The sequence below is a fragment of the Pseudomonas sp. ARP3 genome (assembly GCF_001029595.1).
Taxonomy (GTDB): Bacteria; Pseudomonadota; Gammaproteobacteria; order Pseudomonadales; family Pseudomonadaceae; genus Aquipseudomonas; species Aquipseudomonas rhodesiae.
Window position 1 is genome coordinate 57,672 of sequence record NZ_LEKF01000014.1, and the last position, 99,256, is coordinate 156,927.

The window sequence follows — 99,256 nt, forward strand, 5'->3', positions numbered from 1 at the left end:
TTTCACGCGCAACGGGCGCTCGACGTTCTCGTAGAACTCCGGCACCGACAGGCAGCCTTCCTGGTATTCGCCCATCTCGTCGGTCAGCGGTTCGAATTCGGGGTTGATGAACACCCGTGGTTCGCTGCGATCTTCCGACAGGTCCATGACCACGACGCGCTGATGCACGTTGACCTGGGTCGCGGCGAGGCCGATGCCCGGGGCTTCATACATTGTTTCAAACATGTCATCGACCAACTGACGAACCTTGTCGTCCACTACGGCCACCGGTTTGGCGATCGTGCGCAGGCGCGAGTCGGGAAATTCGAGGATGTTCAAAATAGCCATAAGCGTAATTGCTGCACATGTGAGGTAAAGGCAAATCGGCGGTGGGATGGACCCATACGGCCGGTGTGAAACGCTCGAAAGCCGCGAAGGCCAAGGCATTTCACGCGAACGCACATAATAAAGGAGATTGACCCCATGAGGAAATCGCTACTCGTCTTGCTGCTGTGGGCGCCGTTTGCCATGGCGTTCTTGCCGCGGCCAGACCAGCCTCTCGATCCATCGACGCAACAGACCATCCAACGCTTCCTGCTGCATAACCGCATTCTGGATAAACCCGAGGATCTGGACACAGCGCCTTACATTATCGCGGCCGACAACGGTCGGGTCATGGGCGCCAACGGTGAGCGTGTGCATGCCCGTGGCGTTTTGGATCCCGCCCAGCCCGCCTACGCCGTGGTGCGGCGCGGCAAGCTTTACACCGACCCTGCCACCCATGAATTGCTGGGCGTCAATGCCGACGATATCGGCACTGCTCGCTTTATCTACGCTGGTGATCTGAGCACCCTGGTGCTGCAACGGGTGACCCAAGAGGTACGCCCCGGTGATCGCTTGCTGCGTGCCGAGCCTGCGATGGACCTGGCAAGGCTCAAAGTGCCGCTGAATGCGGCGTTTATCGAAGGGCGCATCATCGATGTCCCCCGAGGCGTCACCCAGATTGGGGTACTCGACGCCGTCACTCTGGACAAAGGTCGTCGCGATGGCTTGGTCGAAGGCCAGTTGCTGACCGTCATCAAAGCCGGTGCCACCGTCAGGGACTCCCTGAATGACTCCCCGGTAACGCTTCCCGATGAGCCCGCCGGCACCCTGCTGGTGTTTCGCACCTATGAAAAGCTCAGCTTTGGTCTGGTGCTCAGCGCTTCACAATCATTGGCGGTGATGGACCGTTTCGAGACTGCCCGTCAAACCCAATAAGTAGCCTGCTAAATAAGTTACCAACAGACTTATCCACAGCTTGTTCCGGTCAAGGATGATCAGATGACTCCAATAAACAGCCACGAAATTTCCCCATCAGAACTGGAGGCCCGCCTACGGTTGCACAGGCTGCCAGAGCTGGGGCCGAAGCGTTTTCGTTTGTTGATTGAGGCGTTCGGTTGCGCCTCCAAAGCCATCAGCGCCCCTGCCAGTGCCTGGCGATCTCTGGGCTTGCCGGCCATCAGCGCCGAGGCACGGCGAAGCCAGGAAATCCGCGACGGTGCCAGCGCGGCATTGGCGTGGCTTGAGCATCCGGCCCAGCATTTGTTGATGTGGGATCAGCCTGAATACCCGGCACTGTTGGCTCAGATCGATGATGCACCGCCGTTGTTATTCATTGCCGGCGACCCTGGCATTCTGGAAAAACCGCAGTTGGCGGTGGTCGGCAGTCGTCGCGCATCCCGCCCAGGTATGGACACCGCCGCTGCGTTTTCCCGCAGCCTGGCGGGTGCCGGGTTTGTCATCACCAGTGGCTTGGCGTTGGGTATCGACGGCGCGGCGCATCAGGCTGCGCTGGAGGTGGGCGGTCAGACAATCGGCGTGCTGGGCACGGGACTGGAAAATTTTTATCCACAACGTCATCGGCGCCTTGCCGCGGCGATGATTGCTCAAGGCAGCGCGGTGGTTTCTGAGTTTCCGCTGGATGCCGCGCCCCAGGCTGCCAACTTTCCACGGCGTAACCGGATCATCAGCGGGCTGTCCCTGGGCGTACTGGTGGTGGAAGCCAGCATGGCCAGTGGTTCGCTGATTACGGCCAAACTGGCGGCCGAGCAGGGCCGTGAGGTGTACGCAATCCCTGGCTCTATCCATCACCCTGGCGCCAAGGGCTGCCATCAGTTGATCCGCGAGGGTGCGGTGCTGGTGGAAACCATCGAGCATATTCTGGAAGGCTTGCGTGGCTGGCAGGCGTTATCTCAGCCGGCGCCGATCCCGGTTACTCATCCGCTGGTCGCACTGCTGCACGCTGCTCCCCAGACCAGCGAGGGGTTGGCCATTGCCAGCGGGCGCACATTATCCCAAGTGCTGGCGACGCTCACCGAGCTGGAGCTGGAAGGCCAGGTCATCTGCGAGAGCGGGCGCTGGCTCGCGCGTGGCTAGGTTTTTGTGCTGCTAGGTTTTGCAAAGAAGATGGGTAAACTGCGCACAGCTTTAGTCCGGAGAGTTAAACCATGGTCAATAGGTGGCGTGTGCTGAAAGCCGCACAAGAGGTTCGCGCAGGCGCGGTGATTGCCTATCCGACCGAGGCGGTCTGGGGCCTGGGCTGCGACCCTTGGAACGAAGAGGCGGTGGATCGGCTGCTGGCGATCAAGAATCGTTCGGTGGACAAAGGCCTGATCCTGGTGGCGGACAATATCCGCCAGTTCGATTTTCTGTTCGAAGACTTCCCGCAGGCCTGGATCGAGCGCATGGCCAGTACCTGGCCCGGGCCCAATACCTGGCTGGTGCCGCATCAGAATCTGTTGCCGGAATGGGTCACCGGCGTGCACGACACGGTAGCGTTGCGGGTAAGCGATCATCCGCTGGTACGGGACTTGTGCGCACTGGTGGGGCCGCTGATTTCAACCTCCGCCAACCCCCAGGGCCGCCCGGCGGCACGAACGCGGATCCGCGTGGAGCAGTACTTCCGTGGCCAGCTAGACCTGGTGTTGGGTGGTGCCCTGGGCGGACGCAAGAACCCGAGCCTGATTCGCGACCTGGCGACGGGCAAGGTGGTCCGCCCGTCTTGATCCTCGCACCTACCCTGGGGCGAAGGCGCTGGTTTCGGTTGGCCTGTTAAGGAGGCCAACCAGCCCAGGCACCTCAGCCCGTCAAGGTAACAGGATGGTCGACCCCGTTGTACGCCGCCCCGACAGCTCGGTCTGCGCCTTGGCCGCCTCGGCCAGCGCATACCGCTGGTTGATATCGATGCGTACCTTGCCGCTTTGGATCATCGAGAACAGATCGTCAGCCATTGCCTGCAAGTTTTGTGGATTGTTGGCGTAGGTCGCCAGGGTTGGCCGGGTGACATACAGCGAACCTTTCGCCGCCAGAATCCCCAGGTTTACCCCATCCACCGCGCCCGATGCGTTGCCGAAGCTCACCACCAGCCCGCGTGGCGCGGCGCTGTCCAGCGAGGTCAGCCAGGTGTCCTTGCCGACGCCGTCATACACCACCGGGACTTTTTTGCCGTCGGTCAATTCCAGCACTCGCTGTGCGACATCTTCCTTGCTGTAGTCGATGGTTTCCCACGCGCCGAGGGATTTGGCCAATGCGGCTTTCTCCGGCGAACTTACCGTACCGATCAACTTAACGCCCAGGGCCTTGGCCCATTGGCAGGCCAGCGAGCCCACGCCACCGGCGGCGGCATGGAACAGGATGGTTTCACCACCCTTCAATTCATAGGTCTGGCGCAGCAGGTACTGCACCGTCAGACCCTTGAGCATGGCCCCGGCGGCTTGTTCGAAGCTGATGTCGTCGGGCAAGTGCACCAAGTTGGCGGCAGGCAGCACATGCAACTGGCTATAGGCGCCCAACGGGCCGCTGCCGTAGGCGACGCGATCGCCGACCTTGAATTGCGTGACCTCGCTGCCCACTGCATCCACCACGCCGGCCCCTTCTGCGCCCAGCCCCGATGGCAGGGATGGCGGTGCGTAGAGGCCGCTGCGGAAATAGGTGTCGATGAAGTTCAGGCCTATCGCCTCATTACGTACGCGAACCTGCTGTGGGCCCGGTTCCGCCGGCGTGTAGTCCACATATTCAAGTACTTCGGGGCCGCCATGGGCACTGAACTGGATACGCTTGGCCATCTGCACTTCTCCTTGGGTCGTTTTCACGAAGGCCCCTATCGGACTCCTATGCTTGATCTTCGTCAACTGCGGCGCACCTAAGTGCAGTGCTCATTAAGCGCGGTGGTATCCTGTGCGCCCATTTGCCGCCGACGCCTGATGGCCTCGCGTAGCTTTGCCCGATTCAAGGTGATGCCATGACTACCCGCACCGAGGCTGTAAAGGCCTACCTGCTTGACCTGCAAGACCGCATTTGCAGCGCCCTGGAAACCTTCGAGACGGACACTCGCTTTATCGAAGACGCCTGGACCCGGCCTGCCGGCGGCGGCGGTCGCACCCGTGTGATCGCGAACGGGACGGTGATCGAAAAAGGCGGTGTTAACTTTTCCCACGTGTTCGGCAGCGGCCTCCCACCGTCCGCCAGCGCCCATCGCCCAGAGTTGGCCGGTCGCGGGTTTGAAGCGCTGGGCGTGTCACTGGTGATTCACCCGCACAACCCCTATGTGCCGACGTCCCACGCCAACGTGCGTTTTTTCATCGCTGAAAAAGAAGGCGAAGAAGCGGTGTGGTGGTTTGGCGGCGGCTTCGACCTCACCCCTTATTACGCCAACGAAGAAGACTGCATCCACTGGCACCGTGTGGCCGAGCAGGCGTGTGCGCCGTTCGGCCCCGACGTCTACGCGCGTTACAAAGCCTGGTGCGACACCTACTTCCACATCAAGCACCGCAACGAACCGCGTGGCATCGGCGGCCTGTTCTTCGATGACTTGAACGAGTGGGGCTTCGACACCTGTTTCGCCTTTATTCGCGCCATCGGCGACGCCTATATCGACGCCTACCTACCGATCGTGCAGCGCCGCAAGGCCATGGCTTATACCGAGCAACAACGCGAGTTCCAGGAGTTCCGTCGTGGCCGCTACGTCGAGTTCAACCTGGTCTACGACCGCGGCACCTTGTTTGGCCTGCAATCGGGTGGCCGTACCGAGTCGATCCTGATGTCGCTGCCGCCGCAGGTGCGCTGGAGCTATGACTGGAAAGCCGAGGCCGGCAGCGAAGAAGCGCGTCTGACCGATTACTTCCTGCAGGACCGCGACTGGCTCGGCATCGCGGCCCCCAAGGCGGCGAACTGATGGATCGCTACGTCGTCTTCGGCAACCCCATCGGCCACAGCAAATCGCCGCTGATTCACCGGATGTTCGCCGAGCAGACTGGCGAACAGTTGGACTACAGCACGTTGCTTGCACCGCTGGAGGACTTTACCGGCTGTGCCCGTGAGTTTTTTCAACAGGGCCGTGGCGCCAATGTCACCGTGCCGTTCAAGGAAGACGCTTATCGCCTGGCCGACACCCTCACCGAACGCGCCAAGCGCGCCGGTGCGGTGAACACCTTGAGCAAACTCGCCAATGGCACCCTGCTGGGCGATAACACCGACGGCGCCGGGCTGGTGCGTGACCTGACGGTCAATGCCGGGTTGAGCCTCAACGGTAAACGCATCCTGCTGCTGGGCGCCGGCGGCGCGGTGCGTGGGGCGCTGGAACCGTTGTTGGCCGAACACCCGGCTTCGCTGATCATCGCCAACCGCACAGTGGAAAAAGCCGAATTGCTCGCCGAGTTGTTCGATGACCTGGGCCCAGTGTCGGCCAGTGGTTTTGATTGGCTGCGTGAGCCAGTGGACGTCATTATCAACGCCACCTCCGCCAGCTTGTCAGGCGATGTACCGCCGATTGCCAGCAGCCTGATCGAACCGGGTAGGACTTTTTGCTACGACATGATGTACGCCAAGGACCCTACCCCCTTCTGCCGCTGGGCCACGCAGCACGGCGCCGCCGTCTCGATGGATGGCTTGGGCATGCTGGTGGAACAGGCGGCCGAAGCGTTCTTCCTGTGGCGTGACGTGCGCCCGTCATCTGCCCCGGTGCTGGCTGAGTTGCGTCGACAGTTGGCCTGACGCCCCTCTGGTCAGTCTTCGAAATGGATGGGGCAGCGGTCGGCCCCTTCCAGCTTCTTCAGTTCCTCGACCACCTGCGGCCTGGCCCGACGCAACGTCAGGCTGCGCCCCAACCTGCGTAAACGCCGCGCTTCCTGGTGCAGCATCTCCACCCCGGAATAGTCGATAAAGTTGATCTGCTGCGCCTCGATGACCACGCGTTCGCCCTGTAAGCGTTGCAAGCGCGCTTGCAGGTAGTGGCTGGCGCCGAAAAAGATCGAGCCGCCGACGCGCAGCACATCCTCGTCACCGTCGCGCCAATGGTGGACGCGGGGCTGCGAGGTGCGCTTGAGATAGAAAAACAACGAGGCCAGCACGCCTGCATAAATCGCCGTTTGCAGCTCCAGCAGCAAGGTGGCCACGCAGGTCAGGCCCATCACCGCAAATTCGGCGCGGCTGACCCGGAACAATGCGCGAATACCGCGGTGATCCACCAGGCCCCAACTGATCAGGAGGATGCTGGCGGCCATGCTCGGGATCGGGATTTGTGAGATCAATGCCGCGCCAAACAGCGCGAACAGTGCCACCCATAACGCGGAAAACACCCCAGCCAGCGGTGAGCAGGCGCCGGCTTCATAACTGAGCCCGGAACGGGTAAAGGACCCGGCTGACAGGTATCCGGAGAAAAATCCGCCGATGATGTTGGAGAGTCCCTGCGCGCGAATTTCCTGATTCGCATCGAGCAGCTGTTGCGAGCGGGCCGACAGCGAGCGCGCAATCGACAGGCTGGTCACCAGCCCCAGCATGCCCACGGCCACGGCGCTGGGGAGCAGGCGCAGAATCGTGTCCAGGTCCATCGGCAACGGGCTGAACGGCGGCAATTTGCCCACGAATGAACTGACCCGCGCCACCTGCCCGAACATCGCCGGCCACAGCCAGGCCACCAGGCTACTGAGGGCCAGGGCGATCAACAGCGTCGGCCATCGCGGTTTCCAGTATTTGAGCAGCGCCCCCGCCAGCAATGTGCCGAGGCCCAGAGCGAGCGAGGCGTGGTCCCATTCGCCGCGGTGCTCGATCAGCGCCAGCAGGCTGTTAATCGCCGTGGCCTGGCTGGGCAAATCCAGCCCCAGCAAATTGGGCAGTTGCCCCAGCGCGATCACCACCGCGGCGCCCAGGGTGAACCCCAGCACCACCGAATGGGAGACGAAATTGACCAGCGCGCCGAAGCGCAGCATGCCCAGCAACCACTGGAAAACGCCGGCTATACAGGTGAGCAACAGGATCAAGGTGATGTAGTCCTGCGATCCGGGCACGGCCAGAGGGCTGACACTGGCGTAGAGCACGATGGAAATCGCGGCGGTCGGGCCGCAGATCAAGTGCCACGACGAACCCCACAGGCAGGCGATCAGCACCGGGATGATCGCGGCGTACAGCCCGTATTCCGGTGGGAGGCCGGCGATCAGCGCGTAGGCAATCGACTGCGGCAACGCCAACACCGCGCCGCTGAGGCCGACTATTGCATCGCGGCCCACGCTGGCGCGGGTCTGGCGCGGCAGCCAACTGAGGAAAGGCAAGAGAGTGTGGCGGTTGAGCCGGGGCATTTATAACTCGGTTGAAAAGGTTTGAATCAGGGTATCAGTACACACCGAAGTTTGTGGGAGGGGGCCCTCCCACAATGTCAGCCTTTAGAGTTTGGCTTTTACCGCCGGCAATGCCTCTTGACCGTCCAGGGTTTTTACGCCGTCGAGCCACTTGTCCAGCACCGCTGGGTTCGCCTTGATCCATGCCTTCGCCGCGTCGGCATTGCTGACTTTGTTGTTGGCGACCTCGGCCATAATGCTGTTCTCCATCTCTTGGGTAAAACTCAAGTTGGTCAGCAGTTTTCCTACGTTCGGGCAGGCCTGTGCATAACCTTTGCGTGTCAGGGTGTAGACGCTGCCGGTGTCACCGAAGTACTTCTCGCCGCCCTTGAGGTAGTGCATTTTCAATTGCACGTTCATCGGGTGCGGGGTCCAGCCCAGGAAGGTGACGAAACGCTGTTTTTTCACCGCTCGCGACACTTCGGCCAACATCGCCTGTTCGCTGGATTCGATCAGCTTCCACTGGCCCAGGTCGAAGTCATTCTTCTTGATGATCTCTTGCAGCGAGATATTGGCCGGTGCGCCGGAGCCGATGCCGTAGATCTTCTTGTCGAACTTGTCGGCAAATTTGTTCAGGTCAGCAAAGTTGTGCACACCGGCATCCCATACGTAGTCCGGCACGGCGAGGGTGAACTCGGTGCCGTCGAGATTTTTCGCCAGTTGCACCACGTCGCCATTTGCCACGAATTTGTCGTAGAAGCCTTGCTGTGCCGGCATCCAGTTGCCCATGAACACATCCACTTGGCCGTCCTTGAGCCCGCCGAATGTGATCGGCACGGCCAGGGTATCGACCTTGGGTTTGTAGCCCATGCCCGTCAGCAGAAAACCGGTGATGGCATTGGTCGCGGCGATGTCGCTCCAGCCTGGGTCGGCCATCTTCACCGTCTCGCAACTGGTGTCTGCGTACACGTTGGCGCTGGTCAGCGCCAGGATGCTCAGTACTACCGTTAACTTTTGCATGGCCTTCCCTCAGTTTTATTAGTGTTGGCAGGGTTGTGGATAACGTGCCTTGCGCTCCAGGTCGTCGAGGTCGATATGGTTGCGCATGTACTGCTGACTGGCGTCGACCAGTGGCTGGTGATCCCAGCTCTTCAGCTTGCCGTGGGTCAGCGCCTCGAACACCAGGCGACGACGGCGTTGGCTGGCGAGCACCTGCTGGTGGATCGCCGGGATGTCCCATTTAGCCCGCGCTTCCTGCAAAAACGCCTCGAACAGTGGCCGGTGTTCCGGTGACTGGCTGAGGTTTTCCCGCTCGTGCGGGTCGTTGTGTACATCGAACAGCAGGCATGGGTCGTCCTCGCTGTAGATGAATTTATAGGCGCCCCGGCGGATCATCATCAGTGGGCTGATGGTGCCTTCGGCCATGTACTCGCCGAATACCTCGTCATGGCCGCCCTGCCCTTGCAGATGCGGAACCAGCGAGCGGCCGTCCAGGGGCAGGCGTGGGTCCAGTTCGCCACCGGCCAGTTCCACCAGGGTCGGCAGCAGGTCGGCGGTGGACACCGCAGCGCTCACCCGGCCCGCCGCGAATTGCCCCGGCGCGTATACCAGCAGCGGCACGCGGGCGGCCATCTCGAACCAGTGCATTTTGTACCAGAGGCCGCGCTCGCCGAGCATGTCGCCGTGGTCGCCGGAGAACACGATCAGGGTGTCGTCGGCCAAGCCGGTGTCTTCCAGGGTTTGCAGAAGTTTGCCGACATTGCTGTCGATGTAACTGCACGCACCGAAGTAGGCGCGGCGGGCGTCGCGGATCTTATCCACAGGCAGCGGCTTGTCCCACAGGTCATAGACCTTGAGCAAGCGTTGGGAATGCGGATCGAGGTCGCCTTGGGCCGGTGTGGCGGGCAAGGGGATATCGCTGTCGTCGTACAAATCCCAGAACGCCTTGGGAATGGTGTACGGGTCGTGGGGATGGGTCATCGACACGGTGAGGCAGAACGGTTGGTCGCCGTCTTCGCGGATATGGTCGAACAGGTATTGCTGGGCTTTGAACACCACTTCTTCGTCAAAATCCAACTGGTTGGTACGCACGCACGGGCCGGCTTGCAGCACCGAGGACATGTTGTGATACCAGCTGGGGCGCACGTCCGGCTCGTCCCAGTTCACCGCCCAGCCATAGTCGGCGGGGTAGATGTCGCTGGTCAGGCGTTCTTCGTAGCCGTGCAATTGGTCGGGGCCGCAGAAGTGCATCTTGCCCGACAGCGCAGTGCGATAACCGAGGCGGCGTAGGTAGTGGGCATAGGTCGGTACATCGGCGGGAAAATCCGCTGCGTTGTCGTAGGCGCCGATCTTGCTTGGCAACTGGCCGCTGACCAAGGTGAAACGCGAGGGCGCACACAGCGGGCTGTTGCAATAAGCGGCGTCGAACACCACGCCCTGGGCGGCGAGACGGCTGAGGTTGGGCAACTTGATCGGCGAGGCACCGTAGAACGGCAGCAGCGGCGCGGCCATTTGATCGGCCATGATGAAAAGAATGTTCTTGCGCTTCATGGGTTATCGGCATTCCATAGGCGGTGTTTATGCCAATGAGCATGCAGCCCGTGAAAAATGGGGTAAAGCCCATGAAAAGCAATGTCTAGGATAAGCACAGCTTATGTATGAAGCCCTGGGAGATCTGTCACTGGACCTGCTGCGCGCATTTGAAGCCGCCGCGCGCCACCGTAGTTTTACCGCCGCCGCCATGGAGCTGGGCACCACCCAGCCGGCCATCAGCCAGCAGATCAAGCGCCTGGAAGAACAATTGGCGATTCGCCTGTTCGACCGCATCTACCGTGGCATTGAACTGACCGACGCTGGCGCTCTGCTGTTCGAACACGTCCAAGGCGGCCTGCAGGCCATCAACCAAGGCCTGAGTACGATCACCCAGCACAGCCAGCACGAAGTGCTGCAAGTGGCCACCGACTTTGCTTTCGCCGCTTACTGGCTGATGCCGCGCCTGCATCGATTCCACCAGGCCAACCCGCAGGTGGATGTAAGCCTGGTGACCAGCGAACGCAACCACGCCACCTTGCGCAGCGATATCGACGTGGCGGTGTTGTTCGGCGATGGCCGGTTCAAGCAGGGCGACAGTCTGTGGTTGTTCAACGAGGAGGTTTTCCCGGTGTGCAGCCCGCAGTGGCTCAAGGGCCAGGACAAAGCCTTGGCCGTGCAGGACTTGCCCGACTGCCCCCTGCTGCACCTGCGCCAGGAAAACAACAGCCAGTGGTTCGATTGGAGCGGCGTGTTCCGCGAATTGGGCCTCAGCGCCGCACCGCCCCCCGGCCAATTACGCTTCGACAATTACACCTTGCTGATCCAGGCGGCGATCGCCGGCCAAGGCGTGGCCATTGGCTGGCGTCATCTGGTGGATAACCTGCTGGAACAGAACTGGCTGTGCCGGCCATTCAGCGACACGGTGATGTCGCGCTTCGGCTATTACGTGGTGCAACCGCAGCGCAAACGGCGTGGGCAACTGGTGGAGCGCTTCGTCGATTGGCTGGTGGCCGAACAAGCCAGCAGCGCGCAATCGCTGACCGGACTGGCCCTGCCCTCGATTGCGGTCTAGCATCTGGCGCACGTCCCCATCGGAGCCGGTCATGCACCGTATCAAGGGTTATCACGCTCATATCTACTTTGACGCCAGCACGCTCGAACAAGCGCGCGCCTTGTGCGAGGACGCGGCCAAGCTGTTCCCGATACGCATGGGCCGCGTGCATGAGCGCCCCGTAGGCCCGCACCCGGACTGGAGCTGCCAACTGGCCTTCGACGCTGAGTACATCGGCGTCATGCTGCCGTGGCTGGCGCTGCATCGAAACGGGCTGGTGGTGTTCCTGCACCCCGATACCGGCGATGAGTTGAAGGACCACACCGACTACGCGATCTGGATGGGTGCGATGCGCGAGCTGGATCTGTCGGTTTTTTAACCTCTTCTTGCAAGACGCAAGTCCGCACATTCCCGATGACACGTAGGACTTTGCTTGTCTATCTCCCACTATGTGGGATAGCCATTTATATATTGAGATATTTCACAGCATAGGTTTATAGTCGCCCATCTGCTTATTTCAGCACCCACACATTTCAGGTGAAGCGATGCAGGCGCAATTGATCGCGCTCGACTGGGGGACCAGCTCCCTTCGTGCTTACAAACTCGGCCCCGCAGGCGTGGTGCTGGAACAACGCTCGCTGGCGTCGGGCATCATGCATCTGCCCAGCGAACCCCGCGACATTGCCGGCGTGCGCTGCAGCGATGGTTTTGAGTTGGCGTTCGACGCGGCGTGTGGGGATTGGCTCGACGCCGAGCCACACCTGCCGGTGATCGCCTGCGGCATGGTGGGCAGCGCTCAGGGCTGGAGCGAAGCGGCATACCGCAATACGCCGGTGGACGTCGCCAGTCTCGGCAAAGCCTTGCACAGCGTACGCAGCCTGCGTGGCGTGGCGGTACACATCGTGCCCGGCGTGATCGAGCAAGGCCGCTTGCCCAACGTAATGCGCGGCGAAGAAACCCAGGTGCTCGGCGTGCTGCACAACCGGCCTGCCGGCGGTGAAGTGTTGATCGGCCTGCCGGGCAGCCACTCCAAGTGGGTCGAGGTGGTCGGTGGCTGCATCACCCATTTCGACACCTTTATGACCGGTGAAGTGTTCGCGATCCTCAGCAAGCACAGCATCCTGGGGCGTACGCAACAGCCTTGCGAGCATTTCCAGGCCGAGGCCTTTGATCGCGGCGTGCAAGTGGCGCGCTCTCAGGATGGCCAGCGCGGCGTGCTGTCGACGCTGTTCAGCGCTCGCACCCTGGGCCTGACCGCCGAACTCGCGCCCGATCAGCAAGCGGACTACCTGTCCGGTCTGATGATCGGTCATGAGCTGGCCGGTCTGCCTGAGCGCGCCCGGCACACCCCGATCATCCTGGTCGGCGCCGGCCCTTTATGCGCGCGCTACCAACGCGCCCTCGCCCTCTGCGGCTTTGCCCATGTCAGCCTGGCCGAAGAAGCCACCGAGCGCGGCCTGTGGCAATTGGCGCTGGCGGCCGGGCTCACTCAACCTGCAACGGAGGCCTGACATGCTCAAGCAAGCACTCGCTCAAAACGGTTTGATCGCCATCCTGCGTGGCCTGCGCCCGGAGGAAGCCCAGGCGGTCGGCCAGGTGCTGTACCAGGCCGGCTTTCGCGTGATCGAAGTACCCCTTAATTCACCGGACCCTTACACCAGCATCCGCATCCTGCGTGACAGCTTGCCCGCCGATTGCCTGATCGGTGCCGGCACGGTGTTGACGCCCGAGCAGGTCGAGCAGGTGAAAGCCGCCGGTGGTCAAGTGATCGTCATGCCCCACAGTGACGCCAAGGTATTGCGCGCTGCCAAAGCGGCGGGCCTGTACCTGTCGCCGGGTGTGGCCACGCCCACCGAGGCCTTTGCCGCACTGGCCGAAGGCGCCGACGTGTTGAAGCTGTTCCCGGCCGAGCAAATGGGCCCGCCGGTGATCAAGGCGTGGTTGGCGGTATTGCCGGCGGGCACGTTGTTGCTGCCGGTGGGCGGCATTACCCCGGACAACATGCAGGTGTTCACCGACGCCGGCGCCAAGGGGTTCGGGCTGGGTTCCGGGTTGTTCAAACCGGGTATGACAGTGGATCAGGTAGCGAGCCGCGCCCAGGCTTATGTCGCCGCCTGGAAAGCCCTGAGCTGAATTCAAGTTCCGCGCCCCTGGCGCTGCATCTACAAGAGAGATAACAGATGAAAATCACCAAACTGACGACCTTTATCGTCCCGCCGCGCTGGTGCTTCCTGAAGGTCGAAACCGACCAGGGCGTGACCGGCTGGGGTGAGCCTGTGGTCGAAGGCCGCGCCCACACCGTGGCTGCTGCCGTTGAAGAACTGTCCGACTACCTGATCGGTAAAGACCCACGCAACATCGAAGACATCTGGACCGTGCTCTACCGCGGCGGTTTCTACCGTGGCGGCGCGGTGCACATGAGCGCCCTCGCCGGTATCGACCAGGCGCTGTGGGACATCAAAGGCAAGGCCCTCGGCGTTTCCGTCAGCGATCTGCTGGGCGGCCAGGTGCGCGACAAAATCCGCGTGTATTCATGGATCGGCGGCGACCGCCCCGCTGATACTGCCCGCGCGGCCAAAGACGCCGTGGCGCGTGGTTTCACTGCGGTGAAAATGAACGGCACCGAAGAGCTGCAATTCCTCGACAGCTTCGAAAAAGTCGACCTGGCCCTGGCCAACGTCGCCGCTGTGCGTGATGCGGTCGGCCCCAACGTCGGCATCGGCGTCGACTTCCACGGCCGCGTGCACAAGCCGATGGCCAAGGTGCTGATGAAAGAGCTGGACCCGTACAAGCTGATGTTTATCGAAGAGCCCGTACTCAGCGAAAACTACGAAGCGCTCAAGGAGCTGGCGCCGTTGACCAGCACCCCGATCGCCCTGGGCGAGCGCCTGTTCTCGCGTTGGGATTTCAAGCGCGTGCTCAGCGAAGGTTATGTCGACATCATCCAGCCGGACGCCTCCCACGCCGGCGGCATCACCGAAACCCGCAAGATCGCCAACATGGCCGAAGCCTATGACGTAGCGCTGGCCCTGCACTGCCCGCTGGGCCCGATTGCGCTGGCGGCGTGCCTGCAACTGGATGCGGCCTGCTACAACGCGTTTATCCAGGAGCAAAGCCTGGGGATCCACTACAACGAGAGCAACGACTTGCTCGACTACGTGCGTGACCCCGGCGTGTTCGACTATGAGCAGGGCTTCGTCAAGATCCCTAACGGCCCGGGCCTGGGCATCGAGATCAACGAGGAATACGTGATCGAGCGCGCGGCCATCGGCCACCGCTGGCGCAACCCGATCTGGCGCCACGCCGACGGCAGCTTCGCCGAGTGGTGATCACCCAATGAAGAGCGCCGGTTAAAAAATGTGGGAGGGGGCTTGCCCCCGATTGCGATGGCCCTGCCACTGACGATGTCGACTGACACTCAGCTATCGGCGGCAACCTCCCCTCCACATTCAATCCGGTTTCTTCAGTAAGACTTGTCCTCAATAAACATAAGAAGAGACTCCCCCCATGCAACCTGAATCCTTGACCGGGCAGGCTCCTTTAGTCACGCCTAGCCGAAAGCGCTTCTTCATCATGGTGCTGCTGTTTATCACCGTGGTGATCAACTACCTGGACCGCAGCAACCTCTCGATTGCAGCCCCGGCCCTGACCAGTGACCTTGGTATCGACCCGGTGCACGTCGGCCTGATTTTCTCGGCCTTCGGCTGGACCTACGCGGCCATGCAAATCCCCGGCGGCTGGCTGGTGGACCGGGTGCCGCCGCGCATTCTCTACACCGCTGCCCTGCTGCTGTGGTCTATCGCTACTGTGATGCTGGGGTTTGCCGCCAGCTTCATCGCGCTGTTCGTTTTGCGCATGGCAGTCGGTGCGTTGGAAGCGCCGGCCTATCCGATCAATAGCCGCGTGGTCACCAGTTGGTTTCCCGAGCGTGAACGCGCCACCGCCATTGGCTTTTACACCTCCGGGCAATTCGTCGGGCTGGCATTCCTGACGCCGGTCCTGGCCTGGCTGCAGCATCGCTATGGCTGGCACATGGTGTTTGTGGTGACCGGTGGCGTCGGCATTCTGTGGGCGGCGATCTGGTACGCGGTGTACCGCGAGCCGCGTGATTTCAAAGGTATCAACCAGGCCGAAATCGACCTGATCCGCGACGGCGGCGGGCTGGTGGACCTCAGCACTCAAACGGCCAAGACCAAGACGCCATTCAGCTGGGTCGACCTGGGTATTGTCCTGAGCAAGCGCAAACTGTGGGGGATCTACCTCGGGCAGTTCTGCCTGAACTCCACGCTGTGGTTCTTCCTGACATGGTTCCCGACGTACTTGGTGAAGTACCGCGGCATGGATTTCATCAAGTCCGGCATGCTCGCGTCGCTGCCGTTTCTCGCGGCATTCGTTGGGGTGCTGTGTTCCGGGCTGTTTTCCGACTGGCTGATCCGTCGCGGCGCGAGCGTGGGTTTTGCGCGCAAGTTGCCGATCATCAGCGGCCTGCTGATCTCCACGGCGATCATCGGCGCCAACTTCGTCGAATCGACCCCGTTGGTCATCGCCTTCCTGGCCGTGGCGTTCTTCGGCAACGGGCTGGCTTCGATCACTTGGTCGCTGGTCTCGACTCTCGCCCCGGCGCGCTTGTTGGGCCTGACCGGCGGGGTGTTCAACTTCATCGGCAACCTGGCGGCGATTACCACGCCAATCGTCATCGGTTTCCTGGCCAGCGGCGATTCGTTTGCGCCAGCGATCACCTACATCGCGCTGCTGGCGTTGCTGGGGGCGTTGTCCTACGTGCTGCTGGTAGGCAAGGTCGAGCGCATCGAGCTGTAAACCAGCCACCCGCTGGCGAAGGCGCAATGCCCTCGCCAGCGGGGCTGTAGCCTAAGAGGCCGGTCGTTATGGGAGTGGCACCGACATTTCGTTGCGGAACACATTCAATGGGTCCCAGCGTTGCTTGGTTCTACGCAGACGGCTCTCGATGAGGGGGTTGGGGAAGAAAATTCCATACCACGACGGGTTCTTGGCATTGGCCGGGTCGCCGCCGATGTAGGTCATATCCAAGTCCGGGTAGTTGATGTAGCAGCCCTCGAATTGCGCATCGTCCGGCACGCCGGTGCTGAACGCCGCTTTAAAAAGTCCGCGAATCCAGTTGGCATGGGCCTGGTCCACTGCATCGTCCGCCGAATGCCAATAGCACTGCGGTTGCCATTTGAGGTACGAGGAACGCTGGGCGGCGGAGGTCTGCGCCAGGATCGGAGCCTCCATTTCGTTGATGCGCCCGCCGAACGATTGGATCTGTATCAGGCTCTGGGTCAGGTATTGCGCTGGGTCGGGCCATTTCAATGTGTTCCAGATCGCGTCCTTGACCTGTAGCGTGAACGCGCCTTTCTGATACGCCGATTTATAGCGACCGCGCTGATTGTCGCCAGAGCCGTTGAGCGATTGCGTGGCGTACAGCCAGTCCAGGCGCCTGGCGGCGTCATGGGCGGTGCGCAGGGAGGTGATGTGGCGGCCCTTATTCATGCCGCTGGGCTGGTGCACCACATGAAACGGCAACAATGATTCCCGTGCACTCCCGCCGACCGCAGCGAGCATGCTGCTGACAAAGTCGTCGAAGGGCGCGAGGTCATCGAGTTGGCCATCCTTGTCGACGTAATGAATGCCTAGAGTGACGTTGCCGGTATTGGCGTGACGCATCTCCAGCTTGGTGGCCAGGCCCCAGGTGCTGGGGTCCGCCTGATGGCTTGCAAACCAGAGCTGATAAGCGTCCAGCAGCCCGCCGAGCTTGGTGCGGTCCAGTTCGTTCAAATCCCATTCCAACGGCAGCCAAAGCACTTCCTTCGGTGCCGGCGGCAGCGCCTTGAAGTAGTAACTGGTGATGATGCCGAACTGGCCGCCACCGGCACCGCAGCAGGCCGCGAACAAATCCAGCTCGTCGCTATCGGTGCTGTCGCGTGACACATGCACCGGTTCAAGGCCTATGCCGGTGGCATCGGCCACCAGGATATCCACACCGTCCAGCCAGTCGCAGACCAGCCCGTATTTGCGCGATAGCAACCCGTAACCGCCGCCGCAGATATGCCCGCCGAGCCCCACCGAATAACAGGAACCGCTCGGCAAGGCTTTGCCCGCCAGCTTGTACAGCGCGACGCTGGTGTCCCAATTCTGGCAACCAGGTTCCAGGCGCACGCTGTAGCGGTAGGTCGAGTCGGGCACCAGCACTGAGCCAATCTGCCCATTGGGGTCGTAGGCCACTTGGTTCATCTGGCCTACATCCAAAATCGATAATGCCTCGCCAGGCGCATTGGGCATCACGTTGGAGACGAAGCCCTCGTAACAGTGGCCGCCGCTGCGCACGGTGATGCGGCCGTTGGGCATCGCCAATGCCTGGGCGGCGGCGTCGATGATGTCCTGGGGGGTGTGACACAGGTATATCAGGTTGGCGCCGTCGGGCGACGACTCGCCCTGAACGTTGCCTTTTGGCCAGCGCAGGTTGAAGCCTTTTTGCAAGGTGGAGTGACGCGGGTCTGAAGGTGGGACGAGATCAAATGCCATGATGGACTCCAGGGAGACAATGATGACTTCTGATGCAACTAACTTAACGACCGACGGAGCAAGAACGGTGGGGCTTGCAGAGGTGGTTAGACAGCAATAGGCAAGAAGTGCGTTGAAGGTGGGGCGCAATGCCCACCTTCAGCCTAGCCTAGATCAGTCGGGAGCCTGAGGCCTTTACTTACGAGCGTTACGTACACCTTCCGACAATGCTGCGCAGTGGCTGAGCACGCCGTCGATAGCCTGCTGGTCGCTGCTGGCATTGGCGATGTGATCGATCAACGCCGAGCCCACCACCACACCGTCCGCCAGCCGTGCAATTGCGGCGGCCTGTTCCGGCGTACGAATACCGAAACCGATGCTGATCGGCAGATCGGTGTGCCGACGCAGACGCGTGACGGCTTCTTCGACGTGTTCCAAGGTGGCGGCGCCCGCGCCGGTCACACCGGCCACCGACACGTAATACACAAACCCGGAACTGCCGTTGAGTACGGTCGGCAGGCGCGCGTCGTCGGTGGTCGGCGTGGTGAGGCGGATAAAATCCATGCCTGCGGCCTGGGCCGGGTCGCACAGCTCGCCGTTATGCTCAGGTGGCATGTCGACCACGATCAAACCGTCCACACCGGCGGCTTTGGCATCGTCGATAAAAGCGGGCACGCCGTATTTGTGGATCGGGTTGAAGTAGCCCATCAACACCAGCGGTGTTTCGTTGTTGTCCTTGCGGAACTCGCGAACCATCTGCAGGGTTTTCGCCAGGTTCTGCTTGGCGGCCAGCGCGCGGATGTTGGCCAGTTGAATGGCCGGGCCGTCGGCCATTGGGTCGGTGAAGGGCATGCCCAGCTCGATCACGTCGGCACCGGCAGCCGGCAAGCCCTTGAGGATCGCCAGGGAGGCGTCATAGCCAGGGTCGCCGGCGGTGACGAAGGTCACCAGGGCGGCACGGTTTTGTTCCTTGAGTTGCGCAAAGCGGGTTTGCAGGCGGCTCATTTAGTGTTTCTCCTGCTGAGACTGTTCCATGTGGTGCATCACGGTCTGCATGTCTTTGTCGCCACGGCCGGACAGGTTGACCACCATCAGGTGATCCTTCGGCAGCGTCGGTGCGCGCTTGAAGACCTCGGCCAGGGCATGGGCGCTCTCAAGTGCAGGAATAATCCCTTCCAGACGGCAGCATTTGTGGAAAGCATCGAGGGCTTCGTGGTCGGTCACCGAGGTGTACTGGACGCGGCCGATATCATGCAACCAGGCGTGTTCCGGGCCGATGCCGGGGTAGTCCAGGCCGGCGGAAATCGAGTGGGCGTCGATGATCTGGCCGTCGTCGTCCTGCAACAGGAAGGTGCGGTTGCCGTGCAGTACGCCCGGTACGCCGCCGTTGAGGCTGGCGGCGTGCTTGCCGGTCTCAATGCCGTGGCCGGCCGCTTCGACGCCGATGATTTCCACGCTCTTGTCGTCCAGGAATGGGTGGAACAGGCCCATGGCGTTGGAACCACCGCCGATGCACGCCACCAGGCTGTCCGGCAGGCGGCCTTCCTGGGCTTGCAGCTGGGTGCGGGTTTCCTTGCCGATCACGGCCTGGAAGTCGCGCACCATCGCCGGGTACGGATGCGGGCCGGCTACGGTGCCGATCAGGTAGAAGGTGCTGTCGACGTTGGTGACCCAGTCGCGCAGGGCTTCGTTCATCGCATCTTTCAGGGTGCCGGTGCCGGCGACCACTGGGATTACTTCAGCGCCCAGCAGCTTCATGCGGAACACGTTGGCCTGCTGGCGCTCGATGTCGGTGGTGCCCATGTAGATCACGCATTGCAGGCCGAAACGCGCAGCCACGGTGGCAGTGGCCACGCCGTGCATGCCAGCGCCGGTCTCGGCGATGATGCGTTTTTTGCCCATGCGTCGCGCCAGCAGGATCTGGCCGATGCAGTTGTTGATCTTATGCGCGCCGGTGTGGTTCAGCTCTTCGCGCTTGAGGTAGATCTTGGCGCCGCCGCAGTATTCGGTCAGGCGTTCGGCGAAATACAGCGGGCTTGGGCGACCGACGTAGTCGCGCTGGAAGTAAGCCAATTCCTCGTTGAATGCCGGATCGATCTTGGCCGCTTCGTATTCGCGGGCCAGGTCGAGGATCAACGGCATCAGGGTTTCAGCGACGTAGCGGCCGCCGAACGCGCCAAACAGGCCGCTGGCGTCTGGGCCGTTGCGTAGATCGGTCTGGGACTGAGTCATGGGACGCTCCAGGAAAGAATTCGTGTGGGAAGCAATGAGGGCCACTCTACCCCTCACATTCGATGCTGAAAACCGATAAGATCGCCGCAACCTGTCAGGAAAACTCACAGATGAGCCGAGACCTTCCGCCCCTCAATGCCTTGCGCGCATTTGAAGCCACCGCGCGCCTTAACAGCGTCAGCCAGGCCGCTGAGCAACTGCATGTGACCCACGGCGCAGTGAGTCGCCAGTTGAAGGTGCTCGAAGAACACCTGGGCGTCAGCCTGTTCTTCAAAGAAGGTCGTGGCCTTAAACTCACAGATGCCGGGGTAAGGCTGCGGGACGCCAGCGGCGAGGCGTTCGAGCGCTTGAGGGATGTGTGTGCCGAACTTACTCAGAGCAGCGTGGATGCCCCGTTTGTGCTCGGTTGCTCAGGCAGCTTGCTCGCGCGCTGGTTGATCCCGCGGCTGGGCCGGCTGAATGCCGATCTGCCGGACCTGCGCCTGCATCTTTCGGCGGGCGATGGCGATCTGGACCCGCGTCGGCCTGGGCTGGATGCCTTGCTGGTGTTCGCCGAACCGCCATGGCCGGCGGATATGCAAGTGTACGAGTTGGCCAGTGAACGTATCGGGCCGGTAATGAGCCCGCGCTTCAGCGGCTACGAGCGTTTGCGCCAGGCGCCCGCCTCGGCGTTGTGTGGCGAGGCGCTGTTGCACACCACTTCACGACCCCAGGCTTGGCCCAGCTGGGCGCAGCAATATGGCATCGCACCGGCGGCGTTAAAGCACGGGCAAGGCTTTGAGCATTTGTATTATTTGCTGGAGGCGGCAGTGGCCGGGCTGGGCGTGGCGATCGCGCCGGAGCCGTTGGTGGCAGAGGATCTGCGGGCCGGTCGCCTGGTGGCGCCGTGGGGTTTCAGCGAAACCCCGGCGCACCTGGCGTTGTGGCTACCCAAGCGCGCCGCGGATGGGCGCGCTCGGCAGTTGGCGCAATGGCTCAAGGCTGAGCTGTCGCGCCAACCGGTTTAGTCACCGCGCTTGCACAGCAGGTAAGCCGCCAGCAGGCCCAGTGCGCCAACGGCGACGCCGGCGGTGGTCCATGGGTGCTCTTGTGCGTAATCGCGAGTCGCCACGCCGGTTTCGCGCAGTTTGACTTTGCTTTCTTCGTAGGCATCGGTGATCAGGTGACGGGAATGCTTGAGCGCGTTCTCGGCATTGCTTTTCAGGGCCTTCAAGGTTTTGCGCGACTCATCGGACGCATCGTCCTTGAGACTTTCAAGGGACTTGAGCAGGCTCGAAATCTCGGCTTCCATGCTTTCCAGCGACGCTTTGCGTAAAGAAGTGTTGGCCATGTGGACTCTCCTGAAGTGATTGAGTGGCGTGTGTAGATACCGACTGCGGGGTTTGCAGAAAGTGCAGTAAATCTGAACTTTCGGGTAGGAACGGCCGCCAGAAGCAGTACGAAGATTGACTGCTAGGCTGCATAAACCACCCTTAGGAGAAACACCATGAGCGATCATCACACGTACAAGAAAGTCGAATTGGTGGGTTCGTCCACCACCAGCATTGAAGACGCAATCAACAATGCCATCGCCGAAGCGAACAAGAGCCTCAAGCATCTGGAGTGGTTCGAAGTCACCGAAACCCGTGGCCATATCGAAAACGGCAAGGTGGCGCATTACCAGGTGACGTTGAAAGTGGGATTCCGGATTGCCAGCAGTTGATCCCGTGAGTTGAACTTGCTGACTGGCCGATTGCCATAACCTGCGCTACACCGTTCGGGTGCCGATGCCATTGCAACGGTATGTCCATTTCGATCAGCGCAAGGAAGTAACGGATGAAGAAGCTCCTGTTAGCAGTAGGTTTGTTGAGCATTGCAGGCTCCGCACTGGCCGCGGGTAAGCCGTGTGAAGAGCTCAAAAGCGAAATTGCCGCGAAAATCGACGCCAAAGGTGCTTCGGGCTATTCGCTGGAAATCGTCGACAAAGGCGCTTCGACCGACGCCCAAGTGGTCGGTAGTTGCGAAGGCGGTACCAAGGAAATCGTCTACAAACGCGGCTAACCCCGTGTTGCAGACATAAAAAACCGACGCGGGTGCGTCGGTTTTTTTTCGCCTGAGGTTGGGTCAGCCCTTCATCAGCTGCGCCAGCAACTCGTAGGAATGAATCCGGTCGGCGTGTTCGTACAGATCGCAGGTGAAGATCAACTCGTCCGCGCCGGTCTGTTCGATCAGCACCTCAAGTTTGGCGCGGATCTTCGCCGGGCTGCCCACCATGGCCAGGCCGAGGAAACTTCCGACTGCGTCCTTTTCATGGGGCAACCACAGGCCGTCCATGGTTTTCACCGGTGGGCGCTGCACCAGGCTCTGGCCGCGCATCAAGGCGAGGATGCGCTGGTAGACGGACGTCGCCAGGTAATCGGCCTGCTCGTCGGTATCAGCTGCCACCAGCGGAATGCCCAACATCACGTAGGGTTTATCCAACACGGCTGAAGGCTTGAAGTGGTTGCGGTACACGCGAATCGCTTCGTGCATAAGGCGTGGTGCGAAATGGGAGGCGAAGGCGTAAGGCAAACCGCGCTCGCCGGCCAGTTGCGCACTGAACAGGCTCGAACCCAGCAGCCACACCGGTACGTTGGTGCCGGTGCCGGGTACGGCGATGACCCTTTGATCTGGCGTGCGCGGCCCCAGGTAGACCATCAGTTCGGCCACGTCTTCGGGGAAGTCATCGGCGCTGCCCGAGCGCTCACGGCGCAGGGCGCGGGCGGTCATCTGGTCGGAGCCAGGCGCGCGGCCCAGGCCCAGGTCAATGCGCCCGGGGTACAGGCTTTCGAGGGTGCCAAACTGCTCGGCGATCACCAGCGGCGCGTGGTTGGGCAGCATCACACCGCCGGAGCCGACGCGAATCGTCGAGGTGCCGCCGGCCAGATAGCCGAGCAATACTGAAGTGGCTGAGCTGGCGATGCCATCCATGTTGTGGTGTTCAGCCACCCAGAAGCGGTTGTAGCCGAATTTTTCCAGGTGCTGAGCCAGGTCCAGGGAATTGCGCAGGGACTGCGCCGGGCTGCCATTGGCCCGCACGGGCACCAGGTCGAGGGCGGAAAACTTAATGTCGGACAGCGATTTCATAAGCCTGCTTCTCCAGTAGGGGCGCAGGCTTCTTAAGACGAACCAAAACCTGCCGCTTCATGTGCATGTTCTATGCAATGAGGGCATATACCCGAGATTCAATAGCGTGCGTAAAAAATCCTACTTAATTGCTGGGTTTTTCCTATGACTGAACTTTGCCAGAGCTTCTATCCTCAGAACCTTACTGAAGCAAAACCACCGTTCGAGGAGAAAGCTATGAGTATCGTTAAAAAGGCATCCGCGCATTGGGAAGGTGATCTGAAGACAGGTGTGGGCTCCATTTCCACCGAAACCGGCGTACTGCGTGAAGCGCATTACGGTTTCAAGGCCCGTTTTGAAGGCGGCAAAGGCACCAACCCGGAAGAACTGATCGGCGCGGCCCACGCCGGCTGTTTCTCCATGGCGTTTTCCATGATTCTGGGCGATGCCGGCCTCAAGGCTGACAGCATCGACACCCAGGCCGACGTGACCTTGGACCAGGTCGACGGTGGCTTTGCGATCACCGCCGTGCACCTGACGCTCAAGGCCAAGATCCCAGGCGCCAGCCAGGCCCAGTTCGATGAACTGAGCAAAAAGGCCAAGGAAGGTTGCCCGGTATCCAAGGTGTTGAATGCAACCATCACCCTGGATGGCACGCTCGTAAACTGACACAAGGTCCATCGTGGGAGGGCGTAAGCCGCCTCCCGCGATGTTCTGCGTTAAATCAGAACTCCCGATTCGCAACTGTGGTCCTATACCCTATGCAGCCTAGTCGCACACTCGTGCGCAATGCATTCAGGGAGCTTCAACATGAAACGTTTTGCCTTGGCGATCATCTGCGGTGTGTTGGCCACATCGGCCGTGGCCGCTCCAAAAGATTGTGAAGAACTCAGGAAAGAGATCGAAGTGAAGATCCAGGCCAAGGCGATTCCGTCCTACACCCTGGAAATCATCACCGCCGAAGAAGCGAAGAACCACGACAGCGCCATGATCGTCGGTACGTGCGAAAACGGCACCAAACGCATCATCTACCAGAAAAACAACGACTGATTAAAGGCAGTTCACACTGCGCTCCTCTGCCAGCAACTGACGGCCCGAGTCGTAGAGCCGGATGTTGGGCGTGAAGGCCAGCGAGCGACCTTCCAGCAGGTAGCGCTGGCCGGCCTGGAAGTGGTCGTACTGCAACGTCATAAAGCAGGTTCGGTACATCATCTGGCTGAGGCTACCTAGGCCGCCACCCGCCGGCACCTCAAAATCAAACCGCACCATCAGTTCATGGGCGCCGGGCGGCATTTGGAAGTAGCGCCCGTCGTCGAGATTCTTGCCGTCCAGACGCTGTGCCATCACCAGCTTCGCCCCCGGAGTGGGCGTGATGAAATCGACCCATGCCTGTTGTGGGTCGGCCGACGGCACCGGTGTTGTGGTGCAGGCACTCAGAAGTAAGGCAGCGGCGGCAAACAGCAATGGGCGCATGGCACAGTCTCTATGCAGGATGAGGTTTGAGTATAAACACCTCAGGCCGTGGAAAAATTCCCGGCAGGCACGCTAGTCTGGCGCGCACATTACCCAGGAGCAGTCGGAATATGGTCAGGCGTTTTGTTGTTGCGGCGTTGACTGTGCTGCTGAGCGGTTGCTCCAGTGTCACTTACTACAGCCAATTGGCGAGCGGTCAATGGCAGTTATTGCGCGCCCGCGAGCCCGTGGCCCAAGTCATTGCCGACCCGACGCGCCCGCAAGTACTGCGCGAACACCTGGCACAAGCGCAGAAGGCACGCACCTTCGCCAGCGACCATCTGCACTTGCCCGATAACCTGAGTTACAGGCTGTACGCGGACATCGGTCGTCCCTATGTGGTCTGGAATGTCTTTGCCACGCAGGAGTTTTCTCTGACGCCTCAGACCCATTGCTTTCCCATTGCCGGCTGCGTGGCCTATCGCGGTTATTACAACCAGGGCGCCGCACGGGGTGAGGCGGCAATGTTGAAGCTGCAAGGCATGGATGTGGCGATCGGCGGCGTGGAGGCTTATTCCACCCTGGGGTGGTTCGACGACCCGATCATGAATTCGATGTTGAACTGGGGCGATGAGCGGCTGGCCACGTTGATCTTCCATGAATTGGCTCACCAGCGTTTCTATGTAAAAGACGACACGGAGTTCAACGAGTCGTTTGCCAGTTTCGTCGAGCAAGAAGGCACGCGCCAATGGCGTGCAGCGAGGGGGCTGGGGCCGATCAGCGATACCCAGGCGCGGCAGCGCGAGCAATTTATCCGCCTGATCCTCGACACCCGCCAATGCCTGGAAAAACTCTACGTACAGCCCTTGGCCCCGGAGGTGATGCGGCAGGCCAAGGCGGCGCAGTTCGAGCAATTGCGCCACGACTATCGACAACTGCGCGACACCCAGTGGGCGGGCGATAAACGCTATGACGCCTGGATCAATCAGCCGATGAATAACGCTCGGCTGCTGCCGTTTGGGCTGTATGACCAGTGGGTGCCGGCGTTTGCGGCGTTGTTTGCCCAGCAAGGTGGGGATTGGCTGAAATTCTACGCCGCGGTGGAAAAGATGGGCGAGATGCCGCAGATGCAGCGCAAGGCTGCGTTAAGGCAGTTGGAGGGTGTGGGCTTGTAGGGCCTCATCGGGGGCAAGCCCCCTCCCACCTTTTTACGCTGCACAGCTTGCCCCCGGTGACGATTTTTAAGGCCGCTGCAAAAACGCCCCGTGCATCGCGGCCAATGTCTCGAAATGCCAGGTCGGCGCTTCGGCATTCAATTCTTCAAAGCTGCCAAATCCATACCCCACCGCCGCCGAATCCAGCCCGTTGCTACGGGCGCCGATCAGGTCGTGCTTGCGATCGCCGATCATCAGGGTGTTGGCCGGGTCCAGGCTCTCTTCTTTGATCAGGTGGGCAATCAGCTCGACCTTATTTGTGCGGGTACCGTCCAGCTCGCTGCCGTAAATCACCTTGAAGTGCTTGGCAAAGTCGAAATGCCGCGCAATTTCCCGGGCAAATTCCCACGGCTTGGAGGTGGCGATGTACAGCTGGCGGCCTTGGTTGTTGAGTGCCTCCAGCAACGGCATCACCCCGTCGAATACGCGGTTTTCGTACAGCCCGGTGACCTTGAAGCGCTCGCGATAGAAATTCACCGCGTCCCAGGCCTTGGCTTCATCGAAGTCATAGAACTGCATAAAGGCTTGCAGCAACGGCGGGCCAATGAAGTGTTCCAGGCGGGTCAGGTCTGGTTCATCAATGCCCAACTTGGCGAGGGCGTACTGGATCGAGCGGGTGATGCCTTCGCGCGGGTCGGTGAGGGTGCCGTCCAGATCGAACAGCACGGTGGAGTAATGCAGGGTCATCGGTCGAATCCTTCCGCCAGGTGCAGGTCTTTGAGCTTCACGTAGTTCGCCGCGCTGTAGGTGAAAAAGGCGCGTTCCTTGTCAGTCAGCGCACGGATTTGTTTCACCGGGCTGCCCACATACAAAAAACCGCTTTCCAGCGTCTTGCCCGGCGGCACCAGGCTGCCGGCGCCGATGATCACGTCATCCTCCACCACTGCGCCGTCCATCACGATGCTGCCCATGCCGATCAGGATACGGCTGCCCACCGTGCAACCATGCAGCATGACCTTGTGGGCGATGGTCACATCGTCGCCGATCAGCAGCGGGAAACCGTCGGGGTTGAAGGGCCCGGCGTGGGTGATGTGCAGCACGCAGCCATCTTGGATGCTCGTGCGCGCGCCGATACGGATGCGGTGCATGTCGCCGCGAATCACGGTCAGCGGCCATACGGAGCTGTCGGGGCCGATTTCGACATCGCCGATCACCACCGTCGAAATATCGACAAACGCCCCGACGCCCAGGGTTGGCGTGTGGTTCTGATAGGTGCGAAGGGTCACGATAGCTTCTCTCTCTTTTGCTGATAGCTGCGGTGGGCATTGATTGTAATTAAGATGGCCCCATCTTTGTTCTTACATGTTTCTCCAGCCAAGGTACCCACCGTGAGCGCGAACAACCCTCTTCTGCAGCCCTACGACCTGCCGCCGTTCTCGGCGATCCGTGCCGAGCACGTTCAGCCGGCCATTGAACAGATCCTCGCCGACAGCCGCGTTGCCATCGAAGGCATCCTGCAAAGCCAGGGGAAAAATCCGACATGGGCCGGCTTGGTCCTGGCCATGGATGAACTCAATGATCGCCTGGGCGCGGCCTGGAGCCCGGTGAGCCACCTCAACGCCGTGTGTAACAGCGCTGAATTGCGTGAAGCCTACGAGGCGTGCCTGCCGGCACTGAGTGCTTATTCCACCGAAATGGGCCAGAACCGCGAGTTGTTCCAGGCCTTCGAAGCCTTGGCCAATAGCCCGGAAGCCGCTGGCTTCGATGTGGCGCAAAAAACCATCCTCGAACACTCCCTGCGCGACTTCCGCCTGTCGGGTATCGATTTACCGCCCGAGCAGCAGAAACGTTATGCCGAAGTGCAAAGCAAACTCTCCGAGCTGGGCAGCAAGTTTTCCAACCAACTGCTCGACGCCACCCAGGCCTGGACCAAGCACGTCACCGATGAAGCTATCCTCGCCGGCCTGACTGACTCGGCCAAGGCGCAGATGGCCGCCGCCGCACAGGCAGTGGGCCTCGAAGGTTGGCTGATCACCCTGGAATTCCCTAGCTACTACGCGGTGATGACCTACGCCCAGGACCGCGCCCTGCGTGAGGAAATCTACGCAGCCTACTGCACCCGTGCGTCGGACCAAGGCCCGAATGCCGGTCAGAACGATAACGGCCCGGTGATGGAACAGATTCTCGACCTGCGTCAGGAACTGGCCAGCCTGCTGGGCTACGCCTCGTTCTCCGAACTGAGCCTGGCCACCAAAATGGCCGAGTCCAGCGACCAAGTGCTGAGCTTCCTACGTGACCTGGCCAAGCGCAGTAAGCCGTTTGCCGCTCAGGACCTGGAGCAGCTGAGAGCCTACGCCGCCGAACAGGGCTGTGCCGATTTGCAGAGCTGGGACAGCGGTTACTACGGCGAAAAACTGCGCGAGCAGCGCTACAGCGTGTCCCAGGAAGCCCTGCGCGCCTACTTCCCGATCGACAAAGTGCTGAGCGGCCTGTTCGCCATCGTGCAGCGCTTGTATGGCATTGAGATCGCCGAGCAAAAGGGTTTCGACACCTGGCACCCGGACGTTCGCCTGTTCGAAATCAAGGAAAACGGCCAGCACGTCGGACGCTTCTTTTTCGACCTGTACGCCCGCGCCAACAAGCGCGGCGGCGCCTGGATGGACGGCGCGCGCGACCGTCGTCGCACCATCGATGGCGTGCTGCAAAGCCCGGTGGCCAACCTGGTGTGCAACTTCGCCCCGGCCGACAGCGGCAAGCCTGCTCTGCTGACCCACGATGAAGTCACCACGTTGTTCCACGAATTCGGTCACGGCCTGCACCACCTGCTGACCCGTGTCGACCACGCTGGTGTCTCCGGGATCAACGGTGTGGCGTGGGATGCGGTGGAGTTGCCGAGCCAGTTCATGGAGAACTGGTGCTGGGAGCCCGAGGGTCTGGCGCTGATCTCCGGCCACTATGAAACCGGCGAGCCGCTGCCCCAGGACCTGCTGGAAAAAATGCTTGCGGCGAAGAACTTCCAATCCGGCCTGATGATGGTGCGGCAGCTGGAGTTCTCGCTGTTCGACTTCGAACTGCATGCCACTCATGGCGATGGTCGCAGCGTGGCGCAGGTGCTTGAAGGAGTACGCGACGAGGTTTCGGTCATGCGCCCGCCGGCCTACAACCGGTTCCCCAACAGCTTTGCGCACATCTTCGCCGGTGGTTACGCGGCGGGGTACTACAGCTACAAATGGGCCGAAGTGCTATCGGCGGATGCCTTCTCCAAGTTCGAAGAAGAGGGCGTGCTCAATGCTGAAACCGGCCGTGCGTTCCGTGATGCGATCCTGGCGCGTGGCGGTTCCCAGGCACCGATGGTGCTGTTCGTCGATTTCCGCGGCCGCGAGCCTTCCATTGACGCTCTCTTGCGTCACAGCGGCTTGAGCGAGGAAGCAGCATGAGCCAAGGACCTGTAATCACCAAAAAGCAATTTATCGCCGGGGCTGTGTGCCCGGCGTGCAGCGAGCCGGACAAGCTGAAAATGTGGACGGAGGACAACGTGCCCCATCGCGAATGCGTGGCCTGCGGCTATACCGACACGCTCAATGACCAAGGCTTGTCGGTGCCCAAGGAACTGGGTACGCGGGTCAATACCTCGGCGCTGAAAGTGCCGGATCCGAAGGTGCAGGCGGTGCAGTTCTTTCCGAACCCAAAGCTGAAAAAAGACTGAAGAAACCTCACGCAATCATTTAGGAGCTGGGGGCTCGCAAAGAGCCTCAAGACAATGCGGTCATTCACGTGGCTGCATTGTTTTGATCACGTCCGCCCCTACTGCATCTGCTCCCTCCTTGTTTGAGGTGGAGATCCAATCCTTCATCGAACACAGTGCAAACGCGCTAGTGCTGCAATCTCCGTTTGCCAAGGCTGTGCGCAATTTGCCGACATCGGCCCGCATCATGTAGCGAACGCCGTCCTTGAAACCATTACTGTTGCCAAATCCACCCAGGGTCATTTCGTTCAGCGCGTCTTCTTTGCTCCACCCTTGAATTACTACCCGGTACATCGCTGCCATCAAGCCCGTACGGTCCGAACCATGCTTGCAGTGCATCAGCACTGGGCCGTTGCTCTCTGCTTGCTGAATGGCGCGTAGCGCCGCCAGTACGTCCGAATCATCAACGTGATTGGTGCGATAAGTCAGTTGCACTTGCTTGATATCGGCTGTTTTAAGCCAAGTGGCATCGGATTCCGGTAGGAAATTGATCACCGTGCCGATCTTCAGCTTTTCCAACAATGGCAGCGCGCCGCTATCCGGTAAGCCACTGCGGTACAACGTGGGGGTCATCTGGTGCAAGTTGTAGTGGGTATCAATCGGTTGCGCCCATTCGGGTGAGCGCACGGAAGTGATGATCTCATCGGCCTGCACGGGGGTAGTGGCGAACAGGCTGACGAGCGTGAGGCAGAGAGCCGCAAATAAGGCGTGTTTCAACATGGTCGACGTAACCGAAAGGAGCTAATGGCTTTCAGATTGGGTGACGTCGGGTCAATGCCGTGTGAGTCGGTCGTCAAAGAAGCGTGATTTGGCGGGCTTTGTGGCCGGTGATTTTCAGCTGAATCGATTTTCCTCGATGCTTAGCCTGCTATCATTCGTAACTATTCATGTCAGCTGTGTTCTATCTCTCTGAAACAGTTGGATCCAATTGCCCTGTAGACGCTCAAGCCGCTCGCCAGAAGCGGCTGTTCAATCCGTGACCACATGATGAGGTGCTCCATGTCTGATCAAGATCAAGACAACCCCCGGCGTGACTTTTTACGCAAATCCTTGACCTTGATCCCGGTGGTCACGGTTGCCAGTACCGGCCTGGGTGGTTCGATGCTGATGGCCACGCCTGAGCCGGCGCAGGCCAGCGCGGCCAAGCCAGCGGTTAGCGAAAAAGCCTACGAACCCAGCTATTTCACGGCTGAGGAATGGGCGTTTATCCAGGCTGCCGTCGCGCGCTTGATCCCTGCCGATGCCCAAGGTCCCGGCGCCCTTGAAGCGGGTGCGCCGGAGTACATCGACCGTCAGATGAACACGCCCTATGCCAGTGGGGCGTTGTGGTACATGCAGGGGCCATTCAACGCCGATGCCGCCCCAGAGATGGGCTGGCAGAGCAAGTTGGTGCCCCAAGAGATTTACCGCCTGGGCATTGCCGCGACCGATGCCTGGTCGAAGGCATTCAATGGCAAAGCCTTTGCCGCTCAAGACAGCGCTACCCAGGACGATATGCTGCGTCGTCTTGAAGCCGGCGGCGAGGTGTCGGCCCATTTCGAGGCGGTGCCGGCGAAGATGTTCTTCAACCTGTTACTGCAGAACACCAAAGAAGGGTTTTTCTGCGACCCGATTCACGGGGGCAATAAAGGCATGGTCGGCTGGACACTGATCGGTTTCCCCGGCGCGCGCGCCGACTTTATGGATTGGGTGGAACGCAACGAGCAATACCCCTTCCCGGCAGTTTCCATCCGCGGCGAGAGGGCATAAGCGTGGCGACCATCATGAAGAAAGTCGATGCAGTGATCGTAGGCTTTGGCTGGACCGGCGCGATCATGGCCAAGGAACTGACGGAAGCGGGCCTGAACGTGGTTGCGCTGGAGCGCGGCCCGATGCAGGACACCTACCCCGACGGCAACTATCCCCAGGTCATCGACGAACTGACCTACAGCGTGCGTAAAAAACTCTTCCAGGACATTTCCAAAGAGACCGTAACCATTCGCCATAGTGTGAATGACGTGGCCTTGCCCAATCGGCAGCTCGGTGCATTCTTGCCCGGTAATGGCGTGGGCGGTGCGGGCTTGCACTGGTCGGGCGTGCATTTTCGCGTCGACCCAATCGAGCTGCGCATGCGCAGCCACTACGAAGAGCGCTACGGCAAGCACTTCATTCCAAAGGACATGACCATCCAGGACTTCGGCGTCAGCTATGAAGAGCTGGAGCCGTTCTTCGACTATGCGGAAAAAGTCTTCGGCACCTCCGGCCAGGCCTGGACCGTCAAAGGTCAATTGGTGGGCGAAGGGCGCGGCGGCAACCCTTATGCGCCGGACCGCTCCAACCCGTTCCCCCTGCAAGCGCAGAAAAATACCGTCTCTGCACAGCTGTTTCAGAAAGCCGCTACAGAGGTAGGTTACAAGCCCTACAACCTGCCGTCGGCCAACACCTCGGGGCCTTATACCAACCCCTACGGTGCGCAAATGGGGCCGTGCAACTTCTGCGGTTTCTGCAGTGGCTACGTGTGCTACATGTACTCCAAGGCGTCGCCGAACGTGAACATCCTGCCGGCCCTGCGGCAGGTGCCGAATTTCGAACTGCGGCCCAATTCTCACGTACTCAAGGTCAACCTCGACAGCACTAAGCGCAAGGCCACCGGCGTGACCTACATCGACGGCCAGGGCCGCGAGTGCGAGCAACCGGCGGACCTGGTGATCCTCGGTGCGTTCCAGTTCCATAACGTGCGTTTGATGCTGTTATCGGGTATCGGCAAGCCCTACGACCCGATCAGCGGCGAAGGCGTGGTCGGCAAGAACTTCGCTTACCAGAACATGGCCACCATCAAAGCGTTCTTTGACAAGGACACCCACACCAACAATTTCATCGGTGCCGGCGGCAACGGCGTGGCCATTGATGACTTCAACGCCGACAACTTCGACCACGGCCCCCACGGCTTTGTGGGCGGTTCGCCGATGTGGGTCAACCAGGCCGGCAGCCGGCCGATTGCAGGTACGTCCAACCCGCCGGGCACCCCAGCCTGGGGCAGTGCATGGAAGCGCGCCACCGCCGATTACTACACCCATCAGGTGTCAATGGACGCCCACGGCGCTCATCAATCCTACCGGGGCAACTACCTGGATCTGGACCCGGTATACCGCGATGCCTACGGCCTGCCACTGCTGCGGATGACATTCGACTGGCAGGAAAACGACATCAAAATGAACCGCTTCATGGTCGAGAAAATGGGCAAGGTGGCGCAGGCCATGAACCCCAAGGCGATCGCTCTGCTGGGCAAGAAGGTCGGTGAGCACTTCAATACCGCGTCCTACCAGACCACCCACCTCAACGGTGGCGCGATCATGGGCACCGACCCGAAAACCAGCGCGGTCAACCGCTACCTGCAGTCCTGGGATGTGCACAACGTGTTTGTCCCGGGCGCATCCGCTTTCCCACAAGGCTTGGGTTACAACCCTACCGGCCTGGTGGCGGCGCTGACCTACTGGTCGGCCCGAGCGATCCGCGAGCAGTACCTGAAAAACCCCGGCCCGCTGGTTCAGGCATAAGGAGCGATGACCATGAAAGCATTTGTTATCGCGACCTTGGCGCTGCTCAGCAGTTGCTCGATCAGCGCCGCTGAAACCGACCTGATCAAGCAAGGCGAGTACCTGGCCCGCGCCGGTGACTGCGTGGCCTGCCACACCGCCAAGGGCGGCAAACCCTTTGCCGGTGGCCTGCCGATGGAAACCCCCATCGGTGTGATCTATTCCACCAACATCACCCCGGACAAGACCGGCCTGGGTGATTACAGCTTTGAGGACTTCGACAAGGCCGTACGCCATGGCGTCGCCAAAAGCGGTAGTACGCTTTACCCAGCCATGCCCTATCCGTCTTACGCTCGTGTCAGCGAAAGCGATATGCAGGCGTTGTACGCGTATTTCATGAAAGGCGTCGAACCGGTCGCCCAAGCGAACAAGGACAGCGACATTCCCTGGCCCTTGAGCATGCGCTGGCCGTTGACGGCGTGGCGCTGGATGTTTGCGCCGGCCGTTGAGGATTATCAGGCTGCAGCGGGGGCCGACCCGGTGATCAGTCGCGGCGCCTATCTGGTGGAGGGCCTTGGCCACTGTGGCGCATGCCATACGCCGCGCGCCCTGACCATGCAGGAAAAAGCCCTGAGTGCTCAGGACGGCAGCGCGTTTCTGTCCGGCAGTGCGCCGTTGGAAGGTTGGATCGCCAAAAGCCTGCGCGGCGACCACAAGGACGGGCTCGGCAGCTGGAGCGAAGAGCAACTGGTGCAATTCCTCAAGACCGGTCGCAGTGACCGCAGCGCGGTGTTTGGCGGCATGAGCGATGTGGTTGTGCATAGCATGCAATACCTGTCGCAAGACGACCTGACCGCTATCGCCCGGTACCTCAAGAGTCTACCGGCGGTGGATCCCAAGGATCAGCCGCACCAGTACGACAAGCAGGTGGCGCAAGCCCTGTGGAAAGGCGACGACAGCCAGCGGGGTGCGTCGGTGTATATCGACAACTGCGCGGCCTGCCACCGTACCGACGGGCATGGTTATACGCGGGTGTTCCCGGCGCTGGCGGGCAACCCGGTGTTGCAGACGGCGGATGCGACGTCGCTGATCAACATCGTGTTGAACGGCGGCACATTACCGGCCACCCACGCGGCACCGTCCACCTTCACCATGCCGGCGTTCGCCTGGCGTCTGTCGGACCAGGAAGTGGCGGATGTGGTGAGCTTTATCCGCGGCAGTTGGGGCAACCAAGGTGGGCCAGTCAAGGCCAGCGACGTGGCGGACCTGCGCAAAGACGACATGCGCACCACCTCCGGCGATGACCTGGGGCAAGTGACGAAAAAGCACTGATCTTGCATTGACCGCCAAACGGCACTGGTCAGACACCCTGCGCCTCGATACTGTATATAAAAACAGTATCGAGGCGTTCTTATGTCGACTGCGCTGCCACCCCGGGGCCGGGGCACGGCCACCAACCTGCACAACCGCTTTGCGCCTACGGTCAGCGTGGTCGAGGATGACGGTTGGCATCAGGAAGTACCGCCGACCCAGGGCACCGAAGTGCGTATCGAGATGGCCAAGACCATCATCACGCGCAACAACTCACCAGACTTGCCGTTCGACCGCTCGATCAACCCTTATCGTGGCTGCGAGCACGGCTGTATCTACTGCTACGCGCGGCCCAGCCATGCCTATTGGGACATGTCCCCAGGGCTGGATTTCGAAACCCGCCTGATCGCCAAGCACAATGCCGCCCAGGTGCTGGAGCAGCAGCTGTCGAAACCGGGCTATGTGTGTGCGCCGATCAACCTCGGTTCCAACACCGATCCCTACCAACCCATCGAGCGCGAGCACCGCATCACCCGACAGATCCTGGAAGTGCTGCTGCGATACCGGCACCCGGTGACTATCATCACCAAGGGCTCGCTGATCCTGCGCGATCTGGACTTGCTCACCGAGTTGGCGCGCCAGCGTCTGGTGGCGGTGATGATCAGCCTCACCAGCCTGGACGATGAGCTCAAGCGCATCCTGGAGCCACGCACGGCGGCGCCCAAGGCGCGTCTGCGAGCGATTCGGGTGATGCGTGAGGCGGGGATCCCGGTGGGCGTGCTGTGTTCGCCGATGATCCCGATGATCAATGACAGCGAGCTGGAAAGCCTGCTGAGCGAAGCCCATGCCGCCGGGGCCCAGAGCGCGGCCTACATGATGCTGCGCTTGCCGTTGGAGGTGGCGCCGCTGTTCGAAGAATGGCTGGCGGCGCATTATCCGCAGCGTGCGGCCCATGTGATGAGCCTGGTGCGCCAGGTGCGCGGCGGAGAGGTGTATGACAGCCGTTTCGGCGTGCGCATGCGTGGTGAAGGGCCGTTTGCCGATCTACTGGCCCAGCGCTTCAGCAAAGCGATCAAGCGTTTGGGTCTGAATCGTCGGGAAGGCTTCAATCTGGATTGCGAGGCGTTCTGTCCACCTGGCCGACAAATGGCATTGTTGTAGACTGGCTAGGAAGAATGCACCATTCCTGTAGGAATAGTCGCGTTTTGACATCACTGAAACCCGCGATCTAGAGCGGTTCATTCAGTTTGAGTTAAGTTTCGATGGTTACCTTGTTCAGCGAGTGACTGATGAGTCGGCCCTGGAGTCCGTGGCGGTTTACAACTATTCCACTAGCCAGGCGTCGAACTGACCTGAAAACTCCCCTGCATTAATTAAGAGGATGAATCATGAGTGACAAGGATAAACAGCCGTTGGCTGCGTCGGCATCAGCCCCTCAGGTGGCAGAATCCGCCGATGCAGCGTTGCAACATATCGTTGACGGTTTTTTGCATTTCCATCACGACGTCTTCCCTCAGCAGGAAGAACTCTTCAAGAAACTCGCCACGGCCCAGAGCCCAAGAGCGATGTTCATCACCTGCGCAGACTCGCGCATCGTCCCTGAATTAATCACCCAAAGCTCGCCCGGCGACCTGTTCGTTACCCGTAACGTCGGTAATGTGGTGCCCCCTTACGGGCAGATGAACGGCGGTGTTTCCACGGCGATCGAGTACGCGGTGCTTGCCCTGGGTGTACAGCACATCATCGTCTGCGGGCATTCCGATTGCGGCGCCATGCGCGCGGTGCTCAACCCCGACAGCTTGGAGAAAATGCCCACGGTCAGGGCCTGGCTGCGGCACGCCGAGGTCGCCAAGGCCATGGTTCATGACAACTGCGACTGCGCCAATGAAGGCGAGAGCATGAAGGTGCTGACCGAAGAAAACGTCATCGCCCAGTTGCAGCATTTGCGCACCCACCCTTCGGTGGCTTCGCGCATGGCCAACGGTCAATTGTTTATCCACGGCTGGATTTACAACATCGAGACCAGTGAAATTCGCGCGTACGACGCGGAGCAATCAGCGTTCCGACCGTTGAGCGGTTCCGGACCTATCCCTTGCGCGACGCCTAAAGCGCGCTTCTAAAACACTTCCCTGCCGGGTAAAGCGGTGGCTGCCATGGACGCAGCCAGGCTTTACCGCGCCCGGCGAATGCCTCGGGAGAGCCATCATGCGTGCTGCTCAATTGAAAGCTGTACTGCCACGGGAGCTGCTCGCTTCGGTGGTTGTGTTTCTGGTCGCCCTGCCCCTGTGCATGGGCATCGCCATTGCGTCCGGCATGCCGCCGGCCAAAGGCCTGATCACCGGCATCATCGGTGGCCTGGTGGTGGGCTGGCTGGCGGGGTCGCCGTTGCAAGTCAGCGGTCCGGCGGCGGGTTTGGCAGTGCTGGTGTTCGAGTTGGTGCGCCAGCACGGCATGCTGATGCTCGGGCCTATCCTGCTGCTGGCGGGTTTCCTGCAACTGGTGGCCGGACGATTGCGCCTGGGCTGCTGGTTTCGTGTGACCGCACCGGCGGTGGTCTACGGCATGCTGGCGGGGATTGGCGTGCTGATTGTGCTGTCGCAGGTCCATGTGATGCTCGACGCCGCGCCCAAGCCTTCAGGGCTGGATAACCTGGCGGGCTTCCCGGCCGCGCTGGCCGAGGCGATCCCCACCCTTGGCGGTGGCCTCGGCTGGCAAGCGGGACTGCTTGGTTTGTCCACCATGCTGGTGATGTACCTGTGGGACAAACTGCGCCCGCAGTCACTACGATTCGTGCCGGGAGCCTTGCTCGGTGTTGGCCTGGCGACGGTCACCAGCCTGGTGCTGGCGCTGCAGGTCAAGCGGGTGGAGGTGCCGGAGAACCTCGCCGATGCCATCGACTGGCTGCGCCCCAGCGACCTGCTCAACCTGGCTGACCCCCAACTGCTGATCGCCGCGTTCGCCGTTGCTTTCATTGCCAGCGCCGAAACCCTGCTCTCCGCGGCGGCTGTGGATCGCATGCACAGTGGTCAACGTTCCGATTTTGATAAGGAATTATCTGCCCAAGGTGTAGGCAACATGCTGTGTGGTCTGGTGGGCGCCCTGCCGATGACCGGTGTGATTGTGCGCAGTTCGGCCAACGTCCAAGCAGGCGCTACCACGCGGCTGTCAGCGATGTTCCACGGCGTGTGGCTGTTGGGTTTTGTGCTGCTGCTGTCGAGTGTGCTGCAAAGCATTCCGGTCGCAAGCCTGGCGGGTGTGCTGGTGTACACCGGGATCAAGCTGGTGGACGTCAAGGCGTTCAAGGCGCTGGGACGCTACGGACGGATGCCGATGTTCACCTATGCCGCCACAGCGCTGGCAATCATCTTCACTGACTTGCTGACGGGTGTGCTGGTGGGCTTCGGGCTGACCCTGGTCAAGCTGGCGTTCAAAGCGTCGCGCTTGAAAGTCAGCCTGATCGATCTGCCTCAGGACGGCGAGATGGAACTGCGGTTGATTGGCGCGGCGACATTTCTCAAAGTCCCGGCGCTGACTCAAGTGCTGTCGACCGTGCCTACCGGCACCACGGTGCATGTGCCGCTTAACAACCTGAGCTACATCGACCATTCCTGCCTGGAGTTGCTGGAAGAATGGGGCCGGGCAAATGCGGCCAAAGGGTCGAAGTTGGTGATTGAGGCGCGGGGGTTGAAGCGCAGGCTCGAAGGCCGAATCAGGACGACGACGGGGATCGGTTCGGCACCCTCTATCGGCTGACGGAGCCGGATCAAATGCGGGAGAGGGTTACCACCCTCCCGCATTAGATTGAAAGTTCAAGCCGGCTGATCCAGCTCCAGCTCAACACCCAACTGGCGCGACAGGCACGGCCAGCGCTTCCACGCGGCTTCCGTTTCCGGGCTTTTGAGCTGCTCGCGATAGGTCTCCACAGACTCCAGCGCAAAGCTGTCCTCGTTGAGCATTTCATCCACGGCGTGGTGTACGGCTTCATCCAGCTGGTTGGCGAATGCCTCGCCGATCAACTGATGGGCGATCACGTTGGCGACGGTGATATCCACCGGAATCAATGGCTGGCCAAAGTGCTTGATATACAAGTCGTTGACCTCTTCAACCAGACGATGGGCCAGGTACGCTTCATCCAGCAGACCGTCGAGCCCTTCGTGGCCTTGCAGCAAAGCGGGCGGTTGCAGGAAAAAATGCTCGGCGATCTTCAGGACGGGTTTGATCTGACTTTCGATACCGGCCTCGCGCGCCACCTCGTTGGCCGCATCCAGCAGGTCCGGCACGAGGTCGATGTAGGCAGTGACAAAGCGGGTCATGATGGCGACGTGATCACCGTCAGCCAGGGAAATGGCCGAATGCAGGTGCGGCAATTGTTTTTCCAGCTGGCAACCCAGCTGGCCCGTTTCGGTCTCGTGTTGATGGGCACGGGAAATCTGCTCGCGCAATGCGGCGGTGTTCATGAACGCTCCAGTAGTGCAGGCATAAGAAGAAAGAGCATAAGGTAGCTCGTTTATACGAGAGCCTCAGATGCATTTGTCATAATTATTTCACGGTTATACGCAGGCGTTATATCGGATAGCCATCGTTCGTCGGAAAAACGATTCCGCCCCCCGCTTCCATTGGGTTTCCACCCAGCCTTTTCGGCTCATTTGCCCCTACACATTGCGGGGTTGCAGACCCTGTCTATACTCGGATTTGTACGCGATTAGCTGATGACGCCAGACTGCATAAGCAGGCAAGGCTAAGCGGTTGTAAGCAGTATGGAAGCCGCTCCCTTCGACGCAGGTGCAAACCGGCGGGATAACAAGAACGATAAGGGGAACCCGCAATGATGCGACATCCACACGTTTGGATGGGCCTCCTGTTGTGGTCGGTATTCGGCCAGGCGCACGCCGCCTGGACAACGAATATGGCGCCAGGGGCGACAGAAGTCAGTCACGCTGTGTTCGACCTGCATATGACCATTTTCTGGATCTGTGTGGTGATCGGCATCGTCGTGTTCGGCGCCATGTTCTGGTCGATGATGGTCCACCGCCGCTCCACCGGGCAGGTCGCCGCCAAGTTCCACGAGAGCACCACCGTGGAAATCCTCTGGACCGTGGTCCCTCTGCTGATCCTGATCGCGATGGCCATCCCGGCCACCAAGACCCTGATCAATATCTACGACAGCAGTGAATCGGATATCGATATCCAAGTCACCGGCTATCAGTGGAAGTGGCACTACAAATACCTGGGCCAGGATGTGGAGTTCTTCAGCAACCTGGCCACACCCGCCGAACAGATCCGTAACCAGGCCACCAAGGGCGAGCATTATCTGCTGGAAGTCGACCAGCCGCTGGTGCTGCCGGTGGGCGCCAAGGTGCGCTTTCTGGTGACGGCCGCCGACGTGATCCACTCTTGGTGGGTGCCGGCCTTCGCGGTCAAGCGCGATGCCATTCCGGGGTTCGTCAACGAAGCCTGGACCCGTGTCGAGAAGCCCGGCCTCTACCGTGGCCAATGCGCCGAGCTGTGCGGCAAGGACCACGGCTTCATGCCCATCGTGGTGGAGGTCAAGTCCAAGGCCGACTACGACACCTGGCTGGGCGAGCGCAAGGCCGAAGCCGCCAAGCTTAAGGAGCTGACATCCAAAGAGTGGACCTTCGACGAGCTGGTGGCTCGTGGCGACAAGGTCTATCACACCACCTGTGTGGCCTGCCACCAGGCCGAGGGCCAGGGCCTGCCGCCGATGTTCCCGGCGCTCAAGGGCTCGAAGATCGCCACGGGGCCTGCGGCCGATCACCTGAGCATCGTGTATCACGGTAAGCCGGGAACCGCGATGGCCGCGTTCGGCAAGCAGCTCTCGGAAGTTGATATCGCCGCCGTAGTGACTTACGAGCGCAACGCCTGGGGCAACAACAAAGGCGACATGGTCACGCCTAAAGACGTGTTGGCCATCAAGCAGGCGGAAAGCAAATGACTCCTTTCATTGCAAATGCCCTGAACCGCCCCGCCCCTTCGTTTGCAGGAGAACGGCCATGAGCGCTGTGATCGATGACCATGGCCACGCCAGTGACCATGCCCACGGCCCCGCCAAAGGTTTGATGCGCTGGGTGCTGACCACCAACCATAAAGACATCGGCACGATGTACCTGTGGTTTGCCTTCACCATGTTCTTGTTGGGCGGCTCCTTCGCCATGGTGATTCGCGCCGAGTTGTTCCAACCGGGTTTGCAAATTGTGGAACCCGCATTCTTCAACCAGATGACCACCATGCACGGCCTGATCATGGTGTTCGGCGCGGTGATGCCGGCATTTGTCGGCCTGGCCAACTGGATGATTCCGCTAATGATCGGCGCCCCCGACATGGCCCTGCCGCGCATGAATAACTTCAGTTTCTGGCTGTTGCCGGCGGCGTTCCTGTTGTTGGTGTCGACCTTGTTCACGCCAGGCGGTGGGCCGAATTTCGGCTGGACCTTCTACGCGCCGCTCTCCACGACCTATGCGCCGGAAAGCGTGACGTTCTTCATCTTCGCCATTCACCTGATGGGCATCAGTTCGATCATGGGTGCGATCAACGTGGTCGCTACCATCCTCAACCTGCGTGCGCCCGGCATGACATTGATGAAGATGCCGCTGTTCGTGTGGACCTGGTTGATCACCGCGTTCCTGCTGATCGCGGTCATGCCGGTGCTGGCCGGCTGCGTGACCATGATGCTGATGGATATCCACTTCGGTACCAGCTTCTTCAGTGCCGCCGGTGGCGGTGATCCGGTGCTGTTCCAGCATGTGTTTTGGTTCTTCGGCCACCCTGAGGTGTACATCATGATCCTGCCGGCCTTCGGCGCCGTCAGCTCGATCATCCCGACCTTCTCGCGCAAGCCATTGTTCGGTTACACCTCGATGGTCTACGCCACGGCGAGCATCGCGTTTCTGTCGTTTATCGTGTGGGCGCACCACATGTTCGTGGTGGGCATTCCGCTGGTGGGCGAGTTGTTCTTTATGTACGCCACGTTGCTGATCGCCGTGCCCACGGGGGTGAAGGTGTTCAACTGGGTCAGCACCATGTGGCAAGGCTCGCTGACCTTCGAGACGCCGATGCTGTTTGCCGTGGCCTTTGTGATTCTGTTCACCATCGGCGGCTTCTCCGGCCTGATGCTGGCGATTGCGCCGGCGGACTTCCAGTACCACGACACCTACTTCGTGGTGGCCCACTTCCATTACGTACTGGTGCCCGGCGCGATCTTCGGCATCTTCGCCTCGGCGTACTACTGGCTGCCGAAATGGACCGGCCATATGTACGACGAAACCCTGGGCAAGCTGCACTTCTGGCTGTCTTTCGTGGGCATGAACATGGCGTTCTTCCCGATGCACTTCGTGGGCCTGGCGGGCATGCCGCGGCGGGTGCCGGACTACAACCTGCAGTTCGCCGACTTCAACATGGTCTCGTCGATCGGCGCGTTTATGTTCGGCGCCACGCAAATCTTCTTCCTGTTTATCGTGATCAAGTGCATCCGTGGCGGCCCACCGGCACCGGCCAAACCGTGGGATGGCGCCGAAGGGTTGGAATGGAGCATTCCATCGCCGGCGCCGTACCACACCTTCACCACGCCGCCGGAGGTCAAATGAAGACGCTAATCCCCTGTGGGAGGGGGCTTGCCCCCGATGATGGTATGCCAGCCGACATCACCCTGGTTTGCGACGCAGCAGGTGGACGTCATGGCTGACCCCGTGCCCCTCAAGCGCCTGGTCACGCGGCTGTTGATCCTGGTGGTGGCGATGTTCGCCTTCGGGTTCGCCCTGGTGCCCATCTACGACGTGATGTGCAAGGCATTTGGCATCAACGGCAAGACCGCTGGGCAGTACGAGGGCTCGCAGGTAGTGGACCCGTCGCGCCAGGTGCGCGTGCAGTTTCTGGCCACCAATGCCATCGACATGGTCTGGGAGTTTCGCTCCAAGGCCGATGAACTGGTGGTTAACCCTGGGGCGGTCAACGAGATGCTGTTCGTGGCCTACAACCCCAGCAATAAACCAATGACTGCCCAGGCGATTCCGAGCATTTCCCCGGCCGAAGCGGCGGTGTATTTCCACAAAACCGAGTGTTTTTGCTTCACCCAGCAAGTGCTGCAGCCTGGCGAGCGCATCGAAATGCCCGTGCGTTTCATTGTCGATCGCGACATGCCCAAGGATGTAAAGCATTTGACCCTGGCGTACACGCTGTTCGATATCACTGCGCGCCAACCGCCCGTGGCTGCCCATAGCGGCGGCTAGCTACTGTTTGCCCGCTCAATCAGGAGAGCGAATACATGTCGACTCATGATACGTACTACGTACCAGCGCAAAGCAAATGGCCAATAATTGCCACGTTCGGCCTGTTGATCACCGTGTACGGCCTGGGCCTGTGGTTTAACGACCTCAAGGCCGCGCGCCCGGAATCCCACGGGCCGTGGATCTTTTTCGTCGGTGGCCTGCTGTTGGCCTACATGCTGTTCGGCTGGTTCGGCGCGGTGATCAAGGAAAGTCGCGCCGGTTTGTACAGTTCGCAGATGGACCGCTCGTTCCGCTGGGGCATGAGTTGGTTCATCTTTTCCGAAGTGATGTTCTTTATCGCGTTCTTCGGTGCGCTGTTTTATGTGCGGCATGTGTCCGGTCCGGCGTTGGCGGGCGAAGGTCCTAAGGGCATTGCACACATGCTGTGGCCGAACTTCGAGTTTGCCTGGCCGTTGCTCAACAACCCGGACCCGAAACTCTATCCAGCGCCGGAGGGCACCATCAGCCCGTGGGGCTTACCGTTGGTCAATACGATTTTGCTGGTCAGTTCCAGCGTGACCATCACCATTGCCCACCATGCCCTGCGTAAAGGCCATCGCGGTGCTCTGAAACTCTGGCTGGCGATCACCGTGCTGCTGGGCTTGGCGTTCCTGGGGTTCCAGGCTGAGGAATATATCCACGCCTATAAAGAGCTGGGTCTGACTTTGGGCTCGGGCGTGTATGGCGCGACCTTCTTTATGCTCACCGGTTTTCACGGCGCCCACGTGACCATCGGCACGATCATTCTGTTTGTGATGCTGATGCGCATCCTGCGCGGGCATTTCAATGCCGAGCACCAGTTCGGCTTCGAAGCGGCCAGTTGGTATTGGCACTTTGTGGATGTTGTATGGATCGGCCTGTTTTTCTTCGTTTACGTGCTGTAGGGCGTTTCACCACGGCGCGTGCGACACCAGCTGGCCGCTGAAAAAGCCCCAGGTAATCAAGCCGAGGGTGATCACGGCCAGGACCACGCGCACGGTCAGGGCAGTGACGAGGCGGTTGGAGTGGCCCTCGTCCTTGACCAGAAAGAACAAGCCACTGAACAGGCTCACGATGGTCGCGATCAGCATCAGGGCAATGGCTGCTTTGAGCATGGTGCGGCTCCTGGGCTTTCGAGGGGAGGGGCGATGAAATCCAGTATAGCCAGTGCCTGGCAGCGCTTTCGTCCCGGTATTGCGCCGACGGTGGTAGTGCTTGTGCTGCTGCCGCTGATGGTGGGGCTGGGATGCTGGCAGCTGTCTCGCGGCCAGGAAAAGCAGGTGCTGGTGGACAGCTATGCCGAGCGCCGTGCGGCCGAACCGATCCATGGTGACCAGCTCGCGGCGCTCGCAGACCCTGCGTTTCGTCGGGTTCACCTGCGCGGGCAGTTCGATGCCGAGCACAGCGTACTGCTCGACAACCGCATGCGCGATGGCAAGGCCGGTGTCGAGCTGCTGCAACCCTTCCATGACCAGGCCAGCGGTCTGTGGCTGTTGCTCAATCGCGGCTGGCTGCCCTGGCCGGACCGGCGCACCCCGCCGGCCTTCACCACCCCTGAACAACCGGTGAATCTCGACGCCTGGGTGTACGTGGCGCCGGGCGAAACCTTCCAATTGCAGGCCGACTCGGTGGCGTCCAATTGGCCGCGCTTGCTCACCGCGCTGCACCCCTCCGCGTTGTGGGCCGAGCTGGGTCGCAGCGGGTATGCCTACGAGTTGCGCGCCGAACCCGGCCCGGGCACGTACGAAACCCGCTGGCCGGTCGTGGCCATGGGCCCGGAAAAACACCTGGCGTATGCCGTGCAGTGGTTCGCCATGGTCTTGGCGTTGCTGGCGCTTTATCTCTATCTCGGATGGCACCACACAAAAAAGGAGAAGCCCCATGAGAGCGGCCATGAATCCACCCAACATGTCTGAGCTGCCCGACCGTCGCAAAGGCCGCTGGCAGTTGATCCTGATTCTGCTGATGGTCATCGGCCCGATGGTGTTGGCCACACTCATGTACAAGCTGCAGTTCTGGGTGCCTGACAGTCGCAGCTATCACGGCGAGCTGATTGGTGATGGTCAGACCCGCGCCGACATCGGCGTGCAGGCCGACGAGCAGCGCTGGCAACTGCTGGTTACGGCACCCACGGCCTGCGCCGCCGACTGCCAGCAACTGGTGTACCTGGCGCGGCAACTGCAGATTGGCCTGGGCCGCGATGCTTCGCGCGCCAGTCATGCCCTGGCCAGCGCGCAACCTTTGAGCACTGACTATGACGCCAAGCTCAAGGCCGAATACCCCCAGTTGCAACGCTACGCGCTGGACCTGTCGACCTTCGGCAAAAACGCCGCTGCGCCGGGGGACGCGCAGCTTTGGATCGTCGATCCCCACGGCAACCTGGTGCTGCGCTATGACGCCACGGTCAAGGGCAAGGATCTGCTCAACGACCTGCGTCATCTGTTGAAACTGTCCAACATCGGATAAGGGCATCGTCATGGCCAAACCTGGATTTCGCCTCGCGTTGTTTGCCACCCTGCTGGCGCTGATCGTCGTGCTGCTGGGTGCCTATACCCGCCTGACCCACGCCGGTCTCGGCTGCCCGGATTGGCCCGGTTGCTACGGTTTTATTGGGGTGCCCAACAGTGAAGCCCAACTGGCCCATGCCGAATTGCATTTTCCCGACACGCCGGTGGAGGCCGACAAAGGCTGGAGCGAGATGATCCATCGCTACTTCGCCGGCACCTTGGGGCTGCTGATCGGCGTGTTGGCGGCGCGGTGCTGGAGCCATCGGCGCGATCCCGGACAGCCGGTGAAGTTGCCGCTGTTTCTGCTCGCCGTGGTATTCGCCCAGGCGGCGTTTGGTATGTGGACGGTGACATTGAAGCTGTGGCCGCAAGTGGTCACAGGGCACTTGCTGGGCGGCTTTGCCACCCTGAGCCTGCTGTTTTTGCTGACCCTGCGTTTGTCGGGAGTGTTACCGGCGTTGATCGTGCCGAAGCGCCTGCAGTATTGGGCCACGGCCGGGCTGGTGCTGGTGATCGGCCAGATCGCGCTGGGCGGCTGGGTAAGTTCCAACTATGCGGCCGTGGCCTGTATCGACCTGCCCACCTGCCACGGTCAATGGTGGCCGGCGGCGGACTTTGCCAACGGTTTTCACCTGACCCAACATATCGGCCCGAACTACCTGGGCGGGCAGCTCGACAGCGAGGCGCGTACGGCGATTCACCTGACCCACCGCTTGGGCGCGGTCATCGTCACCTTGGCCCTGCTCGGTTTGGCCTGGCAACTGCGCGCGGTGGGCATGACGCGACTGGCGGGCCTGTTGCTGATTGCCTTGGCCGCGCAAATCGGCCTGGGCTTGAGCAATGTGTATTTCCATCTGCCGCTGCCGGTGGCCGTGGCCCATAACGCCGGTGGCGCCGGGTTGTTGCTGACGCTGGTGCTGGTCAATTACCACGCGCGTACCAGCCTGGTACGGGTGCGCAGTCAGCGGCCGTTCGGCTGGCGCTTTATCCCGCGCAAACAGATATCGGGCCTGACCACCCTTAAAGGAGAAATGCCATGGCGACCTTGACCGGCGCGCGGCACGACCAGGCGCTCTGGCGCGACTATCTGGAGCTGACCAAGCCGAAAGTGGTGGTGCTGATGTTGATCACTTCCCTGGTCGGTATGTTTCTCGCGACCCGCGCTGGCGTGCCGTGGACGGTGCTGATTTTCGGCAATCTGGGGATCGCTCTGTGTGCAGGCGGCGCGGCGGCGATCAACCACGTGGTGGACCGGCGGATCGACGCTGTGATGGCTCGCACCCATAAGCGCCCGTTGGCCCAGGGGCGCGTGCAGCCTGTGGCCGCCCTGGCCTTTGCGTTGGTGTTGTCAGTGGCTGGGCTGACGCTGCTGCTGGCGTTCACCAATCCGCTGGCGGCATGGCTGACCTTGGCATCGTTGTTGGGGTATGCGGTGATCTATACCGGGTTTCTCAAGCGCGCTACGCCGCAGAATATCGTTATCGGCGGTTTGGCCGGAGCGGCGCCACCGCTACTGGGCTGGGTTGCCGTCACTGGGCATGTCAGCGCCGAACCGCTGCTGCTGGTGCTGGTTATCTTCGCCTGGACCCCGCCACACTTCTGGGCTTTGGCCATTCACCGCAAAGAGGAGTACGCCAAGGCCGATATTCCGATGCTGCCGGTAACCCACGGCGAGCATTACACCAAGGTGCATATTCTGCTTTATACCTTCGCCCTACTGGCAGTGAGCCTGATGCCCTACGTGATCCACATGAGCGGCCCGCTCTACCTGGGTTGCGCGCTGGTCTTGGGTGCGCGCTTTCTGCAATGGGCCTGGGTGTTGTACCGTGGCGGTCGGCCGCACGCGGCGATCAACACCTTCAAGTACTCTATCTGGTACCTGTTCCTACTGTTTATCGCGCTGCTCGTAGACCACTACTTACTGTTGAACCTATGACTCGAACTCAAAAAACCGTCTTTATCCTGGTGGCCATCGTCGCGTTGATCATGGGCCTGACCGTTAACAAAGTGCTCAACGGCAAAGGCCAGGGCGACCCCACCGCGCTGATCGACGCCGGCATCATCCTGCTGCCGCAAAGCCGCGCGCTGCCGCCGGTGACCATGACCAATCAGGACGGCCAGCCGGTGGTGATCAATGAATTGAAGGGTAAGTGGAGCCTGCTGTTCTTCGGCTACACCTTCTGCCCGGACATTTGCCCTACCACCCTTGCTCAACTGCGCCAGATCAAGAGCGAACTGCCCAAGGACGTTGTGGATAAGCTTCAGGTGATCCTGGTGAGTGTCGACCCCAACCGCGACACTCCGACCCAGCTCAAGCAGTACCTGGGCTATTTCGATCCGCAATTCCAGGGTTTGACCGGCGCAAATGTGGCTGAGGTGCAAAAGGTCTCGAACGCCGTGAGTATCCCGTTCATCCCGGCCGATACCAGCAAGCCGAACTACACCGTCGATCACAGCGGTAACCTCGCGCTGATCGGCCCGGACGGAACGCAACGTGGTTTTATCCGCGCGCCGTTGAACAACCAGAAGCTGGTGGCGCAATTACCAGGGTTGTTACAGCGTCAGTAGTAGCCGACACAAAAAATGTGGGAGGGGGCTTGCCCCCTCCCACATTTGCTTTGTGTTGCCTGAGGGGTCGGGGCCAGCGTCTGCTGTTGATTGGGATCGAGTTCACGCCGTAATGCTGAATTGAGATGCAAGCCCATCAGGTTGCCGATGTCAGAGGCACTACGGTTGGTCGTCGATTGGCACATTCGAGTCTTGCACAAACCTAATTTGGGAGGGGGCTTTGTGTTGCCTGAGGGATCGAGTTCACGCCGTAATGCTGAATTGAGATGCAAGCCCATCAGGTTGCCGATGTCAGAGGCACTACGGTTGGTCGTCGATTGGCACATTCGAATCTTGCACAAACCTAATGTGGGAGGGGGCTTGCCCCCGATAGCAGGTGCCAGTCGATGTAGATGCCGACTGAAGCACTGCTATCGGGAGCAAGCCCCCTCCCAGATTGTCGATCGCCAGTGGACTGGGGATCAGTTTGTTTCTTCAGGATCAGAAAGCCGGCTTGATCGCACCTTTGTATTTTTCTTCGATGAATTGCTTCACCTCAGGGGTATGCAGCGCGGCGATCAGTTTCTTCACGGCGTCCGCGTCCTTGTTGTCTTCGCGGGTGACTAGGATGTTCACATACGGCGAGTCGCTGCCTTCGATCAACAGGGCGTCCTTGGCAGGGTCCAGCTTGGCTTCCAGGGCGTAGTTGGTGTTGATCAGCGCCAGGTCGACCTGGGTCAATACGCGTGGCAGGGTGGCGGCTTCCAGTTCGCGGAACTTCAGGTTTTTCGGGTTGGCGGTAATGTCTTTGATGGTCGACAGGATGTTGGTTGGGTCCTTCAGGGTGATCAGGCCGTTGTTGGCCAGAAGCAGCAGGGCGCGGCCGCCGTTGGTGGCGTCGTTAGGGATCACGACGTTGGCGCCGCTTGGCAGCTCGTCCATTTTTTTGTACTTGCTGGAGTAAGCACCCAGGGGCTCCAGGTGTACCCCGCCCACGCTTACCAAGTGAGTGCCCTTGGTCTTGTTGAACTCATCGAGGTACGGTTGGTGCTGGAAGAAGTTGGCGTCCAGGCGCTTCTCGGCCACTTGTACGTTGGGCTGCACGTAATCGGTGAACACCTTGACCTCGAGGTCCACGCCTTCTTTAGCCAGGGCCGGCTTCACGAATTCGAGGATTTCCGCGTGGGGCACCGGCGAGGCCGCGACGGTGAGGGTCTCGGCCGCGTGAGCGGAAAACGCGGCAACGGCGGCGAAAGCAACCAGTAGTTTTTTCATCCAGCAAGCTCCTTATTCGGGCATCTGCCGGCAGTTGGCCGGCAATGGCCGTTATTTTCGAGAATAGTGTGTCACCAGCTTGTCGCCGATGGTTTGCAGAATCTGCACCAGCACAATCAACATGATGACGGTGACGACCATGACGTCGTCCTGGAAACGCTGGTATCCATAGCGGATCGCCAGGTCGCCCAACCCGCCGGCACCGACCACGCCGGCCATGGCGGTATAGCCCACCAGTGCAATGGCGGTCACGGTGATTGCGGCAATGATGCCAGGCTTCGCCTCGGGCAAAAGTGCCTTGACGATGATCTGCCGAGTAGTGGCACCCATGGCTTGCGTAGCTTCGATGATGCCGCGATCCACTTCGCGCAGAGCCGTTTCCACCAGCCGCGCGAAGAACGTCGAGGCGCCTACCACCAACGGCGGAATAGCGCCGGCCACTCCCAGGGATGTGCCGGTGATAAAGATCGTTGTAGGAATCATCACAATCAGCAGAATGATAAACGGGAGTGAGCGTATAGCGTTGACGATAAACGCCAGAACGCCGTAGGTGGCTTTCTGCTCCAGCAACTGACGTGGGCTGAACAAGAAGAGCAGGATGCCGAGCGGCAGGCCGACCAGCACGGTGAACAGCAGTGAAGTGCTGAGCATCAGCATGGTGTCACCGGTGGCGACCCAAATGTCGGCCCAATCCACCTTATCGAAGTAATGCAGTAACACGTCCATTAACGCAGGACCTCCATATGCACGTCGGCTGCGGTGAAGCGGGCGAAAGCTGCTTCCATATCACCGCCGGTGATGGCCAGAGTCAGTTGCCCGTAGGGAATGTCTTTGATGCGATCGATACGACCGGCAAGGATGCTGTAGTCCACTCCCGTCTCGCGCGCGACGGTACCCAACAATGGCGCGTAAGTCGCTTCGCCCTGGAATGTCAGGCGCACGATACGGCCAGGCACGTGAGCGAAGTCATCGCGCTGTTCGCTTTCGTCGATTTGGTCGGCTTCCTGCACAAAACGCTTGGTGGTCGGGTGCTTAGGGTGCAGGAACACATCCGCCACCGACCCCTGCTCGACGATCACACCGGCGTCCATCACGGCGACTTGGTCGCATACGCGACGGATCACATCCATTTCATGGGTGATCAGCACGATGGTCAGTTTCAACTCGCGATTGATTTCGGCCAGCAATTGCAGGACCGACGCGGTGGTCTGCGGGTCGAGGGCGCTGGTGGCTTCGTCGCACAGCAGGATCTTCGGCTTGGTTGCCAGGGCGCGGGCGATGCCGACGCGTTGCTTTTGGCCGCCGGAGAGTTGCGCGGGGTACTTCTTGGCGTGGTCGGACAGGCCCACGCGAGCGAGCAGTTCTGCCACCCGTTGGTCGATTGCCTTGCGCGACATTTCGCCGGCCAGGGTCAGTGGCAGCGCCACGTTGTCGGCGACGGTCTTGGAAGCCAGCAGGTTGAAGTGCTGGAAGATCATGCCGACCTGCTGACGGAAACGACGCAGGCCGTTGGCGTCCAGGGCGGTGACTTCTTCGCCATCGACCGTGATCTGACCGCCGCTGGGTTCTTCCAGGCGGTTGATCAAGCGCAACAGCGTGCTTTTACCTGCACCCGAATGGCCGATCAGGCCGAACACCTGGCCGTTCTCGACTCGCAGGCTGGTGGGATGCAGCGCGGGGATATCCCTACCGTCGACACGGTAGGTTTTATGGACGTTTTGAAACTCGATCACGTAGCGAACCTTGTGGGGCGCATGAAAAGGGATCAGCGGTTAGCCGGGCGCGCATTTTAGCCTGTCCGTATAGCGTTTCTTAGCATTTATTTCGTATCCAACCAGCGATTTGGCAATAACGCGATCAAAGGTCATAAAAAAGGAACGGCGCAAAACCCTGTCAGTCCCTACTTAAGCAACTCAATTTCCCAGGTGCCGTGCCTGGGGTTTTGCTCAAACGAGCCGGGGAACGCTCTGGCCACTTTGAATAAGGAGTTTTGACTGATGAGCACCAAGAAGCCAGCTACCCCGTCCAAGAGCGAACTCGCGGGGACCGATACCCTGGACCGCGGCAATACCAACGCCAAGCTGCAGGCCCTGGAAGCCTTTCGCTCCGATGCCACCGGCCAGGCTTTGCGTACCAACCAGGGCGTGAAGATTTCTGACAACCAGAACAGCTTGAAGGTCGGCTCCCGCGGCCCGTCGCTGCTCGAAGACTTCATCATGCGTGAAAAAATCACGCACTTTGACCATGAGCGCATCCCGGAGCGCATCGTGCATGCTCGCGGTACCGGCGCCCATGGCTATTTCCAGACCTACGAAGACCATTCGGCACTGACCAAGGCCGGATTCCTACGGACCCCCGAGCATAAAACCCCGGTATTTGCGCGGTTCTCCACCGTACAGGGCCCGCGTGGTTCCGGTGACACCGTGCGCGATGTGCGCGGCTTTGCCGTGAAGTTTTTCACCGAGGAAGGCAACTTCGACTTGGTGGGCAACAACATGCCAGTGTTTTTCATTCAGGACGCGATCAAGTTTCCTGACTTCGTGCATGCGGTAAAACCTGAGCCCCATAACGAAATTCCGACCGGCGGCTCGGCGCACGACACTTTCTGGGATTTCGTTTCCCTGGTGCCGGAATCGGCCCACATGGTGGTGTGGGCAATGTCCGACCGCGCCATTCCGAAAAGCCTGCGCGCCATGCAGGGTTTTGGCGTGCATACCTTTCGCCTGATCAACACTGAGGGCAAGTCCAGCTTCGTCAAATTCCACTGGCGTCCGAAGGTCGGCACCTGCTCCCTGGTGTGGGACGAAGCGCAGAAGCTTGCCGGTAAAGACACCGACTACCACCGCCGCGACCTGTGGGAATCCATCGAGAGCGGTGACTACCCAGAGTGGGAGCTGGGCGTACAGATCGTCGCCGAAGAGGACGAGCATAAGTTTGACTTCGACCTGCTCGACCCGACCAAGATCATCCCCGAAGAGTTGGTGCCCATCACGCCGCTGGGCAAGATGGTGCTTAACCGCAACCCAGACAACTTCTTTGCCGAAGTCGAGCAGGTGGCGTTCTGCCCGGGTCATATCGTGCCGGGTATCGATTTCACTAACGACCCGCTGCTGCAAGGCCGTCTGTTTTCCTACACGGACACGCAGATCAGCCGCCTGGGTGGTCCGAACTTCCATGAAATCCCGATCAATCGACCAGTCGCGCCGTTCCATAACGGCCAGCGCGACGCGCAGCACCGCAGCGTGATTGATAAGGGACGTGCCTCTTACGAGCCGAACTCCATCGATGGCGGCTGGCCGAAAGAAACCCCGCCGGGCCCGACCGACGGTGGCTTCGAAACCTATTACGAGCGCGTCGACGCCAACAAGGTACGTGAGCGCAGTGAGTCGTTTGGCGATCACTTCTCCCAGGCCACGCTGTTTTTCAACAGCATGAGCCACCATGAGAAAGAGCACATTATTGCCGCTTACAGCTTTGAGCTGGGCAAGGTCGAGCGCGAGCATATTCGTGCGCGCCAAGTGAACGAGATCCTCGCCAATATCGATTTGGAACTGGCCAAGCGTGTGGCGCAGAACCTGGGTCTGCCGGCACCGACCAAGGGCACCGTGCCGCCACGCGAAACCTCGGTGAAAACCTCGCCGGCGTTGAGTCAAGTGAACTTGCTGTCGGGGGATATCAAGACGCGCAAAGTGGCGATTCTGGCCGCCAACGGCGTGGATGGCGCCGCGATTGATGCGTTGAAAAAGGCCTTGGAGGCCGAAGGGGCCCACGCCAAATTGCTGGGGCCGACTTCGGCACCGGTGAAGACGGCCGATGGCAAAACCCTGGCGGTGGATGCGTCGATGGAAGGCATGCCGTCCATTGCGTTCGACGCGGTGTTTATCCCTGGCGGCAAAGACTCTGTGAAAGCCCTGAGCGGCGACGGTGTGGCATTGCACTACGTACTGGAAGCCTACAAGCACCTGAAGGCGATTGCCGTAGGGGCGGACGTGAAGCCGCTGCTGGATCAGCTGAAGCTAGAGGCGGATGCGGGGCTGATCGTCGGCTCGGATGCCAAAGCGTTCAAGGCGTTCTTCGCCGCGATTGCACAGCACCGGGTCTGGGAGCGTGAGCCGAAGGCCAAGGCGATTCCGGCTTAAGGCAGGAGTTGCTAGTTAGATAGCTATCGGGGGCAAGCCCCCTCCCACATTTGAATGTATTCACAGTTCAATGTGTGGGAGGGGGCTTGCCCCCGATGCTTTTACTTCACTGCGCCTTGCGCGGAATCAGCACGATCTGCGCCGGGATCTTCTTCAGAATCTGCCGGTGAATCTTCAGGTCATATCCCGAATCAATGCGCTTCACCCGTTTGGTCAGCAGGCTGGCCAGCCACGGGTAATCTTCTGTGCGCGGCACCTGGATGCTCACGTCGCACTGGTAATTCACCACGTCGGTGGCGATGGCGTCGAGCTGATGGCGCATGTCTTCGATGTTGGTGAGGTTCAGCGCCACGGTGGTGCTCGGTGCTGCCGGGTCGATGACCTTCGCGGCGGGCTTGGCTTCGGCGGCTTTAAGGGCCTCTTCGGCTTGATCCAGCTCGGCTTTACGGGCGTGAGTGATAGCGCTGTTGACGCCGCCGGTCAGCGCCGGTGCTTTTGGCATCAATGCCCGGGCGCGGCTCAAGGCGGTGGCGGCCGCGTTGACGTCGCCTTTTTGCAGCACGATTTGGCTGCGTTGTAGATAGGCTTCGGCCAGTTGGCGCTGGTAGGTTTCCAGCGCCGGATCATTGGGCGTCTGGGCCTGCAGGGTGGCGAGTTGGTCTTCGGCGGTGGCCAACTCACTGCTGGCCAGGTTTTGCTCCAGCTGCGCGATGGCCGCAGCACGCGGGTCCGTGGCCTCCGGGGCAGCGGGCGGTGTGCTTTGACAGGCACCCAGCAGCAGGGAAAATGCGGCAAGGAGCAGATAACGTGCGGTGAACGGCTTCATTCCTGCGACTCTCTATTTGCGCAAAAAGCGAGCAAGTCTACACCCCTCGACGGGGCAGGACAAAACTCAGCAGAAACAGGGCGGCGGCGGTGACCACGATCGACGGTCCGGCCGGCGTGTCCTTGAACCACGACAACGCCAGGCCCCCACACACCGCAAGCATCCCCAGCAGGCTGGCGCCAATCGCCATTTGCTCCGGTGAGCGGGCGTGACGCTGAGCGGCCGCGGCGGGGATGATCAGCAACGATGTGATCAACAATACGCCGACAATCTTCATCGCGACAGCAATCACCACCGCGATCAATAACATCAAGGCCATGCGCAGGGCGGGCACCGGCAAGCCTTCGACCCTGGCCAGTTCCTCATGCACGGTGATCGCCAGCAGCGGGCGCCACAGCGTCACCAGCAACACCAGCACCATCGCGCTGCCGCCGAGGATCCAGGCCAGGTCGGTGGGGCTGATTGCCAGCAGATCGCCGAACAGGTAAGCCATCAGGTCGATGCGCACTTCATGCATAAAGCTCAGCACCACCAGGCCCAGGGACAAGGTGCTCGGTGCCAGGATCCCCAGCAAGGTGTCGGAAGCCAGCGGCTGGCGCTGTTGCAGCGTCACCAGCAGCACGGCCAGCAGCAGGCAGCCGGCGGTCACGGCGATGGTCGGGCTCACATCCAACAGGAAGCCCATGGCTACGCCCAGCAGCGCGGCGTGTGACAAGGTGTCGCCGAAATAGGCCATGCGCCGCCAGACCACGAACGAGCCCAGAGGGCCCGCGACCAGTGCCAGAGCCAAGCCTGCCAGCAGGGCGTAGAGCAGAAAATCAGCCATGCTTGCAGCTATCTCCGTGAACGTGGGTATGGGGGACGCTCGGGTCGTCGACCACCGCGCCATGCAGGTCATGGGCGTGGTCATGATGGTGATGGTAAATCGCCAGGCTTTGCGCGTTTTTGCCGAACAACTCGACAAATGCCGGGTCGCCGCTGACTTGTTCCGGGTGGCCCGAGCAGCACACATGGCGGTTGAGGCATACCACTTGGTCGGTGGTGCTCATCACCAGATGCAGATCGTGAGACACCATCAGCACGCCACAGCCGTGGCGGTCGCGCAGGCGGGTGATCAGGCTATACAGTTCGGCCTGGCCGGCGACGTCGACGCCCTGCACGGGCTCGTCCAGCACCAGCAGCTCCGGTTCGCGCAGCAGTGCGCGGGCCAGCAGCACGCGTTGCATTTCGCCGCCGGAAATACTTTGTACCGGGCTGTCGATCACCTGTTCGGCGCCGACTTCCTTAAGTGCGGCTTGGGCGCGGGCGCGGTCCACGCCGGGCACCAGACGCAGGAAGCGCAATACGGACAGCGGCAGAGTTGGGTCCACATGCAGTTTCTGCGGCATATAGCCCACGCGTAGCTTGGGCTTGCGCCACACACTGCCGCTGTCGGGCTTGAGCAGGCCGAGCACGGCGCGCACCAGCGTGGTCTTGCCGGCACCGTTAGGGCCGATCAGTGTGACGATCTGCCCCTGCTCCACGCTGAGCGCGATGTTATCCAGCACGTTTTGCCCGGCGAACTTGACGCCGACCTGCTCCAGACGGATTAACGCGTTGCTCATCAAGCCCCCTGGCAACCCGAGCACAAACCGACCACTTCGACGGTTTGCCCTTCGACTTGGAAGCCAACGTCGGCGGCGCTGTGGATAATCGCATCGCTGATGCTTTTTTGTTCAAGCTCGATGGCCGCATGGCACACCCGGCAGATCAGGAACTGGCCCTGGTGCGCATGCTCCGGGTGGTTGCACCCGACAAACGCGTTGAGGGAGGCGATACGGTGGACCAGGCCGTTTTCCAGCAGGAAATCCAGCGCGCGATAAACCGTAGGCGGCGCGGCGCGGCGGCCGTCCTGCTCGCTGAGCACGCCGAGAATGTCGTAGGCGCCCAGTGGTTTGTGGCTCTGCCAGACCAATTCCAGCACGCGCCGCCGCAGCGCGGTCAGGCGCAGGCCTTGGCGTGCGCACAGCGCATCGGCCTCCGACAGCGCGCTGTGCACGCAGTGAGAGTGGTCGTGGGGACGGCTGGCAAGCGGTGTTATAGGCATGAGCGGCGACAGATATTTGATAGAGACGTTATTATGTTACCCGTTCCTACGCCATTGAGTGGTCATCGTGTCCCGACTTTTTCCCGTTTTTGTCGTATTTGTCACCAGTTTATTCATTGCCGGTGCCGCTCAGGCCGACGTCAAGGTGCTCACCAGCATCAAGCCGTTGCAGCTGATCGCCGCGGCGGTGCAGGACGGCGTGGCGGTTCCGGAAGTGCTGTTGCCGCCGGGCGCGTCGCCGCATAACTTCGCCTTGCGCCCATCCGACGTACGGCGTGTGCAGTCGGTCGACCTGCTGTATTGGATCGGGCCGGACATGGAAACCTTCCTGCCTCGCGTGCTCAAAAATCGTACAGCCACAACTGTGGCCGTGCAGGACCTGCCTGGCATGCAATTGCGCCGTTTCGCCGAAGATAGTCATTCCCACGCCGATGAAGCCGACGAACATGATCACGATCACCGTCCAGGCGGCTTGGATGCCCACTTGTGGCTATCGACAGTGAACGCCCGCGTGATTGCCGCGCGCATGGCCTCCGATCTCGCCAGCGCCGACCCTGCCAATGCCGCGCGTTATCAGAGCAACGCCAAGGCTTTCGCCGCACGCCTGGATGCGTTGGACGCGCGCTTGAAGACACGTCTGGCTGGCATCGGCGACAAGCCCTACTTCGTCTTTCACGAAGCCTTCGATTACTTCGAAGCTGCCTACGGCCTCAAGCATGCCGGCGTGTTCAGTGTTGCCGCTGAGGTACAGCCGGGGGCTCAGCACGTCGCGGCAATGCGTACGCGGTTGCAGGAAGTGGGCAAAACCTGTGTGTTCAGCGAACCGCCGCTGCGTCCGCGTTTAGCTGAAACCCTGGTGGCAGGGTTGCCGGTAAAACTGGCGGAATTGGATGCTTTGGGCGGTTACACCCCGGCGACCGCGCAAGGTTATGAGCAGGTGCTGGAAAAGTTGGGTAATGACCTGGCTGGGTGCCTGGAGTCGTTGTAAGTCTTAGTGCAGTTCAAATGCAGGAAGGGTTTGCCCCTTCCCGCATTGTTGACCGGATCGGCGCTTAGAGCGCGAATGGCAGGTTGACCGTGACCTGCTGACGCTGCGCTAGGCGATGTTCGAACTCGGCGGGATCGTGAATGAGAACATCCTGCCCGGCAAACGACTCGGCCGCGATCAAGCGCGAGAGCCAGAAGCGTACACACGCTACCCGCAGCATGGTCGGCCACAGTTCGGCTTCCTTGGCGGTAAATGGCCGCAGGCTCGCATAGGCGCCCAACAGTGCGCGAGCGCGGGGTGCGTCGATCACACCGTCGGCGTCCGAACACCAGTCGTTCAGGGCAATCGCCACGTCGTACAGCATCGGGCCCGAGCAGGCGTTGTAGAAGTCGATCAGGCCGGTCAGATGTGTGCCTTCGAACATCGCGTTGTCGCGGAACAGGTCCGCGTGCACGTTGGCCCGAGGCAAGGCGAGGATCTGAGCCTTATGGGCGGCGATTTCATCCAGCGCGCCTTGCAACAGGCGCTGTTGGGCATCGTTAAGATGTGAAATCAGTTGGTTGCCCTCACTGAGCATCCAGTCCAACCCGCGATCGGTCTTACGCTCCAGCACCTTGTCGCCCTGAGTCGCCAGATGCAGGTGACCGAGCAATTCGCCGACCTGGGCGCAGTGCTGGGCATTGGCATCTTTGATGTGCTTGCCGGCAAGACGCGGCTGCAACAGCGCCGGTTTGCCGGCCAGTTCGCGCAGGGCCACGCCATCGGTTGTACGCAGGGCGTATGGCACGGGCAGGTTGGCGTCGTGGAGTACGTCCAGCAGCTCGATGAAGAACGGCATTTCCTGCACCGGGCCGCGCTCAACCAGGGTCAGGACAAACTCGCCCTGCTCCAGGCTGATAAAGAAGTTGGTGTTTTCGCTACCAGCGGCAATCCCCTGGAAGTCAAGCAGGCGGCCGAGCCCATAAGGGGCAAGAAAGGTTTCCAGCTCGGGCCGAGCCAGGGGGGTAAACACAGACATGGTTAAAACTGCCAGTACGGGCGCCGCGGTGGGCGGCGCCAATTGAAGTTAAGAAGTCATTTCCATTCGAAGATCTTCCATGACGGGATCAGCATATCCGGCTGGTCGGAGCGGATGAAGTTCGCATCGGTTCCGTCTGCGCGCACCAGGAAATAGGGCGGGCCCTTCTTAGGGATCACCTTGATTGCGTACAGGAAGCCATTCTGACGATATTCCTGAATAGTCTTATCGCCTTCCGTGCGAATGGTAACTTGCGGGTCGCCCGAAGGCGCATCGTCTGCCGCCATGGCAGCCATCGGAGCGAGTGCGATCAAGCCGGTCAACAGCAGGCGATTGAATGTACGCATGATAACCTTGTCCCTTTGTTTTCATTGGTCCGGCTATTCTAGCGCCTGACCCGCCGAAAAGGTTGATCCTGCTCATGAGCCAAGCCCCCCTCGTCCTGGTGGACGGTTCGTCCTACCTGTACCGCGCCTTCCACGCGCTGCCACCGCTGACCACCTCCAAAGGCCTGCCGACCGGTGCGGTCAAAGGCGTCTTGAACATGCTCAAAAGCCTGCGCAAGCAGTACCCGGACAGCCCGTTCGCGGTGGTGTTCGACGCTAAGGGTGGGACTTTTCGCGATGACATGTACGCCGAATACAAGGCCAACCGCCCCAGCATGCCTGATGACATGCGCCTGCAGATCGAGCCGCTGCACCAGAGCGTGATCGCCTTGGGCTTCCCGTTGCTGTGCGTCGAAGGCGTCGAGGCCGACGACGTGATCGGCACCCTGGCGCGCAGCAGTGCGGCCGCTGACCGTCCGGTAGTGATCTCCACCGGTGATAAAGACATGGCGCAGTTGGTCGACGGGCACATTACCTTGGTCAACACCATGACCGGTAGCGCCTTGGACGTGGAGGGCGTAAAGGAGAAATTTGGCGTCGCTCCCGAGCAGATCATCGACTATCTGGCGTTGATGGGCGATTCGTCCGACAACATCCCCGGCGTACCGGGCATCGGCCCCAAGACTGCGTCCGGCCTGCTGGTGGGCGTCAATGGTGGCCTCAAAGAGCTTTATGAGCAGTTGGATATCGTGCCGACGCTGCCGATCCGTGGGGCCAAGAACCTGCCGGCCAAGTTGGAAGAACACAAGGAAATGGCGTTTCTTTCCTACCAATTGGCGACGATCAAGATCGATGTGCCGCTGGACGTGGGCTTGGATGACCTGCATCTGATCGAACCGGACCGTGAAAAACTGCTGGAGCTGTACACCCTGCTGGAGTTCAAGAGCTGGTACGACGAAGTGCAGCGTGAAACCAAACGCGTCGAACTGAAGGCGTCGACCGAAGCGGCCCCCGTCGCGGCGGTAGCGGAGGCAGTGGTCGTGGCCCCTGTTGAAGCGGTCTACACCACCATCTTGGATCAGGCCACGTTCGACGTCTGGCTGAAGAAGCTGGACGCTGCAACGTTGATCGCGTTCGACACGGAAACCACCGGGATCGACGCTCATCAGGCGCAATTGGTCGGCGTGTCCTTTGCTGTGCAGCCCCACGAAGCGGCCTACGTCCCCCTAGCCCATTCCTACATCGGCGTACCGCAGCAACTGGATCGCGACAGCGTATTGCTCGCCCTGAAACCGCTGCTGGAAGATCCGAACAAGCTCAAAGTCGGCCAGCACGCCAAGTTCGACATGAACATCCTGGCCAACTGTGCCATCGGCGGCGACCCCGCGCACGGCATCACGGTGCGCGGCATTGCATTCGACACCATGCTCGAATCCTACGTGCTCAATTCCACCGCGACCCGGCATGACATGGACAGCCTGGCGAAGAAATACCTGGACTACGACACTGTCAGCTTCCAAGACATCGCCGGCAAAGGCGCCAAGCAACTCACTTTCGACCAGATTCCACTGGAGCAGGCCGGCCCTTATGCGGCTGAAGATGCCGATGTGACGCTGCGTCTGCATCAGGCGCTGCATGCGCGACTGGCCGCCATCCCGAGCTTGGCCAGTGTGCTGACGGACATCGAAATGCCGTTGGTGCCGGTGTTGGCACGTATCGAGCGTCAGGGTGCCTTGGTGGATGCGCAGCTGCTGGGCGTCCAGAGCATCGAACTGGGCAACAAGATGGTGGAGCTGGAGCGACAAGCATTCGAGATCGCCGGTGAGGCGTTCAACCTGGGCTCGCCCAAACAACTAGGGGCGATTCTTTACGAAAAGCTCGGGCTTCCGGTACTGAAGAAAACCGGCAAAGGCCAGGCCTCCACCGCTGAAGAAGTGCTGGCCAAGCTGGCCGAAGATGACTACCCGTTGCCCAAAGTACTGATGCAGTACCGCAGCATGAGCAAGCTCAAAAGCACATACACCGACCGCCTGCCGGAGCAGATCAACCCGCGCACCGGGCGTATCCACACGTCTTATCACCAGGCAGTGGCGGCGACCGGTCGACTGTCGTCCAGTGACCCGAACCTGCAGAACATTCCGGTGCGTACCGCCGAGGGGCGGCGGATTCGCCAGGCGTTTGTCGCACCCAAGGGCTACAAGCTGCTGGCGGCGGACTATTCGCAGATCGAGCTGCGCATCATGGCGCACTTGTCCAAAGATGAAGGGCTGATGAATGCCTTCCGTCATAACCTGGATGTGCACACGGCCACGGCGGCCGAAGTGTTCAAGGTCGAGCTGGGGGCGGTCACGTCCGACCAGCGTCGCAGCGCCAAGGCGATTAACTTTGGTCTGATCTACGGCATGGGCGCGCAAAAGCTGGGTAAGGACATTGGTGTCGATACCAAGACGGCCAAGGCTTATATCGACGTCTACTTCGCCCGCTACCCGGGAGTGCGCGAGTATATGGAGCGCACTCGGGCCCAGGCGGCCGATCAAGGTTATGTCGAAACCTTCTTCGGGCGCCGGCTGTACCTGCCGGATATCAACTCCAATAAACCCCAAGAGCGCGCCGCGGCGGAACGCACCGCGATCAACGCGCCGATGCAAGGCACGGCGGCGGACATCATCAAGAAAGCCATGGTGCGGGTGGATAACTGGCTTACCGACTCGGGCCTGGACGCCAAGGTGATCCTGCAAGTGCACGACGAACTCGTACTGGAAGTGCGTGAAGACCTGGTTGCGCAAGTCAGCGAGAAGATCCGCGAGCATATGAGCGCCGCAGCCCAGCTGGATGTGCCGTTGCTGGTGGAAGTGGGCGTGGGTGATAACTGGGATGAAGCGCACTGATAACGGGCGCTTTGCCATCGCTAAGGGTGGTGGCATTGCGCTTTATGTCGGAAAGACCTGACAGTTATTTCCAATAGTTTTCGGGCAGTTCGGAACTTAACCTGTGAACTGCCACTCAGAGTTACTGAATGGGTGGTGAAGCCCTTCAATGCTCCTATGTTGTGTTAAGTGTTGGCAGATATCTGGACCCCGCCCTAGCGGTCCGGAACTTGAACCCCGAACTTCCCCTCCCCATAAGAAGTCCGGGGTTTTTTTTGCCCGCAGAAAAGTTACTCGGCGATTTCCGCGCCCTTGTCCGCCAATTCCATCCAGCCCGCTAGAACGGTGTAAGCCTCTTCCAAGCCCATGCGCTTAGGCGCGGAGAACAATTGGATGGTGATCGTATCGCCCCAACCCTTGCGGATTTCCGACTGCACTTTGAGCAACGTATTCTTGGCCGCGCCGTAGGTCAGCTTGTCGGCTTTGGTCAACAGGATGTGCATCGGCATGCCGCTGGCGACCGCCCAATCGAGCATCAGCAGGTCGAAGTCGGTCATTGGGTGGCGGATATCCATCATCAGGATCAAACCCTTCAAACTCTCCCGGCCACCCAGATAAGCCTCCAGGTGACGCTGCCAGTGCAGCTTCAACGGGATCGGTACTTTCGCATAACCGTAGCCTGGCAGGTCGACCAGACGCCGATCATCGTCTAGCTTGAAGAAATTGAGCAGTTGCGTGCGGCCCGGAGTTTTCGAGGTGCGCGCCAGGCTGGCGTGGGTGAGCGTGTTCAGGGCGCTGGATTTACCGGCATTGGAGCGGCCGGCGAAGGCGACTTCAAAGCCTTCGTCATCGGGGCATTGGTCAACTTTGGCGGCGCTGAGCATAAACGTGGACTGTTGGCACAGGCCGAGGATGGGATTCTTGAGTTGCATGAGATTTCCGATGTGGGCGGTGCCGAAAAAGGGTGCGGCAAGCGGTGTCGTTTCCGTTTCAGTGGCGCCAGTATATAATGCCGCAGATTTTGTGTGTGCTTTGTCCCAGCGAAGGATGAAGTTCACGGGAGCGATAGACCTTCATTGCGCATTAGAACGCAAAACGCTCTCAAACCCTGAAAAGGTCGATGTATGACCAGATGGTTGCTCGCTGTCGGTGTCCTGATTCCGCTTTACGGCGCTCAGGCTACACAGGAACCGGAAGCGCTGTACAACCGAGTTTGCGTGGCTTGCCATGCTGGCCAGTTGCCGAACGCCCCGAAGCGGGGTGATCAGGCAGCCTGGGCGCCGAGATTGGCGCAAGGTATGGACACGCTGGTACAGCACGTGAGCCAGGGTTTCAAGGCAATGCCGCCGCGTGGTTTGTGCATGGACTGCAGTACTGAGGATTACCAGGCCGTCATTGAATGGATGGTGAGTAAACCCGGTAGATAACTCTTAAACCCTTAGCCGTAGTTGGATTAGCTGATGAACAAACTGATCGTGAGTCTGCTGTTGACCCTGGGCATCACCGGTGTTGCCCATGCTGCAGGCGACGCTACTGCGGGCCAGGCGAAAGCCGCCGTGTGTGGTGCTTGCCACGGACCGGATGGCAACAGCCCGGCGCCGAACTTCCCCAAACTGGCCGGCCAGGGTGAGCGTTACCTGACCAAGCAGATGCAGGACATCAAGTCAGGCAAGCGCACGGTGCTGGAAATGACCGGCTTGCTGACCAACCTCAACGATCAGGATCTGGCGGACATCGCGGCGTATTTCGCCAGCCAGAAAGGCAGTGTGGGAGCTGCCGATCCGAAACTGGTAGCGCGTGGCCAGAAGCTGTTCCGTGGTGGTGACCTGGATAAAGGCCTGCCGGCTTGCACCGGTTGCCACTCGCCCAATGGCGCGGGTAATGCCGCCGCCGGTTTCCCACATCTGGGCGGCCAGCACGCTCAATACATCGCTAAGCAACTGACCGATTTCCGCAAGGAAGAAGCCGGTCGTGCCAACGATGGCGATGCGATGACCATGCGCACCATCGCCCGCAAGCTGAGCGACGAAGACATCGCGGCAGTGTCCAGCTATATCCAGGGCCTGCACTGATCGGCGCGGCGACGTTAACGCTCGATTAATCCCGCGATGCAAGCATAAAAAGGGTGGCCCTGGCCGCCCTTTTTTGTGGCCGCTGCCGTTACACTAACGAACTCATGCCTGCGTCGACCGGTCACAACTAAGGTCGCGTGAGGCGACTTTATTTGTCCAGGAGTAAAGCATGCGTAATCTGATCCTCAGCGCCGCTCTCGTCACTGCCAGCCTTTTCGGCATGACCGCTCAAGCTGCCGATGTGCCGCTTGAAGCCGGTAAGACCTACGTCGAATTGGCCAACCCAGTGCCCGTCTCGGTGCCGGGCAAGATCGAAGTGGTTGAGCTGTTCTGGTACGGCTGCCCGCATTGCTACGCTTTTGAACCGACCATCAACCCGTGGGTTGAGAAACTGCCTAAAGACGTGAATTTCAAACGCATCCCGGCCATGTTCGGCGGCCCTTGGGATGCCCACGGCCAACTGTTCCTGACCCTCGAAGCCATGGGTGTCGAGCACAAGGTCCACAACGCAGTGTTCAACGCGATTCAGAAAGAAGGCAAGCGCCTGACCAAGCCTGAAGACATGGCTGACTTTGTTGCTACCCAAGGTGTCGATAAGGATAAGTTCTTGGCCACCTTCAACTCCTTCGCTATCCAGGGCCAGATCAAACAGGCCAAGGAGCTGGCGCAGAAATACGGCGTGCAAGGCGTTCCGACCATGATCGTCAACGGCAAATACCGTTTCGACCTGGGTTCCACTGGTGGGCCTGAACAGACCCTCAACGTTGCTGACCAACTGATCGCCAAAGAGCGCGCAGCCAAGTAAGGGGCCTTTCATGCGCCGCTGGGGTACCGAACGTGTCGTTGGCCTGCATGATCCGCGGGTCAACGAAGATCACCTGGAATCCACTGGCCAGCTCGCGGACAGCCGTCTGCGCCTGCTCAGTTTCAATATTCAGGTTGGCATAAGTACCGAAAAGTATCGGCACTACCTCACCCGTGGTTGGCAGCACTTGCTGCCCCACAACGGGCGGGCCGGTAATCTGCAGAAGATCGGCGACCTGTTGAGCGATTTCGACCTGGTCGCGCTGCAGGAGGCCGATGGGGGTAGCATCCGTTCCGGTTACATCAATCAGGTGGAACACCTGGCCAGGCTCGGAGCGTTCCCCTACTGGTACCAGCAGCTCAATCGCAACCTCGGGCGCCTGGCGCAGCACAGCAATGGCGTGCTGAGTCGCTTGAAACCCACCGCTATCGAAGACCACCCGCTGCCAGGCCCTAAGGGCCGTGGTGCGATCCTCGTACGTTTCGGCGAAGGGCCGGAAGCGTTGGTGGTGGTTATGATGCACCTGGCGCTCGGGGGGCGTACGCGCAACCTGCAGTTGGCTTACGTGCGCGAAATGATCGGCAACTACAAGCATCAGGTGCTGATGGGTGATATGAACACCCATGCCAATGATCTGCTGCAAAACTCGCCGTTGCGCGACCTCGGGTTGCTGGCGCCGCAAGTCGAAGCGACGTTTCCCAGCTGGCGTCCGCAGCGCTGCCTCGACCATATCCTGCTCAGTCCCACCCTCACGCTGGAAAGTGTGCAGGTGCTTGCGCAGCCCATTTCCGATCACCTGCCGGTCGCGGTAGAGATTCGTCTGCCGGGTTCGCTCACGGCTGATGCATTGCCCGCGTTGAGCCCCGGCCCTCGCGGACCCCTTGCATGAGCGACGACGCCCAGCGCTGGAAAGAAAAATACCTGTTAAGCATCGAGCAACAAGACAAACTCGAACGCCGCTGGGCTGCGCGCCTCGACCTGCTGCGCCGTGGCCTCGTGCGCAGCACCTTGGCGGCTGAAGGCACCGACCGCGCGGTCGACCAGTGCATGAAGGAGATGCGCGACGTTGTCCGCACCGACGACATGGACGCCGCCCTCGCCGCGCTGCTGCCGCGTCTGGAAAAAGCCGTTTTGGATTCGGAGCAGCGCCGCGAAACCCGGGTTGAACAGATGAGCACCGCGCTGACGTCCCTGGTCACGCAGTTGCAGAAACTGCCGCTGCCACGCGAGGTGGCGCGACCGTTGAAAACCTTCGCTAAACAGTTGGATGGCCGTGTCGGCCAGGCCCGGGAAATTCCGCTATTGCTCAGCGAGCTGAGCGACTTGCAAGGGCAGGCGCTGACTAACCTGGACCCGGATGGTGAAACTCCACGTCCCGGAGCAGGGCTTTTACAGCGTTTGTTCGGAACCAAGGACACCCACGTAGAAGCACCTGCCAGTGAGCCGGCTCCCGGCCCCTCAGCTGCACCGGTTGCGACTAAATCCGCATCGGAAACCCCGCAGCCCGAGCAATCCGAAGAGCTGACCCAGGCTTTGCGCGCCTTCGCGCCACAACCCGAAGCCGCGGCGCCTCAACCCGCCACACCGATCCAGCCAGCCCAAATTGCCGTCGAGACCTTCGTCTACGAATCTCCGCCTCAAGCCGACGCAGTGGCCGAGCCGGTCAAAGCTGCGCTGGCCCGCACGGAACCCAAGGCGCCTGAGCTCGAACCGCAGGCGCAAGAGCCGGCCAACGAAAGCGCCCTCGCCGCCTTTATCGACGCACCGCAGCCCGACGTCATAGAGGCACCGGAGCAGACGGTAATTGGCAGTCTGTCGCTGCCGCCTGTGTTGGACGTGGAGGCGCTTGACCCCGACGCGATGCAATCGGACGGCCAATACGCTTTGCCGGACTCGCCCGAGCCGTCCTACAGCTCCGTGGCCAAGCACATCGAAGACACGCTTATCGGCTTGCTCGAAGAGCTGGACCTGCCCGAGCGTCATCGCCCTCAGGCTGAAGCGATGCGCGAGCGTCTGGCCCACGGTTTGAACTGGTATGAACTGCTACCGATCCTGGATGATCTGGCGGTACTGATGTTGGCGATCACCGACAGTGGCCATCTAGAATTCGAGGCTTATCTCAAGCAACTCAATGAGCGCCTCGAAGCCTTCCAGGGGCATCTGAAGGTGGCCAGTGACGGGCATGCCGACAGTAGCTCTGCCGCGCGTGAACTGGATACGCAGATCCGCGAGCAGGTCGATGGGCTGCAAACCAGCGTACAGGACGCCGCCGACCTGGACAGCCTCAAACAGGTGCTGGAGAGCCATCTTGAGGGCTTGCTCGGCACCATGGACGAGCATCGGCAACAACGCGATCTGCGCGAGCAGGAGGTTGCCGAGCGCCTCAAAGGCCTGGCCGAACGCGTCGCCAACATGGAGCAGGAAGCCCAGGGCTACCGTGAACACCTTGAAGTGCAGCGCCAGAAGGCCCTGATCGATCCATTGACCGGCCTGCCCAATCGTGCGGCCTGGAGCGAGCGCCTGGACTACGAAATCAATACCTGGCACCAGCGCGGCAACAGCCTGTCGCTGGCCATGCTGGACCTGGACCACTTCAAACGCATCAACGATGGTTACGGCCACCTGGCCGGCGATAAGGTGCTGAAGATCATCGCCAATGTGCTCAGCAAGCGCCTGCGGCCCACCGATTTCATCGCGCGTTTTGGCGGTGAAGAGTTTGTCTTGCTGATGCCCGATTCGACCCTCGCCGAGGCCTTGGCGGTGGGTGAAGGGCTGCGCGAGGCAATTCAAGCGTGTCCGTTTCACTTCAAAGGCGAACCGGTGACGATCACGGTGTCGATGGGCGTGGCGCAATTGCGCTCGGGTGAGCGCAGCGAACTGGCGCTCAAGCGCGCCGATGAAGCGTTGTATCGAGCCAAGGCGGCGGGGCGTAATCAAGTGCAGGCGGCGTAAAAGATGTTGCCTGTTTGTAATTAGGCCGCTCTGTTTCAGTCGGTACGTTACACTGTTGCATTGTCGTCTTCAGCGTACTGTCATCCGCCATGAAATCCATTTGTCTCGCCCTTGCGTTTCTCCTGCTTGCCGGCTGCGCCAGCGGCCCCCGCATCAACACCAGTCATCCCTCGGTCAACTACGACAATCGCGTGCAGTTTGTGATCGTTCATTACACCTCGGCCAACCTGGAACGCTCCCTGGCCTTGTTGACCCACGGCCAGGTCAGTAGCCATTACCTGATTGGCGATGACGCCTCGGCCACCATTTATAAATTGGTGGATGAAAGCCAGCGCGCCTGGCACGCAGGTGAGAGTGAATGGATGGGCCGCACATGGCTCAATTCAAGCTCCATCGGTATCGAGATTGTGAACCCGGGTTTCACGGACACCCCGACAGGCCGTCTGTGGTACCCGTATTCCGAGGCGCAGGTGAAGTCGTTGGTCGTGTTGCTTAAAGACATCAGCAAGCGCAACGGCATCGACCCGAAGAACATCATCGGCCACAGCGATATCGCGCCGTTACGCAAGTTGGACCCGGGGCCCTTGTTCCCCTGGAAGCGTTTGGCCGATGAAGGGTTGGGGGTTTGGCCGGATGCACAGGCTGTCGCGCGTTTTCAGGTGCAATACACCGCAGAGCTACCGAGCATCACTTGGTTCCAGGAGGAGTTGGCCCGATTGGGCTACCAGACGCCTCAAACCGGTGAGCTGGATGTCGCCACGCGTCATGTGCTCGCAGCGTTCCAGATGCACTTCAGGCCGTCGCGGTTCGATGGCACGCCGGATGCCGAAAGTGCCGCCATTCTGCGCGCCCTCAACCGGCGCTGACCGTCAGAGCGGCAGCGCCATGTAAAACTGGGTGCCCTGCCCCGGCCGCGAATACACCCCCATGCGGCCGCCGTGCAACTGCACGATCTCTTTGCACAACGCCAGCCCCAGACCGGCGCCGCCTTTCTTGCGGCCCACCTGCACAAAGGGCTCGAAGATGCGCCCTTGCTGCCCATAGGCAATCCCTTCGCCGTTGTCTTCGACGCTGATAATCACCCGCTCGCCATGGCGACGCGCTTGCAGGCGAATTTGCCCGCCATCGGCGGTATGGCGCAGTGCGTTGGCCAGCAGGTTGTCGAGTACCCGTTCCAATTGCGCCTGGTCTGCATATAAGCGTGGCAGGTCGGGCTGGGCTTCGATCAGCAGCTCGATTTGCTGCGCATTGGCCTGTTCTATAAAGCGCCCGCGGGCTTGCTCCAGCAGGTCGGGAATCTCACAGGGGCCGAGGGTCAGTTTCTGCAGGCCATTCTGGTAGCGCGAGAAGTTGAGCAAGTCATTGATCAGCTGCATCAGGCGCTGCATTTCCTCGTTAACGGTGTCCAGCAGGTCCGCTTCCCGGGACTCCGTGGGGAATTTCGCGCGTTCGCGGAACAGCCCGAACGCCATGTGCATGCCGGTTACCGGCGTGCGCAGTTCATGGGAGGCACGCAGCACGAATTCACTGCGCACGCGTTCGAAGGCGCGTTGCTCGGTCACGTCGTGCATCACCATCACCGCGCCGAGAATATGCCCTTGGGTGTGGCTGACTGGGGTCAGGCTGTAGGTCAGCAGGCGCAGTTCGCCGTCGACTTCCACCTCAAGGTCTTCCGGCGCGCGCTCCAGATTGCCGCCACGCAGCACCAAGTGCAGTTGTTCATCCAGCTCCGGGCGGCCCAGCGCTTCGCCCAGGCCTTGGCCGAGGCGTTCTTCATCCCAGCCCAATTGGCGTTGGGCAACCGGGTTCAGGTGCTCCAGACGCCCTTGGCGATCAATCATCAGCAAGCCGTCGTCGATGCTGTCGAGTACCGCCTGTAGCCGCTGCTGGCCGGCCAGTAGTTCGTCCACATTGGTGGCCTGATGCTGACGCAGCGCCTCGGCCATGATGCCGAAGCGCCGAGTCAGTAGGTTCATTTCCGCGGCTGACGAGATCGGCAGCGTGACCTCGAAATCGCCCTGGCCGATCTTGTCCGCGGCCTTGGCCAGCGCTTCGATCGGCCCGCCAAAACGCCGAGCGATACCGTGGGCAGTCACGAAGCCGATGATCAGCACCGCCAGGCCCACCAGCCCCATGAGACCGGCGATCAACAGCGCGCGGTCGCGGGATTTGCGTTCACTGGTGTTGATGGCTTCCAACGCGCGTTTGTGCTCGGCGATCAAGCCATTGCGCAGCACGTTGAATGTCTGGGTGAGTTTGTCGTTATTGCCGCTTACCAGCGATGCAGGTTGGGACTCGTCGAATGCCTTGAGGAAATTCAGGTAGTCGATGCGGGCCTGACTGAACCCACCGCCTGTGCCGTCCTGCCGCTCGTGGGCGATGCCCTCGTCCAGCAGTGCGAAATACTGTCGTTTGGAAGCGTCCAGGGCGTTCGGGTTGGGCCGCTCGTCGAGCATTAGGATCAACTGGTCGCCCAGGCTTTGGCGCAATTTCAGGCCAAGCTCCAAGGTGACGAAATTGCTGCGGATCAGCGACTCTTGGGTCTTGGCCATCTGCATGACGCTGACCAGGCCCAGGATCAATCCAAGCAGGGCGACGGTGATCAGCGCTGAGATACTCAAGAACAGCCGAGTCCGCAGCTTCATCGCTAACTTCATAAGGTACAGCTCACAGGTTGTACTGTTTTCGTTTGCGGTACAGCGTCGACGCGTCAATGCCGAGGGTGCGCGCCGCCTGATCTAGCGTGTCGCTGGTGGCCAGTACAGCACCGATGTGGGCTTTTTCCAGTTCGTCCAGGCTCAGCGCCGCACCGATGCGCGGGGCATTGTTGGTCGGTTGCTCGGCCATCCCCAGGTGGCTGATTTCAACCTTTTCCTGCGGGCAGATAATGCTTGCGCGCTCCACCACGTTACGCAGTTCACGGATATTACCCGGCCAACGGTAGTTGAGCAGGGCTTCCCGCGCCTGATCGCTGAAACCGCGCGCCGGACGGGCATACTCCTTGACGAAGCGCGCCAGGAAGCGGTCGGCCAGGGTCAGGATGTCCTCGCTGCGCTCGCGCAGCGGTGGCAGGTGCAGGGTGATGACATTCAGGCGGTACAGCAAGTCTTCCCGGAAGCGGCCGTCGCGCACCATGTCTTCCAGGTTCAGGTTAGTGGCGGCGAGGATACGTACGTCGGCGCGCCGGGTAACCGGGTCGCCCACGCGTTCGTATTCCTTATCCTGAATAAAGCGCAGCAATTTTGGTTGCAACGTGAGGGGAAAGTCGCCGATCTCGTCGAGGAACAGCGTGCCGCCGTCAGCCTGGTTGACCCGGCCCAAGGTGCTTTCGCTGGCGCCGGTAAAGGCGCCGCGGCTGTGGCCGAACAGTTCGCTTTCCATCAGTTCGGCGGTTAGCGACGGGCAGTTGATGGTCACGCAGGATTTTTTCGACCGCTTGCTCCAACCGTGGATGGCCCGCGCCAGTTCACCTTTACCGGTGCCGGACTCGCCCAGGATAAGGATGTTGGCATCTGTACCGGCCACTTGGCGCGCGGTTTCCAGCACCACCATCATCGACGGGCTATGGGAGTCGAGTCCGTCCTTGGGCTGGCGCACCGCGCCTTCCAGGGCTTCCAGACGTGCAGAAAGTTGGCGGACTTCCAGCTGCTTGGCGGTGGCCAGGCGCAGTTGGTCCGGGCTGCACGGTTTTACCAGATAGTCGGCGGCGCCGGCCTGGATCGCGTCCACGGCGGTGTCCACGGCCGAATGCGCGGTGACGATCACCACGCGCATCCACGGCGCCTGAATGCGCATCTGGGCCAGCACATCCAGGCCGTTATCTTCGCCCAGGCGCAGGTCCAGGAAGCACAGATCGAACACTTGGCGTTGCATCAGCGCGTCCGCTTGGGCAGCGCTGTTGGCGGTGGCGACGGTATAGCCTTCATCTTCCAGGCAATAACGGAAGGTGCGGAGGATCGCGGACTCGTCATCTACTAAAAGAATGCGGCCTTGAAGTTCCTTGGCTGATTCCATCTGTCCCGCGCTCCCTAACTGATAAATGATGGTGTTTAGTCCCGGAATAATCGGGCAAGTTGCATGGTTTATTCTGACCGACAAAACGAATCGTCGTGCAGGTATCTGCGCTTCTTCTCACAAAGGCCACAGCGAGTGGCCATTTCATGTCATTCGCTCAGTTGGGCAGCGCCCATGTCGTGATGTATCCCTTGACCCGACCGCTGGCCATCGTGCATTTCGCACGGCCCCTAGAGGCCCATCGTGCAGGATGCTGCCCCTATCATCGAGCAACTATCTATAACTTATTGATTTTATTGGGTTTTATTTTGTTAAAAACCTGGCATGCGCTCTGCAATACCTCTCCCAAGAGTGTCATGAACGAATAATCAGAATGCGGGAGTACAGCAGCATGACTCGCCAAACCCTCAGCCAATTGCGTGTATCGCCACTGCATGTGCAGCAAGGTTTGTTTGCCAGCCTGGCCTTGATGGTCACGTTGATTGCAGGCCAGCAGATTCAACATTGGCAGGAGAGTCAGCAGCAAGCCCAAGTGTTTGAGCGTCCGGCCATGACCCAGACCCATTTCAGTTCGATGCAGAGCCGTCCCGCCGCCAGCGCTGTTGGCGATGTGAGCGTCAAGCAATTGCGAGTAGCTGACCAGAATTCAACGCTGGATCAGCTGCCAGCTCAGGAACGTTGGGTGTTCTAGGCAAGAAAAGCGGTCGTCCGCACTGGGCGTCCGTACGGCATGACCGCTGTACCCTCTAATAGAAGCGTAAGGAGAATCACCATGTTGAGTTGGGCAATCACATTTCTGATCATCGCCATTGTTGCTGCAGTCCTGGGCTTCGGTGGTATCGCAGGCACCGCAACCGGTATCGCCAAGATCCTGTTTGTCGTCTTCCTGGTGATGTTCATTGCTTCGTTCTTCTTTGGTCGTCGCGGCCGAGGCTGAATATGACCACTTTGTCTCTCAAAGCCATTGCTGCCGCCCTGTTGCTGGGCGGTAGCGGTCTGGCGATGGCCGCCAATGACGGCCAGTCGCGGGCTAACGAATTGCTCAGTGCGGACCCGCAATACCGTGAGACCTGGCAAGGCGTGGTGAAGAAAGAAGAGCGCCTGCCGGAATGGGTGATGAACCTAACCGGTACGGCCGAGCAAATGAATGCTGTCGAAGAGGATGGCGACAAGTACTTGGTAGGGCCGCTCTGCGAGACCGCGGACACGTGCCTGAACAAGCGTCTGATCGTCGCTTTCAGCTTTGACAAGGAAGATGCCTACGCCATGTTGGTGGAAGTGCCGGCCGGCCTCCCGGCTGACAAGTCGCCTACGCGGCACGCCGACTACCGCTTTATTGGTAAACCGGACGAAGGCATGCAGAAGCTGCTGATGGAACAGCTCAAGAAAGACCCGAATTGGTACTAGGTTTCGTTTAAAGCGCTTGCTGATAACGGGACCAGCGTCCATAGAAAGAAGATCTTCGCTTCTTTCTTCTGCACGCCCCGCCGCGGGGCGTGCATGACCAGGGGGCCGGGTTGCTCTGATCGATTGGGATCGGCGTGACCTACGGGTACAGGGAGTACCTGCGCAAGGGCCGGGTCAGGCGAAAAGCTGCGACGCAGGTTCACAAGTCGTCGACTTGTTGAACTTGCGGCGGGCTTATGCCTGTTATGCCGCCCGTAGCCCACCATTTTATTTTTGCCTGCCCTCAACCATTACTGAGTGTGTCGCGGCGACCATCTATCGAGAAAGTTTGCAGGGGTCTATAGGACATTTCAGACACTACTGCGCTGAATCCTCAAGCATTTGTGCTGATTCTTCGATCAATGCCTGCAACCCTGCGTGAGCCTGAATTGGCCGTTTCACGGCATATTCGTCGGGCAAAATGTCGCATTTGAACTGACCGTTCGGACAGTTATTATCTAAAAAAGCCATGCCGATTCGGCATAGGGTAGGCGTTTACGGCATTAGACGTCGCCCCCTTGCATGGGAATAGTTGCGCCTTTTTTCGCCTGCCAGTAAGTCATTTCGGCCACGCGGCGGCGACCTTTCATGGAGGCGGATGCTCACACTTTTTCGCTTTCGAGCGTTGCAGCTGGCGCATTTGCCTTAAGTTCACTTGAAGTAAGGGTAATGACATGAAGAAGGCAAAGCTAAGCCTCGCCTGGCAGATCCTCATCGGTTTGGTACTGGGGATCGCAATCGGAGCAGTGCTCAACCATTTCAGTGCTGAAAAGGCCTGGTGGATCAGCAATGTGCTGCAGCCGGCGGGCGATATCTTTATTCGCCTGATCAAGATGATCGTGATCCCGATTGTGATTTCCTCGCTGATCGTCGGTATTGCCGGTGTCGGTGACGCGAAAAAGCTCGGTCGCATCGGCGTCAAAACCATCCTCTACTTCGAAGTGGTCACCACCATTGCCATCGTGGTCGGCTTGTTGCTGGCAAACCTGTTCCACCCCGGTGCCGGGATCGACATGAGTACCCTGGGTACCGTGGACATCTCCAAATACCAGGCGACTGCCGCCGAGGTACAACACGAGCATGCGTTTATCCAGACCATCCTCAACCTGATCCCGTCCAACATCTTCGCCGCCGTCGCCCGTGGCGAAATGCTGCCGATCATCTTCTTCTCCGTGCTGTTCGGCCTGGGCCTGTCGAGCCTCAAGCCGGAGCTGCGCGAGCCGCTGGTGACCATGTTCCAGGGTGTATCCGAGAGCATGTTCAAAGTGACCCACATGATCATGAAATACGCCCCCATCGGTGTATTCGCGCTGATCGCGGTGACTGTGGCCAACTTCGGCTTCGCCTCCCTGCTGCCGCTGGCCAAGTTGGTGATCCTGGTTTATGTCGCCATTCTGTTCTTCGCTTTTGTGATTCTCGGCCTGATCGCGCGCCTGTTCGGTTTCTCGGTGATCAAGCTGATGCGCATCTTCAAGGATGAACTGGTGCTGGCCTACTCCACCGCCAGTTCCGAAACCGTGCTGCCGCGCGTGATCGAGAAGATGGAAGCCTACGGCGCGCCGAAGGCGATCTGCAGCTTTGTGGTGCCGACCGGCTACTCGTTCAACCTCGACGGTTCGACCCTGTACCAGAGCATCGCCGCGATCTTTATCGCCCAGTTGTACGGCATTGACCTGTCAATCGGTCAGCAACTGATGCTGGTACTGACCCTGATGGTCACCTCCAAAGGCATCGCCGGTGTACCGGGCGTGTCCTTCGTGGTGCTGCTGGCCACCCTGGGCAGCGTTGGCATTCCGCTTGAGGGCCTGGCGTTTATTGCCGGTGTCGACCGTGTGATGGACATGGCGCGTACCGCTCTGAACGTGATCGGTAACGCCCTGGCTGTGCTGGTTATCGCCCGTTGGGAAGGCATGTACGACGACGCCAAGGGCGAGCGCTACTGGAATTCCCTGCCGCACTGGCGCAGCAAGGAAGCATTGCCGGTCGGCGAGGTCAGCCGCGGTTGAACCCCCTGAGCTGAACAACGCAAACCCCGGGTAAATCCGGGGTTTGTCGTTTCTGCCGGCCCCGCTATCATTCGCCCCATCATTCGAGGGGATTCAACTGATGCTCAATGGCCTGTGGCTTGGCTTCTTTGTCGTGGCAATGGTGTCAGCACTGGCGCAATGGCTGGTCGGCGGTAACGCTGGGATCTTCGCGGCGATGGTGGAAAGCATTTTCGCCATGGCCAAACTGTCGGTTGAAGTGATGGTGTTGCTGTTCGGCACCCTGACGTTATGGCTGGGCTTTCTGCGCATCGCCGAAAAGGCCGGCATCGTCGATTGGCTGGCCAAGGCCCTCGGCCCGCTGTTTCGTCGCCTGATGCCGGAAGTGCCGGCGGGTCACCCCGCTATCGGTCTGATCACCCTTAACTTCGCCGCCAACGGCCTGGGACTGGACAACGCCGCGACCCCCATCGGCCTCAAAGCCATGAAGGCGTTACAAGAACTCAACCCGCTGCCGACCACCGCGAGCAATGCGCAGATTCTGTTCCTGGTGCTCAATGCCTCGTCGCTGACGCTGTTGCCAGTGACCATCTTCATGTACCGCGCCCAACAAGGCGCCGCCGACCCGACGCTGGTGTTCCTGCCGATTCTGCTGGCGACCAGTGCGTCGACCCTGGTGGGCCTGCTCTCGGTTGCCGCCATGCAGCGCCTGCGGCTGTGGGACCCGGTGGTGTTGGCTTATTTGATTCCAGGCGCGCTGATGTTGGGCGGCTTCATGGCATTGCTGGCGACCCTGTCCGCCACGGCACTGGCCGGGTTGTCATCGATTCTCGGCAACCTGACCCTGTTCGGCCTGATCATGCTGTTCCTGCTGATCGGCGCGTTGCGCAAGGTGAAGGTGTACGAAGCATTTGTCGAAGGTGCCAAAGAAGGCTTCGATGTCGCCAAGAACCTGCTGCCGTACCTGGTGGCGATGCTGTGTGCGGTGGGCGTATTACGTGCCTCCGGCGCGCTGGATTTCGGCCTGGAAGGGATTCGCCATGTGGTGGCGTGGACGGGCATGGACACGCGCTTTGTCGATGCCTTGCCGACTGCAATGGTCAAGCCGTTCTCCGGCAGTGCCGCGCGGGCAATGCTGATCGAGACCATGCAGACCCAAGGCGTGGACAGCTTCCCGGCGCTGGTGGCCGCGACGATTCAGGGCAGTACCGAAACCACCTTCTATGTGTTGGCGGTGTACTTTGGTTCGGTCGGTATCCAGCGCGCGCGGCATGCGGTGGGTTGTGCGTTGCTGGCGGAGTTTGCCGGCGTCGTGGCGGCTATCTCGGTGTGCTACTGGTTCTTTGGCTGAGACTTAGATAGCTATCGGGGGCAAGCCCCTCCCACCCATTGACCTGTGAATACATTCAAATGTGGGAGGGGGCTTGCCCCCGATGACGCCCTCAGCGCTTCACGCCCCGGTTGCCCTGAGCCACCACCCAATCCACCACCTGCTTGTTCAACTGATCCCCTGCCTGGCCAAACGCAGCCACCACCCCTGGCACCTGGGTATCGCTCACCGGCTGGCGCACTTCAAAGCGCCGACTGGCCAGAATCCGTTGATCGCTCCCACGTACCAGGCGTGCGTCCAGGCGAATCACCACCTCCACTGCACTGCCTCGGTATTGGCTCTGAAACGCCTGCAACTGCCCGCCCAGCTCATAGTCGGCCTGCAGGTTGGTGTCATCGGTGCTGAGCAGCGTGACCCGGCCATCGCGCTGGAAGCCGTCGAGCAGGCGATTACGCAACAGCACTGGCGCCGGATCGCTCCAGCGCGAGTTCGCGTAGCTGCTGATCAAGTCGCCATTGGGCACCACGGCAATGCGCGGGCTGTCGAGAAATTCGCTGGTTTGCGGCTTGGTCACGCGTAGCGACCAACTCACCGGAGTGCCTTGGCTGGTGGCTTGGGCCGAAGCCAGGCGGTACACGTCGGACGGGTCGGCTTTGGGCAGGATCGAGCACGCGCTGATCAGCGCCAAGGCCACAGGGACGATCAGTTGATATGCACGCTTCATGGCGTGAACTCCTTGTTCTTGTCGCTGCCCAGCAGGTAGCCGCTGGGGTTGGCCTCCAGGCGGCGGGAGATGGCACGCAGCGAGCCGAGGGTTTCGCGCAGTTCGCGCACGGCCGGCGCCAGTTCGTTGAGCCCTTGCATGCCGCTGTTGACCGAATCCTTGTTGTTGGTCAGCAAGGTATTAATGGTGGCGGTGCTTTGCTCAAGGGACTTCATGGCCTGTTCGGCGCTGCCGAAGGCTTGCTTGCCCTGCTCGTTCAACAGGCCATTGGCATTGCGCATCAGCACGGTGGTCTGCTCCAGCGCGGCGTTTGCCTGTTTGCTCACTTGCATCAGCTGCTGCATCACAACCTTGATATCGCCACGCTGGTCAGCGATGGCGCCGGTCGTTTGTTCCAGATGTGCAAGGGTATTGCTCAAGTGCTCGACGTTTTCCGCGGAGAACATGCTGTTGGCGTTGTGCAGCAGCACGTTGATGCTGGTCATCAGATCATTGCTGTTGTTAAGCAAGCGCGCGATGGGCGAAGGTGAGGCGATGATTTCCGGCAGGTTGCCATTTTTGCCTTTGAGTTCGGGGCTTTGCGGCGTGCCGCCACTGAGCTGGATGATCGAGGTACCGGTGATGCCGGTCAGCGCGAGTTTGGCCTGGGTGTCTTCCTTGATCGGCGTCTGCCCGGCCAGGCGAATACGGGCGAGGACGCGACGCGGGTCTTTTGGGTCCAGGCGCAGGCTGATCACATCGCCCACCTTGATCCCGCTGTATTGCACCGCACTGCCTTGGGACAGACCGCTGACCGCTTCATTGAAGACCACTTCGTAATCCTGGAACGCGCTGTCGACGCTGGACTTGGCCAGCCACAAGCCAAACAGCATGGCGCCGACCACCACGATCACGCTGAACAGTCCGATCATCACATGATGGGCTCGGGTTTCCATGTCATACCTCGTTGAGCGATTGAGCGGCATCCAATGCCGCGCGGCCACGGGGGCCGTGGAAATATTCGTGAATCCACGCGTCGTCCGTTTCCGAGACGACATCGATAGCATCGGCCACCAGCACTTTTTTCTGCGCCAGTACCGCCACGCGGTCGGTGATGGTGTACAGCGTGTCCAGGTCGTGGGTCACCAGGAACACGCTCAAGCCCAGCGCGTCGCGCAGGGTCAGGATCAGTTGATCGAATTGCGCCGCGCCGATCGGGTCGAGGCCCGCGGTGGGTTCATCAAGGAACAGGATGTCTGGGTCCAGCGCCAAGGCCCGGGCCAGAGCGGCGCGTTTGATCATGCCGCCGGACAACGAGGCCGGGTACTTGTCGGCCGCCGACAGCGGCAGCCCGGCCAGCGCCAGTTTCACCGCAGCCAAATGCTCGGCATCGGCGCGGCTCAGGCCCGCATGTTCGATCAGTGGCAGGGCGACGTTCTCGGTCACCGTCAGCGAGGAAAACAGCGCGCCCTTTTGGAACAGCACGCCGAAGCGCCGTTCCACCAGGGAACGCTCCTGTTCCGGCAGGCTCGGCAGGTTCTTGCCGAACACCCGCACTTCACCCTCGTTTGGCCGGCGCAGGCCGACGATACTGCGCAGCAGCACCGACTTACCGCTGCCGGAACCGCCCACCACCGCGAGGATTTCACCTTTATACAAGTCCAGATCGAGGTTCTCGTGCACGCGCTGACTGCCAAAGCGATTGCACAGGCCGCGCACCTCAATCACCGCCTCGGCGGGTGCCCGGTGTAGACGGCTCACCAGCTCATCTCCATGAAGAACAGAGCCGCGACCGCATCCAGCAAGATCACCACGAAAATCGATTGCACCACGCTGGAGGTGGTGTGGGCACCGACCGACTCAGCACTGCCGCTGACCTTGAAGCCCTCCAGGCAGCCAATCGCCGCGATCAGGAAAGCGAATATCGGGGCTTTCACCATGCCCACCAGGAAATGTTGAACCCCAATGTCCGATTGCAACAGCGAAAGGAACATCGCCGGTGAAATATCCAAGGCCACGGCGCATACCACGCCACCGCCGACAATCCCCGAGAGCATCGCCAGAAACGTCAGCATCGGCAGCGCCACCAGCAGCGCCAGCACGCGGGGCAGCACCAGCAGCTCCATCGGGTCTAGCCCCAGGGTGCGGATAGCGTCGATTTCTTCGTTGGCCTTCATCGAGCCGATTTGTGCGGTAAACGCACTGGCCGTGCGGCCGGCGATCAGGATCGCCGTCAGCAGCACGCCGAATTCCCGTAGGAAAGAGAACGCCACCAGGTCCACGGTAAAAATCGTCGCGCCAAAGCTTTTGAGCACGGTGGCACCGAGAAAGGCCACTACGGCGCCGACCAGGAAGGTCAACAAGGCCACGATGGGGGCGGCATCCAGGCCGACCTGTTCGAGGTGGGCAACCATGGGCGTAATGCGCCAGCGCTTGGGCCGGAACAGGCTGCGGGCGAAGGTTTCGAGGATCAGGCCGATAAAGCCCAGCAGTTTCTTGCTGTCCTGCCACACCTTGTCCACCGCTGCACCGATACGCGCCAGCACCTGAATACCGGTAGCTTCTTCGGGGGCCTTGTCCGGCACGCAGAAGTCGTTGAGGGAGCGATACACGGTTTTAAGCAGTGCGCGGTCGGCGGTGGACAGGCTGCAATCGGTCTGCTCGGCGGATTGCTCGATGCGGGTCGGCCCGAGCAGTTCCACCAGCAGTGACGCGCCAGCAGTGTCCAGGGCGCCGAGGCCATTGAGGTCGATGCGCGCGCCGGCGTCGTATTGGCCGTCGAGCTTGTCCGACAGCTTTTTCAGGCTGGCGTAGTGGGCAAGCGTCCAGTCCCCCGTAATCCTGAGTAACGGAGGGGCGGTGGACGTATCGAGATGGGCGGCGCCGGCCGTGGTGTGGGTGGTCATAAGCTCCGAGCTTGTTTGCTATCCACAAGTCCTACGTAATAGCACGAAGCAGCCTACTGTGGGTTGTCCGTTTGTGCTGCGTCGGTGACTTTAAAGCGCAGCACGCCGATCACTTGTCCGTCTTCGGTGAGCACCCTCACCTGCCAGCGCCCTACGGAGTCGGCCGGGAAGTTCTGCTTGTGGGTCCAGGCGCGGTAGCCCTCTTTGCGTCCGCCGTGAATATCCAGGGCGATACGGTCCACTTCTTTGCCGTTGAGTTTCCACACATGGTAGATACGCTCGTCCAGCCCCCGCGGCGCGTTGATCGCGGTGTAGGCATACAGCCCACCGTTGCGCAGTTGCGCGGCGCTGACTTGTTTGAGGTCGTCGCCCGGGGTGCGGTCCTGCAACTGCGTGCTGATGGCCACCTCGGTCATCCACAGCGTGGCCGGCGGCACCCAACTGCGCAGCAGCCAACCCGCCGCGCCGATGGCGGCCGTGACCCCAAGCAGCATCGCCCAGCCCTTGAGACTGCGCAGCGGCAGGCTCACGGCCAGGCTCGGAATCGACAAGGCCATGGCCACGCCGAGGGCGAGTTTGTAACTCTCGGCGGTGGTCAGGTGCAGGATGATCGGCAGTGCAGTGAGCAGCGCGGCGAACAGGGTCAGGGTGTGCAAGGCCAGGAACAGCGAACGCTTGGGCGCCAGCCACTTGTAGTACAGCGGGTCGATGATCGACACCAGCGCCGCGGCGCCGAGCAGCCCTGTAAATATCGATTGGCCGCTGTTCCAGGCCGTGGTGATGAAAAAGAACGGCAGCACGAAGAACAGACTTTCCTGGTGGATCATCTGGGTCGCATAGCGCAGCAGAGGTTCGGGAATTTCCCGTTTGAAGAGTTTGGTGAACAGCTGCGTGAAGCTGTTTTCGAGCATCAGCCATAGCCAGCTCACCAGCATGATCACCGCGATCCAACTGGCCATGCCCTGCTGACGGTCCACCAGGATGAAACTGCACACCCCCGAGATAAAACCACCGAGTGCGATCACCCCTGGGTAGCGCTTCATCAGTTCAAGGATGCGCTGGATATAGTGAGTCAGGTTTGGCATTCGGCGATTCGCAGTGTGTGTAGGAAAAATCCCAGACAGAATAACGTCTTAGCCGGGTGTTCGGTGCGTCATTGCACAACCCGTTTGCGATAACGCCGCACGCTTATCCACAGGATCGCGATCACCCCCAGCAGCCCGACGCCGAGCCCACTCAGGCTGTCGTAGCTCAACAGTGGTTTTTCGATGCGCCAGTAGCCGGGTTGCTTGAGCAACTCGCGCAGCGTCTGGTTGGCCTCGTCCAGTTTGACGGCCTTGATGCGTTTGGCAGGGTCGCTGAAATGGCCGTTGTCATAGTCGCTGGTGGCGCTCCAATAATAGTCGGCCAGCGCGCTGTTGCCCTGCACAGCCCAGGCTTGTCGGGCAATGGCCGCTTGTTGCAGGCGCGCAAAGGTGGCCGGGGCCAGGCCGTCTTTGAGCAATTGCGTCTTGAGGTCTTGCAGTACCTGTTCGGCTTCGCTGAGGTCTTCCCGTTCCAGGTCTGCGTTCAGGCTCAGAAAACCGACGCCGCCGAGCACTTCGCGTTCGGCCCAGGGGCCGTAGGACAGACCATGTTTGAGGCGCAGTTGGCGGTACAGCGCCCAGTCCAAGTAGTCCTTGAGCAGGTCGTAGGTTTCATCGTGCTGGTCGTCCAGCACCGGTTCCGGCAGCAGCCAGTGCAGTTTGACGCTGTTGCCCAGCCATCCGTGGATCAGTTCGCGATGGGCGGCGGCGGCCTGTTGGATCTGCGGCAGCGGTAAATGGTCGCTGGGCTCGACCGGCGTCAATTGGCCGTAGGTGCGTTCCAGATAGGCCGGCAGCAGTTTGTCGAGATCGCCGACGACGATCAGCGTCATGTTGTTGGGGGCGTACCAGTCCTTGCGCAGTTTTTGCAATTGATCACGGGTCAGGTGATTGACCTCGGCGCGTTCGGCACATTTAAGTCCCAGCTCGACGGCCAGTTGATTGCTGGCGGTGTGGCCCAGGTCCTGGCGGTCAAGCAGGCGTTGCAGGCGTGAGTAGTGGCCGCCGTCCTCACGTTCCACCACCTGTTTGGCTGCATTGATATGGGCGTCGGTCAGCTCGGTACGGGTGAGGATCGCCAGCAGCAGGTCCAGCACTTTGCGCTGGTTATAGGCGGGCGCTTCGATCACGAAGGTGGTATCGGCGTTGCTGGTGTAGGCATTCCATTCGCCGCCCAGGGCTTGCATGCGTTCTTCCAGATTGCCTTCGCCGCCGCCATCGATGCCGCTGAACAGCAGGTGTTCAAACAGATGTGGCAGCTCTTTGTCCTCGCACCGGAAGTCATCCAGGCCCACACCCACCACCAGGCGAATCGCCACATGCCCGCGCTCGGTACCCGGTTTGAGCAGCAGTTGCAGGCCGTTGGGCAAGGTGTAGCCCTCGACTTGCAGGCGGTCAAAGGCAAAGGCGTGAGCGGCGCCCATCAGCAGGCAGGCGAATAACAGGCGACGCATAACTGGCTTCCTGGCGAGTGAGGTCAGTTGTAACTGACTTCACGGGCCATCGTACGTTCAGGGTGAATGCGTGATGTCGGCAATATCTTCGGCCGAGAGTGCGCCGGTGTCGGACGTTTCCAACACCACATACGCACTGCTGCAAAACAACGAGTTCAGGCGCTTCATGTCGGCAATCAGCTCCAGATGCAGGGAACTGGTCTCCAGGCTTTGTACGATCTTGCGCTGCAGACGGCTGACATGGGCATGGGCCAGGCGCCGCTCCTGGGCGCGGAAGCGGCGCTTCTCACGCAGCAGCTGGCGCGCGCTGTGGGGGTCGGCGCTGAGAAACACCGACAGCCCCAGGCGCAGATTGGCGATCAACTGGCTGTGCAGGTCGGTGAGTTCTTCCAGGCCCACCTCCGAGAACTGCCGGCGCTGGGAGGTCTTCTGCTGCTGGACCTTGCGCAGCATGCGTTCGATCAAGTCGCCGGCCAGCTTGAGGTTGATCGATAGCTCGATGATTTCGGCCCAGCGGCGGCTGTCTTGTTCGCTGAGGTCTTCGCGGGGCATTTGCGCCAGGTAGAGCTTGATGGCGCTGTAGAGCGCTTCAACGTCATCGCTGAGGCTGCGCATTTCCTGGGTGATGGCCGTCTGTTTGCCGCGCAGTACTTCCTGCATGGCGGTGAGCATATTGTCGATCAGGTCACCCAGGCGCAGGGTTTCTCGCGCGGCGTTGGCTAGCGCCAAGCTGGGAGTGGTGAGGGCGGTAGGGTCCAGATGCCGTGGTTTGGCTTTGCCATTTACCTCTTCTCGCTCCGGCAGCAGCCACGCGCACAGGCGTGCCATCGGGCCGATGGTGGGCAGCAGGATCAGGCAGCGGCTGACGTTGTAGAGCAAATGAAAGGTGATGACCATGCCCTGGGCGCTGTAGTCCAGGTTATCCATCCAGCGTACGAGCGGGTCGAGCACCGGGATGATCAGCAGCAGGCCGATCAGTTTGTACAGCAAGCTCCCTAGGGCGACCTGGCGACCGGCCGCGTTCTGCATGCTGGTACTGAGAAATGCCAGTATGCCGCTGCCGATATTGGCGCCGATCACCAGGCCGATTGCCACATGCAGGCCGATCACGCCGGCGCCGGCCAGGGTGGCGGTCAGCAGCACCGCGGCGAGACTGGAGTAGGAAATCATGGCGAACAAGGCGCCGACCAAGGCGTCGAGCAGGATGTCGCCGGTCAGCGACGCAAACACGACTTTGACCCCCTGGGCATGGGTAATCGGTCCCGCCGCTTCGACGATCAATTGCAGCGCCAGGATGATCAGCCCCAGGCCGATGCCCACCCGACCCAACTGCCCTGCCCGCGTCTGTTTGCGCGACAGGAAGAAAATCACCCCGAGAAAAATCAACAGCGGCGACAGCCAGGAAAGATCAAAGGTGAGCACCCGCGCCATCAAGGCTGTGCCGACGTCGGCGCCGAGCATGGTGGCCATGGCCGGCATCAGCCCCATCAGGCCCTGGCCGACGAATGATGTCACCAGCATCGCCGTGGCGTTGCTGCTCTGCACCATGGCGGTCACCAGAATGCCGGCGATAAACGCCAGCCAGCGCTTGGCCATGTTCTGACCGATGACGTGGCGCAAGTTGGAACCGTAGACCCGCAGGATGCCGGTTCGGACGATGTGCGTGCCCCAGATCAGCAGGGTCACGGCGGAAAGCAGATTGAGCAAGGTCAGCATGCTCGGCCCCCCGTGTGGGTGGGCTCCAGAAGGAGCCAATGAGAATTGCCGCGTGCCGTTCTACGTCTTGTACTTAAGCTGTAGTTGGCGAATGGGCTCGGCGCCAGCATCGCATAGCTAAAGTGGGGATTGAAACAAAACTGTCATGAAATCAGCTTTTTGCGATGTAAAAAAAACGGGGCGCGAAGGCCCCGTTTTTGTTCAGGCTCGGGTTTACTGACCCGGAATGTCCTTGCGCAGTTTCACCGGATCCTGCTGCTTTTTCTTTTTCGCGATGGCGGTGCGCATCTTGATGTTTACCGCTTCCACCGCCAACGAGAACGCCATGGCGAAGTAGACGTAACCCTTCGGCACATGCACATCGAAGGATTCGGCGATCAGCACGGTACCCACCACCAGCAGGAACGACAGCGCGAGCATTTTCAATGACGGGTGCTTATCGATGAACTCGCTGATCTTGCCGGCCGCCAGCATCATCACCAGTACGGCGACGACGATCGCGGCGACCATGACCGGCACATGGGACACCATGCCGACCGCAGTGATCACCGAGTCCAGGGAGAACACGATGTCGATGATCGCGATCTGGATGATGGTGTAGATGAACTTGCCACCGGCGCCCTTGGGCTCCTCGTGGGTTTCGTCTTCGCCTTCCAGCGCGTGGTACATCTCTTGGGAGCTTTTCCACAGCAGGAACAGGCCACCGAAGAACAGAATCAGGTCGCGACCGGAAATGCCCTGGCCGAGGACCACAAAAAGGTCGGCGGTCAATTGCATCACCCAAGTGATCGACAGCAGCAGCATGATGCGCGTGACCATTGCCAGCGCCAGGCCGAAAATCCGGGTGCGCGCTTGCATGTGCTTGGGCATGCGGCTGACCAGGATCGAAATCATGATGATGTTATCGATGCCCAGGACGATCTCAAGGGCCGTCAGGGTGAAGAAGGCAATCCAGATCTCCGGATTGGTCAGCCATTCCATGTGTATTCCTTTGCGCAAGTGTTGAACCGCGCCGGTATGGAACCGGCACAGTGGGTTGTACGGTTATAGAGTGCTGAACAGCGGAAAAATCCCCATCAGCAAGGCGGCGAACATTATGCACAGGCACACCAGCACTGCCCACTTCAACGTAAAGCGCTGGTGATCGCCAAATTCGATACCGGCCAGGGCCACCAGCAGGTAGGTCGAGGGGACCAACGGGCTGAGCAAGTGCACGGGTTGACCAACGATGGAAGCGCGGGCCATTTCCACGGCGGTGATGCCATAGTGGCTGGCGGCTTCGGCGAGTACTGGCAGTACGCCGTAGTAGAACGCATCGTTGGACATGAAGAACGTGAACGGCATGCTCACCAGCGCGGTGATCACCGCCAGGTACGGGCCCAACGCTTCAGGGATGACCGCCAGCAGGCTCTTGGACATAGCATCGACCATGCCGGTACCCGACAGAATGCCGGTGAAAATGCCCGCCGCGAAGATCAGCCCCACCACCGCCAGCACGCTGCCGGCGTGAGCGGCGACGCGGTCTTTCTGCTGTTGCAGGCACGGATAGTTGACGATCATCGCGATGCTGAACGCCACCATGAACAGCACCGGCAGCGGCAACAGACCTGCAATCAGAGTGCACATCAGCGCCAGGGTCAGGGCGCCGTTGAACCAGATCAGCTTCGGACGGCGAGCGTCCGGGTACTGCGACACACTGATCTCGCTGTGGTCGATTTCGTCGCCTTGCAGGTGCAGTTCACCCAAGCGCGCACGTTCGCGCTTGCCGTACATGTAAGCGATCACCAGGATCGCCACCACGCCGGCGGCCATGGCGGGGATCATGGGTACGAAAATATCCGACGGGTCCACATGCAGCGCACTGGCGGCGCGGGCGGTGGGGCCGCCCCAGGGGGTCATGTTCATCACGCCACCGGCGAGGATGATCAGGCCGGCCATGATCCGCGGGCTCATGCCGATGCGCTGGTACAGCGGCAGCATGGCGGCTACGCAGATCATGTACGTGGTGGCGCCGTCACCGTCGAGGGACACCACCAGGGCCAGCACCGCGGTGCCGACCGAGACTTTCAGCGGGTCGCCCTTGACCATTTTGAGGATCTTGCGCACGGCCGGGTCGAACAGGCCGGAGTCGATCATCAAGGCAAAGTAGAGGATGGCGAACATCAGCATCACGCCGGTCGGCGCGAGCTTGGTGATGCCTTCGAGCATCATCGGGCCGATCTTCGGCGCGAAGCCACCGAACAGCGCGAACAGGATCGGCACAATGATCAAGGCGATCAGCGCGGACAAGCGCTTGGTCATGATCAGGAACATGAACGTGATGACCATGGCAAAGCCAAGGAAAGTCAGCATAGGAATACTCCAGGCGTAGCGCGGCTAGGGAATGGCGAACCGGAACGGTTCAGCGCAGAACGGCAGTCACGAGGCTTACGGGCGGAGTGGGAGTGAACAGGCGGGTACGGACGAACATCGGGGATCACCATTGTTGTTGTGTACAGCCGGTCTGTTGCCGGCAGTTGGGGGCGATCCTAGACGCGTAAGCTTTCAGCCAGCTTTCGCTGGCAAAACAGTTGTCGGTGGGAAGACGCGCGGTATTCAGGGGAACGCATGTCAACAATCGCGGGGGCTTCAGGGCAGTTCGAGGCCGCCCGCTGCCTTGTGCAGACTGCGCAGATGTTCTCCGACTTGCTTGAGGTTGGCTTCACAGGCTGCAATCTCGGCGGCACGGGACGGATCCAGCAGCGCCCTCACCTCTTTGTCCAACTCGCCGGTCAGCGACTGCAACTGCTTCTGGCGCTCGGCACTTTCCGACTCCAGGCGCGTGGCTTCCGACGGCTGCGGCAGACCGTAGCCGCCACTGCCCAGCAGTTCAGCCGGGCGACTGAGAAAGCCGCTGTTGGCAAGGATCTGCTGCAACGTAGCGTTGGCTTTCTCCATGCCGCCGTTTTTCAACTCGCGGGCGCCGAGGTAACGCTGCTTGACCTCATCCTGGGCCAGCATCAGCTGTTTACGGAAGCTCGCCTGTTCCAACAGCAGCAACGCCGCACTGGTGCGCAGATCGGCCTGGTTGAACCACACGCGACGTTGCTCGGCGCTGAGGGAGAGCCAGTCTTCAACCTGAGTCTGTTTGATCGGCAGATGTTTGCGCAGCACGTCGAACATGGCCTGATAGCGTTCGCGGAAGGAGTCGAAGTGATACCCCAGGCGCAGCGCTTCACGTTTGTTGTCCAGCACGCTGGTATCGGCCAGACCGCGAGCCTGCAGTACTTCCAGCAAACCATTGGGGGTGATGTTGTCCAGGCCGGTCAGCTGCGGATTGGCGCTGCCGCTGCGCAACAGTTTCAGGCTTTCCACGGCACAGTTATTGGACAGGAAGAAATAGTTGCCGTCGTAGCTCCAGTGCATTTCAGCAGCGTGCTCGACGGTTTCGTTGATCTCCCGGCGCGTGAGTTTCAGCGGGACGGAGGCCAGGCCGCGCAGTTCGGTCTTGGTGTATTCATCGATCACCTGCGCCAGCGGCAATACGAACAGCCGTGACGGGTATTTGCCCACCAGACCGTCCCAGCTCGACAGTTGCACGTCACCGACGAAAGCGCGGTAGGACAGCACCAGGTGCTGGTCCAGATCCAGCCGACAGTCCGGCCCACGCGGGCGGCCCGGGGCGCAGATCACCAGACGCAACATGCTGTGGCCCCAACGGCTCACTAGGTTCTGGTTGGCTTCGGCCAGCAAGTAATCAATCTGGTACACCCGCTCGGGATCGATATGGCCCAGCGGCGTTTTGGCGAAATCGTTGCCGGCATTGAGAAACGCGTAAGTCTTGGCGCAGGCATCCTGTTCGGGCGGGGCCCAGCCGAAGTGATCGCGGTAGTAACGGAACAGTGCCGGGCGCCGGCAAGCGTAGCTCGGGTCGAGGAGGAAGTACTCCATATTGACCGCGACGAATTCCAGCGGGCTGGTGGTTTCGTACAGGTCAGGGCTGCGCACCACCTGGCGGTTATGTTGTTCGCGTTCGCCGCGCCTGCCGACGTATTGTGGCCAGCCGGCGAGGTCGAGCAATCGCGGGTCATCGCTGAGGGTGAAGCGCCGGTCGTTCTGGCCACGGCACTGATCCGGCAGGCCGATCACGCCGGTGATGCTGTTCTGGCGACTGCAGCGCTGGATCAGCCTGCGTTCGTCTTCGGGCCACAGGCGCGCGCGATCATAGATGTGAGTCAGTTCATGCAGGACCGTGGCCAGCATTTCCCGGCGCACGGTGCCGTGGGGGCGATTGGTTTTATGCGTGGCGGCGCTGCCGTCGGTCAGGCTGGCCAACAGGTTGCGGTTGAGGTCCAGCTCAGACACTAGGGAGGCTTGGCCGTAAGCGTTTGCAGGCATCTGGTCGGTCCAGCCGACATCGATGCGTCGGTCCAGTTGCTCGATAAAGCGCGGCGGCAATGAGCGCATCGCGTCATCGAGCAATGCCTGGCTGGCCTGCTGTTCAGCCGGGCTCAAGCCCTCGGTCTTGAGCCGCAGTTGCAGGCTGGCCTGGGCAGCGCTGGCGCATAGCAGCACAGTCCCGGCCAGGAGCCAGGCCGCGAGGCGCCTCACAGTGCGAGGATGGCTTCGGCGAGAGTCTGATCGCTGGCATCGCGTGCTTCAGGCAGGCGGGTTCGAAGAGTATCGAAGGCGGCCTCCAGTTGCGCGCCACGGATTTCGCCGTTGGTGGCGACAAAACTGGCGGCGTCGTCGTGGGCTTCGCGTACGACCTTGGAGTCGCGGATGGAGGTGGTGGTGTCCGAGGTGAAATCAATGGTGCGACCGGAGGCGCGCACAATGATGTTACTGGTGGCCACCAGGGTATGCGCCTGGGCAACATCGGCCAACAACAGCAGGCCAAGGGTGGCGACGATCAGCGGGCTACGCATGGAATGACTCCGAAATACAAAGGTGATTATTGGACGAGAATTGCTTTCGCCAGTTCAAGGTCGCTGGCGTTAAGTTTTGGCTGGCTGTGGCGCAGGTAATCCAGCGCCGATTCCAGCCGTGCTCCCCGCCACTGGCCGTCAGTGGCAATGAAAGCGGCGGCATCATCCTGGGCCGCCATGACGACTTTTCTGTCGAAAGGTGCGGAGGTCACTTTGCTGGTCGCGTACGCGCTCGCGACGGTGCCCTGAATGGTCACGTCAAAAGCAGAGGCAATGGGCGACCAACTGGCAGAAAACAACATAGGGACGATGAGCAAACGGTATGAAAAAGCCATAGGACTCGACAACTGAAAACGAGCGGCAAGGCTAGCGCAAAGCCCCGGCAAGGGCCAGTGCGAAGGCATCCGGGAGCGGCATAGGCTCCCGTTGCATGGTGTTTCAGATCGCCAGGATGGCTTGGGCCAATTGTGCGTCCGTCGCGGTGTTCAATTGCGGAGCTTGTTGGCGGATCTGAGCCAGGGCGCTTTCCAGCTTCACACCACGAATTGCACCTTCGCTGGCGACAAAGCTGGCGGCGTCGTCACGGGCGGCGCGTACGACCTTGTTGTCACGTAGGGACGAAGTGGCATCGGAGGTAGCGTCGGAAGTGGCTTTCAGGGCGCCAACGATGGAGTCGGTGGTCACGATAAAGCTGCTCGCGTTGGCAGTGGTAGCCAGGGTCAATAGCGCAGCGGCACTCAGCAGGCGAAGACGGGACATGGTGTGACTCCTTTAAATGAACGATAAGTGGTGCAGAACAGTCGTTGGGGATCAGACGCCTGCTCCCCGTGCTTCGCCACTCGGTTGCTGGATATTAGTCGCCACTTCTGCCTTCGGATAGCTTCTTGACTGCTTAGTCACGCCAGAAGGGCTTGGACAGCTCGGCAATACGATCACCCTGCGTGATGCCTGCATCGGCCAAGTCTCGCGGATCAAGCTGAGCCAACTGGCGCCTACCGTGAGCACGCTGCGCCCAACGGCCAAGGCCGTCGACGATACGCCGTGTCAGCCGCTTATACAGAGCGTCTCGATTATTCATGGAAGGTGCCTTCGATTAGGTCTGAAGCACCATAGTGATCGCGCTATATCGAGCGATACAGATACACTGCGGGTAAATTGTACCGCTAAAGTGTTCTGTAATTATAACTGTACTGGTCTAGATATAGCGCTTCTGTTCAGCGCCAAAAATCGAATCCCCCAAACGACAAAGCCCGCCTCCGGTTTCCCGGGGCGGGCTTTGTTTTGTTCAATCTGGTTGCTGGCAGTGGACCTAAGCAGGTCAGGGCCAGCGAGCGCTCATTAGCGCCAGAACGGCTTGCTCAGCTCTTCGTAGCGTTGAGCTTCGCTGATACCAGCATCAGCCAGCAGACGCGAATCCAGACGAGCCAGTTGGTGACGGCTGGAGATGCGGCGCTGCCACAGCATCAGGTTGGCCAGAACGCGCAGAGGCAGAGCGGCTTGGTGGTTGACGGCTTTTTCGGAGAACAGTTCGGAACTGAGTGTACGTTCCATGATGACATCCTTCCGCTTGTGGCGGGATTAGGTAGTGGTTTAACTGATGCCAATGATCCTCTTCCAGGGCAAGACTCTCTAGATACAGTTCACCTGTATTGTGAGGGGCCAGTTAACTGTTTAATGAGGCTGTACGGTACGGAAATGGGGCAACTGTACCTGTCTGCACCTAAAGGGTGCGAAATTGGCATTTTTCAGAGGTTGAGTAGGAAAAGGAGGTAGGAAATGACCGGTACAGCAGTACAGTTTTTTAAATTTTGGCGGGTTGCTTAAGGAGCTGAGGCAACTGTACTTGCCTCAGCCCCGAGGTGTATGAATCAAGCCTTCAGCATATGCCCGGTTTCTTCCAGGTTGATGTGCCAGCTCAGTGCCTCGCGAAGGATGTGCGGGGTGTGGCCGCCTAAAGCGCGGGCGGTCTCGAAGTAGGTGTTCAGTGCATCGCGGTAAGCGGGATGTACACAGTTATCGATGATCACCCTCGCCCTTTCCCGTGGCGCCAGGCCACGCAGGTCGGCCAGGCCGACTTCGGTCACCAGGATGTCCACGTCATGTTCGGTGTGATCCACATGGCTCACCATCGGCACCACGCTGGAAATCGCGCCACCTTTTGCGATCGACTTGGTCACGAAGATCGCCAGATGCGCGTTGCGCGCGAAGTCGCCTGAACCGCCGATGCCGTTCATCATCCGCGTGCCGCACACATGGGTGGAGTTGACGTTGCCGTATATGTCGAACTCCAGAGCGGTATTGATACCGATAATGCCCAGGCGCCGCACCACTTCAGGGTGGTTGGAGATTTCCTGAGGGCGCAGCACCAATTTCTCTTTGTAGCGTTCCAGGTTGCCGAACACGTCGGCGTTGCGCCGTTCCGACAAGGTGATCGAACTGCCCGAGGCAAAGCTCAGCTTGCCGGCGTCGATCAGGTCAAATGTCGAGTCCTGCAGTACTTCCGAGTACATGGTCAGGTCTTCGAATGGCGAGTCGATCAAACCGCACATTACCGCGTTGGCAATGTTGCCGATCCCGGCCTGCAGCGGGCCGAGTTTGTTGGTCATGCGCCCGGCGTCCACTTCTTGCCTGAGGAAATTGATCAAGTGGTTGGCGATGCTCTGGGTGTCATTGTCAGGCGGGGTTACGGTAGACGCAGAGTCGGCCTGGTTGGTGATGACGATCGCGACGATCTTCTCCGGCGGAATCGGGATTGCGGTGCTGCCGATGCGGTCATCTACTTTTACCAGTGGAATCGGTGTGCGGGTCGGCCGGTAGGTCGGTATATAGATGTCGTGCAGCCCTTCCAGGTTCGGGTTGTGCGCCAGGTTGATCTCGACGATCACCTGCTTGGCGAAAATCGCGAAACTGGCCGAGTTGCCCACGGAGGTGGTGGGCACGATGTGACCCTGCTCGGTGATAGCAACCGCTTCGATCACTGCAATGTCCGGGAGCTTGAGCTGGTTGTTGCGCAGTTGCTCGACGGTTTCCGACAAGTGTTGATCGATGAACATCACCTCGCCTGCGTTGATGGCCTTGCGCAAGGTGCTGTCGACCTGGAACGGCATGCGTCGAGACAATACGCCGGCCTCGGTCAGCTGCTTGTCCAAGTCATTGCCCAGGCTGGCGCCGGTCATCAGCGTGATTTTCAGCGGGGAAGTCTTGGCGCGCTCGGCCAGGGCATGGGGGACGGCCTTGGCTTCACCGGCACGGGTGAAGCCACTCATGCCGACGGTCATGCCGTCTTCGATCAGTGCGGCGGCGTCAGCCGCGCTCATGACCTTGTTCAACAGCGAAGGCAAGCGGATACGATCACGGTACATGAATTGTTATCTCAGGCTACGGAAGCAAGGTGGGCAGTGTAGTGATTTCAAAAAAATTCGGCCCGCTACCATGGTCGAATGCGAGCTAGCGATTTAGAGCCTTTGGTCGGGATTCATCCCGCAATAAAAAACCCCAGCCTACTGCAGGCCGGGGTTTAGGGTATTGCGCTGGCGCAGTGTTATTCGACGGCCTTGACCATGTCCTCGATGACCTTCTTGGCGTCGCCGAAGACCATCATGGTTTTGTCCAGGTAGAACAGCTCGTTATCCAGGCCGGCATAACCGCTGGCCATTGAGCGCTTGTTGACGATGATGGTCTTGGCCTTGAAGGCTTCCAGGATCGGCATACCGGCGATTGGCGAGTTCGGGTCGTTCTTGGCGGCCGGGTTGACCACGTCGTTGGCGCCCAATACCAGCACCACGTCGGCCTGGCCGAACTCGGAGTTGATGTCCTCCATCTCGAACACCTGGTCGTAAGGCACCTCCGCCTCGGCGAGCAACACGTTCATGTGTCCAGGCATACGGCCGGCCACCGGGTGGATCGCGTATTTCACTGTGACGCCGTGGTGAGTGAGCTTCTCGGTCAACTCTTTAAGCGCATGCTGCGCCCGCGCCACTGCCAGGCCGTAGCCTGGGACGATGATCACGGTGTCGGCGTTGGTCAGCAGGAAGGTCGCATCGTCGGCCGAACCGGATTTCACCGGGCGCGCTTCTTTTGAGCCAGCGGCCGCCCCGGCGTCCGGTGCGTTACCGAAGCCGCCGAGCAGTACATTAAAGAAGGAGCGGTTCATCGCCTTGCACATGATGTACGACAGGATCGCGCCGCTGGAGCCCACCAGCGAACCGGCAATGATCAGCATCGAGTTGTTCAGCGAGAAACCGATACCGGCCGCCGCCCAGCCTGAATAGCTGTTGAGCATCGAGACCACCACCGGCATATCCGCACCGCCGATCGGGATGATGATCAACACGCCCAATACGAACGCCAGAGCCAGCATCAGCGCGAAAGCGGTGAGGTTGCCGGTGAACATGAATGCCAGCCCCAGACCCAGGGTTGTCAGGCCCAGTACCAGGTTCAGTTTGTGCTGGCCGCCGAACTGTACCGGTGCGCCCTGAAACAGGCGGAATTTGTACTTGCCAGACAGCTTGCCGAACGCGATCACCGAGCCGGAGAACGTGATGGCACCGATGGCCGCGCCGAGGAACAGTTCCAGGCGGTTACCGGCAGGAATCGCATCGCCCAGGTGTTTGACGATACCCAGGGATTGCGGCTCGACCACCGCCGCGATGGCGATAAACACGGCGGCCAGGCCAATCATGCTGTGCATGAACGCCACCAGCTCCGGCATCTTGGTCATTTCTACACGCTTGGCCATGATCGAACCGGCGGTGCCGCCGATCAGCAGACCGACGATCACATAGCCGATGCCGGCAGTGGCCAGCTCAGCGCCGAGCTTATAGATGAGCCCCACGGTGGTGAGCACGGCCAGGGCCATGCCCAGCATGCCGAACAGGTTGCCGCGACGCGACGTGGTGGGGTGCGACAGGCCCTTGAGTGCCTGGATGAAGCAGATCGACGCGATCAGGTAAAGCGTCGTGACGAGATTCATGCTCATTACTTCGGCGCCTCTTCTTTTACTTTCGCGGCTTTCTTCTTGAACATCTCCAGCATCCTGCGGGTAACCAGGAAGCCGCCGAACACGTTGACCGCAGCCAGGGCCACGGCCAGGGTGCCCATGGTTTTGCCCAGCGGCGTCACGGTGAGGGCGGCGGCGAGCATGGCGCCGACGATCACGATGGCGGAAATCGCGTTGGTCACCGCCATCAAAGGCGTGTGCAGGGCGGGCGTGACGTTCCAGACCACGTGGTAACCGACATAAATCGCCAGCACAAAGATGATCAGGTTGTAGATACCGGGGGAGATAAGCTCTTCCATCGTCTGAATCCCTGCTTAGGCGTTTTTGCGGATGACTTGGCCGTCGCGGCACATCAGGCACGCGGCGACGATGTCGTCTTCGAGGTTGATTTCAAATTGGCCTTCCTTGTTGAAGACCAGCTTCAGGAAGTCCAGCAGGTTGCGCGCATACAGCGCCGACGCGTCGGCGGCAACTGCGCCCGCGAGGTTGGTCGGGCCGCAGATGATCACGCCGTTTTCCACCACCACCTGGTCGGCCACAGTCAGCGGGCAGTTACCGCCTTGGGCGGCGGCGAGGTCAATGACCACCGAGCCGGGCTTCATCTGCGCGACAGTGTCGGCGCTTAGCAGCGTCGGTGCCTTGCGGCCGGGTATCAACGCAGTGGTGATAACAATATCGGCTTGTTTGGCGCGCTCGTGCACGGCCTGCGCCTGACGCTGCATCCAGCTGGTGGGCATCGGGCGGGCGTAACCGCCGACACCGATGGCGCATTCGCGCTCTTCATCGGTTTCGTAGGGCACGTCGACAAACTTGGCACCGAGGGATTCGATCTGTTCCTTCACGGCCGGGCGTACGTCAGACGCTTCGATCACAGCTCCCAGGCGTTTCGCCGTAGCGATCGCCTGCAGCCCTGCAACGCCAGCGCCAAGGATCAATACGCGCGCGGCTTTAACGGTGCCGGCGGCGGTCATCAGCATGGGCATGAAGCGTGGGTAGTGATGGGCGGCGAGCAGCACGGCTTTATAGCCAGCAATGTTGGCCTGGGACGACAGCACGTCCAGGCTTTGGGCCCGAGAAGTGCGCGGTGCCGCTTCCAGGGCGAAGGCGGTGATGCCACGTTCGGCCAATTTGGCGATAGTTTCATTGCTGAACGGATTGAGCATGCCCACCAATACGGTGCCGCTTTTAATCAGCGCCATCTCGTTATCGCTGGGAGCGACCACCTTCAGGATCAGCTCGGCGCCAAATGCGTCGTTGGCGCTGCCAAGGGTGGCACCTGCCGCTTCATAAGCACTGTCGACAACGCTGGCCTTGAGGCCCGCTCCGCTTTGTACAGTGACCTTATGGCCCTGGCCGATCAGCTTCTTGATGGTTTCCGGGGTGGCAGCCACCCGCGTTTCACCGGTCTGGGTTTCGAGAGGAACACCAATGTGCACGTCAAATCTCCTGCATGATCTTTTTGCTTTTGATCTTTTTGTAAAAAGGCCAGTGCACCGCGAGAGGCGCAACTGGGGCGGCCGATCAGCACGATCCCGCTGAAATGACAGCGGGGCGCGGCATTTTGCAGGCGAACTTTACGGCCTTCAAGGGATTATGACGGGTGACGAAAAATTAACTACAAGTCACCCTGTGACTGATTGTCGCAACTCACTAAAATAACCTCTTTAAATACAAGTGATTAAAGGGTTTCAGGCATTTTTAGCGGTTTTTGTCATCGTTGTTGTGAATAGTCGTGCATTGGCTCGTCGTGGTCGCTGTAAGCCATGATAATCATGGCTTTGGCGCGCATTCTCGGTCGATAGATACAGTCTGCATAAATGCGACATATACGTATATCTGTAGGATTTATAAATAGCTGACTACAGAGTCAGTAATTTGAGCGACCCTTTAAATACTGGGGCTGTAGCGTTGTGATTGCTCGATGAGCCAGTCCCTGAAGGCGTGCAGCGACGCTGATTCGACCTTTCTGTCAGGAATCATCAGGTAATACGCCTTGGCGCTGGTCAGCGGCTCTGGGCTCGCAATCACCAATTGATGCTCATCCAACTCTCGCTGGATCAAAAACGGTGGGATCAACGCGATGCCCATATCGTGCATGGCTGCCTGAGACAGCATCGAGAATAGCTCGTAACGAGGTCCTGTCATGTCGCGGGGAACGTTCAGTTGCCTGGCGTTGAACCACTGGCGCCACGCATAGGGCCGAGTGGTTTGCTGCAGCAGCGGCAGTTCTGCGATTTCCTGGGCGCTGAAGTGAGTGCGATTGCCCAGCAAGCGCGGGCTGCAGATTGGCACCGGATTCTCTCCCATCAAGCGGTGGGATTCGGTGCCGGACCAATCGGCATCTCCGAAATAGATCGCAGCGTCAAAGTCAGTATCTGCAAATAGAAACGGCCGCGTACGGTTGGTGAGGTTCACCGTGACTTCCGGGTGTTGGCGCTGGAAATCCTTGAGCCGTGGAATCAGCCACTGCGTGCCGAATGTCGGGACCACCGCCAGCTCAATCACATTGGCGCCTTGTTGGCCCATGACGGACAGGGTGTCGCGTTCCACCGCATCCAGTTGCGTAGCGACCCGACGGCTATATGACAGTCCCGCTTCTGTTAGCTTCACGCCGCGCCGCGAACGGCGAAACAGTTCCACGCTCAAGAACTCTTCAAGGCTGGCAATCTGTCGGCAGATGGCGCCTTGGGTCAGGGAAAGTTCCTGAGCGGCCTTGGTGAAGCTCTCGTGGCGGGCCGCCGCTTCGAAGCTGACAAGGGCGGTGGTGCTGGGGATTTTTCTGCGCATGTACCTTGTCCTCACTCATAAAGCGAAATTTCACGGCATAAAACTGTTTCGAAGTGAGAAATTAGCACAACCTTATGCTTAAACCTCGTTTGCCCAGAACGATTACCCAGCCTAGGCTTGCTCCACGACTTCCACTGTTCTTTGCGAGGACTTAACTCATGGCTGGCAAGGCAAGCTTCAACTGGATCGATCCGCTTCTTCTGGATCAACAGCTCACCGAAGAAGAGCGCATGGTGCGCGACAGTGCTGAGCAGTTCGCTCAGGACAAACTGGCGCCGCGTGTGCTTGAAGCCTTCCGTCATGAGAAGACTGATCCTGCAATTTTCCGTGAGATGGGTGAGACCGGCCTGCTGGGCGCAATGATTCCCGAGCAGTACGGTGGCAGTGGCTTGAACTACGTGAGTTACGGCTTGATCGCGCGCGAAGTGGAGCGTGTCGATTCCGGCTATCGTTCGATGATGAGTGTGCAGTCGTCGCTTGTGATGGTACCGATCAATGAGTTCGGTACCGAGGCGCAGAAGCAGAAGTACCTACCAAAACTCGCCTCAGGCGAATGGATCGGTTGCTTTGGTCTGACCGAGCCTAATCACGGGTCTGACCCTGGCGCGATGATTACACGTGCACGCAAAGTAGAAGGCGGCTACAGCCTGACGGGCGCCAAAATGTGGATCACCAACAGCCCGATCGCGGATGTATTTGTCGTCTGGGGCAAGGATGATGCCGGTGATATCCGCGGCTTCGTGCTGGAAAAAGGCTGGAAGGGGCTGAGTGCTCCGGCGATTCACGGAAAGGTTGGCCTGCGGGCCTCAATCACCGGCGAGATCGTTATGGATAACGTATTTGTGCCGGAAGAAAACATCTTCCCGGATGTGCGCGGCTTGAAAGGGCCCTTCACCTGCCTGAACTCTGCGCGCTATGGCATCTCCTGGGGGGCTTTGGGTGCTGCCGAGTTCTGCTGGCACACCGCCCGCCAGTACACATTGGATCGTCAGCAGTTTGGACGACCGCTGGCGGCCACCCAGCTGATTCAGAAGAAGCTGGCTGATATGCAGACTGAGATCACCTTGGCACTGCAGGGGTGCCTGCGTCTGGGGCGTATGAAAGACGAAGGTACGGCCGCAGTTGAGATCACGTCGATCATGAAGCGCAACTCATGCGGAAAGTCGTTGGATATTGCGCGGATGGCGCGTGACATGTTGGGCGGCAACGGCATTTCCGATGAATTCGGAGTGGCGCGTCACTTGGTGAACCTTGAGGTGGTTAACACCTACGAAGGTACTCACGACGTGCATGCCTTGATATTAGGGCGCGCGCAAACCGGGCTTCAGGCCTTCTATTAATAGGAGTATGGGCATGGGCGCGCTTTCCCATTTGCGGGTACTGGATCTTTCGCGGGTATTGGCCGGCCCTTGGTCGGGACAGATCCTTGCAGACCTGGGGGCTGAGGTGATCAAGGTCGAGCGACCGGTAAGTGGTGACGATACGCGGGCCTGGGGTCCCCCCTTTCTGAAGGACGCTTTTGGTGAGAGCACCGGCGAGGCGGCGTACTACCTGGCGGCCAATCGTAATAAAGAGTCGGTTACGATCGATTTCACTCGGCCGGAGGGGCAAAAGCTCATACGGGACCTAGCGGCCAAGTCCGACATCCTGATCGAAAATTTCAAGGTCGGTGGTCTGGCGGCTTATGGGCTGGATTATGAGTCGCTCAAGGAGATCAATCCTGAACTGATCTATTGCTCAATCACAGGGTTTGGCCAGACAGGACCCTATGCGGCGCGAGCGGGCTACGATTTCATGATTCAGGGGCTGGGTGGGCTCATGAGTCTGACCGGACGGCCTGAAGGCGACGAGGGAGCCGGGCCTGTGAAGGTGGGGGTAGCGTTAACCGATATCCTCACCGGGCTCTACTCGACTGTCGCGATACTGGCTGCCCTGGCCCATCGTGATCATGATGGTGGCGGTCAGCACATTGATATGGCGTTGCTCGATGTGCAGGTCGCCTGCCTGGCTAACCAGGCGATGAATTATCTGACAACTGGGATCGCGCCAAAGCGCCTGGGTAATGCTCATCCGAATATTGTGCCTTACCAGGACTTTCCTACTGCCGACGGTGACTTCATCCTGACGGTAGGTAATGACGGGCAGTTCCGGAAATTTGCGCAAGTGGCTGGGCAGCCGCAATGGGCGGATGACCCGCGGTTTTCTACCAATGGGATGCGGGTGGCCAATCGCGCCGAGTTGATTCCGTTGATTCGCCAGGCCACTGTCTTTAAAACGACGGCGGAGTGGGTGGCGCAGTTGGAGAGTGTCGGAGTTCCGTGCGGGCCGATCAACGATTTGGCGCAGGTGTTTACTGATCCGCAGGTCAAGGCGCGTGGATTGGCCATTCAACTGCCCCATCCGCTGGCGGGGGAGGTGCCTCAGGTTGCCAGTCCCATACGTTTATCCAAGACACCCGTGGAGTACCGTAGTGCGCCTCCCTTATTAGGAGAGCATACCGTTCAGGTGCTGCAGAGCGTATTAGGTATTGGGCCGGATCATGTGGCTGCTTTAAAGGAGGCAGGTGTTATCTGAATCTTTCCTTCTATATAGATAGCTGTAGCGATACTGCTGGTTGGTTTTTAGCCAGCTTTAACTAATTGATAGAGAACGCAAATTAACGCTTGACGGCAGATTCCAGAAGTCTATAATTCGCCCCACTTCCGGCGCAGTCGAAACGGAAAACTCCTTGGTAAACAAAGAGTTACGCAAGATTCGACAGCGGATCGCTTCAGTTCATCGAAGCCCAGAAGGAGTTGGTAGGGTAGTGTTGTTTGGCTCTATTAACGTTTCGATCTTCTCGATCGAAAGCGGAGAAAAAGAGGTGTTGACAGCAGCGTGTAACGCTGTAGAATTCGCCTCCCGCTAACGAGAGATCGGAAGCGCAAGTGGTTGAAGTTGTTGAAGAAATCTTCAAAAACTTCTGAAAATAATCACTTGACAGCAAATGAGGCTGCTGTAGAATGCGCGCCTCGGTTGAGACGAAAGATCTTAACCAACCGCTCTTTAACAACTGAATCAAGCAATTCGTGTGGGTGCTTGTGGAG

The 99,256-nt window shown here is 60.3% G+C and carries 98 protein-coding genes (1 of these 98 running past the window's edge); 50 read left to right on the forward strand and 48 right to left on the reverse strand.

Going from position 1 to position 99,256, the window contains the following annotated elements; translation table 11 throughout:
* Window positions 1-327, reverse strand: the 5' portion of a protein-coding gene (gene def / locus ABX75_RS16905; RefSeq protein ID WP_034101640.1) for a peptide deformylase. 180 nt of this gene lie to the left of the window's left edge; 327 of the gene's 507 nt are visible here — the first part of the coding sequence; it begins with the start codon at window positions 325-327; the stop codon falls past the left edge of the window.
* Between the two features lie 135 nt (window positions 328-462).
* Between def and ABX75_RS16910 the strand changes: the two genes are divergently transcribed.
* From ABX75_RS16910 to ABX75_RS16920, 3 genes are all read left to right on the forward strand, one after another.
* Window positions 463-1,239 (forward strand): hypothetical protein, encoded by a 777-nt coding sequence (locus tag ABX75_RS16910; protein ID WP_034101642.1) that lies wholly within the window; start codon window positions 463-465, stop codon window positions 1,237-1,239.
* 63 nt (window positions 1,240-1,302) lie between these two features.
* Entirely contained in the window at window positions 1,303-2,397 is a 1,095-nt protein-coding gene (gene dprA, locus ABX75_RS16915) for a DNA-processing protein DprA (protein ID WP_034101644.1), read from the forward strand.
* Between the two features lie 71 nt (window positions 2,398-2,468).
* The gene (locus ABX75_RS16920) at window positions 2,469-3,026 is read left to right on the forward strand and encodes an L-threonylcarbamoyladenylate synthase (RefSeq protein ID WP_034101645.1); all 558 of its coding nucleotides are present in this window, start codon (window positions 2,469-2,471) and stop codon (window positions 3,024-3,026) included.
* An 81-nt stretch (window positions 3,027-3,107) separates the two neighbouring features.
* On the opposite strand, the gene ABX75_RS16925 is transcribed toward ABX75_RS16920, so the two are convergent.
* A complete protein-coding gene (locus ABX75_RS16925) occupies window positions 3,108-4,085 on the reverse strand; it encodes a quinone oxidoreductase (RefSeq protein WP_034101646.1) in 978 nt (325 codons plus the stop codon).
* Between the two features lie 176 nt (window positions 4,086-4,261).
* Here ABX75_RS16925 and hemF point away from each other — a divergent pair, with 176 nt between their 5' ends.
* Both hemF and aroE read left to right on the forward strand, forming a co-directional pair.
* Entirely contained in the window at window positions 4,262-5,194 is a 933-nt protein-coding gene (gene hemF, locus ABX75_RS16930; protein WP_034101647.1) for an oxygen-dependent coproporphyrinogen oxidase, read from the forward strand.
* Complete coding sequence (gene aroE / locus ABX75_RS16935; RefSeq protein ID WP_034111091.1) at window positions 5,194-6,012, forward strand: shikimate dehydrogenase; 819 nt, start codon at window positions 5,194-5,196, stop codon at window positions 6,010-6,012. The genes hemF and aroE overlap by 1 nt, the downstream gene beginning before the upstream one ends.
* An 11-nt stretch (window positions 6,013-6,023) precedes the next feature.
* Here the strand turns inward: aroE and ABX75_RS16940 are convergent, their stop codons facing one another.
* The 3 genes from ABX75_RS16940 to betC form a co-directional block, all read right to left on the reverse strand.
* Window positions 6,024-7,592 (reverse strand): SulP family inorganic anion transporter, encoded by a 1,569-nt coding sequence (locus ABX75_RS16940; RefSeq protein ID WP_034111093.1) that lies wholly within the window; start codon window positions 7,590-7,592, stop codon window positions 6,024-6,026.
* Window positions 7,593-7,676: 84 nt separating this feature from the next.
* Window positions 7,677-8,591 (reverse strand): choline ABC transporter substrate-binding protein, encoded by a 915-nt coding sequence (choX, locus tag ABX75_RS16945; protein ID WP_034101651.1) that lies wholly within the window; start codon window positions 8,589-8,591, stop codon window positions 7,677-7,679.
* Between the two features lie 18 nt (window positions 8,592-8,609).
* Window positions 8,610-10,121, reverse strand: a complete 1,512-nt coding sequence (gene betC, locus ABX75_RS16950) for a choline-sulfatase (protein ID WP_034101652.1) — start codon at window positions 10,119-10,121, stop codon at window positions 8,610-8,612.
* 103 nt (window positions 10,122-10,224) lie between these two features.
* On the opposite strand from betC, the gene ABX75_RS16955 reads away from it, so the two are divergent.
* The 6 genes from ABX75_RS16955 to ABX75_RS16980 all read left to right on the forward strand — a co-directional run bounded on the left by ABX75_RS16955 (window position 10,225) and on the right by ABX75_RS16980 (window position 15,972).
* On the forward strand, window positions 10,225-11,175 hold the full coding sequence (locus ABX75_RS16955) for a LysR family transcriptional regulator (RefSeq protein ID WP_047882304.1): 951 nt from the start codon (window positions 10,225-10,227) through the stop codon (window positions 11,173-11,175).
* A 31-nt stretch (window positions 11,176-11,206) separates the two neighbouring features.
* A complete protein-coding gene (locus ABX75_RS16960) occupies window positions 11,207-11,533 on the forward strand; it encodes a DOPA 4,5-dioxygenase family protein (protein ID WP_034111099.1) in 327 nt (108 codons plus the stop codon).
* Window positions 11,534-11,699: 166 nt separating this feature from the next.
* On the forward strand, window positions 11,700-12,665 hold the full coding sequence (locus tag ABX75_RS16965) for a 2-dehydro-3-deoxygalactonokinase (protein WP_034101655.1): 966 nt from the start codon (window positions 11,700-11,702) through the stop codon (window positions 12,663-12,665).
* Between the two features lies 1 nt (window position 12,666).
* Window positions 12,667-13,287 (forward strand): 2-dehydro-3-deoxy-6-phosphogalactonate aldolase, encoded by a 621-nt coding sequence (locus ABX75_RS16970; RefSeq protein ID WP_034101657.1) that lies wholly within the window; start codon window positions 12,667-12,669, stop codon window positions 13,285-13,287.
* Window positions 13,288-13,334: 47 nt separating this feature from the next.
* Window positions 13,335-14,483: a galactonate dehydratase gene (gene dgoD, locus ABX75_RS16975; RefSeq protein ID WP_034111103.1), complete on the forward strand. Its 1,149-nt coding sequence runs from the start codon at window positions 13,335-13,337 to the stop codon at window positions 14,481-14,483.
* A 178-nt stretch (window positions 14,484-14,661) separates the two neighbouring features.
* Window positions 14,662-15,972, forward strand: a complete 1,311-nt coding sequence (locus tag ABX75_RS16980; RefSeq protein WP_040266541.1) for an MFS transporter — start codon at window positions 14,662-14,664, stop codon at window positions 15,970-15,972.
* 66 nt (window positions 15,973-16,038) lie between these two features.
* Here the strand turns inward: ABX75_RS16980 and ABX75_RS16985 are convergent, their stop codons facing one another.
* From ABX75_RS16985 to trpB, 3 genes are all read right to left on the reverse strand, one after another.
* Entirely contained in the window at window positions 16,039-17,697 is a 1,659-nt protein-coding gene (locus ABX75_RS16985) for an FAD-binding protein (protein ID WP_047882305.1), read from the reverse strand.
* Between the two features lie 174 nt (window positions 17,698-17,871).
* The gene (trpA, locus tag ABX75_RS16990; protein WP_034101661.1) at window positions 17,872-18,681 is read right to left on the reverse strand and encodes a tryptophan synthase subunit alpha; all 810 of its coding nucleotides are present in this window, start codon (window positions 18,679-18,681) and stop codon (window positions 17,872-17,874) included.
* Window positions 18,682-19,908, reverse strand: a complete 1,227-nt coding sequence (trpB, locus tag ABX75_RS16995) for a tryptophan synthase subunit beta (RefSeq protein WP_034101662.1) — start codon at window positions 19,906-19,908, stop codon at window positions 18,682-18,684.
* A gap of 110 nt (window positions 19,909-20,018) precedes the next feature.
* Here trpB and ABX75_RS17000 point away from each other — a divergent pair, with 110 nt between their 5' ends.
* On the forward strand, window positions 20,019-20,915 hold the full coding sequence (locus ABX75_RS17000; protein WP_047882329.1) for a LysR family transcriptional regulator: 897 nt from the start codon (window positions 20,019-20,021) through the stop codon (window positions 20,913-20,915).
* Here ABX75_RS17000 and ABX75_RS17005 read toward each other — a convergent pair.
* Window positions 20,912-21,238, reverse strand: coding sequence for a YqjD family protein (locus tag ABX75_RS17005; RefSeq protein WP_034101663.1), 327 nt, complete (start codon window positions 21,236-21,238; stop codon window positions 20,912-20,914). The genes ABX75_RS17000 and ABX75_RS17005 overlap by 4 nt on opposite strands.
* Window positions 21,239-21,394: 156 nt before the next feature.
* Between ABX75_RS17005 and ABX75_RS17010 the strand changes: the two genes are divergently transcribed.
* Together ABX75_RS17010 and ABX75_RS17015 are read left to right on the forward strand one after the other, a co-directional pair.
* Window positions 21,395-21,610: a dodecin gene (locus ABX75_RS17010; RefSeq protein ID WP_003170747.1), complete on the forward strand. Its 216-nt coding sequence runs from the start codon at window positions 21,395-21,397 to the stop codon at window positions 21,608-21,610.
* Window positions 21,611-21,723: 113 nt separating this feature from the next.
* A complete protein-coding gene (locus ABX75_RS17015) occupies window positions 21,724-21,948 on the forward strand; it encodes a DUF1161 domain-containing protein (RefSeq protein WP_034136332.1) in 225 nt (74 codons plus the stop codon).
* A gap of 63 nt (window positions 21,949-22,011) precedes the next feature.
* Here ABX75_RS17015 and ABX75_RS17020 read toward each other — a convergent pair whose 3' ends face one another.
* Window positions 22,012-23,013 (reverse strand): LLM class flavin-dependent oxidoreductase, encoded by a 1,002-nt coding sequence (locus ABX75_RS17020; RefSeq protein WP_047882306.1) that lies wholly within the window; start codon window positions 23,011-23,013, stop codon window positions 22,012-22,014.
* Between the two features lie 216 nt (window positions 23,014-23,229).
* On the opposite strand from ABX75_RS17020, the gene ABX75_RS17025 reads away from it, so the two are divergent.
* Entirely contained in the window at window positions 23,230-23,661 is a 432-nt protein-coding gene (locus ABX75_RS17025; RefSeq protein WP_047882307.1) for an OsmC family protein, read from the forward strand.
* Between the two features lie 141 nt (window positions 23,662-23,802).
* Window positions 23,803-24,042, forward strand: coding sequence for a DUF1161 domain-containing protein (locus ABX75_RS17030; RefSeq protein ID WP_034101669.1), 240 nt, complete (start codon window positions 23,803-23,805; stop codon window positions 24,040-24,042).
* On the opposite strand, the gene ABX75_RS17035 is transcribed toward ABX75_RS17030, so the two are convergent.
* A complete protein-coding gene (locus tag ABX75_RS17035) occupies window positions 24,043-24,465 on the reverse strand; it encodes a hypothetical protein (RefSeq protein ID WP_034101670.1) in 423 nt (140 codons plus the stop codon).
* Window positions 24,466-24,575: 110 nt separating this feature from the next.
* On the opposite strand from ABX75_RS17035, the gene ABX75_RS17040 reads away from it, so the two are divergent.
* On the forward strand, window positions 24,576-25,619 hold the full coding sequence (locus ABX75_RS17040; RefSeq protein ID WP_047882308.1) for an aminopeptidase: 1,044 nt from the start codon (window positions 24,576-24,578) through the stop codon (window positions 25,617-25,619).
* A gap of 66 nt (window positions 25,620-25,685) precedes the next feature.
* On the opposite strand, the gene ABX75_RS17045 is transcribed toward ABX75_RS17040, so the two are convergent.
* Entirely contained in the window at window positions 25,686-26,345 is a 660-nt protein-coding gene (locus ABX75_RS17045; RefSeq protein WP_034101672.1) for an HAD family hydrolase, read from the reverse strand.
* A complete protein-coding gene (locus ABX75_RS17050; protein WP_034101674.1) occupies window positions 26,342-26,884 on the reverse strand; it encodes a gamma carbonic anhydrase family protein in 543 nt (180 codons plus the stop codon). The genes ABX75_RS17045 and ABX75_RS17050 overlap by 4 nt, the downstream gene beginning before the upstream one ends.
* A 102-nt stretch (window positions 26,885-26,986) precedes the next feature.
* Between ABX75_RS17050 and prlC the strand changes: the two genes are divergently transcribed.
* Window positions 26,987-29,035: an oligopeptidase A gene (prlC, locus tag ABX75_RS17055; protein WP_034101675.1), complete on the forward strand. Its 2,049-nt coding sequence runs from the start codon at window positions 26,987-26,989 to the stop codon at window positions 29,033-29,035.
* Window positions 29,032-29,304 (forward strand): YheV family putative zinc ribbon protein, encoded by a 273-nt coding sequence (locus ABX75_RS17060; RefSeq protein WP_034101676.1) that lies wholly within the window; start codon window positions 29,032-29,034, stop codon window positions 29,302-29,304. The genes prlC and ABX75_RS17060 overlap by 4 nt, the downstream gene beginning before the upstream one ends.
* Window positions 29,305-29,364: 60 nt before the next feature.
* Here the strand turns inward: ABX75_RS17060 and ABX75_RS17065 are convergent, their stop codons facing one another.
* On the reverse strand, window positions 29,365-30,063 hold the full coding sequence (locus ABX75_RS17065) for a dual specificity protein phosphatase family protein (protein WP_047882309.1): 699 nt from the start codon (window positions 30,061-30,063) through the stop codon (window positions 29,365-29,367).
* Window positions 30,064-30,342: 279 nt separating this feature from the next.
* Between ABX75_RS17065 and ABX75_RS17070 the strand changes: the two genes are divergently transcribed.
* From ABX75_RS17070 to ABX75_RS17095, 6 genes are all read left to right on the forward strand, one after another.
* Entirely contained in the window at window positions 30,343-31,092 is a 750-nt protein-coding gene (locus ABX75_RS17070) for a gluconate 2-dehydrogenase subunit 3 family protein (RefSeq protein WP_047882310.1), read from the forward strand.
* Between the two features lie 2 nt (window positions 31,093-31,094).
* A complete protein-coding gene (locus ABX75_RS17075; protein WP_034101680.1) occupies window positions 31,095-32,879 on the forward strand; it encodes a GMC family oxidoreductase in 1,785 nt (594 codons plus the stop codon).
* Between the two features lie 12 nt (window positions 32,880-32,891).
* Window positions 32,892-34,190: a cytochrome c gene (locus ABX75_RS17080; protein WP_047882311.1), complete on the forward strand. Its 1,299-nt coding sequence runs from the start codon at window positions 32,892-32,894 to the stop codon at window positions 34,188-34,190.
* Between the two features lie 81 nt (window positions 34,191-34,271).
* The gene (locus ABX75_RS17085) at window positions 34,272-35,330 is read left to right on the forward strand and encodes a PA0069 family radical SAM protein (RefSeq protein ID WP_047882312.1); all 1,059 of its coding nucleotides are present in this window, start codon (window positions 34,272-34,274) and stop codon (window positions 35,328-35,330) included.
* 227 nt (window positions 35,331-35,557) lie between these two features.
* Entirely contained in the window at window positions 35,558-36,289 is a 732-nt protein-coding gene (locus ABX75_RS17090; RefSeq protein ID WP_034101684.1) for a carbonic anhydrase, read from the forward strand.
* 85 nt (window positions 36,290-36,374) lie between these two features.
* A complete protein-coding gene (locus ABX75_RS17095; RefSeq protein WP_034101685.1) occupies window positions 36,375-37,922 on the forward strand; it encodes a SulP family inorganic anion transporter in 1,548 nt (515 codons plus the stop codon).
* Between the two features lie 56 nt (window positions 37,923-37,978).
* Here the strand turns inward: ABX75_RS17095 and ABX75_RS17100 are convergent, their stop codons facing one another.
* The gene (locus tag ABX75_RS17100) at window positions 37,979-38,626 is read right to left on the reverse strand and encodes a hypothetical protein (protein ID WP_034101686.1); all 648 of its coding nucleotides are present in this window, start codon (window positions 38,624-38,626) and stop codon (window positions 37,979-37,981) included.
* Window positions 38,627-38,994: 368 nt separating this feature from the next.
* On the opposite strand from ABX75_RS17100, the gene coxB reads away from it, so the two are divergent.
* From coxB to ABX75_RS17120, 4 genes are all read left to right on the forward strand, one after another.
* The gene (gene coxB, locus ABX75_RS17105; RefSeq protein ID WP_047882313.1) at window positions 38,995-40,122 is read left to right on the forward strand and encodes a cytochrome c oxidase subunit II; all 1,128 of its coding nucleotides are present in this window, start codon (window positions 38,995-38,997) and stop codon (window positions 40,120-40,122) included.
* 58 nt (window positions 40,123-40,180) lie between these two features.
* A complete protein-coding gene (ctaD, locus tag ABX75_RS17110; protein ID WP_034101690.1) occupies window positions 40,181-41,770 on the forward strand; it encodes a cytochrome c oxidase subunit I in 1,590 nt (529 codons plus the stop codon).
* Between the two features lie 90 nt (window positions 41,771-41,860).
* Window positions 41,861-42,412 (forward strand): cytochrome c oxidase assembly protein, encoded by a 552-nt coding sequence (locus tag ABX75_RS17115; protein WP_047882314.1) that lies wholly within the window; start codon window positions 41,861-41,863, stop codon window positions 42,410-42,412.
* 35 nt (window positions 42,413-42,447) lie between these two features.
* A complete protein-coding gene (locus tag ABX75_RS17120; protein WP_034101692.1) occupies window positions 42,448-43,335 on the forward strand; it encodes a cytochrome c oxidase subunit 3 in 888 nt (295 codons plus the stop codon).
* Window positions 43,336-43,341: 6 nt separating this feature from the next.
* On the opposite strand, the gene ABX75_RS17125 is transcribed toward ABX75_RS17120, so the two are convergent.
* Window positions 43,342-43,545 carry a twin transmembrane helix small protein gene (locus ABX75_RS17125; protein WP_047882315.1) on the reverse strand — a complete coding sequence of 68 codons (204 nt, stop codon included), beginning with the start codon at window positions 43,543-43,545 and terminating at the stop codon, window positions 43,342-43,344.
* 33 nt (window positions 43,546-43,578) lie between these two features.
* Here ABX75_RS17125 and ABX75_RS17130 point away from each other — a divergent pair, with 33 nt between their 5' ends.
* Genes ABX75_RS17130 through ABX75_RS17150 form a run of 5 tightly spaced genes read left to right on the forward strand, consistent with a single transcriptional unit; the run spans window position 43,579 to window position 47,505 of the window.
* The gene (locus ABX75_RS17130) at window positions 43,579-44,346 is read left to right on the forward strand and encodes an SURF1 family protein (RefSeq protein WP_047882316.1); all 768 of its coding nucleotides are present in this window, start codon (window positions 43,579-43,581) and stop codon (window positions 44,344-44,346) included.
* Window positions 44,312-44,896: a hypothetical protein gene (locus ABX75_RS17135; protein ID WP_034101695.1), complete on the forward strand. Its 585-nt coding sequence runs from the start codon at window positions 44,312-44,314 to the stop codon at window positions 44,894-44,896. The genes ABX75_RS17130 and ABX75_RS17135 overlap by 35 nt, the downstream gene beginning before the upstream one ends.
* A 10-nt stretch (window positions 44,897-44,906) precedes the next feature.
* The gene (locus ABX75_RS17140; protein WP_034101696.1) at window positions 44,907-45,986 is read left to right on the forward strand and encodes a heme A synthase; all 1,080 of its coding nucleotides are present in this window, start codon (window positions 44,907-44,909) and stop codon (window positions 45,984-45,986) included.
* The gene (gene cyoE / locus ABX75_RS17145; protein ID WP_047882317.1) at window positions 45,974-46,873 is read left to right on the forward strand and encodes a heme o synthase; all 900 of its coding nucleotides are present in this window, start codon (window positions 45,974-45,976) and stop codon (window positions 46,871-46,873) included. The genes ABX75_RS17140 and cyoE overlap by 13 nt, the downstream gene beginning before the upstream one ends.
* A complete protein-coding gene (locus ABX75_RS17150) occupies window positions 46,870-47,505 on the forward strand; it encodes an SCO family protein (protein ID WP_034101699.1) in 636 nt (211 codons plus the stop codon). Before cyoE ends, ABX75_RS17150 begins: the two co-directional genes overlap by 4 nt.
* Before the next feature lie 480 nt (window positions 47,506-47,985).
* Here the strand turns inward: ABX75_RS17150 and ABX75_RS17155 are convergent, their stop codons facing one another.
* The 3 genes from ABX75_RS17155 to ABX75_RS17165 are packed head-to-tail and all read right to left on the reverse strand — an operon-like array spanning window position 47,986 to window position 50,492.
* A complete protein-coding gene (locus ABX75_RS17155; RefSeq protein WP_047882318.1) occupies window positions 47,986-48,759 on the reverse strand; it encodes a MetQ/NlpA family ABC transporter substrate-binding protein in 774 nt (257 codons plus the stop codon).
* A 51-nt stretch (window positions 48,760-48,810) separates the two neighbouring features.
* Entirely contained in the window at window positions 48,811-49,485 is a 675-nt protein-coding gene (locus ABX75_RS17160) for a methionine ABC transporter permease (RefSeq protein WP_034101701.1), read from the reverse strand.
* On the reverse strand, window positions 49,485-50,492 hold the full coding sequence (locus tag ABX75_RS17165) for a methionine ABC transporter ATP-binding protein (protein ID WP_034136349.1): 1,008 nt from the start codon (window positions 50,490-50,492) through the stop codon (window positions 49,485-49,487). The genes ABX75_RS17160 and ABX75_RS17165 overlap by 1 nt, the downstream gene beginning before the upstream one ends.
* 264 nt (window positions 50,493-50,756) lie before the next feature.
* Here ABX75_RS17165 and katE point away from each other — a divergent pair, with 264 nt between their 5' ends.
* Entirely contained in the window at window positions 50,757-52,898 is a 2,142-nt protein-coding gene (katE, locus tag ABX75_RS17170) for a catalase HPII (RefSeq protein WP_034111138.1), read from the forward strand.
* Between the two features lie 106 nt (window positions 52,899-53,004).
* Here katE and ABX75_RS17175 read toward each other — a convergent pair whose 3' ends face one another.
* Genes ABX75_RS17175 through zur form a run of 4 tightly spaced genes read right to left on the reverse strand, consistent with a single transcriptional unit; the run spans window position 53,005 to window position 55,810 of the window.
* Window positions 53,005-53,724: a PA5502 family lipoprotein gene (locus tag ABX75_RS17175; protein WP_034111139.1), complete on the reverse strand. Its 720-nt coding sequence runs from the start codon at window positions 53,722-53,724 to the stop codon at window positions 53,005-53,007.
* Between the two features lie 37 nt (window positions 53,725-53,761).
* Window positions 53,762-54,550 carry a zinc ABC transporter permease subunit ZnuB gene (znuB, locus tag ABX75_RS17180; RefSeq protein WP_034101706.1) on the reverse strand — a complete coding sequence of 263 codons (789 nt, stop codon included), beginning with the start codon at window positions 54,548-54,550 and terminating at the stop codon, window positions 53,762-53,764.
* Window positions 54,543-55,328, reverse strand: coding sequence for a zinc ABC transporter ATP-binding protein ZnuC (gene znuC / locus ABX75_RS17185; protein WP_047882319.1), 786 nt, complete (start codon window positions 55,326-55,328; stop codon window positions 54,543-54,545). Before znuC ends, znuB begins: the two co-directional genes overlap by 8 nt.
* Window positions 55,328-55,810 carry a zinc uptake transcriptional repressor Zur gene (gene zur, locus ABX75_RS17190; protein ID WP_034101709.1) on the reverse strand — a complete coding sequence of 161 codons (483 nt, stop codon included), beginning with the start codon at window positions 55,808-55,810 and terminating at the stop codon, window positions 55,328-55,330. The genes znuC and zur overlap by 1 nt, the downstream gene beginning before the upstream one ends.
* Window positions 55,811-55,868: 58 nt before the next feature.
* On the opposite strand from zur, the gene ABX75_RS17195 reads away from it, so the two are divergent.
* Window positions 55,869-56,798 carry a zinc ABC transporter substrate-binding protein gene (locus tag ABX75_RS17195; RefSeq protein WP_034111140.1) on the forward strand — a complete coding sequence of 310 codons (930 nt, stop codon included), beginning with the start codon at window positions 55,869-55,871 and terminating at the stop codon, window positions 56,796-56,798.
* Window positions 56,799-56,862: 64 nt separating this feature from the next.
* On the opposite strand, the gene ABX75_RS17200 is transcribed toward ABX75_RS17195, so the two are convergent.
* Together ABX75_RS17200 and ABX75_RS17205 are read right to left on the reverse strand one after the other, a co-directional pair.
* On the reverse strand, window positions 56,863-57,816 hold the full coding sequence (locus ABX75_RS17200) for a homoserine kinase (RefSeq protein ID WP_047882320.1): 954 nt from the start codon (window positions 57,814-57,816) through the stop codon (window positions 56,863-56,865).
* A 56-nt stretch (window positions 57,817-57,872) separates the two neighbouring features.
* Window positions 57,873-58,163 (reverse strand): DUF2782 domain-containing protein, encoded by a 291-nt coding sequence (locus ABX75_RS17205; protein WP_034101712.1) that lies wholly within the window; start codon window positions 58,161-58,163, stop codon window positions 57,873-57,875.
* A 74-nt stretch (window positions 58,164-58,237) separates the two neighbouring features.
* Between ABX75_RS17205 and polA the strand changes: the two genes are divergently transcribed.
* Window positions 58,238-61,030, forward strand: coding sequence for a DNA polymerase I (gene polA / locus ABX75_RS17210; protein WP_034111143.1), 2,793 nt, complete (start codon window positions 58,238-58,240; stop codon window positions 61,028-61,030).
* Window positions 61,031-61,299: 269 nt separating this feature from the next.
* Here the strand turns inward: polA and yihA are convergent, their stop codons facing one another.
* On the reverse strand, window positions 61,300-61,941 hold the full coding sequence (gene yihA, locus ABX75_RS17215; protein ID WP_003187369.1) for a ribosome biogenesis GTP-binding protein YihA/YsxC: 642 nt from the start codon (window positions 61,939-61,941) through the stop codon (window positions 61,300-61,302).
* Between the two features lie 192 nt (window positions 61,942-62,133).
* On the opposite strand from yihA, the gene ABX75_RS17220 reads away from it, so the two are divergent.
* From ABX75_RS17220 to ABX75_RS17245, 6 genes are all read left to right on the forward strand, one after another.
* Window positions 62,134-62,436, forward strand: coding sequence for a cytochrome c5 family protein (locus tag ABX75_RS17220; protein ID WP_034101715.1), 303 nt, complete (start codon window positions 62,134-62,136; stop codon window positions 62,434-62,436).
* Between the two features lie 33 nt (window positions 62,437-62,469).
* Entirely contained in the window at window positions 62,470-63,081 is a 612-nt protein-coding gene (locus ABX75_RS17225) for a cytochrome c (RefSeq protein ID WP_034101716.1), read from the forward strand.
* A 169-nt stretch (window positions 63,082-63,250) separates the two neighbouring features.
* Entirely contained in the window at window positions 63,251-63,886 is a 636-nt protein-coding gene (gene dsbA, locus ABX75_RS17230) for a thiol:disulfide interchange protein DsbA (protein ID WP_034136358.1), read from the forward strand.
* A 10-nt stretch (window positions 63,887-63,896) separates the two neighbouring features.
* On the forward strand, window positions 63,897-64,775 hold the full coding sequence (locus ABX75_RS17235) for an endonuclease/exonuclease/phosphatase family protein (RefSeq protein ID WP_034101720.1): 879 nt from the start codon (window positions 63,897-63,899) through the stop codon (window positions 64,773-64,775).
* Window positions 64,772-66,838: a diguanylate cyclase gene (locus ABX75_RS17240; protein ID WP_047882321.1), complete on the forward strand. Its 2,067-nt coding sequence runs from the start codon at window positions 64,772-64,774 to the stop codon at window positions 66,836-66,838. Before ABX75_RS17235 ends, ABX75_RS17240 begins: the two co-directional genes overlap by 4 nt.
* An 89-nt stretch (window positions 66,839-66,927) precedes the next feature.
* A complete protein-coding gene (locus tag ABX75_RS17245; RefSeq protein WP_034101723.1) occupies window positions 66,928-67,704 on the forward strand; it encodes an N-acetylmuramoyl-L-alanine amidase in 777 nt (258 codons plus the stop codon).
* Window positions 67,705-67,707: 3 nt separating this feature from the next.
* Here the strand turns inward: ABX75_RS17245 and ABX75_RS17250 are convergent, their stop codons facing one another.
* A complete protein-coding gene (locus ABX75_RS17250; RefSeq protein WP_034101724.1) occupies window positions 67,708-69,495 on the reverse strand; it encodes an ATP-binding protein in 1,788 nt (595 codons plus the stop codon).
* A gap of 10 nt (window positions 69,496-69,505) precedes the next feature.
* On the reverse strand, window positions 69,506-70,852 hold the full coding sequence (gene algB, locus ABX75_RS17255; RefSeq protein WP_034101725.1) for a sigma-54-dependent response regulator transcription factor AlgB: 1,347 nt from the start codon (window positions 70,850-70,852) through the stop codon (window positions 69,506-69,508).
* Between the two features lie 391 nt (window positions 70,853-71,243).
* Here algB and ABX75_RS17260 point away from each other — a divergent pair, with 391 nt between their 5' ends.
* The 5 genes from ABX75_RS17260 to ABX75_RS17280 all read left to right on the forward strand — a co-directional run bounded on the left by ABX75_RS17260 (window position 71,244) and on the right by ABX75_RS17280 (window position 75,634).
* Window positions 71,244-71,543, forward strand: coding sequence for a hypothetical protein (locus tag ABX75_RS17260; RefSeq protein ID WP_034101781.1), 300 nt, complete (start codon window positions 71,244-71,246; stop codon window positions 71,541-71,543).
* Window positions 71,544-71,624: 81 nt separating this feature from the next.
* On the forward strand, window positions 71,625-71,789 hold the full coding sequence (locus tag ABX75_RS28530; protein ID WP_003170804.1) for a DUF1328 domain-containing protein: 165 nt from the start codon (window positions 71,625-71,627) through the stop codon (window positions 71,787-71,789).
* Window positions 71,790-71,791: 2 nt separating this feature from the next.
* Window positions 71,792-72,259 (forward strand): inhibitor of vertebrate lysozyme family protein, encoded by a 468-nt coding sequence (locus ABX75_RS17270; RefSeq protein WP_034111150.1) that lies wholly within the window; start codon window positions 71,792-71,794, stop codon window positions 72,257-72,259.
* A 713-nt stretch (window positions 72,260-72,972) separates the two neighbouring features.
* Window positions 72,973-74,304 carry a glutamate/aspartate:proton symporter GltP gene (gltP, locus tag ABX75_RS17275; protein ID WP_034101729.1) on the forward strand — a complete coding sequence of 444 codons (1,332 nt, stop codon included), beginning with the start codon at window positions 72,973-72,975 and terminating at the stop codon, window positions 74,302-74,304.
* A 100-nt stretch (window positions 74,305-74,404) separates the two neighbouring features.
* On the forward strand, window positions 74,405-75,634 hold the full coding sequence (locus ABX75_RS17280; RefSeq protein WP_047882322.1) for a nucleoside recognition domain-containing protein: 1,230 nt from the start codon (window positions 74,405-74,407) through the stop codon (window positions 75,632-75,634).
* A 91-nt stretch (window positions 75,635-75,725) separates the two neighbouring features.
* Here ABX75_RS17280 and lptE read toward each other — a convergent pair whose 3' ends face one another.
* The 20 genes from lptE to ABX75_RS17380 all read right to left on the reverse strand — a co-directional run bounded on the left by lptE (window position 75,726) and on the right by ABX75_RS17380 (window position 96,170).
* Window positions 75,726-76,337, reverse strand: a complete 612-nt coding sequence (gene lptE, locus ABX75_RS17285) for an LPS assembly lipoprotein LptE (protein WP_034101731.1) — start codon at window positions 76,335-76,337, stop codon at window positions 75,726-75,728.
* The gene (locus tag ABX75_RS17290; protein WP_047882323.1) at window positions 76,334-77,272 is read right to left on the reverse strand and encodes an MlaD family protein; all 939 of its coding nucleotides are present in this window, start codon (window positions 77,270-77,272) and stop codon (window positions 76,334-76,336) included. Before ABX75_RS17290 ends, lptE begins: the two co-directional genes overlap by 4 nt.
* A gap of 1 nt (window position 77,273) precedes the next feature.
* Window positions 77,274-78,077, reverse strand: a complete 804-nt coding sequence (locus ABX75_RS17295; RefSeq protein ID WP_034101733.1) for an ABC transporter ATP-binding protein — start codon at window positions 78,075-78,077, stop codon at window positions 77,274-77,276.
* The gene (locus tag ABX75_RS17300) at window positions 78,074-79,222 is read right to left on the reverse strand and encodes an ABC transporter permease (protein WP_034101735.1); all 1,149 of its coding nucleotides are present in this window, start codon (window positions 79,220-79,222) and stop codon (window positions 78,074-78,076) included. The genes ABX75_RS17295 and ABX75_RS17300 overlap by 4 nt, the downstream gene beginning before the upstream one ends.
* Window positions 79,223-79,275: 53 nt before the next feature.
* Window positions 79,276-80,307 carry a DUF5924 family protein gene (locus ABX75_RS17305; RefSeq protein ID WP_034101737.1) on the reverse strand — a complete coding sequence of 344 codons (1,032 nt, stop codon included), beginning with the start codon at window positions 80,305-80,307 and terminating at the stop codon, window positions 79,276-79,278.
* Window positions 80,308-80,375: 68 nt separating this feature from the next.
* On the reverse strand, window positions 80,376-81,761 hold the full coding sequence (locus ABX75_RS17310) for a pitrilysin family protein (RefSeq protein WP_047882324.1): 1,386 nt from the start codon (window positions 81,759-81,761) through the stop codon (window positions 80,376-80,378).
* A 57-nt stretch (window positions 81,762-81,818) separates the two neighbouring features.
* Window positions 81,819-83,477 carry a Na/Pi cotransporter family protein gene (locus ABX75_RS17315; protein WP_040266485.1) on the reverse strand — a complete coding sequence of 553 codons (1,659 nt, stop codon included), beginning with the start codon at window positions 83,475-83,477 and terminating at the stop codon, window positions 81,819-81,821.
* Between the two features lie 213 nt (window positions 83,478-83,690).
* Complete coding sequence (locus ABX75_RS17320; protein ID WP_034101741.1) at window positions 83,691-84,458, reverse strand: TerC family protein; 768 nt, start codon at window positions 84,456-84,458, stop codon at window positions 83,691-83,693.
* A gap of 63 nt (window positions 84,459-84,521) precedes the next feature.
* Window positions 84,522-85,829 (reverse strand): CitMHS family transporter, encoded by a 1,308-nt coding sequence (locus ABX75_RS17325; RefSeq protein ID WP_034101743.1) that lies wholly within the window; start codon window positions 85,827-85,829, stop codon window positions 84,522-84,524.
* 276 nt (window positions 85,830-86,105) lie between these two features.
* The gene (locus ABX75_RS17330; protein ID WP_047882325.1) at window positions 86,106-88,067 is read right to left on the reverse strand and encodes a DUF4105 domain-containing protein; all 1,962 of its coding nucleotides are present in this window, start codon (window positions 88,065-88,067) and stop codon (window positions 86,106-86,108) included.
* Window positions 88,064-88,384 (reverse strand): DUF2388 domain-containing protein, encoded by a 321-nt coding sequence (locus ABX75_RS17335; protein WP_034101745.1) that lies wholly within the window; start codon window positions 88,382-88,384, stop codon window positions 88,064-88,066. The genes ABX75_RS17330 and ABX75_RS17335 overlap by 4 nt, the downstream gene beginning before the upstream one ends.
* A 26-nt stretch (window positions 88,385-88,410) precedes the next feature.
* Window positions 88,411-88,719 carry a DUF2388 domain-containing protein gene (locus tag ABX75_RS17340; RefSeq protein ID WP_034101746.1) on the reverse strand — a complete coding sequence of 103 codons (309 nt, stop codon included), beginning with the start codon at window positions 88,717-88,719 and terminating at the stop codon, window positions 88,411-88,413.
* 103 nt (window positions 88,720-88,822) lie between these two features.
* Complete coding sequence (locus ABX75_RS17345; RefSeq protein ID WP_034101747.1) at window positions 88,823-89,143, reverse strand: DUF2388 domain-containing protein; 321 nt, start codon at window positions 89,141-89,143, stop codon at window positions 88,823-88,825.
* Between the two features lie 133 nt (window positions 89,144-89,276).
* A complete protein-coding gene (locus ABX75_RS17350) occupies window positions 89,277-89,462 on the reverse strand; it encodes a DUF1127 domain-containing protein (RefSeq protein WP_034101748.1) in 186 nt (61 codons plus the stop codon).
* A 260-nt stretch (window positions 89,463-89,722) separates the two neighbouring features.
* Entirely contained in the window at window positions 89,723-89,935 is a 213-nt protein-coding gene (locus tag ABX75_RS17355) for a DUF1127 domain-containing protein (protein WP_034101749.1), read from the reverse strand.
* A gap of 317 nt (window positions 89,936-90,252) precedes the next feature.
* Window positions 90,253-91,746, reverse strand: a complete 1,494-nt coding sequence (locus tag ABX75_RS17360; RefSeq protein WP_047882326.1) for an acetyl-CoA hydrolase/transferase family protein — start codon at window positions 91,744-91,746, stop codon at window positions 90,253-90,255.
* Between the two features lie 179 nt (window positions 91,747-91,925).
* Window positions 91,926-93,362, reverse strand: a complete 1,437-nt coding sequence (locus ABX75_RS17365; protein WP_034101752.1) for an NAD(P)(+) transhydrogenase (Re/Si-specific) subunit beta — start codon at window positions 93,360-93,362, stop codon at window positions 91,926-91,928.
* A complete protein-coding gene (locus tag ABX75_RS17370) occupies window positions 93,362-93,682 on the reverse strand; it encodes an NAD(P) transhydrogenase subunit alpha (RefSeq protein ID WP_034101753.1) in 321 nt (106 codons plus the stop codon). Before ABX75_RS17370 ends, ABX75_RS17365 begins: the two co-directional genes overlap by 1 nt.
* Before the next feature lie 15 nt (window positions 93,683-93,697).
* On the reverse strand, window positions 93,698-94,819 hold the full coding sequence (locus ABX75_RS17375; RefSeq protein ID WP_047882327.1) for a Re/Si-specific NAD(P)(+) transhydrogenase subunit alpha: 1,122 nt from the start codon (window positions 94,817-94,819) through the stop codon (window positions 93,698-93,700).
* A gap of 451 nt (window positions 94,820-95,270) precedes the next feature.
* Window positions 95,271-96,170, reverse strand: a complete 900-nt coding sequence (locus tag ABX75_RS17380) for a LysR family transcriptional regulator (RefSeq protein WP_034101755.1) — start codon at window positions 96,168-96,170, stop codon at window positions 95,271-95,273.
* Window positions 96,171-96,328: 158 nt separating this feature from the next.
* On the opposite strand from ABX75_RS17380, the gene ABX75_RS17385 reads away from it, so the two are divergent.
* Together ABX75_RS17385 and ABX75_RS17390 are read left to right on the forward strand one after the other, a co-directional pair.
* Window positions 96,329-97,510, forward strand: coding sequence for an acyl-CoA dehydrogenase (locus ABX75_RS17385; protein ID WP_010207882.1), 1,182 nt, complete (start codon window positions 96,329-96,331; stop codon window positions 97,508-97,510).
* A gap of 13 nt (window positions 97,511-97,523) precedes the next feature.
* Window positions 97,524-98,744: a CaiB/BaiF CoA-transferase family protein gene (locus ABX75_RS17390; protein WP_034101757.1), complete on the forward strand. Its 1,221-nt coding sequence runs from the start codon at window positions 97,524-97,526 to the stop codon at window positions 98,742-98,744.
* Window positions 98,745-99,256 lie beyond the last annotated feature (512 nt).

What these genes read in the sequence shown, in the direction of transcription:
- ABX75_RS17345 (WP_034101747.1), bottom strand. Translation starts at nt 89,143, where the DNA reads ATGTCCCGTCTTCGCCTGCTGAGTGCCGCTGCGCTATTGACCCTGGCT.
- choX (WP_034101651.1), bottom strand. Translation starts at nt 8,591, where the DNA reads ATGCAAAAGTTAACGGTAGTACTGAGCATCCTGGCGCTGACCAGCGCC.
- ABX75_RS17160 (WP_034101701.1), bottom strand. Translation starts at nt 49,485, where the DNA reads ATGGACGTGTTACTGCATTACTTCGATAAGGTGGATTGGGCCGACATT.
- ctaD (WP_034101690.1), top strand. Translation starts at nt 40,181, where the DNA reads ATGAGCGCTGTGATCGATGACCATGGCCACGCCAGTGACCATGCCCAC.
- ABX75_RS17310 (WP_047882324.1), bottom strand. Translation starts at nt 81,761, where the DNA reads ATGCGTCGCCTGTTATTCGCCTGCCTGCTGATGGGCGCCGCTCACGCC.
- ABX75_RS17070 (WP_047882310.1), top strand. Translation starts at nt 30,343, where the DNA reads ATGTCTGATCAAGATCAAGACAACCCCCGGCGTGACTTTTTACGCAAA.
- ABX75_RS17005 (WP_034101663.1), bottom strand. Translation starts at nt 21,238, where the DNA reads ATGGCCAACACTTCTTTACGCAAAGCGTCGCTGGAAAGCATGGAAGCC.
- ABX75_RS17385 (WP_010207882.1), top strand. Translation starts at nt 96,329, where the DNA reads ATGGCTGGCAAGGCAAGCTTCAACTGGATCGATCCGCTTCTTCTGGAT.
- ABX75_RS17140 (WP_034101696.1), top strand. Translation starts at nt 44,907, where the DNA reads ATGGCCAAACCTGGATTTCGCCTCGCGTTGTTTGCCACCCTGCTGGCG.
- algB (WP_034101725.1), bottom strand. Translation starts at nt 70,852, where the DNA reads ATGGAATCAGCCAAGGAACTTCAAGGCCGCATTCTTTTAGTAGATGAC.
- ABX75_RS17325 (WP_034101743.1), bottom strand. Translation starts at nt 85,829, where the DNA reads ATGCTGACTTTCCTTGGCTTTGCCATGGTCATCACGTTCATGTTCCTG.
- ABX75_RS17035 (WP_034101670.1), bottom strand. Translation starts at nt 24,465, where the DNA reads ATGCGCCCATTGCTGTTTGCCGCCGCTGCCTTACTTCTGAGTGCCTGC.
- cyoE (WP_047882317.1), top strand. Translation starts at nt 45,974, where the DNA reads ATGGCGACCTTGACCGGCGCGCGGCACGACCAGGCGCTCTGGCGCGAC.
- dsbA (WP_034136358.1), top strand. Translation starts at nt 63,251, where the DNA reads ATGCGTAATCTGATCCTCAGCGCCGCTCTCGTCACTGCCAGCCTTTTC.
- ABX75_RS17355 (WP_034101749.1), bottom strand. Translation starts at nt 89,935, where the DNA reads ATGGAACGTACACTCAGTTCCGAACTGTTCTCCGAAAAAGCCGTCAAC.
- ABX75_RS16955 (WP_047882304.1), top strand. Translation starts at nt 10,225, where the DNA reads ATGTATGAAGCCCTGGGAGATCTGTCACTGGACCTGCTGCGCGCATTT.
- ABX75_RS17135 (WP_034101695.1), top strand. Translation starts at nt 44,312, where the DNA reads ATGAGAGCGGCCATGAATCCACCCAACATGTCTGAGCTGCCCGACCGT.
- ABX75_RS17095 (WP_034101685.1), top strand. Translation starts at nt 36,375, where the DNA reads ATGCGTGCTGCTCAATTGAAAGCTGTACTGCCACGGGAGCTGCTCGCT.
- trpB (WP_034101662.1), bottom strand. Translation starts at nt 19,908, where the DNA reads ATGACTCAGTCCCAGACCGATCTACGCAACGGCCCAGACGCCAGCGGC.
- betC (WP_034101652.1), bottom strand. Translation starts at nt 10,121, where the DNA reads ATGAAGCGCAAGAACATTCTTTTCATCATGGCCGATCAAATGGCCGCG.
- ABX75_RS16925 (WP_034101646.1), bottom strand. Translation starts at nt 4,085, where the DNA reads ATGGCCAAGCGTATCCAGTTCAGTGCCCATGGCGGCCCCGAAGTACTT.
- ABX75_RS17045 (WP_034101672.1), bottom strand. Translation starts at nt 26,345, where the DNA reads ATGACCCTGCATTACTCCACCGTGCTGTTCGATCTGGACGGCACCCTC.
- ABX75_RS17060 (WP_034101676.1), top strand. Translation starts at nt 29,032, where the DNA reads ATGAGCCAAGGACCTGTAATCACCAAAAAGCAATTTATCGCCGGGGCT.
- ABX75_RS17380 (WP_034101755.1), bottom strand. Translation starts at nt 96,170, where the DNA reads ATGCGCAGAAAAATCCCCAGCACCACCGCCCTTGTCAGCTTCGAAGCG.
- ABX75_RS17175 (WP_034111139.1), bottom strand. Translation starts at nt 53,724, where the DNA reads ATGAAGCCGTTCACCGCACGTTATCTGCTCCTTGCCGCATTTTCCCTG.
- lptE (WP_034101731.1), bottom strand. Translation starts at nt 76,337, where the DNA reads ATGAAGCGTGCATATCAACTGATCGTCCCTGTGGCCTTGGCGCTGATC.
- ABX75_RS17030 (WP_034101669.1), top strand. Translation starts at nt 23,803, where the DNA reads ATGAAACGTTTTGCCTTGGCGATCATCTGCGGTGTGTTGGCCACATCG.
- znuB (WP_034101706.1), bottom strand. Translation starts at nt 54,550, where the DNA reads ATGGCTGATTTTCTGCTCTACGCCCTGCTGGCAGGCTTGGCTCTGGCA.
- ABX75_RS16965 (WP_034101655.1), top strand. Translation starts at nt 11,700, where the DNA reads ATGCAGGCGCAATTGATCGCGCTCGACTGGGGGACCAGCTCCCTTCGT.
- ABX75_RS17205 (WP_034101712.1), bottom strand. Translation starts at nt 58,163, where the DNA reads ATGCGTACATTCAATCGCCTGCTGTTGACCGGCTTGATCGCACTCGCT.
- ABX75_RS17365 (WP_034101752.1), bottom strand. Translation starts at nt 93,362, where the DNA reads ATGAGCATGAATCTCGTCACGACGCTTTACCTGATCGCGTCGATCTGC.
- ABX75_RS17020 (WP_047882306.1), bottom strand. Translation starts at nt 23,013, where the DNA reads ATGAAATCGCTGTCCGACATTAAGTTTTCCGCCCTCGACCTGGTGCCC.
- dprA (WP_034101644.1), top strand. Translation starts at nt 1,303, where the DNA reads ATGACTCCAATAAACAGCCACGAAATTTCCCCATCAGAACTGGAGGCC.
- ABX75_RS17130 (WP_047882316.1), top strand. Translation starts at nt 43,579, where the DNA reads ATGAAATCCAGTATAGCCAGTGCCTGGCAGCGCTTTCGTCCCGGTATT.
- hemF (WP_034101647.1), top strand. Translation starts at nt 4,262, where the DNA reads ATGACTACCCGCACCGAGGCTGTAAAGGCCTACCTGCTTGACCTGCAA.
- ABX75_RS17370 (WP_034101753.1), bottom strand. Translation starts at nt 93,682, where the DNA reads ATGGAAGAGCTTATCTCCCCCGGTATCTACAACCTGATCATCTTTGTG.
- aroE (WP_034111091.1), top strand. Translation starts at nt 5,194, where the DNA reads ATGGATCGCTACGTCGTCTTCGGCAACCCCATCGGCCACAGCAAATCG.
- ABX75_RS17335 (WP_034101745.1), bottom strand. Translation starts at nt 88,384, where the DNA reads ATGCGTAGCCCGCTGATCGTCGCCACCCTTGGCCTGCTGTTGTTGGCC.
- ABX75_RS17360 (WP_047882326.1), bottom strand. Translation starts at nt 91,746, where the DNA reads ATGTACCGTGATCGTATCCGCTTGCCTTCGCTGTTGAACAAGGTCATG.
- znuC (WP_047882319.1), bottom strand. Translation starts at nt 55,328, where the DNA reads ATGAGCAACGCGTTAATCCGTCTGGAGCAGGTCGGCGTCAAGTTCGCC.
- ABX75_RS17065 (WP_047882309.1), bottom strand. Translation starts at nt 30,063, where the DNA reads ATGTTGAAACACGCCTTATTTGCGGCTCTCTGCCTCACGCTCGTCAGC.
- ABX75_RS17300 (WP_034101735.1), bottom strand. Translation starts at nt 79,222, where the DNA reads ATGACCACCCACACCACGGCCGGCGCCGCCCATCTCGATACGTCCACC.
- ABX75_RS17235 (WP_034101720.1), top strand. Translation starts at nt 63,897, where the DNA reads ATGCGCCGCTGGGGTACCGAACGTGTCGTTGGCCTGCATGATCCGCGG.
- ABX75_RS17240 (WP_047882321.1), top strand. Translation starts at nt 64,772, where the DNA reads ATGAGCGACGACGCCCAGCGCTGGAAAGAAAAATACCTGTTAAGCATC.
- ABX75_RS17245 (WP_034101723.1), top strand. Translation starts at nt 66,928, where the DNA reads ATGAAATCCATTTGTCTCGCCCTTGCGTTTCTCCTGCTTGCCGGCTGC.
- ABX75_RS17305 (WP_034101737.1), bottom strand. Translation starts at nt 80,307, where the DNA reads ATGCCAAACCTGACTCACTATATCCAGCGCATCCTTGAACTGATGAAG.
- ABX75_RS17010 (WP_003170747.1), top strand. Translation starts at nt 21,395, where the DNA reads ATGAGCGATCATCACACGTACAAGAAAGTCGAATTGGTGGGTTCGTCC.
- ABX75_RS17085 (WP_047882312.1), top strand. Translation starts at nt 34,272, where the DNA reads ATGTCGACTGCGCTGCCACCCCGGGGCCGGGGCACGGCCACCAACCTG.
- ABX75_RS17390 (WP_034101757.1), top strand. Translation starts at nt 97,524, where the DNA reads ATGGGCGCGCTTTCCCATTTGCGGGTACTGGATCTTTCGCGGGTATTG.
- ABX75_RS17340 (WP_034101746.1), bottom strand. Translation starts at nt 88,719, where the DNA reads ATGGCTTTTTCATACCGTTTGCTCATCGTCCCTATGTTGTTTTCTGCC.
- ABX75_RS17225 (WP_034101716.1), top strand. Translation starts at nt 62,470, where the DNA reads ATGAACAAACTGATCGTGAGTCTGCTGTTGACCCTGGGCATCACCGGT.
- trpA (WP_034101661.1), bottom strand. Translation starts at nt 18,681, where the DNA reads ATGAGCCGCCTGCAAACCCGCTTTGCGCAACTCAAGGAACAAAACCGT.
- ABX75_RS17120 (WP_034101692.1), top strand. Translation starts at nt 42,448, where the DNA reads ATGTCGACTCATGATACGTACTACGTACCAGCGCAAAGCAAATGGCCA.
- ABX75_RS17000 (WP_047882329.1), top strand. Translation starts at nt 20,019, where the DNA reads ATGAGCCGAGACCTTCCGCCCCTCAATGCCTTGCGCGCATTTGAAGCC.
- ABX75_RS16985 (WP_047882305.1), bottom strand. Translation starts at nt 17,697, where the DNA reads ATGGCATTTGATCTCGTCCCACCTTCAGACCCGCGTCACTCCACCTTG.
- ABX75_RS17350 (WP_034101748.1), bottom strand. Translation starts at nt 89,462, where the DNA reads ATGAATAATCGAGACGCTCTGTATAAGCGGCTGACACGGCGTATCGTC.
- ABX75_RS16940 (WP_034111093.1), bottom strand. Translation starts at nt 7,592, where the DNA reads ATGCCCCGGCTCAACCGCCACACTCTCTTGCCTTTCCTCAGTTGGCTG.
- ABX75_RS17100 (WP_034101686.1), bottom strand. Translation starts at nt 38,626, where the DNA reads ATGAACACCGCCGCATTGCGCGAGCAGATTTCCCGTGCCCATCAACAC.
- dgoD (WP_034111103.1), top strand. Translation starts at nt 13,335, where the DNA reads ATGAAAATCACCAAACTGACGACCTTTATCGTCCCGCCGCGCTGGTGC.
- ABX75_RS16920 (WP_034101645.1), top strand. Translation starts at nt 2,469, where the DNA reads ATGGTCAATAGGTGGCGTGTGCTGAAAGCCGCACAAGAGGTTCGCGCA.
- ABX75_RS17080 (WP_047882311.1), top strand. Translation starts at nt 32,892, where the DNA reads ATGAAAGCATTTGTTATCGCGACCTTGGCGCTGCTCAGCAGTTGCTCG.
- ABX75_RS16970 (WP_034101657.1), top strand. Translation starts at nt 12,667, where the DNA reads ATGCTCAAGCAAGCACTCGCTCAAAACGGTTTGATCGCCATCCTGCGT.
- ABX75_RS17025 (WP_047882307.1), top strand. Translation starts at nt 23,230, where the DNA reads ATGAGTATCGTTAAAAAGGCATCCGCGCATTGGGAAGGTGATCTGAAG.
- ABX75_RS17150 (WP_034101699.1), top strand. Translation starts at nt 46,870, where the DNA reads ATGACTCGAACTCAAAAAACCGTCTTTATCCTGGTGGCCATCGTCGCG.
- ABX75_RS17155 (WP_047882318.1), bottom strand. Translation starts at nt 48,759, where the DNA reads ATGAAAAAACTACTGGTTGCTTTCGCCGCCGTTGCCGCGTTTTCCGCT.
- ABX75_RS17270 (WP_034111150.1), top strand. Translation starts at nt 71,792, where the DNA reads ATGACCACTTTGTCTCTCAAAGCCATTGCTGCCGCCCTGTTGCTGGGC.
- ABX75_RS16980 (WP_040266541.1), top strand. Translation starts at nt 14,662, where the DNA reads ATGCAACCTGAATCCTTGACCGGGCAGGCTCCTTTAGTCACGCCTAGC.
- ABX75_RS17290 (WP_047882323.1), bottom strand. Translation starts at nt 77,272, where the DNA reads ATGGAAACCCGAGCCCATCATGTGATGATCGGACTGTTCAGCGTGATC.
- coxB (WP_047882313.1), top strand. Translation starts at nt 38,995, where the DNA reads ATGATGCGACATCCACACGTTTGGATGGGCCTCCTGTTGTGGTCGGTA.
- ABX75_RS16960 (WP_034111099.1), top strand. Translation starts at nt 11,207, where the DNA reads ATGCACCGTATCAAGGGTTATCACGCTCATATCTACTTTGACGCCAGC.
- ABX75_RS16910 (WP_034101642.1), top strand. Translation starts at nt 463, where the DNA reads ATGAGGAAATCGCTACTCGTCTTGCTGCTGTGGGCGCCGTTTGCCATG.
- ABX75_RS17040 (WP_047882308.1), top strand. Translation starts at nt 24,576, where the DNA reads ATGGTCAGGCGTTTTGTTGTTGCGGCGTTGACTGTGCTGCTGAGCGGT.
- polA (WP_034111143.1), top strand. Translation starts at nt 58,238, where the DNA reads ATGAGCCAAGCCCCCCTCGTCCTGGTGGACGGTTCGTCCTACCTGTAC.
- katE (WP_034111138.1), top strand. Translation starts at nt 50,757, where the DNA reads ATGAGCACCAAGAAGCCAGCTACCCCGTCCAAGAGCGAACTCGCGGGG.
- gltP (WP_034101729.1), top strand. Translation starts at nt 72,973, where the DNA reads ATGAAGAAGGCAAAGCTAAGCCTCGCCTGGCAGATCCTCATCGGTTTG.
- ABX75_RS17125 (WP_047882315.1), bottom strand. Translation starts at nt 43,545, where the DNA reads ATGCTCAAAGCAGCCATTGCCCTGATGCTGATCGCGACCATCGTGAGC.
- ABX75_RS17220 (WP_034101715.1), top strand. Translation starts at nt 62,134, where the DNA reads ATGACCAGATGGTTGCTCGCTGTCGGTGTCCTGATTCCGCTTTACGGC.
- ABX75_RS17250 (WP_034101724.1), bottom strand. Translation starts at nt 69,495, where the DNA reads ATGAAGTTAGCGATGAAGCTGCGGACTCGGCTGTTCTTGAGTATCTCA.
- ABX75_RS17260 (WP_034101781.1), top strand. Translation starts at nt 71,244, where the DNA reads ATGACTCGCCAAACCCTCAGCCAATTGCGTGTATCGCCACTGCATGTG.
- zur (WP_034101709.1), bottom strand. Translation starts at nt 55,810, where the DNA reads ATGCCTATAACACCGCTTGCCAGCCGTCCCCACGACCACTCTCACTGC.
- ABX75_RS17090 (WP_034101684.1), top strand. Translation starts at nt 35,558, where the DNA reads ATGAGTGACAAGGATAAACAGCCGTTGGCTGCGTCGGCATCAGCCCCT.
- yihA (WP_003187369.1), bottom strand. Translation starts at nt 61,941, where the DNA reads ATGCAACTCAAGAATCCCATCCTCGGCCTGTGCCAACAGTCCACGTTT.
- ABX75_RS17200 (WP_047882320.1), bottom strand. Translation starts at nt 57,816, where the DNA reads ATGTCTGTGTTTACCCCCCTGGCTCGGCCCGAGCTGGAAACCTTTCTT.
- ABX75_RS17115 (WP_047882314.1), top strand. Translation starts at nt 41,861, where the DNA reads ATGGCTGACCCCGTGCCCCTCAAGCGCCTGGTCACGCGGCTGTTGATC.
- ABX75_RS17015 (WP_034136332.1), top strand. Translation starts at nt 21,724, where the DNA reads ATGAAGAAGCTCCTGTTAGCAGTAGGTTTGTTGAGCATTGCAGGCTCC.
- ABX75_RS17280 (WP_047882322.1), top strand. Translation starts at nt 74,405, where the DNA reads ATGCTCAATGGCCTGTGGCTTGGCTTCTTTGTCGTGGCAATGGTGTCA.
- ABX75_RS17315 (WP_040266485.1), bottom strand. Translation starts at nt 83,477, where the DNA reads ATGCTGACCTTGCTCAATCTGCTTTCCGCCGTGACCCTGCTGATCTGG.
- ABX75_RS17320 (WP_034101741.1), bottom strand. Translation starts at nt 84,458, where the DNA reads ATGGAATGGCTGACCAATCCGGAGATCTGGATTGCCTTCTTCACCCTG.
- ABX75_RS28530 (WP_003170804.1), top strand. Translation starts at nt 71,625, where the DNA reads ATGTTGAGTTGGGCAATCACATTTCTGATCATCGCCATTGTTGCTGCA.